The following is a 113,687-nucleotide window of genomic DNA, read 5'->3' on the forward strand; positions in this document are numbered from 1 at the left end:
TCAAAAGAATATCCTGCAACTTTAAAGCTTAATAAACTTCAAAAAAAAATTTTTATTAAAAGTAATAATAAAAAAATTGCTATTCAATCAATTATGGTTGAGCATGGTAAAGTAAAGTCAAATTGCTTTATTATTAATAAAAAATTAGCTTATATAAGTGATGTAAGTAAAATTTATAACAAAGATCATAAATACTTTAAAAATCTTCGATATTTAATTATTGATTGCTTATGGTACAATTATCATCCATCACATTTTAATTTAGAAACTTCACTTGCTGTAATTAAAAAATTTAAACCAAAAAAAGCTATTCTTACTAACTTATCACCAGTATTAGATTATAATGTGCTTAAAAAAATGATGCCTAAAAATGTTATTCCAGCACATGACGGATTGACAATAAACTTATAAGCTATTTTCTATGGCTTTAATTATTTTTTTTGAAGTTGGTTTTGTGAATGATGCAAATGTATCTTGAACTTTACCTTCTTTATTAATTAAAATTTTATGAAAATTCCACTTAGGTTCTGCCAACTTACCATGATTTTTTTTTGCCCATTTAAAAAGTTCATGAGCGTCTTTGCCTTTAACCTCAGTTAATGTCGTAAGAGGAAAGTTAATATTAAAATTTACTTCACAAAATTCTTTTATATCAGCGTTATTATTTTTTTCTTGATTAAATGAATTAGATGGAACACCAAGAACAATTAAACCTTTTTCTTTATATAAATCCCACAATTCTTGTAATTCATCATATTGTTTTGTAAATCCACAGTAACTTGCTGTATTTACAATTAAAATAACTTTATTTTTGTAATCTTTAAAATTAATTGTCTCGCCAGTTATACTCTCAATACTAAAATCATAAATTTTTTTTTCGTAGTTAGCAGTTGCTGGAGTTTTAAAAAAAAACATAATTATAGAAAATATAAATATTACTTTTTTCATTTATTAGGTTTATTTGGTGTAAGTAATATTAAAAAATAACCAAATAAAGTTGACAACAACGAACCAGTCAATACGCCAATTTTTACACCATCCATATATTGCATGTTTTCTACAAAAGCTAAATTTCCAACAAATAAACTCATTGTAAAACCAATGCCAGTAAGAACTCCTACGCCATAAAAATTATACCAACTTGTATCATTTGGCATTTGAGCTACTTTTAATTTAATTGACACATATGAGAAAACAAAAACACCTAGTTGTTTACCAAGGAATAGTCCTAATACAATTCCAAGGGGAACTTTATCAAGTAATGAAGCGAACGATAAACCTTCAAGAGATACTCCAGCATTTGCAAATGCAAATAAAGGCATTATTCCGAAAGCAACATATGGACTAATTGTGTGTTCAATTTTAATTAATAATGAAAAATCTTTTTCTTTTTTTCTATGAGGAATTGTCATAGCTAACAAGACACCAGCGATAGTAGCGTGTATTCCTGAGTTATGCGTAAAATCCCAGAGAAATAGTCCTACAACCAAATAAGGTAGAAACTTTTTAATGTTAAATTTGTTAATTAATAACAAAACAATAAAAGCTAATAACATTAAAGTTAAATACTTGATACTCAAATCTCCAGAATAGAATAGGGCGATGATTACTATTGCTCCTAAATCATCGATTATAGCTAATGCAGTTAAAAATACTTTTAATGACAAAGGAACTCTTTTACCTAACAAGGATAAAACTCCTAAAGAAAAAGCGATATCAGTTGCTGAGGGAATTGCCCATCCATTTAAAGTTTCACTATCACCTAAATTTATAAAAACATAAAATAGTGCAGGAACTAACATTCCTCCTACAGCAGCAATTATGGGCAATAAAGCTTGTTTAATATTAGAAAGTTCACCTTGTAAAAATTCTCTTTTAATTTCTAAAGTAACAAAGAAAAAGAAAATTGCCATCAAGGCATCATTGATCCAATGCAATACTGATAATTTTAATCCAAAATTATTAATACCTATAAATAAATACTTATTTAAAGTAGCAAAATATAAATCTGCTAGTCCAGAATTGCTTATAAATAATGCAATTATTGCAGCAAAGAACAATACAAGTCCACTTGCAGCCTCTAATTTAAAAAACCATCTAAAAGGTTTAGATATATAATTAATCATAAAAAAATTAAGTTAGGTCTATAATAAATAGTTTTATATCTTGCAATGTTTCATAAAGGTTAAAAAGTATAATTTCTAGTCCAGGGAACACATTGATTAGTGGATTTTTTAGAGTATCAAGCAAGATAATTAATGCCACAAAAGATATAATAAATACTACCAAATAAGAGAAGAATTTAGATCCTTTATTTGAAGACATTCTAACGGTCTCTGGAATTTCTTTTGATATTTCTTTTTTTATCTCAGGTTTAATTATATTTTCTTGCTGTAGCTTTTTACTAAATTTAAAATTTTTGTCTTTTGTCTCTATATCTTTGTCTACTTTATTTTCAGAAATATTTTGATTTAATGTTAATGGAGGCTCGCTTTTATCTTCTTTTTTATAAAACCAAACATGGTCGCAAGATCCACATTGTAAATCTCTACCATCATAAGGAATTAGAGAATTGTCAATTTTAAATTGCTTGTTACAATTTGGACAAGTAATTATCATGCTTCGTTATATACCAGATTTTCACCAAATTTCTTTTAATTTTGGCTTCTTTAAACATTGAAATTATCAATAACTGCTGTATTAGTACTCGGATCGGAGTGTAGCGCAGCCTGGTAGCGCATCTGGTTTGGGACCAGAGGGTCGCAGGTTCGAATCCTGCCACTCCGACCATCATTTATGAAAAAAGCTATTATTTACATTCCAAATAAAAATCCAATGCAATCAGGATTAGCTAAAAATGATAAATGGATTTTAGAATTTAAAACCAAAGATCCAACAAGAAACCCATTGATGGGTTGGGAAAGTTCATCTGATACCTATACAGAACTAAAATTAGAATTTTCATCTAAAGAATTAGCAATTAATTATGCAAAAAAGAAAAGAATTGATTTTGAATTAATTGAACCAAGAAAAAGAAAAACTGTAAAAAAGTCTTACGCAGATAATTTTCTGAAATAAAAATGTTTAGATTTTTCACTGAAAAACATTGGTTTATTTGGTCTTGGATAGGTTCTTTTATAATTCTTTCATCGCTTTGGGTTCAAGTTGAAATAGATGTAAAAATAAATGAGTGGTTTGGTGTTTTTTATGACATGATTCAGAAAGCACTTGCAGAACCAAATGCAGTATCAATTGATGAATATTTTGCAAGCTTGTTTTCATTTATTACATTGGCAGCAATGTATATTGCTGTTTATGTTGCTATTAGTTTCTTTACAGCACATTTTTTATTTAGATGGAGAACGTCGATGGTTGAATGGTATCACTCTGTCTATGATAGAGCGCGTAAAATTGAAGGTGCATCACAAAGGGTTCAAGAAGATACAATTAAATTTACAAGAATTATGGAAGGATTAGGCACAAGTTTAATAGAGTCAATTATGATTTTAATTCAATTTATTCCTATATTATTTGGTTTAAGTGTGGGTATACCCATTTTCTTTTTTGGTGAATGGGAATATGGACTTATAGTAGGTGCATTGATTTGGACTATTGGGGGAACTGTTTTTTTAATAGTGCTTGGTTTAATATTAAGATTGGTTGGTGTTGAATACGATTTACAAAAGCAAGAAGCCGCATATAGGAAAATTTTAGTTATTGCAGAAGATGACGGCAGCGTAAGACCAAAAAAAATAGATGAGTTGTTTGATGATGTGCGTAAAATTCATTTTTTAAGTTATTTAAGATACTTATATTTTAATATTGGTCGAATAGCGTATTTACAGGCAAATGTATTATCGGCTTATGTTTTTTTAGCTCCAGCAATTGTAGCAGGTGTAGTTACATTAGGAGTTATGCAGCAAATTATAAGAGCCTTTGGAAGAGTTGAAGGATCCATGCAATATTTACTAAAAGCTTGGCCAACTATTATTGAACTTGCTAGTGTTTATAAGCGTTTAAGAGAATTTGAAACTAAAATCAAACAAGTAGATTTTGTAGATGAAAAAGTTTAATGTCAATAGATAAAAAATTTGTAGATCAATTAGCTATCGTAACATCAAAAGCAGCACTAGCATCATCATATCTTGTTGGCAAAAAAGATAAAATTGCAGCAGATAAAGCAGCTGTGGATTCAATGAGATCTGATCTAAATAATCTTGATATTCAGGGTCAAATAGTAATAGGTGAGGGAGAACTAGATGAAGCGCCAATGTTATATATTGGAGAAAAACTTGGTACAAATAATGGACCTGAATTTGATATTGCTGTAGATCCATTAGAAGGTACAAATTTTGCGGCAAACAATTTACCCGGGGCTTTATCTGTAATAGCTGTTGCTGAAAAAAATAGTTTATTTAATGCGCCAGAAACTTACATGGAAAAAATATCAACTAAAATAACTGAAAAATATGTTATTGATTTAGATTATACAGTTAAACAAAATATTTCCAACTTAAGTGATTATCTAAATAAAAATCCAGAAGAATTAACGGCATGTATTCTTGATAGACCAAGACATAATGAGATAATTCAAGAACTAAAAAAATTAAAGGTTAATTTGAAATTAATTAAAGATGGTGATGTATCTGGAGCTTTGTTAGTAACAGATGAAAAATATAATGTTGATATTTTTTTAGGAATTGGTGGTGGACCAGAAGGTGTCCTAGCAGCATCAGCTTTGGATGCATTTAATTGTAATTTTCAAGGTAGATTTTTGTTTAAAACAGAAGAGGATAAAGTAAGGGCAAAAAAAATGGGAATTAATGATTTAACAAAAAAATATGAATTAAATGAAATAGTTACAGGTGATTCCATTTTTTGTGCAACAGGGATTACTTCTGGTGACCTAGTTTCAGGCATAGAAATTCAAGGTAATGAATTTATTTCGGAGACTTTAGTGACACATAAATCATCTGGACTAAAAAAAGTAATAAAACTAAAACAAAATATATAATGATAAGCTTGATTAATTATTGATTTTACAATAAAAAGCAGCAATTCGGTCCCTTCGTCTATCGGTTAGGACACGTGGTTTTCATCCTCGAAAGAGGGGTTCGATTCCCCTAGGGACCGCCAAAAATGAAATATTGTGTTTATTTAATAGCTTCAAGAATAAAAAAGAGAACAATTTCTTATGTCGGATACACAAATAATATTGTTAATAGGTTAAAATTACACAATCAAGGAAAGGGAGCTAAATTTACAAGAGGGAAAAAATGGGAATTAATTTATAGTAGGAATCTTTCTTCAAAGAAATTAGCTATGATAGAAGAATATAAATTAAAAAAAAATTATAAACTTAGAAATGTTATTAAGAAAAAAAATGGATTTTAAAAAAATTAAAGGAAACTTAATTCATAAAACTGCAATAATAAATTGGAAATCTGTTTCAATAGGAAAAAATAATGTAATAGGTCCTTATGTTGTAATAGGCACTAATGCCCAACATGTTTCAGAAAAATCTTTTGGAAAGATTAAAATAGGTAATAATAATATTTTTAGAGAATTTACCACAGTACATCTTCCGACAAAATTAAAAAAAATAACTTATATTGCAAATAATTGCCATTTTATGACATTGAGTCATATAGCACATGATTGTTATATAGAGAGCAATGTAGTTTTCAGCAATAATGTAACTTTAGGTGGAAACACACATGTAATGAAAAGTTCTCAACTAGGATTTAATACCATAGTGCATCAAAACCAGGTTATTGGTTCTTATTCAATGATTGGCATGGGGACCATTGTTACCAAAAAATTTAAAGTTATACCTGGATTTACTTATGCTGGTAATCCTGTAAAAAGAATAAAAAAAAATCATGTTGGTTTAAAACGAAAAAAAATTACATCGAATAATTTAAAAAAAGAAACTATAAGATTTAATAAAATTATTAAAAAACATATTTTTTATGAATAAAGATATAGCAATTCTTTTACCATATAAGGAAATTTATTCTGAAAATCATGCGGGTGCTGCTTCTATTTGGACAAAAGATTATATAAAAAAAAGTGATCTATCTAATAAAACAATTATTTATGGTAACTTAGATAAGAAATTTAAGCCCCTTACTAAAAATTTTAAATCTTTAAATTTAGGCAAAATTTTTATGAGAAAAAATATTGTCTACACCTCTAAGTTATATGATGAATATTTAAAATATAAATTTAGGATAATCGAAATACATAACAGACCTGAGTCCTTAAATTATCTCATTAAAAAAAAAATTAACTCAAAAATAATATTTATTTTTCACAATAACCCATTGAATTTAAGAGGATCAGGCACTGTTAAAGAAAGAATGTTTATCGCAGAAAACACAGATCAAGTTTATTTTGTTAGTAATTGGGTAAAAAAAAAATTTTTTGAAAATTTACCTTATAAGTTTAGAAATAATTGTGATATTTTGTATCCTTCCATTAATCCACTAAAAAAATTTCCAAAAAAAAATAGAACGATTATTTTTAGTGGTAAACTTAACTCATCTAAGGGATACGATGTTTTTGGTAATTCAATAATTAAAATTTTAGATAAATACAAAAACTGGAATGCTATAGCAGTAGGAAATGAACCAAGGGAAAAATATAATTTTAATCATCCAAGATTAAATAAAATTGATTGGATCACACATCAGAAAATGTTAAATTATTATAAGAAAGCATCTATATCTGTTGTACCTTCAAAATGGCAAGAGCCTTTCGGCAGAACATCAATGGAGTCAGCAGCTTATGGTTGTGCCACAATAACTTCTAAAAATGGTGGTTTACCGGAAACATTTAAAGATCCAATTTTTTTAGATCAAGTAAACGAAAAAGAGCTTTTTAATAAAATAAAAAAACTAATTGATTTTCCAAAATTAACAAAAAAAATTCAATTAAAAAACTTTAATTCTGTAATTCATAAGCTTGATGATAAGGTTAAAAAAATAGATAATTGGAAAAAAAGCAATCTTTTAAAAGATATTAATATTATTAATAAACATAAACTAAAAATTTTACATATTTCAACATTTGATGAAAGAAATGATCATAGACTTTTCAATATTTCAATATCTAATAAATTATCAAAGGGCTTTATCAGAAATGATCATGATGTTATAAATTTTAGTTACAGAAGTTATCAAAATAAAAATTTAATTACAAAAAATAATAATTTTATTAATCAAAAAATAAGAACTATAAGTGATAATTATAGACCAGACTTGATTATTTGTGGTCATAATAATGTTTTAGAAAGAAAAACAATTTTAGATATTAAAAATAAATATAATTCTAAATTTATATTATGGTATGAAGATGCATTAGGTCATAGAGGAAATGGACCAAATTGGAAAGATAATCTAAATTTAATTGAAAAAAATCATGATTTAATCGATAATTATTTTTTAACAACTCATCCCAGTGAAATTTCATCTAATATTAAAAATAATAAGATGCATTTTTTACCAATACCAGTCGATGAAAATATAGAAAATCTTAAGATATATGAAAATCGATATAGATATAAAGATTTATTTTTTGCATTTAGTCACGGAGTTAATTTTGGAAAATTAAAAAAAGGAAAATCTGATGAAAGAGAATTTTTTATCGATTCATTAATAAACAAATATACAAATATAAACTATAATATTTTAGGTGTTTCAAATCATGAACCTAGGTGGAATTATGATTACTACAATGAATTATCTAAGTGCAAAATAGCTCTTAATTTGAGTAGAGGACAGCCATTGAAATATACATCTAGCAATAGAATAGCATCTTTAATCGGAAATGGTATTTATACTTTTATAGATAAAAAAACAAAATTTACAGATTATTTTGATGAAAGTGAAATGGGTTTTTACTCTGATTATAATGATTTAGGATATCAAGTTGAAAAACTAATTTCAAATCCTGATAAGATCAACAAATATAGTAAAAATGGAAAAAAAAGATATTTCGACTTATTTAATAGCAAAAAAGTTACTAAGGAAATCATTAAAAAAACTTTTTTTTAATTAATTTATTTTTTTAAGAATTTCTAAAATATTTTGAGCAAAATTTATTCCTGTAAATTTACTAATTTTTTTTTTTTTATTATTTAAGAAATTTTTTATTTCATCTAACAGAGGATCATTCTCTGTAATCTTGGGGGAATAATTTTTTCCTTCATATATTTTTGCTTGTTTAGAAAAAAAAATATTTTTAAGTTTTTCTATTTTAGGATAGACAGCATATTTATTATAAATTTTAATTTTTTCGTTAATATTCATTTCATCAAATAAAAGCATTTTTTTTGTTGTAATTATAATTATTCTTCTAATTTTGTCAGGATTAAGCCAGCTATTATTTATATCTACATAGAAATTATCTAATTTAAAACTAATATTTGAAATATCTGCTACAGTATTATTTAAAATTTTATAACTATTATGATTAATTAATTTTAATTTTTTTTTAAATAAATAATTTAAAATAGATAGGTCATGTGCTGAAAGATCAAATGAGACGTCTACATCATTTCTTATAGGTCCAAGGTTTTGCCTTTGAAATTTGATATATAACAATTTTCCGTTATTTTTATTTTTAATAAACTTTTTAATATAATGAATATGATTATTAAAAAGATATATATAACCAAAAGTTATATTTTTAACTTTATTAGGAAATATTTTTCTAATCTTTTTTATTTCATTTACATTTTTAAAACCTGGTTTTTCTATGAAAATTTTTTTATCATTTTTTAAAGCAGTTTTAATTAAATTAAAATTTTTTGATGGGGGAGTTGCAAATATAAAAAATAAGTTTTTTTTATCTTTAATTAAATCATCATAATTTTTTTCGATGATTATGTTTTCTGGAAACCTTTTTCTGATTATATTGGATTTTTTTATGTTATTATCGTAGACGATAAATTTTTTTTTTAATTTTACTAAATTTTTTGCAATATTAGTTCCCCAATAACCTGCTCCGATTAGAACTATATTGAAGTTATTATCCATTTTTAATATCTATACTTTATTATGATGTTGTAAATAAATAAAACCTATTGTAACTAATCATATCTTAAGCTTAATGTTTGTTAATAATGATTAAATTTTTAGATATATATAATCAAGATAAGAAATTGCACAGAACTATATTAACTAAAATAGACAAACTATTTAAAAAAGGAGACTTTATATTAGGAAATGAGGTCAATCTCTTTGAAAAAAATTTTAGTAAATTTTGTGGATCAAAATATGCAATTGGATGCGCAAATGGTACAGACGCATTAACTTTGGCACTATTATCTTTAAATCTTCCTAAAAACTCAGAAGTAATTATTCCAGCCATGACTTATTGTTCTACAGCTTTTTCTGTAATTAATGCAAATCTAAAGCCTGTATTAGTAGATACAGAATATTTAAAATCTACAATTTCAATTTCTGAACTAAAAAAAAAAATTACAAAAAAAACAAAGGTCATTTTGCCAGTTCACTTATATGGTTCAGTAGCAAACCTAAGTGAAATTAAGAGAATAATTAAAATGAAAAAAATTTATTTAATTGATGATTGTGCTCAAGCACATGGAGCTAAAGAGGAAATAAGTAAAAATAATATTAAAAGTGTGGGTTCAATTGCTGACATATCTTGCTTTAGCTTATATCCTGGTAAAAATTTGGGCGCATATGGTGACGCAGGCATTATAACCACCAACAATAAGTTTTTTTATAAAAGAATAAGAAAATTAAGAAATTTAGGATCTGAAAAAAAATTTATACATGAACTAGTTGGATTAAATAGTCGTTTAGATACTATTCAAGCTATTATTTTAAATTCAAAATTAAAAAATTTATCTAAATATAATTTACAAAGACAAAAAATTGCAAAATATTATAACCAAAATATAAACAACTATAAAATTAAAAAAATTAAATATTCTAAATACAGTGTATATCATCAATATATAATCTTAGTTAAAGATAGAAGTAAATTAATTAAACTTTTTAAAGAGAAGAAAATAACATTTGGTTTTCATTACCCATATGCAATAAATCAATTAAAGGTTTTTAAAAATGATTTTAAAAATAGAAAATATAAAAATGCTGAAATTTTAGCAAAAGAATCAATTAGTATACCTATAGATCCCAACCTTTCATTTAAACAGATTAAATTTATAACTAAAACTTTAAATGAATTTTAATAAATTATTTAATTTAATTGCATTTATAATAAATGTTGAAAAAATCTAGTATTATAATTCCTACAGTTAAAAACTGCGGTTATTTAAAAATTTGCATTAAATCAATACTCCAAAATTCCTTCTATGAGCACGAAATAATTGTGCATATAAATGGTGTAGATGTAGATACTGAAAATTATTTAATTGATAAAAAAATCATCTATACAAAATCAAACTCAAACATTGGTTTGTGTAGTGGTGTTAATTTAGCAGCTAAAGAATCAACAACTGATTATATAATATATTCTCATGATGATATGTATTATTTACCTGATTGGGATTATCATTTGTTTAATGAAGTAAACAAAACCCCTAATTCAAATTTTTATTTATCATGTACTAATATTAGTCACTATCCAAAAAACAAAGGTGTAATTAATCATATTCATTTCGATGCTGGTTCGAGATTAGAAGATTTTAACGAAGAACTTTTATTATCAAATTTTCATAAATTAGATTTTTATGACATGCAAGGTAGTCATTGGGCACCTCATTTAATTCATAAAAAAATGTGGGATAAAATCGGAGGTTTCAGTGAAGAATTTAATCCTGGTTTCGGTTCAGATCCAGATTTAAATATGAAATTATGGAGTCAAGGTGTAAGAATTTTTAAATCAGTAAATAAATCCAGAGTCTATCATTTTGGATCTTTAACAACTAGAAAAAATAAGAATATTAAACCAAATGATGGAAGAAAAACCTTTTTATTAAAATGGAAAATAACAATTGATTACTTTGTGAAATATTATTTGAAAAGAGGGGATAAATTTACTACTCCACTTAAAGATCACAAAATAGGTATAAAAAATATGTTACCTTTTCTTATTAGCAAATTAAAATATTATATAAAAAAATAAATGAAAAATCGTTTGATAGTAAGAATTGCTGAAGGTCTTGGTAATCAAATGTTTATGTATGCTAATGCTTTTAGTGTTGCTCAAAAAATTAACTATGAATTATACTTTGATGAAAAAAGTGCATATTTTAAGAAAAAAGATATACGAAACTTTGCACTCAACCATTTTAATATTTCTGCGAATACATTAGACGATAAATATAAATTTAATAATCAAATTAAAAATCTTAAAAGAAAATTTTTAATAAATTTTGATTTTTTCAAAAAGAAAAAAAAATTTATAATTGAAAATAAATTTGAAAATAAAAAAACAAAGTATGATACCATTGATACAAGAAATCTATCAAATTTAGTATATCTAGAAGGTCATTATGAGTCTGAGAAATATTTTATTTCTAATAGAGATTCTTTATTGAAAGAATTTGAAATTAAAAATAAAGATAAATTAATAAATAATAAATATTTTGATATAATTACTAAAAATAAAGATAGAATTATTTCTATATGTGTAAGAACCAATAGGTACTCTGAGAGAATTAATAATTCGAATGATTTAATATCTAAAAAAAAATCTGATGCTTTTACACGAGATAGTATTGAGTACATTTATAGAGCTATAAAACAATTTCCCATCAATATTGAAAAACCTTTGTATTTATTGTGGAGTAATGACTTTTCAAATCTTAATCAATATTTTCAAAAAGATAATTTTATTTTTGTTCAAAATAATCAGGATAAAATTATAAATGATTTTTTTTTATTAACACATTGCAAATATTTTATAGTAGGACCAACTTCTTTTCATTGGTGGGGCGCATGGTTGGCTCAAGATACCAATAAAATATGCATAAAACCAAAAAATATGAACCCTTCTAAAAATATTGATTTTTGGCCAAATAATTGGATTGCTTTATGATAAAATTCTCTAAAGTTTTCTAGGATTAGCTAAATATAAATTTATTTAATTTTTTTTAGTATCTTTTTAAGTGACGATAAATTCATTGTTTGATTAAGTGGAATTTTTTTTTTTTTTGTTGCTTTAACTTTTTTTACTTTAGAATTAAACTTTTTTGCAAAATCATATATAGATTGACTTTTTCCACCTATATTTAGTATTCCATTCTCATTTATAATATAAGGTAAAATTTTGACTAATTCTTCATGAAACATAAAGTTACTTTTTACATTAACATACGCTTTTTTATGGACAAACGGTTTCTCTGTCATAGTAATTCTTAATATTAATGATTTATTATACATCGATACAGAGCACTCACCTCCTAATTTCGATAATGCATAATTATTCATTGGTTTAACAGGGTCATCTTCTGAATAGTTTCCTTTTTTTCCTTCGTAAACATAACCTGTTGAAAAATAGATAATTTTAATATTAAATTTCTCACACATCTTAACAATATTGGCAGTTCCAATAATATTTAGATCAATACTTTTTTTAATATTGTTATAATGAGTTATCATTGGTCTAGATAAACCAGCTGTATGAAGCACTATTTTAGGCTTATATTTCAATAAATTTTTTTTAATAGATTTAATATCTAAAATATTTAATTCACGTCTGTTTAGGAATTTTAAATTTAATTTTGTATTTTTCTCTTTTAATATTTTTGCAAACCTACCATTGCCACCCGTTACGATAATTAAATCCCTCATAATGATTTTATAAAATTTATATAAGTGAGGTTTGACTTGTCTTTAATAGATACAATAGGCTTTTTTATGGGCCAATTAATATTAAGAGTTTTATCATTATAAATTATCCCTCTTTCACTAACCTTGTTTCTATAATTTGTACAGCTATAAACCACATAATTATGTTTTTCTAATGCACAAAAACCATGAGCAAATCCCGGTGGGACATAAATTGATTTAGAATTTTTTTCACTTAGAATTATTGTAAATTTTTTACCAAATGTTTTTGATTTTTTTCTAAGATCTATAACAACATCAAAAATTTTGCCTTTTACTACAGTAACAAACTTTCCTTGTGCCTTTTTTTTTTGCAAATGTAATCCTCTGATCACGTTTTTTTTTGAGTAAGACATAACTTTAAATGGAAATTTTTTTTTAATTAACTTTTCTTTTAGAATTTCTTTAAAATATCCTCTTTTATCTTTATAGGTTTTACTTTGTAATATAAAAAGATCTTTGATTTTAGTTTTATATTTTTTAATCATATAAAATTTTTTAAATAAGTAGAGTACTCACAGTTACCATAAAATTTTATTGATTCTTTAATATTTGTTTTTGAAATCCAATTGTAGTTAAAGGCAATTTCCTCCAAACATGCAATTTTAATTCCTTGTCTTTTTTCAATCGTAGAAACAAAAGATGATGTATTATAGAAATCTTCAATTGAACCAGCATCTAACCAGACTGCGCCTCGTCCTAATTCTTCATAATTTAATTTGTTATTCTTTTTATACGCTTTTAACAAGTCAGTAATCTCAAATTCGCCTCTATTAGATTTCTTTAATTTTTCAGAGTATTTGATTACTTTATTATCAAAAAAATATAATCCAGTAATAGCTTTGTCGCTTACAAATTTTTTAGGTTTTTCAATAATAGATTCAATTTTTTTATCTTTATGTAATTTTGCAATTCCGTAAAGATAAGGCCTGTTAACCTTATGCAGTATAACTTTAGCTCCTTTTTTTAATCTTGATGATCTTTCCAATAATGAAGTCAGGCTTTGACCGTAAAAAAAATTATCTCCTAATATTAATGCCACATTGTCTTTTTTAATAAATTTTTTACCTATTATAAATGCCTCAGGTAATCCATTTGGTTTTTCTTGTTCTTCATATGTAATATTTATACCCAGGTTTTTACCATCAGGTAAAATTTTTTTATATTGATTCAGTTCACCTTTATTCACAATAATCAGAATATTTTTAATTTTAGCTAACATTAATATTGATAGAGGGTAAAAAATAAGTGGTTTATCATGTATAGGTAAAAGTTGTTTGTTTACTGCTTTTGTTAAAGGACTCATTCTACTTCCTGTACCGCCAGCTAAAATTATACCTTTTTTAACCATTTTTTCCTAAACGTTGAGTTATATCTTTTTTTTTTAAATTTTTATAATAATCTAGATTGTTAATATACCATTTTATAGTTTTTTTTATTCCGCTACTAAAATTAGTTCTTTTATTCCATTTTATTTTTTTGTTAATTTTTTTGCTGTTTAGGGCATATCTTTTATCATGACCAGGACGATCAATTATAAATTTTATTTTTGATTTACTTTTTATTTTGAGTTTATTTTTTAAATCAAAAAGTTTCTTGCATACATTTAGATTATTTAAGTCTTCACCTGATCCGATATTATAAAATTCACCTAACTTACCATATTTTAATATTTTAATTAACGCATTACAGTGATCGTTTACAAATATCCATTCTCTTTTATTTTTACCATCACCATAAATAGGTAAATCTAAATTATTTAATATATTATAGATTAATTTAGGAATTAATTTTTCCGGATGTTGTTTAGGACCATAATTATTAGAGCAATTGGTTATAATTATTGGCAGTTTATATGTTCTAAAATAACTATAAACTAAATGATCTGAAGATGCTTTTGATGCAGCATAAGGTGATGATGGTTTATACGCATCATTCTCCTTAGACCTACCTTTGAGCACATCCCCATAAACTTCATCTGTAGATATATGTATGAGTTTAAATTTTTTATTTTTTTTTACATAATATTTAACAGCTTCAAGTAAATTAAAAACTCCTAATATATTACTTTTTATAAACGAGTAGGGCCCATCTATAGATCTATCAACATGAGTTTCTGCAGCTAAATTAAAAATTGCTGTTGGTTTTTCATTTTCTAAAATTTTAATTATTTTTTTTCTATTATTTATGTCTGTTTGATAAAATTTATAATATTTACTTTTTGAAAATTCTTTAACATTATAAAAATTAGAAGAATAAGATACTTTATCAATATTAATTACTTCAAATTTTTTTTTTATAAGTAAATCAATTAGATTGCTCCCAATAAAACCTAGTCCACCAGTAACAATAATTTTTTGTCTTTTCATATTAATGACTAATACTATTTTTTTATTTAAATCCTAGTATGTAACTTATATTTAAATTTTAATTTTATTTAGAGCATTATTTTTAAATAAATTTGCTTCTTTAATATATCTCCTAACCATTTGTGTTGATTTATGACCTGTCATTGCCATTATACTTCTTTCATCAGCTCCGTATTCAGCTGCAACAGTAGCAAAACCTGACCTTAAACTATGGCCGGCGAAATTTCTATTTTCAATACCTGCTAAATTCAAATATTCTTTCATTAATAAAACTACTGATTGGTCAGTTAATCTTTTATCTGTTAGTGACAAACCTTTCGAAAATCTTCTAAAAATAGGCCCAGTTTTAATTTTTGAAATTTCTAACCATTTTTGCAAGTTTTTAACAGGACAGTAAATTTCATTATTGAAGTAGGGTAGTCCTTTAATCATTCCTTCACCAAATTGATCAGTTTTTGATCTTTTAATAGTAATTTTAAGACCCTCAGGAACAAATTCTAAATCCTCATGATCGATTGAAATAAGTTCAGTTCTTCTAAAACCACCTCCAAAACCAATTAAAATTATTGATTTGTCTCTTAATTTCTTTATTTCTTCTATTTTTTGTTCATTTATTACATTAATTATTAATTTTAAATGATTGATTAAAATAGGTTTTTTACCTTTTTGCATACTGCCTTTGACTCTCCTTATGCCCATTAAATTTTCAACAATGATTGGATGTTTTGTATCTAAATAATAGCCTTTAAGCTTATGAACCATACTAATTGCTACCAATCTTCTTCTTAAAGTGCTTATTTTTGAATTTTTAGATAGATGAGTAATGTATAAAGAAACAATTTTTGGCTCAGACGGTAAAGATTTAAAACCGTGTTTAGCACAAAAAGCGCTAAAATCTTTAAAATCTGATTTATAAGCTCTCAATGTGTTATTTGCTTTTGAGCTCTTAAGGTTATTTAATGTCGCCTCATGCAGCGATTTTAGATCTGTAGTTAGTTCATTCATATAATTACTATTGATAACAATTAATTATCGTTAGTAATATATCAGGTATTTTATAATGTCAAATAAAATAATTTATTAATTTAAATGACAATTAATGACATTGTGAGAACAAGAAGTATGAAATATTATTTAAAGATGGGCATAGATGGAGTAATTGAACCGATATATTTCTTAATAACTTCTTTTGGTTTTGCAATATTAAGCTTTATTAACTATAGAAAATCTGGAAAAACACTTGAAACTATTTATCTTTCAATTTTAACTGTTTTCTTTATAGTCTGCTTCATTATTTTAAATTTTTATTGATGAAAGGTACTAAATTTCAATTAAAAGTCTGGAATTACCTTAAAACTATACCAAAAGGCACTGTTAAAACCTATAAACAGGTAGCAATAGCTATAAAAAGACCTAAATCTGCGCGTGCTGTAGCTAATGCATGTGGAAAAAACCCTTATGCTCCTAAAATACCATGTCATAGAGTAATTCGGTCCGATGGAGGCCTTGGTGGGTACTCAGGGAGAGGTGGAATTAAGACTAAACTGCGTTTATTGAGGTCTGAAAAAGTTGATATTTAGTGGCTTTTTTGGACTATTTTATGTTCAAAAACACAAGTAAAATCAATGTTTTTTCAATATTTAAGTGTATTTTAGCATGAATAGTGTTATGCACCCTTCAGTTGTACTATATATCGAGATATAACAAAATAAGACACCTCTATGGCCGTTTAATACACATATTCTATAACTGCATTGCTCTGCTTTTCAATGATAACATGGCTTATTTTAGCATCAAATTTTAAAGATTTTTTATGAATTTTTGTTCCCCTACCAACTTGCTTTAATAAGAATTTTGAATTTTTTACATAATTTGCTTAAAAATACATTGGTATTAAACACTTTTAAGCATAGTGCTTTATTTTCTCTTTCAAGCTTACCATTTTTGCCTTTATATTATTTAAAAGAGTATCTATTATTTCTAATTTTCTTTTATAAACACAATGATTTATTTTAATTTATATTTATTAGAATAATAATTTTGTATAATAATTACAATAGTTTAAATAAGTATATTAAAGTATTACTTTATATATTAGTAAATATTTATTTACTATTAGTTAGAACGAGTAAGCAAATACTCTCTTCTAGAAATATATAAACCACTGAGAACAATGATAAACAAACCTAAATAAGTCCAATTATCAGGTAACTCATGAAAGAAATAGTAACTAATCAGTATATTTGTAATTATCTCTGTATAGCCCAAAGGAGCTAATTTAGAGGCATCAGCGTATTTAAGTGATAATATGAGGAAAAGGTGCGCTACGGAGGCTATAAGGCCGATTAAAGCCATTAAAATCCACTGATTTGACGTAGGATTAACCCAAACTGAGGGCATAAATAGGCTAATTATTATGGTTCCTATTAATCCTGATAGTAATAAGGTTAAAAGAGGATTGTCAGAGGTACTGAGCTTCCTCGTAATAATAAGATAAAAACCATAGCAAATTCCATTACCTAAAGCAGCCATGGTAGCTAAATTAAGTTCTATAAAGCCAGGTCTGATGACAATTAAAGTTCCAATAAAACCTAATGATACAGCAGTCCATCTCTTCACCCCTACTTTCTCATTTAAAAAAAATGGAGATAAGGCTGTAACACAAATTGGAGCAACAAAAGCTAAGGTTAAGGCTTTAGGAAGTGAAATTTCCGATATTGCATAAAAGAACAAATAGGTAGAAAACACAAAAATTAATCCTCTAATTAATTGAAGGGCTGGTTTTTTCGTCCAAACTAATGAATGCCTATAAAAGATAATCATTAGTGATAATGTAAAGACTACAGTAAAAAAATATCTTGCCCATGTTATCTGTAAAACATCCATAGATGAGCTTAAATATTTGGCAAAAGCATCCATTACAGGAACAATCATCCAAGCAGATGCATTTAAAATTATAGCCTTCATAAAAGAAGGATATCTCTTAATAGAAGTATTTTAAAGCAAAGAATACAACAAGCGGGACTGTTATAAACGACATTAATGTAGAGACAACAATGGTGCTCGCGATGTTATCAACTATTTCCTTAGGTGAATACATTGAACCAATAAGATAATTTAATATTGCACTAGGCATTGATGATTGAATTAATATAACACCCGCACCAAACCCTGATAAATCAAAATATATTATTATGATAAAACCAATTATTGGACCAATTATTACTCTTCCAATTGAAGAAATTATTGAGTTAGTTAGAGAAAATACTTTTAACTTTGTTAATGCTATACCTAAAGACATAAGTATTAAAACAATAGCAGTATAAGTTAATAGCTCAGTAAGATTAATTATAGCCTTTGGCATTTCTAGATCAAAATACAAAAAACCAACAGAAAATATTATTGCATAAAAAGGTGGATTTTTAATCAAAATTTTAAAATCAAATTTTCTATCAGCAAGAAAAACACCAAGAGTAAAGTGTAGTAAAATGATTAATGAAGATATAGATGCAGCAATACCAAGACCTTGAGAACCATACGCAAAAAGACATATCGGTATGCCCATATTCCCATTATTTGGCAGGATAAAAACTGGTACCTCTCTTATAATGTCTTTAGTTTTTAATAAGTATAAAATTATTATTCCAGTTAAAGTAAAACCAATAATTGCTATTAAGTAATAAATAAAATAACTAGCATAAATATCAAAAGATATTCCTGTTGAGGTTATAGCGTAAATAACCATAGATGGTGTACCTACATTTGAAGCAAAACTGGTAATAAAAGAGTTATCAAAGTTTGGATTTTTTTTACCTAAGTAGTATCCAATACCAACTATAAAAAAAACTGGAAATAAAACTTCAAAAAGTTTTAAATAAATTTCCATTAACCAAGCAATCTAATTAATGTTGGTGTTTTTAATATATTTTTATTTTTCTTAAATATCGATAAGCAATTATGGCAATTAATTTCAGATGTTTTATGTGTAATTATAACAATTGTTGCTTTATTATTTTTCTTATCAGGTGTCTGAATCAATCTTTTTACAGATATTTTATATTTAGCTAGGCGATTAGTTATTTGAGATAATACACCAGGTTTATCTTTTACTTCAAACCTTAAATATAATGAATTAACGTAATTGTTTACATTGTATGGTTTTAAAGATTTAAGCTTTGAAACAGTAACACCAAAAGGTTTCTTTATGTTACCACGTAAAATAGATAACAAATCAGAAAGTAATGATGATGATGTTGGACCAGGTCCTGCTCCTTCACCTTGTAATACACTTTCACCAACAGGTTTACCTTGCAGGATAACTGCATTCATTACCCCATTTACATTACCTATATAGGATTTTATACTAACTAAGCATGGATGAACAGTCTCAAAAAGTTGATTATTCTTTAACTCAGAAATACCAAGAAGCTTTATTCTTAAATCTAATTGATTTGCAATTTTAATATCTTTCAATTCTATTTTTTCTATTCCTTCCATTAAGCATTTATGTTTTGAAATTTTACTATTAAAAGCTAAAGCAGATAAAATTCTTATTTTGGCAAATGCGTCAAATCCGTTTAAGTCTAATTTAGGATTACCAGGTTCGGCATAACCAAGCATCTGTGCTTTTTTTAAAACGTCACCAAAATTTTCATTTGAATTTTCCATTTCAGATAAAATATAATTTGAAGTGCCGTTAAGAATTCCATAAACCTTTGATATTTTATTTGTTGCTAATCCTTCTTTAATAGATCTTAATATCGGGATACCTCCAGCAACTGATGCTTCAAATTCCAAATTAACTTTATTTTTTTCTGCAAGTTTTGCTAACTCATTGCCGTGTTTTGATATTAAAGCTTTATTAGGTGTAATAACATGGATTTTACTTTTTAAAGCAGTTTCTACAACTTTTTTAGAAATTCCATCTGATAAACCTATAGCTTCAAACAATATATCAATGTTATTTTTTTTAAAAATTTCTAAAGGATTTTTGTAAAATATTTTTTTATTAACTTTAAATTTTCGTTTTTTATTAATACTTCTTGCAGATACTGCAACTACATTTATTTTCTTACCTGTTTTAAGCTCAATATCTTTCTTTTTTGTATTTAGTTCGTTTAGCAAATAATTGCCGACCTGGCCAAGTCCTACTACTGCAATATTAATTAATTTACTCATTTACTTATATCCGGATATTTACTTTTTTTTGTATAGTCATCTATATAAATCTCATATTCCTCTAAAGTCATTGACGTTATATCGTCTGCCTTTTTTAATATTTGATTTATTTTTTTTTGATTTTTTTTATTTTCAATAGAATTTTCTGTCCAATATTGAGAATCTTTGTTTAAAGAACAATTAGCTAATATTAATGAAAAAAAAATTATTATAAATTTTCTCATTTTAAACCAGTCTTTTCAGGAAAATTAAATTTATTATTTAAATTTTGCACAGCTTGACCTGCTCCACCCTTAATCAAATTATCGATAGCAGATAGAATGATAATTTTATTACTATATTTAGATTTGCACACAGAAATATAACAGTTATTAGTATTTATTACTTCATTGGTACTTAACAAAGAGTCAGGTTTTAATATTTTTACAAAACTCTCATTTTGATAAAAACTAGTTAATGTTTTTAATACTTTAGCTTGTGAAATATTGTTTTCTAAATCAACATATATAGTACTCAAAATACCTCTGAACATTGGTGATAAGTGGGGAGTAAAACTAAATTCAAATTTTTTCTTTGTAAATTTTCTTAACATTTGATCTATTTCAGAATTGTGACGATGATAACCAACTCCATATGCACTTAAAGATTCATATAAATTTTTATCTTTATACTTTTTGTGAACTCCTCTACCAGCGCCTGAATATCCAGATTTTGAATCAATTATTATATTATTTAATTTAATTAAATTTTTCTTAAATAAAGGAAATAGAGGAAGCAATATTGATGTTGGATAACATCCTGGACATGAAATAATATTATATTTTTTAACCTCTTTTCTATTAATTTCAGGAAGTAAATAAATACTTTTTTTTATTATATTAGTTGCTCGATGTTTTTGTTTATACCACTTTAAATAATCAGAAGCTTTTTCTAATCTAAAATCTGCAGCAAGATCTATTAAAGTATGATTATTGCTTAAATGTTTAGATATATCCTGCGCTTCCCCATTTGGAAGTGCTGTAAAAATAACATGAACGTCTTTTAATAATTTTTTATTAAATTTTAAAATTTTTGGTAATTTATATTTAGATAAAGATTTATCGTAAAATTTGACGTGTTTACCCACAGAAGAGTTTCCACAAAGGTATTTAATATTAATATATTTGTGTTTAACTAATAATTTAATTAATTGAACACCAATATATCCAGTTGATCCAGCAACTAATGCATTAAGCTTAGGCATTTTTTATTATAACAGTTAAAAATTAAAAAAAAATTATCTTTTAGAGAATTGGAAGCTTCTTCTAGCTTTTCTTCTACCAGGTTTTTTTCTTTCAACTGCTCTTGAGTCTCTGGTAGTAAGTTTCTCTGCTTTTAAGGTGGCTTTTAGATTTTCATCAAATAATACCAAAGCTTTTGATATGCCATGAACCATAGCCCCTGCTTGGCCTGTAGGTCCTCCTCCTTTTACACTACATCTTACATCATAATCTGTAGCCTGATTAATAATCTCAAATGGTCTTGTAATTTGCATTTTATGTGTTTCATCAGCAAAATAATCACTAAATAATTTACCATTAACATAAATTTTACCAGAACCTTTTTTTAACCAAACTTTAGCTATTGATGTTTTTCTTCTTCCTGTAGCATATTTGCTATCTTTAAAATCTAATTTTAATTTAGGAGATTTTGAAGCTGATTGAGTATTTTCCATGTTAGTTTCTAGCTATATTTTTACTATTTAATTTGTCTAACTCAATAACTGTAGGATTTTGTGCTGAATGAGGGTGTTCATTTCCTGCATAAATTTTTAATTTTGTTAATTGTTTTCTGCCCAATACTCCACCTGGTAACATTCTTTTAACTGCCATTTTTAAAGTTTCTCCAGGTTTTTTTTCATGAAGTTTTTCAGGTGTTGTAACCTTAATTCCACCTGGATGACCAGTGTGTCTGTAATATTTTTTATCTTGAAATTTTTTTCCAGTAAATTTTGCTTGTTCAATATTTTTAACAACCACAAAGTCACCATCATCCATATGAGGAGTGTATGTAGTTTTATTCTTACCTCTTATGATATTTGAAACTACAGTTGCTAATCTTCCAACTACTGCATTCTTTGCATCTATTTCATACCAAGATGAAGCTAATTGGTCTTTTTTAGTGAATTTTGTCATTGTGCGAGGATTAATACTATTAATAATTACAAAGTCAATTTTATATTTAGCTTGAATTATGTAGCTTATATGCTAAAAAGTACTTGCCGATTTGATCCTATTGCGGGCTTATAACTGCTAAAAAGGAATTTTTCACAACATTGCAAATTGGTAGGCATTTGAACTGTATTGTGCGCCTTATATAAAGTTAAAGCACTAAAAAAGGAGTAAAATGAGTACAAAAAGAAACAATCCAGAAACTATAGCCATACACGGTGGTGACTATAGAAGCGATCCAGCAACAAATTCTGTAGCTGTACCAATATATAGAACAACATCATATCAATTTAATAGTACAGAGCACGCAGCAAATCTCTTTGCACTAAAGGAGTTTGGGAATATTTACACACGAATCATGAATCCTACTAATGATGTTCTAGAAAAGAGATTGTCTGCTCTTGAAGGAGGTCTAGCAAGTCTAACGGTTTCTTCAGGTCAAACTGCATCTACTTTTGCAATCTTAAATGTTGCACAAGCTGGAGATAACATAGTTAGTTCAACAGATTTATATGGTGGAACTGTATCTTTGTTTACACATACTTTAAGTAAACTTGGAATTGAAGTTAGGTATGCTGACCCTTCAGATCCTAAAAACTTTGAGAAAGCTATTGATGACAAAACCAGAGCTTTTTATGGTGAAACATTACCAAATCCATATTTAAGGGTTTTTCCAATTAAGGAAGTTTCCGATATTGGAAGAAAACATAATATACCATTAATAATGGATAACACAGCTGCACCAGTTATTTGTAAACCAATTGAACATGGTGCTGCAGTAGTTGTTTATTCACTTACAAAGTACATAGCTGGACATGGAACAGTTGTTGGTGGTGCTCTGGTTGATGGTGGTAATTTTGACTGGACTGCAGATGCTAAAAGACAACCTTTATTTAACGAACCTGACGCTAGTTATGGTGGAGTTGTTTGGGGTAAAGCAGTGCCAGAATTAACAGGAGCAAATGTATCTTTTGCGGTTAGAGCAAGAGTTACATTGCTAAGAGATCTTGGTTCTGCCCTATCACCTGATAATGCATTTGGCGTCATTCAAGGTTTAGAGACTGTAGCTTTAAGAATGAAACAGCATTGTGAAAACGCGGCTAAAGTCGTTGATTACTTAAAAAAACACAAAGCCATTAATAGAGTAATTTACGCTACCGAACATGATAAAGAAATATCAAGTCGTGCAACAAAATATCTAAAAAATGGAAATGGTGCATTAGTTGGTATTGAATTAGCTGGAGGAATAGATGCTGGAAAAAAATTTATTGAATCTTTAAAAATGTTTTACCATGTTGCTAATATTGGTGATGCAAGAAGTCTAGCTATTCACCCTGCTACAACTACACACAGTCAGTTAACAGAAGATGAACTAACTGCAGCTGGAGTAACACCAGGCTATGTGAGACTTTGCATAGGTCTAGAACACATAGATGATATTATTGATGATTTAGATCAAGCTTTAGATAAATCCTCTAAAGGTAATTTAAAAGCTGTTAGTTAGTTTGTGGTTTATATGTCTACGAATAGAAACTAATAAGCATTGTCTTTATATTTTGTAATATAAAGAAAATACAAAGTTGAAAGTATTATTAAAACAGAATTTATCTGGTGTAGAGATGCATAGATCATTTTTACTCCAGATAAAATTGTAAGAACACCCAAAACAATTTGAATCAATAAAGAAATTCCAATAATGAAGATTGGAATTCTTAAATTTATATTTGCATTTTTTAAAACAAAATAAAGCATGTAAAAATATATTATGACAATTAAATAAGCTAAATTTCTATGAATAAATTGAACAAGTGATTGATCATCAAATACTGTGAGATCAAACAAATCATTTATTACACTGTCATCCGGGAAATATGATGTGCCCATTAAAGGCCAAGTATTATAAATTTTACCTGCATCCATCCCGGACACAAATGCTCCAATTATTAATTGTAAAAATAATAATAATAAAAAAAATTTAATTGAGTTTAATTGAATATTAATATGATTAATTTTTATATCAGTTAGATTTAAATATTTCCAAAAAACTATAGACAAAATGATAAAAGCTGTAACTAAGTGTAGTGATAATCTATAATGACTAACATCAATTCTATCAATTAATCCACTTGATACCATGTACCATCCAATAAATCCTTGAAAACACACTAAGAAAAAAATAATTGAATATTCTTTTAAAATCCAAAAACCATTTTTAATTGTAAAATAGATCATTGGAAAAAGAACAGTTAGACCAATTAATCTCCCCAATTGACGATGCGCCCATTCCCACCAAAAAATAATTTTAAATTCATTTAAAGTCATATTAAAATTTTGCTCTTTATATTCTGGAATTGCTTTATAAAGATCAAAGTATTCTATCCATTTGTCATTTGTTAAAGGAGGAAATGTACCAACAAAAAGTTCCCAAGTAGTAATAGATAGGCCAGAGTCAGTTAATCTGGTTAGGCCACCCACTAAAATTATAAGCACGATCATCACTAATAAAGTGATCATCCATATTTTTAATTGAGAATTTAAAGAATAATTCTGACTGTACATGATTAGATAAATATAATAATTATTAATTAAACCAATAAATTAAATGTCGCCTAAAAACAAAAAAAAATTAGAAATAATAAGATCTAAATTAGATAAGTTAGATAATAAGTTGTTATCCTTGATTAAATACAGAACCAATCTTGTAAAAGAAGTTTTAAAACTTAAAGAATTTAAAAAAGAAATAGTAGATAAAAAGCGTATCAATTTTATACTTAAAAAAATTCACTCAAAATCTAAAAAACTAAAGATTGATCCTAAAATTACTAATCGAATATGGAAAAATATGATTTTGTCCTATATCGATTATGAAAAGAGAAACTTTAAGAAAAAATAATTACTTGCTATGTGGAGGAAGCTTTTTTTCCACGAACATTTCATGTTTTCTTGTGTCTGGGTTGTATTTTTTTGCTGAAAGTTTTACTTTAGCTTTTTCACCACCAGCAGGTTTTTTAACGTAGTAGAAATAAGGACTATCTGGTTTAGCCTCAGGAACCATTCTTACTTTAACGTGTGTTTTTTTTGCCATTTTTAAGTTCTTTTAATTTATTTGAAATTTTTATTAACTTATTTCTTAAATTTTCAGTTCTTATAGATTTATCTGCAATTTCGTCAAGCTTTAAAGAATCTTCATTATTTAATATTTTTTTCACACCATTTATTGTCATACCTTGATCTTTAAGTAAAAATTTAACTTTTTTTAGGAGATTTATTGTTTTCTCATCATAATATCTCCTATTTGAATTTAATATCTTTGGTTTAATTTGTTTAAATTGAGTTTCCCAAAATCTAATTACATGTGTAGGTAAAGCTCCTTTATCATTAGATTTTAGATTTAATATTTTAGCTACTTCACCAATAGTTTTGTAGGCGCTATCTGATTTATCCATCATCCTTTAAATTAACAAATTCTTTAAATTCTTTTGATGGTTTAAATAAAACAACATCTCTGCTTGAAATTACTTTTGTTTCTTTAGTTTTAGGGTTTCTCCCAATTCTAGATTTTTTTTGTCTGATAGAAAAAGTGCCAAATTTAGATAATTTTAATTTTTTTTTCTCTTTAATATTAGATACGATCGTTGATAAAAAATCTTCAATTAAATTTTCTGATATTTGTTTTGAAAATCCAAGCTGCATATAAACCAAATTAACTAAGTCTTTTTTAGTTAAATTAATTCTCATATTAAATATTTTGCTTAATCTTTTCTATCAAATTACCTTTAACAATTCTATGACAAACATCTAGAGAGTTTGAAAAGCCAATATAGTCAGTACCTCCATGACTTTTAACAACTGGAGAGTCTAAACCAATAAAAATTGCTCCGTTATATAATCTTGGATCTAGTCTTTTCTTAAATTTTGTTAAGTTTGATATATTCAGTAAAGATGAAATTTTACCTATTAATGTACCTGTCATAGCATTTTTTAATTCACTGGTTATAAAATTCGCAGTACCCTCTGCAGTTTTTAATGCAACATTTCCTGTAAAACCGTCTGAAACTATTACATTAACCTCTCCATCCATAAGATGATTTCCCTCAATATAACCAGCAAAGTTATAATTATCTGATTTTTTTTCATTTAATAATTGATAAGTTTCTTTGATAGTCTCATTGCCTTTTAATTCTTCTGAACCGATATTTAATAATGCTACGTTTGGTTTGTCATTCGGATATAGTGAGGTATATAACGAAGCTCCCATAATTGAAAAGTCTGATAAATTTTTAGAACTACATTCAATGTTGGCACCTAAATCCAATACAACGCTCATACCCTTTTTATTTGGCCACAAAGCAGACAGCGCAGGTTTATCGATATTTTCTATCATTTTTAAATTTAATTTTGATACAACTAGTAAAGCTCCAGTATTCCCAGCAGATATAACAATATCTGTTTCTTTATCTTTAACACTTTGAATAGCAAGCCACATACTTGTATCTTTACCTCTCTTTGCACCTTCTAGAGGACTATCTGTGCTTTCAATTTTTTTTTCTGTATGAATTATTTCAAAAAATTCTGTAGGTATTTTTCCTTTAATTAAGGGATTTATTATGTTCTTGTCACCAAAAATTTTAAAAAAATTATTTTTATTTGCAGAATGATTTAAAATAATACCATCTATTATTTTCTTTGGTGATCCATCACCACCCATTGCATCTACTGCAATTTTAATCAAATCTGACATTTTAATAGATTATAATATACTATTCTTTTGGGTCTAAAACTTGTCTTCCCTTATACATCCCAGTTTTAAGGTCTAAATGATGAGATAGCCTGTATTCACCTGATTTTTTATCTTCAACTATATTTTTAGTTGAAAATTTCATTGTTTGAGCTCTTCTCATTCCAGTTCTGGAAGGGGTTTGTTTTCGTTTTGGTACAGCCATAATTATGGGTTACTTACACTTTTTAAATAAGAATTCAAAGTTTTTTTTGATAAATTTCTATTAAAATGTTCAAAATATTCTAGTAATTCCTCATTATTATGAAAATCACTTAAAAAAGTGGAGATTTTTTTTAATTTTTCTGACCTTGATAAATCATCCCAGAAATGTATTTCAGAAACCATGGAATGAAACAAATTAATGTAATTTTTCATTTTTTTATTTATTGATTGATCTCCATATCCCACTTCTCTAATACTCAATTCAAGTTGCCTAAAATTATAGTCATAAATTTCCTGTAGAATTTTCTTATTTTCCTCATTTTTATAATTTTTCAAAAAAAAAGAAAAATGTAGTAAAAAAAGGGTCAATCGATCAGAAAAACTATCTTCTCTATTAAGATTTTTATATAAATCTTTATTTCTAGTGTAATTAATTAAATTATTATAAATATGAATATATTTTTCATTCATGAATAAAATATTATATATAATTTTAATATCTTTTATAGTTTCAAATTGCTCATTTAAACCTGTGGTAAAACATCATGGTGTACCTTTTTTAGAAAAAAAACAATTAGAACTTACAATAAATGAAAGTAATAAAAACGACATTAGAAAAATTTTAGGCAACCCTTCTACAACAAGTAAATTTGACAACGATGTATGGATTTATATTGAGCGGAAACAAACTCAATCTAAGTTAAAAAATTTAGGTAGAATGAAAATTTTCAAAAATGATGTGTTGGTATTAGAGATAGATAGTAATGGAATTTTAAAAAAAAAAGAATTTTATAATAAAGAAGATATGGAAAACATTAAAATTGTAGAAGCAACAACAGAAGCAGGTTTCAAACGAAACTCTTTTATTTATGACTTTATGTCAAGTATGAGACAAAAGATTAATGACCCTCTTGGACAGAGGGCCAAAAAACGTAAAGAAATTAGCCAGCGATAACAGCTAGAAGAAGTAAAGCTACTATGTTGGTAATTTTAATCATTGGGTTTACTGCTGGTCCAGCTGTATCTTTATAAGGATCGCCAACCGTATCACCAGTTACTGCAGCTTTGTGTGCTTCTGAACCTTTTCCACCATGATTTCCATCTTCAATATATTTTTTTGCATTATCCCATGCACCACCACCTGCAGTCATTGATACCGCAACAAATAAACCAGTTATAATAACACCAAGTAACATTGCACCAACCGAAGCTAGGGCAGCAACTTGTCCACCAATCGATAGAATTATAAAATATAGAACGACTGGAGATAAAACTGGTAATAATGATGGTATAATCATTTCCTTGATAGCAGCGACAGTAAGTAAATCTACTAATTTAGCGTAATCAGGTTTTTGTTTTCTTTTCATGATACCAGGGAATTTTTTAAATTGTCTTCTTACTTCGACTACAACTGCTCCACCTGCTCTTCCAACAGCTTGCATTCCCATTGAACCAAAAAGATAAGGTAACATTCCACCAATTAATAAACCAACCACTACATAAGGATTAGATAAATCAAAAGTTACTACAATACCCTCTAATGCAGATCCAGCTTCTTTCGAAAAATGTTTGATGTCTTCTGTGTAAGCAGCAAATAAAACTAAAGCACCCAAACCAGCAGAACCAATTGCATAACCTTTTGTAACAGCTTTAGTTGTGTTTCCTACTGCATCTAGAGCATCTGTTGTTTTTCTAACTTTCTTATCAAGGTTAGACATTTCAGCAATACCACCAGCATTGTCAGTAACTGGTCCGTACGCATCTAATGCAACAACCATTCCAGCTAATGCAAGCATAGTAGTTACTGCAATAGCAATGCCAAAAAGTCCAGCAATAGAATTTGTAATAAGAATTCCAGCAACAATAATTAATGCTGGTATTGCAGTTGCTTCCATAGAAACAGCTAGTCCTTGAATTACATTAGTACCATGACCAGTTGTTGATGATAAAGCAACAGATTTTACTGGTCTATAACTTGTTCCTGTATAGTATTCAGTAATCCAGATTAATAATCCAGTAATAACTAATCCTATCACACCACAATAATATAGATCCATTCCATTAAATGTCTTATCATTTATTGTGTACTCATTTGTAAAACCAATTACATGATCTGTAACAGGCCATAGTATTACTAAAGACGCTACTGCAGAGACAACAAATCCTTTATATAAGGCATTCATAACGTTATTACTTTTTCCAAGTTTAACAAAAAATGTTCCAACAATAGATGTTAACAAGCATGCAGCACCAATGGATAAAGGGTAAATCATCATATTAAGATCACCAACAAAGAAAATTGAAGATAAAACCATTGTCGCAACAATTGTAACAGCATATGTTTCAAATAAATCAGCAGCCATACCAGCACAATCTCCTACGTTGTCACCAACGTTATCTGCTATCACAGCAGGATTTCTAGGATCATCTTCTGGAATTCCAGCTTCAACTTTTCCAACTAAGTCAGCACCAACATCAGCACCTTTTGTAAAAATTCCACCACCTAATCTTGCGAAGATAGAAATTAGAGAAGCACCAAAACCTAATGCAACTAAAGCATTTACAATTTCTCTTTCCTCAACATTAGATTTCAATAATATATAATAATAAACTGCTATAGATAATAATGCTAAACCAGCAACCAACATTCCAGTTACAGCACCAGATTTAAAAGCAACTGAAAGACCTTGAGCTAAACCTTTTCTTGATGCTTCAGCTGTTCTAACGTTAGCTTCTACAGAAACTAACATTCCTACGTAACCAGCAATACCTGATAATGCAGCACCTATTAGATAACCAAGACCTACTAGTGGACTAAATGCAATACTTACAATTACTAAAACTACAGCACCAACAATAGCAATAGTTTTATATTGTCTTGCTAAATATGCCTTTGCACCAATTTGAATTGCAGATGCAATATCTTGCATTTTTGCATTTCCTGCACTTGAATTAAGAATGTTTTTACCAGTTAAAAATCCATAAACGATAGATAATAAACCAGCTCCAATTGTGTATAATAGTATTGTTTCGACTGTTCCGCTCATAATAACCTTAAGTTGTTGGTTGTTAAATTTTTAAGCCCGCACAATACAAAAAAAGATAGAAAAGACAACGATTAACTTCTAAAACTGATGAATATAACCTTTGGTTTTAGCTCGTATTTGCTTGCCTTTTTCATCGAATATCAAAGATCTATGTTTACCAGATACAATTTTACCAATTTTAGTTATTTTAATTCCAGTTGTTTTAGAAGCTTTTTGAATGATTCTAGCTTTATTAATATTTGCAGTAAATAACACCTGATAATCATCTCCATTAGAAATTAGATTAATTTTATTCAATCTTTGTTTTTTAATTAAATTACTCAATTTATTGGAAACAGGTATTTTATTTTCAAACAAGTGAAATGATAAACTTTGTCTATTAATCATTTTTGCCAAATCATCAATTAATCCATCTGAAACATCGATAGAGCTGTTTGCAAATTTTAATAAATATTTTGTTAAATTTAAAGGTAACTCTGGTTTGTAATATTTATCTAAAAAAAATAATTTGTCTTTATTTTTAAATCTAGCTTTATTACTTAATACTTTAAGACCTATATAACTATCTCCCAAATTTCCTGTAACATAAATGTCATCATTTAATTTAGCTTTATTACGATAAATTATTTTATTCGCATATCCTAATGAAGTGATTGTGAAACTTAGTTTATTTGAAAAAGTTGTGTCACCACCACATAAGTCAATATTAAATTTATTTTGTTCTGATTTAAGTGATTTTGAGATTTTATATAAATTGTTTTTTGTAAATGTTTTTTTATTACCAGAACCAGAAATAAAATAAAACTTTGGTTTTACACCTTTACAAATTAAATCAGAAACTGATGATCTTAATATTTTTTTAATTACTAAATCTGGGGATTTAAAATCATAAAAATGCGTACCAATATTGTATGTATCAACAGATATAACAACACCTCTTTTTTTATCAAAAAAAACATCATCATTTAGGTTAAGAGCAGATTTATTTTTTTTAGCTATTTTAAAAAAATAATTATTTATTAGATCAAATTCATGCATTGTTAGATCTTAATTTTTTTCCAACGTTATCTAATAAAGCATTAAGATACTTTGTTTGTGAATCTTCAAGAAAAAAATTAGATGAATTTAAATATTCTTTAATAATTATATTTATAGATAAATTTGGCTTATACATAAATTCATAAGTTGCTGCTTTTAAAATTGTTTGAAAAACTTTATCTAATTTTTCAAATACGAATTCATCTCCTAATTTATTATTTAATTCATCTAAAATAAGATCGTTTCTTTCTATCGTGCCTAAAACAATATCTTTAATAAATTTTTTAAATCTGTGTTTTGGAAAATCTAAAGCATCATCTTCATTATAAAATTTACCATATAATTTCTGAATAATTATAACTCTAGGGTTATTTTTTGGATTAAAATGAGTTCTCATTTTTGAGACAAAACTGAAATCACAGCTTCTGCAGCTTCAGCACCTTTTTTTCTTCTTGCTCTTGCTTGAGCCATATTAAGACAGGTAATTATTCCATTTCCAATTGGTTTTTTACTATCTATAGATAATTTCATTATAGCATCTGTTGAAGCTTGAGAAATAAAATCAAAGTGCGGAGTTTGACCTTTAATTACACATCCTAAAGCTAAAAAACCATCATATTTATTTAAATTTTTAGAGATTGTAACTGGAATTTCAAAAGCACCAGGTACTTTAATAATTTTTATTATATTTTTTTTTGGAATTATTTTTAGAGCACTGCTTATTAAACCATCAGCAATATCTTTATAATAATCTGCTACAACAATTAAATATTTTTTTTTCATCAAATTAATTCCTGTTTTGTAATTTTTATACCATAACCATCAAGACCAATAACTTTTTTTGGTGATTTGGTGATTAATATCATGTTTTTAATTTTTAAGTCTTTAATAATTTGAGCTCCTATACCATAATTTCTTATTAACTTATCATTTCCTTTTTTATAAAAGTCTTTGTTTTTATAATCTTTTAAAGTCTGAGTTACTGATTTTAAATTTGAATCTTTGATAAAAACTAAAACGCAATTTTGATATTTTTTAAAATAATTTAAAGTCTTGTTAAATGAATTTGGTAGTGATTGATTTATTAGATAATTTTGTACAACATTAGAAGAAATTACTCTTACTCGTGGAGTAATACCTTTTTTTATTTTACCTTTTATTAATGCGAAGTGCTCTGAACCATCTAAAAGATTCTCATAAATTCTAATATTGTATTTTTGATTTTTTACATCAATCTTGCTTTGCTTTTTAAGTTTAATAAGTTTTTCTTTTTTTAGCCTATATGCGATCAGATCTTCTATTTTTCCAATTTTTAATTTATGTTTTTTTGCAAAATTGAATAAATGCTGACCTTTCGCCATTGTACCGTCTTCATTCATGATTTCACAAATTACAGCTGAGTTATTTTTTTTTGCTAATTTAGATATATCAACTGAAGCTTCAGTGTGTCCTGCTCGAACAAGAACACCACCATCTTTAGCAATAATTGGAAACACGTGACCAGGTGAAACAATTTCACTTTTATTTACATTTTTTTTTGAAGCAATTTTGATTGTTTTCGCTCTATCTTTAGCAGATATACCTGTTGTTATTCCTTTTTTTGCTTCAATAGAAATTGTAAATGCTGTCTTGTTTCTTGATTGATTTACTGGAGACATTAAAGATAAATTTAATCTTTTTGCTTGAAGTGAATCAAGTGCTAAACAAATCAAGCCTCGCCCGTATTTTGCCATGAAGTTAATGTTCTTTGCATTTGTGTCCGAGGTTGAAATAACTAAATCTCCTTCATTTTCTCTTTTTTCATCATCTACTAAAATAAACATACCACCTTTTTTAGCCACACTAATAATTGACTCTATTGACGCAAAATTATTTTTTTCCATTAAAATAATTCCTAACGTATTTAGACAAGATATCTATCTCTATGTTAACTAAACTAGATTTTTTTAAAGTTGATAAATTCGTTTCTTTGTAGGTGTGAGGGATAATCCAAATTTGGAAACCTTTTTTAGTCACTTTTGAAATTGTAAGAGAAATACCATTCACACAGATTGATGCTTTTTCTATTAAATGTTTTCTTTCCTTTTTAGGTAAATCAAAGTCAAAAAGAAATGATTTATCTATTTTTTTAATACTTAATACTTTACCAACAGTATCAACATGTCCTTGACAAATATGTCCTGAAATTTTTGTACCGTATTTTAAAGGTAATTCTAAGTTTATTTTATCTTTTATTTTTAAAAATTTGAATTTTGATCGAATTATTGTTTCTTTCGAAAGATAAAATTCCATAATTTTGGATTTATATGAAATTAAAGTTAGACAAACACCATCACAAGCAACTGACAAGCCCATGTCTTTATTGGATACTTTAACATTACTTTTAACAAAAATATTAAGACCTTTAGGTCTTTTAATAATTTTAGTAATTGTACCTTGGTTATAAATTATTCCGTTAAACATTTTTTTCTAACTATATAGTGTTATTATGTCTTTTCGTAAATTGAGATTTAGATTAATTTTTGTTTTATATTTTTGATTTAATATATTTTGACTACTAAATTTCAAATATTCGAAGTTTTTAGAGAGGTTTTTTGGACTTTTATATAAATAAAATTTATTAAATATTTTATCCTTAATCAGTGAATTTGTTAATTTATCTCCCCCTTCGATTAGTAAATTTCTGCACCCATAATTATATAATTTTTTCAAAATTAATTTAATGTCAAATCTGTTATTTCTATCAACTCGAGATTTAATTAGATGTATTCCTTTTCTTTTAAATTTTGAAATTTTTGATTTGTCAGCTTTATTATAAAATATTAAAGTATTTTTATTATTAGAGGATTTAATTATATAACTATTTATTTTAGAATTTAACTTGTTGTCTAAAATAATTCTTTTTGGAGAAAATTTTTCAAAACCTTTCAAACGGCAATTTAGTTTTGGATTATCTTTATTTAGTGTTTTGTGAGTAATCATCAAACTATCATTTTGATATCTCAACATGTGTGTAAACTTATCTGAGTAAGAATTTGTAATTTTTTTTTGATTCTTGCTGTAAATAATATTATTTTTTGAAATAGCTATTTTGCCAGTAACAAAAGGTAATTTTTTCTTTCTATTAAAAAAATAAGGTAAATAAAAACTTTCAATTTTGCTTTTTAATAAACCTTTTTTTACAATTATTTTTTTTGACTTTAAAATTTTAAAACTTTTATTTCTTACTCTTTTATCTATGTCGGTAACAGAATATATAACCTCAGAAATTTTTGATTTTATTATCGCATCAGTGCATGGTGGTGTTAATCCATGATGACAACATGGCTCTAAAGTAACATACATTTTTGAGCCTTCTAATTCATCAAAACTATTTTTAATCGCATTAAATTCAGCGTGTGGTCTTCCATTAAATGAGGTTTGTCCTATGGAAATAATTTTATCATTTTTGACAATAAGACAGCCTACAGAAGGATTTGATCCTGTCTGTCCATGACGAGATTTAGCCAAGTCCAAGGCTAATTCCATGTAAAATTTATCTTTTGATGAAAATTTATCTTTTTTTGTAGACATCAAGCTTGTCCACGAATTGTACGAAATCTTTTTCTTCTCTAAAGTTTCTATATACAGATGCAAATCTTACATATCCAACTGGGTCTAAATCTTTTAATCCATCCATAACCATTGTCCCAATTGTATTTGTTGATATCTCTCCTTGTCCTAGTTCTTCAAGAGATCTTGAAATGTTACTGATGAATTTTTCTATTGTAGCCGTATCTATTGGTCTTTTTTTTAGAGCTATGTAGATTGATTTAGATAATTTATCACGGTCAAATGATGATTTTCTTCCATTTTTTTTTACAACCATCAATTCTCTAAATTGAATTCTCTCAAATGTAGTAAATCTTTCACCGCATATGCATAATCTTCTTCTTCTTATTGCGGTACCATCTTCAGTTGGACGTGAGTCTACAACAGATGTATCACCTTTTTTTTCGCACGGACAAATCATTTACTAAAGGTTCTTATATATCGGAAATGAAGAAGTTAAAGAAATAACTTCATTTTTTACTTCGTTTTCTATTTTGCTATTATCTGTTGGATTTTCAGATAAACCTTTTAAAGTTTTTGTTATTAATTCACCTACTGTTTTAAACTCATTTAAACCAAATCCACGAGTTGTAGCCGCTTGAGTTCCTAATCTTATTCCAGATGTAATCATGGGTTTTTCTGTATCAAATGGAATACCATTTTTATTACATGTAATATTTGCTCTAGATAAACTCTCTGCAGCAAGATTTCCTTTTACATTGTAGGGTCTTAAATCAACCAACATCAAATGTGTATCTGTCCCATCTGAGTAAATTTTAAATCCATTATTTTTTAAAGTTTCTGCTAACATTTTAGCGTTTGCTAATACAGATTTAATGTAATCTTGAAATTCTGGTTGTAGCGCTTCAAGAAAGCCAGCTGCTTTTGCAGCAATAATATGCATTAAAGGACCTCCTTGGTAACCAGGGAAAACAGCTGTATTAAATTTTTTAGCAAGTTCTTCGTGATTAGTTAAAATTATTCCTCCTCTTGCACTTCTAAAAACCTTATGAGTTGTAGAAGTAACCACATGAGCATAATCACAGGGATTAGGGTATCCTTTACCAGCAACTAAACCTGAGAAATGAGCCATATCAACCATCAAGTATGCTCCAACTTTATCTGCAATCTCTCTAAATCTTTTAAAGTCAATTACTCTAGAATAAGCACTCCCACCCGCAATTATTAATTTTGGTTTATGTTCTAATGCAAGTTTTTCAACATTATCATAATCTATCAACTCAGATTCTTTATCTACATCATAGCCTACAGCATTAAACCATTTACCAGACATTGAAATTTTTAATCCATGAGTAATGTGGCCACCTGAATTTAAACTCATACCCATAAATGTATCACCTGGGCTTAATAAGGCTAAAAACACTGCTCCATTAGCTTGCGCACCTGAGTGTGGTTGAGCATTTGCAAATTTGCAATTAAATAATTTTTTTAATCTTTCAATGGCAAGGTTTTCTGCTACATCAACATGCTCGCAACCATTATAATATCTTTTGCCAGGATAACCTTCGGCATATTTGTTAGTTAAAACTGATCCTTGTGCTTCTAATACTGCTTGAGATACTATATTTTCAGACGCAATTAGCTCAATATGTTGCTGTTGTCTTATTAATTCATCTTTAATAGCTTTATAAAGTTCAGGATCTTTTACAGATAAACTATCCTCAAAAAAACTTTTATAACTATCGTTTAAATAACTTTTTTCGCTCGACATAATTATATTTTCTTAACTCTTCTCAAGTGTCTACCACCATCAAATTTAGTATTTAAAAAAACACTTACAAATTTCAAAGCATTTTTTTTGGTTATCAACCGTGACCCTAATGTAATGATGTTTGCATCGTTATGCAATCTGGATAATTTCGTTGATTTTAGATTAAAACATTGTGCAGCGCGAATATTTTTATGCTTATTTGCCGCAATATTCATTCCAGTCCCAGATCCACACACTAAAATACCAACATTACTCTTTCTTGATTTGACTTTTCTAGCAACTTTGTGAGCATAGTCAGGATAATCAACACTGCTATCATCTTTGGGACCAAGATCCTCAAATTTTACTTTGTTATTCCTTAAATAATCTTTGATTGTTTCTTTTAATTTAAATCCAGCGTGATCTGATGAAATAAATATTTTTCTCAAATTAATTAAATTTGTAATCTAAAACACAAGCAACTAAATGTATTCTATTCTCTTCTCCACCATTAAATGCGTTGTGATACTTAGTATTGTTTGTAACCCAAACTGAACCATCAGCAGGCATATGTTTAGCAACATTATCAATTACCATTAAACAACCAGGGTTTGTTATAATAGGTATATGTAATCTTGGTTCAGGATCTCTGTGCCAACTTAAAGTTGATCTAGGCTCTTTTAAAAGAATCCTAACTCTTCCAAGTTTATATTTTTTTGAAAGGACATCATAAACCTCTTTAAAATATGTGTTATCATAGTCTTTAATAAATTCTGAGTAAGATGATTCATCAATCATTTCATCTCTAGAAACTTCTTTTCCTGATTTGTCAGGTTTAGTCCAGTATACTCCACGAGCTTTATTACCTTTTATTGAATCTGGATCACCAGGTATTTGAGTTAGAGATATAGCACCAAAGTGAGTAACACCTGCATCTTCAAATTTTTTAATCTTAACTATCTGGTGATATGCTTCTTGTAATTTCTCTATATCAAACTTAATTTCTTGTTTCTGGAAATCACTAAAGTCCAAAATCCTATCTTCTTTTTTGATGTTTAAGTCTACAACTTTTGAGTTTTCTGTCGCCATCGTGATTGCTTTCTACTCTTTTTTTTGTATATGTGTATATTACATTTGTCGCAATTTAAAAGTAAATTAAAACATGATTATTGGTAAATATCCTAGTCTTAGACTCAGAAGAAGCAGAAAAGATCCTTGGTCAAGAAGATTGATTCAAGAAAATACCTTAAGTCCAAATGATTTTATACTCCCTATTTTTTTAATTGAAGGGTCAAATAAACGACAAGAGATTTCATCAATGCCTGGCGTTTACAGGTATACAATTAATCGATTGAGCCAAATTGTGGATAAAGCAATAAAATTAGGAATACCAATGATAGCTCTTTTCCCAAAGACACAAAACTCAAAAAAAGATGAATTGGGAACAGAATCACTAAATGAAAATAATTTAGTTTGTAAAGCGATACAAGAAGTCAAAAAAAGATACAAAAACCAAATCGGTATAATGTGCGATGTTGCTTTAGATCCTTACACATCACATGGTCATGATGGTTTGATCAAGTCTAACATTATATTAAATGACGAAACAATTGAGGTTTTGATCAATCAATCATTACTACAAGCTGAGATGGGTTGTGATGTACTGGCACCTTCAGACATGATGGATGGCAGAATAGGAAAAATAAGAAAAGCTTTAGATAAAAACAAATTCCAAAATGTTCAAATATTATCGTACGCTGCAAAATATGCCTCAAGCTTTTATGGACCTTTTAGAGATGCTGTCGGATCTAAAGGTTCTTTAAAAGGAAATAAAAAAACTTATCAGATGGATTATAGAAATTCTGATGAAGCTTTAAGAGAAGTTGCATTAGATATTAAAGAAGGTGCTGATATGGTAATGGTTAAACCAGGTATGCCCTACTTAGACATAATAAAATCAATTAAAGAAAAATTTAAATTACCTGTATTTGCCTATCAAGTATCAGGAGAATACAGCTTAATTGAAACAGCTATAACAAAAAAATTGATTAATAAAGATGCTATATATGAAAGCTTAGTTGCTTTTAAGAGAGCTGGTGCCAATGCTATAGTAAGCTATTACGCTGATAGAATTGATAAAATAATAAAATAATTATTTTAACGTATTTAAGAATAACAACCTGCTATTTGGATAATTTAAATTATTTGGTCTTAATATAGTTTTATCCAAATAATCGCCTACCAATTTCAAACCGTTCAATAAAGTACCAAGATCATTAACTTCTATATCTTTTTCAATCAAAAAATTAGGTACATATTTTTTTTCATTTAAAGAACTTGCATAATATACAGTTTTGTTACCTTCTAAATCTTTTTCAACTAAATTTTCAAGGGCTAAGTCGTATCCTAATATTTTAAGTAATTCTAATTCCCAAAATATATATTTTTTTATCCAATCTTTTTCTTTTAAAATTAAAAATAAATTTTGAATTATAAAATAAACTTTATCGTTAGATTGAGACTCTGCTGTTAATATTTTGATCAAATTCATAGCAGATGTGATACAGGATAACTTTTGCTTATGATCAAAATATAATGGAGTATAAGCATTTAAAATTTCAATTTTAAAATAACCTATTCTGTTTTCATTTTTAGAATTGTAATTAACATGGAGTTTATTACCAAGCTGAAGATAATTTTTAATTTTTTTTGAAGTACCGCCAAATATAATTCCGGATATCTTTCCTTTATGTTTTGTATATAATTCAGCAATTAATGAATTTTCATTATATCTATTTTTACTTATTAAAAATCCTTCGTCTGACCAATTCATTTTTTATTTGTATTTTTTAAACATTCTATAGCGGCATTTTGCTCAGCTTCTTTCTTTGATTTTCCAGTCGCTATAAAATATTTTGTATTAGGCAATTTTACTCCAACTTTAAATATGGGTTTGTGTCTTGGACCTGTATTTGAAATTAATTTATAAGTAGGTAATTTTTTAAAGTTTTTTAAAGTTAATTCCTGTAACTTTGTTTTTGCATCTATTTCTGTAACTACACTTTTTTCAATATGATCTTGCCACAAGTTTAAAATTGTTTTTTCAACTATTGTAAAACCTTTATCAAGATAAATAGCACCAATTAATGCTTCACAGCTATCAGATATTATTTTGTCCTCAATTTTTATTTTTCTATTGTTGGAGTTAAATGTTTTAACATAGCTAGCTAAATTGATTTTTTTTGCTATATCCAGACAAGTTTTTTTATTAACTAGCGATGCAAATTTTTTATCAAGAATACCCTCTTTTTCTCCTGGATAAATTTCTAAAAGTTTTTTTGCTATGACTAAACCAAGAACTCTATCGCCTAGAAACTCTATCTTTTCATTATTTTCATTTGGATTAAAGCTTTTATGCGTGAGGGCTTGAATAAGTAGATCTTTATTTTTAAATTTTAAATCAATTTTTTTTTCTAAACTTTGATAATTAATTTTCATTAATTAATTTTATTAAAGGTTCTATTAAATCTTATTGACTTATGCCATTTCCAAAATTCAACAAAACTTCCTATTCTTTTATCTGAAGAGAAAAATATAAATTGAGCTTTTCCTACTAAATTATCTTTATGCACATATCCAACACTTGTTAAGTACCTGCTATCTTTAGAACAGTCTCTGTTATCCCCTAAAAAGAAATAATGATCTTTTGGTACAGTAAACACATCAGAATTTTGATAGGTATAATCTTTTAAATAAACAGTATGAAATTTTTTACCATTTGAAAGTTTTTCTTCAAATCTATAAACATCAATACTTTTGTCACCACAGAAAATTGTAGTTTTGTTATTAATTTTAGATTTAAGAATTTCAGAATTATTTAAATATAAATTAGAGTCTATAAATTGAATTTTATCACCAGGTAAACCAATTAATCTTTTAATGTAATCTGTACGATTATCTGCTGGTGTTTTAAATACAATTACATCACCTCTTTCAGGACTACTAAACATAATTCTTTTGTTTAATATTGGAGGACTAAAAGGAAATGAGTGTTTGCTATATCCATAGGTATATTTTGTTACAAACAACCTATCACCTACTAATAAAGTAGGTTCCATGGATGATGATGGAATATAAAATGGTTGTACTAAAAGTGATCTAATTATAACTGCAATTATTAATGCATAAATTAAAGTTTTTATATTTTCTGAAAAAAAATTTTTATCTAATTTCATGATGTTTGAATAATAGTAAATGCTGTTGAATAATTTTTTTCATCCGAAATTGATAGAAAACATTTAAAATTTTTGATTTTAAAGTTTTTTTGAATGATTTTTGTAATTTTTTTATTTTTAACATAATAAGGCTTTCCCATTTTGTTATTAGCAACTTCTATATCTTTAAAATTTAAATTCATACGAAAACCTGTGCCAAGAGCTTTAGAAAATGCTTCTTTTGCAGCAAATCTCTTTGAAAAATAAGCTACTTTATTGCTTGAAGCATTAGATTGTTTCAATTCTTTAGATGAGTAAATTCTTTTTTTAAATAAAGGATTTTTAATCGATTTTTGAATTCTTTTATTTTCAACAATATCAACACCAATACCAAGAATTTTCATTTATTTTTTTATAATTTTTTTAAAGTTTTTAATTACTTTTGAAAATCCATCAAATATTGACTCTCCAATTATAAAATGTCCAATATTATACTCCTCAATTTCTATTATTTTTGTTAACATTTTCGTGGTTTTATAATCTAAACCATGACCAGCATGAACTTCTATATTTAAACTTGATGCTAATTTTGTACTTTTTTTAATTCTGTTTAATTCATTAGAATAATTTTTTTTTGATTTAACTAGGTTTGCTAGTTTTCCAGTATGTATTTCAATACAATCAGCATTTAATTTTTTAGCAAGTCTAATGTCATTTGAGGAAGGATTAATGAATAAACTTGTTCTTATCTTTGCTTTTTTAAATTTTTTAATAATTTTATCTAATTTATTAAGATTTTTTTTTATATTTAAGCCTCCTTCGGTAGTAATTTCTTTTCTATTTTCTGGAACTAAACAGATAAAATTTGGTTTTATCTTAAGTACTTTATTAACAATTTCTTTGTTCATAGAAATTTCAAGGTTTACAGGTACATTTCTTAAACCACAGATTTTTTTTGCATCAATATCATTTATATGCCTTCTATCTTCTCTTAAATGTATTGTTACGGAATCGGCTCCATAACTAATAACTTTTTTGGCTGCGTATAGTGGATCTGGATGTTTCTCTCCACGAGCGTTTCGTAGAGTTGCAATATGATCTATATTTACACCTAACCTTTTCACTTAATAAATCTGCTTCCTGGAGTTGTTATTGGTATAGATTTAAGTTCTTGTGGTAATTTATTTGCTTTATAAGTTGGAACATCAATTTTTAAATGAGATGTTATTCCAGTTTTTATTTTTAAAGATTGTTTGGTTGATCGATCAATAATGGATGCAAATCCAATTAATTTTGCTTTTGATTTTTTAATCAATTTAACACACTCCAAACTTGATTTTCCCGTAGTGATTACATCTTCTATAATTAATACTCTTGTACCTTTTTTAATATTAAAACCTCTTCTGAGAGTAAATTTACCATTTACTCTTTCGCAAAAAATTGTTTCTTTTTTAAGCAATTTTCCTATTTCATATCCAATAATTACCCCCCCCATTGCAGGAGCTAATATTAAATCAATTTTTTTAAATTTTTTTTTAATTTTTTTTGCTAAGGATTTGCAAATTTTATCAGCTAAATTAGGGTAACTTAAAAGTTTTGCACATTGAATATATTTTGAAGAATGTAGACCTGAGGATAAAACAAAGTGACCTTCTAATAATGCATTAGTTTTTTTTAAAATACTTAAGGATTTTTTGAGTGAAAGCATTTCTTTTTTCTTCGTGTCTAATTATCTTAAATTTTATACTCTTTTGTTTTAGCTCTGCAATAAAATTAGTAAAGTTCTTAAGGTTTCTAATAATTAATTTGAATTTAAAATTAATATAATTGGGATTTTTACCAACCATTTCTAAGCTCGATATATTTAATTTATGACTTCCAATTAGTGAGCTTATATCTCCTAATTGACCTGGTTTATCAGGTAATGACATCCATAGAGTGGTATTGTATTTTTTTGTTTTTTCCTCTTTTTGCTCTCCTTTATCATGCCAATATCTTCTTATTGCTGCTCTAGCTTTACCTGTTTTAGTTGTTGGTATCCAGTGAAGTGACGGTGAATTATTTTTAGATGTTATAATATTTACTCGATCACCATTTCTTAAAATAGTTTGTAATTCGCTTTTGTTTCCATTAATTTCACAACTAACTGCTGAATTACCAATTTTAGTATGAACAGCATATGCAAAATCTATGGCTGTTGCGTCTTTAGGTAATTTAATTACTGAACCTTTTGGTGTGAAACAAAATACGTTTTCTTGAAACATTTGTAGTTTTGTATACTCATATGAGTCTTCAGGGTTTTCATTTTTTTCTATAATCTCAACAAGATCTTTTAACCAATCATACTCCTTCCAGCTTAAAGAGTTAAATTTTTCAGAAGATTTATACTGCCAATGAGATGCAACACCTCTCTCTGCAAATTCGTGCATTTCATGTGTTCTAATTTGAATTTCTATTGGTTTTTTATTTGAACCAATTACAGAAGTATGAATAGATTTATAACCATTTATTTTTGGAGATGAAATATAATCTTTAAATTTTCCCGGTATACAATTCCATTTTTTATGAAAAATCCCGAGAGTTTTGTAACAATCGTCTACGTTTTTTAAAATTATCCTAAATCCAATAATGTCTGTTATTTGTTCAAGGGAAACTCTTTTTTTTTGGACTTTTCTCCAAATTGAAAAAGGTGTTTTTTCTCTACCATGAATCTCTGCATTAATCTCATTATCATTCAATATTTCACTTAACTCAAAAGATTGTTCTTCAAATAAATCTTTTCTATCCAATTTTATTTCATCAAGTCTTTTTTTTATTAATTTTCTTGCATCATTATTTAAAATTTCAAAAGATAAATCCTCAAGTTCGTCTCTTATTCTATGCATTCCCATTCTATCAGCTAATGGGGCATAAATTTCCATAGTTTCTTGAGCTATCCTTTTTCTTTTATCTTCTTTTGTAATTGCTTTAATGGTCCTCATATTATGCAGTCGATCGGCAATTTTCACTAACAGAACTCTGATATCTTTTGATGTTGCTAAAATTAATTTTCTGAAATTCTCAACTTTAGAATTAGCTCCAGCTGAATTTTCAAATGCAGAAATTTTAGTTACACCGTCGACTAAATCAGCAACCTCATCACCAAATTCTTGTTTGATAGTTTCATAAGTTGCAAAAGTATCTTCTATAGTATCGTGCAACAGACCCGTTGTAATTGTAGCGCTATCTAATTTTAATTCAGTTAAAATATTTGCAACCTCAATTGGGTGAACAGAATAAGGATCACCCGAAGCTCTTTTTTGACTCTTATGTGCTTTAACAGCAAAATTATATGCTTTATCCAATTTTTCAGGATTAAGAAATTTATTGTAATCCTTAACTTTATTTATAAGTTCGTTTGAATTAAGCATAATTAATATTATACCATTAAATCAAATTTGTTTAATAGATCTAATGTCTCTATCAGGAAGCTGAGAAATCAAGGTTTTAACATCAATTTGTTTATAAGGATGGATCCAATTCTTTTGAATCTCAAATAATGGAAATAATACAAAGTTTCTTTTGTGCATCATTTTATGAGGTAAATTAATCTTAGAGTTTTTTTTTGATACCAAATTATTAAAATCGATTATATCTAAATCACATGTACGAGGAGCATTTTTTTCCGCTTTTTTTCTACCTAATTGATTTTCTATAGATTTACATATTTTTAATAGTTCTTGAGGACTGTAATAACATTTTAATTTTAAAATTATGTTTAGGAACTTAGGTTTTCGTGGGTCAGGCCAGGAAGGGGTTTCATAATAACTGGATACCGCGAGAACATCTAAGCTATGTTCTGCTAATAAAAATTTTGCTTTTTCTATATTTCTTTTCCTTATACCTAAATTTGAACCTATTCCTAAAAAAACAATTTTAGCTTGATTTTCTAATATATCTTGCCTTTTCACGGTTCCAATCTCTACTTTTTTTTGTTGCTCTTTTATCATATTGCTTTTTCCCTTTTGCAACAGCTAGTTCTATTTTAGCTTTTCCTTTTTTAAAATACATTTTTGTTGGAACTAATGTGAAACCATCTCTTTGCATTTTACCGATCAATTTATTTATTTCTTTTTTATTAAGAAGCAATTTTCTATCATCTATTGGGTTGTGATTAGAGTAACTGGCTTGCTTGTATGGAGATATATGTGAATTAATTAAAACAATTTCACCTCCCTTTTCAACAGCATAAGACTCAGCGATATTGACCTTGCCCTCTCTTACTGATTTAATCTCTGATCCCTTTAAAACAATTCCAGCTTCAAAAAGATCTTCAAAAAAATAATTAAAACTAGCTTTTCTATTTAAACAAATGATTTTCAAACCAGGATTGGTTTTTTTGTTCATTAAATTAACTTAGCAGACTGAAGAGTTTTTTTTACAATTTCTTTTGTTGTGTCTGTTACTTTTACAAGTGGTAGTCTCACATTGTCATCACAAAGTCCTAAAAGTTTTGCAGCATATTTTACAGGACTAGGATTGCTCTCAACAAACATTGAGTGATGAACTGGTTGTAATATTTTATCTAATCTTTCTGCTTCTTTCATTTCGTTATCTGTGTCTGATTTAGAGAATTTTTGAAAATCTGAGCAAAGTTTAGGTGCAATATTAGCTGTTACACTGATAGTACCTACTCCCCCACGTTTATTAAATTCAAAAGCATTATCATCATTTCCTGTTAATTGAATAAAATCTTTACCCATTTTTGCAAGTGTCTGATTAACTCTATCTAAATCACCTGTTGCATCTTTAACTCCAACTATATTTTTTAATTCATACAGTCTGGCCATTGTATCCACTGACATATCAATCACAGATCTACCAGGAATATTATAAATTATAATTGGAATGCCACACTTGTCATTAATTGCTTTATAATGTTGATACAAGCCTTCTTGGGTTGGTTTGTTGTAATAAGGTGTAACTATCAAAGCACCGTTAGCTCCTGCTTTTTCTGCATGTGTGGTTAAAGAAATAGCCTCCTCTGTTGAGTTGGAACCTGTACCAGCAATAACTGGAATTTTTCCATTACTTTCTTTTATGCATAAATCTATTACTCTTTGATGCTCATCATGACTTAACGTAGGAGATTCACCTGTTGTACCAGCTGGAACAAGACCATTGGTGCCATTATCAATGTGGAAATGGATTAATTTTATATATGCTTCCTCATCTAGACCATTATTTTTAAATGGTGTAATTAAAGCAACATTTGATCCTTTAAACATAAATACTTATAACATAGTTTAAAGATTCATATACTAAAAGATTATGCTCAAAAAAATATTATTTTTAGGTTTCACTGCAGCAATATTAATGTTTTCAAATAATCTCTTTGCCGAAATCAATTCACTTGTACCCTTAAAGAAACCTGTTTTGAGTAAAGAAGAAATTCAAAAAAAAATATCTATAAATATTCTTAAACCCTTAAAGAAACCCTCAAAAACCAAAGAAATTGAAATCGAAGAAGTGATTGTTAAAAAAGAGTTGGTTTTAAAAGAAAAAAAATTAAGTTTTAAAATACCAAAAAAAAAACCAACTATAGCTGGTACTAGCACAGCTAAGAATATTAAGATTTCAAGATATTATAGTAAAAAAGACTTCGGGTTAGCTAAAAAATCTATTTCAGAAATGCAGAAGAGTAAATGGTCTTCTGCACTTAAAATAGCAAAAAAAGCAAAAGACAAATCTATTTATAATTTTATACAATGGAGACATCTTTTAACGTCTGGTAACCAGGCGTCATTTTACGATTATCAAGTGTTTTTAAATAAAAATTCTGATTATCCTAGAATAGACAGAATTAGATATCTAGCTGAACATAAATTGTCTACAGAAAGTGTTTCACCAAAAAAAATAATAAATTGGTTTGGAGAAAAAAGTCCATTAAGCGGCTATGGAAAAATGATACTTGGAGAAAGTCATGTTTTAATTGGTGACAAAAATAAGGGTATAAAACTAATTAAAGAAGGTTGGATAAAAGCGGATTTATCCAAAAATGAATTAAAATATTTTAGAAAAAAATATAAAAAATATTTAAATGCAGATGACTATATCAAACGAGCTGATTATTTAGCTTGGAACGGAGATCGTTGGGATTTACAAAGGTTAATAAGATATCTGCCAAAAGATTACGAACTTTTATATAATGCAAGACATCTTTTAATGAGTAAAGGCTATGGGGTTGATCAAGCCATAGCAAATGTTCCTCAAAAATTTAAGAATGATGCTGGATTAAACTATGATCGATTGAAATGGAGAAGAAAAAAAGGACGTGTAGATTCATCAGCTGAAATATTACTGAAAATAAGAAATGATAAAGAATATTTAGTTAGACCTGATAAATGGTGGAAAGAAAGAGAAATTATCTCAAGAGCATTGCTTTATAAAAAGAAATATGAAGCTTCATATAAAATTTCAAGCAATCATGGAATGACTGAAGGATCTGAATTTGCGGCTGCTGAATGGATGAGTGGATGGATAGCATTAAGTTTTTTAAACGATCCTTTGACTGCTAAAAATCATTTTAAAAATTTTTATGAAAATGTTAGTTATCCAATAAGTTTATCTAGGGGTGCGTATTGGCTTGGAAGAGCTTATGAAAAAATAGGCGAAAGAGAGCAATCAAATAATTGGTACAGAGAAGCTACAAAATATCTTACTACTTACTATGGTCAGCTAGCTTTTTTAAAATTAAATCCAAATGGAAAATTTGAGTTAGATAAAGACATGGAAATTGATCCAAAATATAGAATTCAATTTTTTAATAAAGAGCTTGTAAAAATTTCTTATCTTCTAGATGAATTAAAGAAAGATAAATACACAAAACATATTTTAAGACATTTAGCTAACGACAATATAGCTAAAGGTAGTGAAGTTTTGGCTGCAGAATTAGCTACAAGTATAAACAGATATGATTTTGCTATTCAGGTTTCAAAAATTGCATCTTATCAAAAAAGATTTCATAATAAATACAACTACCCAATAATTAGCACTCCTAAATATATTAATAAAAGAAAAATTCCAGAAAGTGCTTTGATCTTATCTATAATTAGACAAGAAAGTGAATTTGATTTAGAGGCTAATAGTCATGCAGGCGCAAAAGGATTAATGCAATTGATGCCTTACACCGCAAAATTAGTTTCGAAACAAGCTAAACTTCCTTATTCAAAATCAAGATTAACCACTGATCCAGAATATAATATTAATTTAGGTTCACATTATATTGCAGGTTTAATTCTACAATATGATGGTGCCTACCCTTTTGCCGTCGCTGCATATAATGCTGGACCTAATAGAGTTAAATATTGGAAAAAAATAAATAAAGATCCACAAAAGAAACAAGTTGATTATGTTGATTGGGTTGAATTAATAAAATTTAGAGAAACAAGAAATTACGTACAGCGTGTAATGGAAAATTATAATGTCTATAGATATATTTTGGAACAACGACCTGTGACCATGAAAAACTTTTTTAAAGATCAGCCTCTATTTTAGTGGCGGAAGAGGAGGGATTCGAACCCTCGGTACAAGTTTCCTCGCACGGTCATTTAGCAAACGACTGGTTTCAGCCTCTCACCCACTCTTCCGTATGACATTGTGTATTAAGCGATTGTATTGAAAATTCAATATATATAAAGTAATTATTCAATTATTATGAGAAATAAGTACTCAGTATTTTCGTTAATCAAAAATGCTCTTTCATATCATGAAAATTGGCAAAGAGCTTGGAAAGATCCTGCTCCTAAAAAAGAGTACGATGCAGTTATTGTTGGTGGTGGTGGCCATGGATTAGCAACAGCCTACTATTTGGCAAAAAAACACAATATGAATAATATTGCTGTAGTTGAGAAAGGTTGGATTGGTGGTGGAAATACTGGACGTAATACAACAATTATTAGATCAAATTATTTATGGGACGCAAGTGCAGGATTATATGATCATGCATTAAAAATTTGGGAAGGTTTATCTCAAGAACTAAACTACAATGTAATGTTTAGTCAAAGAGGTGTAATGAACCTAGCGCATAATTTACAAGATGTTAGAGATTTAAAAAGACGAACACATGCAAATAGACTAAATGGAATTGATGCAGTCTACTTAAGCACTGAAGAAGTTAAAAAATTTTGTCCAATTATAAACACATCACCAGATATTAGATACCCTGTTTTAGGAGGAACTTTACAACGAAGAGCTGGTACAGCAAGACATGATGCTGTTGCTTGGGGATATGCAAGAGGAGCTGATGAAATGGGTGTTGATATTATTCAAAATTGTGAAGTTAAAGGAATAAAAAGAAATGGAGATAGTGTTGAAGGAATAGAAACAACTAAAGGATTTATTAAAACTAAAAAAGTAGGTGTCGTTGCAGCTGGTCATTCTAGTGTAATAGCTAATATGGCTGGTCTAAGACTCCCACTTGAAAGTAAACCTTTACAGGCTTTAGTTTCTGAACCAGTAAAACCAATTATTGATACAGTTGTAATGTCTAACGCAGTGCATGCTTATGTTAGTCAATCTGACAAAGGAGAATTAGTCATTGGTGCTGGAACGGATGATTATGTTTCTTATACTCAAAAAGGTAGTCATCAAATAGTTGAAGGTACATTAAATGCTATTTTAGAATTATATCCAATTTTCAGTAGAATGAGAATGTTAAGACAATGGGGAGGAATAGTAGATATTTGTCCTGACGCTAGTCCAATTTTAAGTAAAACTTCAATTAAAGGATTATACTTTAATTGTGGTTGGGGTACTGGAGGATTTAAAGCAACCCCTGGATCTGGAGATTTGTTTGCACATACTATTGCAAATGATGAGCCACACAAACTTAATGCTGCATTTAATTTAAATAGATTTGTAAGCGGAGACCTTGTTGATGAACATGGCGCTGCAGCGGTTGCTCATTAATGTTTTTAATAAACTGTCCATACTGTGGAGAACGAGATCAGCAAGAATTTAAAGCTGGTGGTGAAGCTCATATTGAAAGACCTAAGCAACCGACAGAATTAAGTGATGATGAGTGGGCAGAATATTTATTTATGAGAAAAAATATTAAAGGTGTTCAATTTGAAAGATGGAACCATGCACACGGTTGTCGTAAATGGTTTAATATGGTTAGAGATACTTCTAACGACGAAATAAAAGCAATTTATAAAATGGGTGAAAAACCACCCGCTCAATAAAATGACTAAAAACTTAAGAGTAAAATCCAGTGAGTACATTGATGAAACTAATAGAATTTCCTTTAAATTTAATGGCAAAACTTACCATGGGTTTAAAGGTGATACGTTAGCCTCAGCGTTACTTGCAAACAATGTTCATTTAGTTGGAAGAAGTTTTAAATATCATAGACCAAGAGGAATTATGACTTCTGGTTCTGAAGAACCAAATGCCATAGTTCAAGTAAATCCTGGTACCAACAGAACAGAACCTAATGTTAGAGCAACAGAAGTCGAGATTTACGAAGGTTTAGAGGCATCCAGTCAAAATTGTTGGCCAAGTGTAGAATTTGATATTGGTGGAATAAACAATTTTCTCTCCCCTTTTTTTCCAGCAGGTTTTTATTACAAAACATTTATGTGGCCTGCTAGTTTCTGGGAGAAATATGAATTTTTTATACGACACTCAGCTGGTTTGGGGAAATCACCAACATCAAGTGACCCTGACATTTATGACCACCGAAATATTCACTGTGATGTATTGGTAGTAGGCGCAGGTATATCAGGAATATTAGCAGCAAAAAATGCAGCTAAAAATAATTTTAAAACGATGTTAGTTGATGAAAAAAATGAACTTGGTGGCTCAACTATTTATGAAAACAATGAATTTAACAAAATTAATAATAAAACTCCTTCTGAATGGTTAAAAAAAGAAATAGAGGAACTTAAAAATATCAAAAATCTTGAGATAAAAACCAGAACAAGTGTAGCTGCTTATCATCAATATAATTATCTTTTGGCTAGAGAAAATCTAACTGATCATTTAGAGGCAAAAGATAAAACAAATAAAATCAGACAAAGACTTCTTAAAATTAGAGCTAAGAAAGTTATTTTAGCTACAGGTGCATTAGAAAGACCTTTGATATTTAATAATAACGATAGACCAGGAATAATGCTTTCATCTGCTGTTAAAAAATACAGTGAATTTTATGGAGTTGCTTGTGGTAGTAAAAATGTATTTTTTACAAATAATGATAGTGCTTACGAAAGTGCTTTGTCACTATATAACAAAGGTATAAATGTTGAGGCAATTATTGATATAAGAGAACAATCTGAAAGTAAAATTGTAAAAAAAGTAAAAGAAGCAGGTATTAAAGTTTACTGGTCGCATTCGATTGTTGATACAGCTGGTTATAAAAGATTAAATAGTATTTCAATCATGAAACTATCTAATGATGGTACTTCAGTGACTGGAAGTAAAATTTCTATTTCATGTGATTGCTTGGGAGTTGCTGGTGGTTGGACACCTGCTGTACATTTATATACACAATCAGGTAGTAAACTTAAGTTTAATGAGGAAAAACAAATTTTCTTACCAAATCAGAATACATCCGATCAAATAAGTGTAGGATCTTGTGGTGGAGATTTTAAAATTGATGAAATCATTAATAATTTAAATCAAAAGCTTAAAGATAATCTAAATATTAAAGAAACAGATTTAGATTATATTAGAGTTGAGATCGATCAGGAAAATTCAAAAAGAAATATTTGGTTACTTCCTTCTGATAAACCTATAGGCAAAACTAAACCATTTGTAGATTATCAAAACGATGCAACAGCTAAAGATATCAAATTAGCATTAAGAGAAGGTTTTAGATCTATTGAGCACGTTAAAAGATACACGACTACTGGTATGGGAACTGATCAAGGTAAACTAGGAAATATGCATGCATTAGGAATAATTGCAGATACTGCCGGCGTTAAAATGGGAGAATTAGGAACTACTACATTTAGACCTCCTTATACACCATTAACATTTGGAACTATTGTAGGTCGAAATGTAGGAAAGTTTTTTGATATTTTTAGAAGAACGCCAATGAATGATTGGCATGTTGAAAATAAAGCTGAATTTGAAAATGTAGGTCAATGGAAGAGAGCATGGTACTACCCTATTAACGGAGAAACTATGCATCAAGCAGTGCAAAGAGAAAGTAAAGCTGCTAGAGAAAGTGCCGGTATATTAGATGCCTCTACTCTTGGTAAAATTGATATTCAAGGAAGTGATGCTTCTGAATTTTTAAATAGAGTTTATACAAATGCTTGGTCAAAATTAGCTATAGGAAAATGTAGATATGGGCTAATGCTAAACGAGGATGGTATGGTTTATGATGATGGAGTTACAACAAGATTAGGTGAAAATCATTATATCATGACCACAACAACTGGTGGTGCTGCGAATGTTTTAGGAAAACTTGAAGATTATCTTCAAACAGAATGGCCTGAACTTGATGTTTACTTAACCTCTGTAACAGATCATTACGCTACAGCGAGTTTATGTGGACCTAATAGTAAAAAAATTCTTAAAAAAATAATTCCTGATTTAGATTTATCAGATGAAAACTTTCCTCATATGTCATTCAAAGAGGCTCATATAGGTAATATCCAATGCAGAATAATGAGAATTAGTTTTACTGGAGAACATAGCTACGAAATAAATGTTCAAGCAAGTTATGGAAAAGATTTATGGGAAAAGTGTATGGAAGCAGGTCAAGAATTTAACATTACGCCTTATGGAACTGAAACAATGCACTTATTAAGGGCAGAAAAAGGTTTCATTATTGTAGGTCAAGATACTGACGGAACAATGACCCCTATCGATCTTCAAATGGATTGGATAGTAAGCAAGAAGAAATACGATTTCATAGGTAAAAGATCTCTTTATAGATCAGATACAATGAGAGAAGATAGAAAGCAATTAGTAGGTTTATTAACAGAGGATCCAAATGAAGTTTTAGAAGAAGGAGCCCAAATAGTTTCTGAGTTAAATCAAAGTCCGGTTGAAATGCTAGGACATGTAACATCAAGTTATTTCAGTCCAAACCTAAAGAAATCAATAGCACTTGCAGTAGTTAGAGGTGGAAAAGATATGATGGGAAAAAAACTTTTTGTGCCCATGGAAAATAAAAATATTAATGTCACTGTTGCAAATCCAGTATTTTATGATGAAAAAAATGAGAGGTTAAATGCTTAATTACAATTCAGTTATTAAAAATGAAATTAATCAAGAAATTATTTCAGTAAAAGAAATATCACCAGTAATGAAAATTAATTTAAGAGGTAAAAAAAGAGAATTTTTAACAAATATTGGTAAAAATCTTAATATGATCTTACCTACAGAGGCAAACACTTCAACAACGAGTGATAAATTAACAGCAATATGGCTTAGCCCAGATGAATGGATGATAGTTTCAAATGAACTTGTAAACAAAGATAACAATAAATACGAACTATATGAAATGTTATTTAATAGCATTTCAAAAACGAATTTAGGTGCTGTTGTTGATGTAACTGATCAATTTGTTCAATTGGAACTTAAAGGAAAAAATATTTATGAAATCTTTTCAGCAGGATCTCCCTTTAATTTTAATGAATTTAAAGAAAAAAAAGGATCAACAACTCAAACAGTTTTAAATCATATAGATGTAATTCTACACCATAAAGAAGAAAATGTAGTTAACCTATTTGTCAGACGATCATTTGCACAACATTTATGGGATTGGATTGAAGATAGCGGCTTGAGATTATAAAAGGTTAAGAAATTAATACAAAATTAACTATCTAATTTATTTATTTCTTTACATTGTTTATGAGCTTCTAAAACAGAAGGAACAAGCTTATCTAAATTCCATCTATTTATTGATATAGCAAAATATTTACTAGCTTTAAAATCTATGCCGTCAATGATTTCAATCTCAAATCTTTGTTCCTCAATATAAAAATTATTTAATTTATAAATATATTCTTTAATTGGAAACGATCCTAAGGATAATAATACTCTATAACCCATTAAAAATGGCTGTATATGATCCACATAAGCAGTAACTTCTTCTTCATTAATTTTTATTGGTATATTTTTGTTTAATAGTTGTTTTATATCCCCAGGCTGTTCATATGTGTAAAAAGTGAAATTATGCCAAACTTTTTCACAGTTATCTTTGGATTGAATAAAAAAATTTAAACTGTCTCCGTGAATTACTTCTCCATATACTCGTGCAAATGTTAAACTTTCGTATTTATCAATTGTCCACATATCATCTTCTTCAGCTTGAGCATGGTAGGCAAAAACAATAAAAAATAGCGATAAGTGTAGTAAAACAATAAGCAAAACTCTTTTCATGATTTAAGCTCCACTTTGTATCCATTTTTCTTAAATATTTTTATGATCTTGTCCCAAACTAGACTGTTGTGTTCACCTGGTCTTATTTCGAATTTAAATGATTGTTTGTAAACGGGGTTGCAGTTATCGTATGCGATATATGTACTGACATGACAGTACTTATAGACACGGCCTATTTCCATATATTAGAACTCCTTAGGTTAGTTGATTTTTTAAAGGTAAGTAATTTGTAATTAGTTATGGTCTCAATCCTTTTCTGCTTACTTGAATTACGCAACAAGGGAGATAATAAAAAAAGCGGAATTCTAAAGAAAAGGATTGAAATCCAATGCATATTGAAAGAAAACAAACTTTATTGTTTAGTTTGAGGTTGAAATTTGTTTAAAAAAAGTTTTTTAATTAAAATTATTTTCTGAATGTTTTTTTGTTGAAAACAACAAACCTACTAAAAAACCTATAAAACACCAAATGGGTCCTGATATTTCTAAATCGGTTATTCTTACAAAGTAATTTGTATAGTTAGTCCAAAATAAACTAATTGCCAAAAAAATAACACCAGCAATAAAGCCAGTAATTTTTTGTTTTTTATCTCCAACATTAAAAGATCCTCTAAGTCCAGAACCACCAAACCAGGCTATAATTGGAGCTAGGATACCTGAAATAGAAGCAGAAACAGATATATTTCCAAATGAAGTAATAGCTAAAATTATGGCAATTACGACATAAGCCATATGTAAAGTTGCAAAAATTTTATTCATAAATTATCTAGCTTTTTTCTTTTTCTTTATAACTTTCTTTTTAATTATTTTTTTAACTTTCTTTTTTGTAATAGTTTTTTGTTTTGGTGTAACGTTTATGGGGTCACTATCAGAGTAATTATTATTATTAAAACTATAATTACTTTCAGCTTTTTTCTCAAAAAGTGTGCTAATTGCACCAGTTACTAAAGCAGGCACAATAAATAATAAGCCTGGAGCGGCAAAGGCTAATGCTCCATACCAAGGCCATCCAAAAACATCCATTGCTCCAAAGAAAGTCCCGATAGTTAACGGGAACATTATTCTGAAAACAAAACCTAATACTAATGCACCAATAGCAAAACCTGCCCCTAAATGGTATTCAATACCTATATAACCAACGTATATTTGAACTATTCCGACAAGGAGAAAAATTATTCCACTAAAAGCTCCAAGAAATGGCATAAAAGACAGTAGATATAAAATTAATCTAAATCAATAAAATTCTAAATGTTTTTGTTCTTATAAAATACAAAAATAGTAATAATATTAACTATAATCCATATAAATTTTTCATATAAATATACTGGAATAATCGGATTATACAAAATAGCTATAAAACCAAAAATCCAAATGTTTTTATTATCATTTTTTTTATAAAAATTATAAGCAAAGTATAAAGCAGAAACACTGACTACTAGTCTTGATAATGTATAATATCCAATTGGAAGTGGTAAAATTCCAATAACCAAAACAACAATAGGTGCTAACCAAAATATTTTATTGTTTTGATTTGAGATATTATTCACTTAATTTATTTTTTTAATGGATTTTTTCCAAATCTATTTTCTTTATTATCTCCTGCAGTGCAAACTAAAATAAGAAGATAAACATAACAAAGTAATCCTATAATTAAAAAAATTATTTCTAAAGATTCTTGTCGACTTTGTGCAAATACAGTTTCTAATATACCCGCAGGTATAGGTATAGCCTGAAACCATCCACTTTTATTAATATCATGTAACCTTCTAGCAGTAACTGATATCCATGGTATCATTACAATTAAAAGGAAAATCATTAATAACCAAAACAATTGAGCATTAACAAATATTAGTCCAAAACCTATTGCATAACCTAAAACAATAAAAAGAGTAAAATACCAGTATTCAGATCGACTTGCTCTACCTTTAAAGTCAAAGTATTTTTTAAAACATTTTTTTACAGCATCTGGAAAATTTAAGACCATAACATCCTCATCATCCTCATTATTTTGATTAAATTTTTCTGTATAATAATCAGATGTATCTTGATTTTCATTTTCGTTATCAAAATTATTTTCTTCTTCTTCTTGTTGATCTGTTTTCTCAGTTGTATCATCATCAACCTCTACTTCCTCTTCGACTATTTCCTCTACATACTCATATTCATCTTCTTCAGGTTTTGGTTCTTTTTTTTCTTCTCCGGTAATAAATGATTTTATATCTCCTTTTGGTACTTCAGTTTCTTGAGTATCTTTATTTGAATCTTCTGCAGAAAAAACTAAACCTTCTATTGATGAAGCAGTTGTCCATTTACCTCTTAGACCTGCTTTTACTTTAGTTTCTTCATTTATAGTGTCACTATCTACTAAAGCTTGTAAACTTGATAAAGAATTTACTGTAATTTCTGAACCGTTATTATCTATGAATTTATAAATCATATTAATTTGGGAAAATTATTTTTCCAACTCTTTCAACAACAAAACCAGCTCCTCCTCTTCTCAATACACAAGGTTCTGTCGTATAACTTGAACCTGTTGAAACAGCAAAAACACCTTTAAAGTCTCTGCTAGCTTTTTCAAAATCGAGATTCATATAAGTAGCCATATTTGACTTAACTGTTGAACCTGGAAAAGCAAAATACTTCTCACTAAATGTTACACACCATATTTCTGCTTTCTCAAATGCTCTAGATGAATTAACAAGAATTGTTTTTGTTCCCTCTTGCCTTTCTTTTCTGCTTAAAGCTAAACCATGCCATTTTTGTTTAAAACCAGCAACTTTTGTGAAATCATCTAATGCTTCTTTATAATCTGATAGTAATTCATCATATTTTTCAGCAATTATCTCTTCTGGTGTTTTTGGTTTTTCTTCAACAATCTCCTCAGTTTTTAAAGGATTTTGTTGAGATCTTTGAGTGTTTCTGCTGACTGACTTGATTTGTTCTGATGTGCTTTTTAATTTACCTTCTAAATCACTCTTTAAAGACTCAATTTTGCTCTCAGCATCTTGTTTTTCTTTTTTTCTTTTTTGACTAGAGTCATAAACAAAATATCCTACACCACAAATAATTAAAAATATAATTATACCTATAACAATTTCCATAATTGGAAATTGATTTTCTAATTCTTCCTCTAAGGTCTGAATCTCAGATTTTAATACATCGATATTATTTATAATATTTGTTTCTGCACTTTTCATATCAGAATTAAGTTCATCAATTTTTTTGAAAAACTTATCAATATCAAGTTCTCTGTCAGACAATCTATCCCATTGAGTAAAATAACCTGGTTTCTTTTTTTTCCAAAATTTAGACCTGTGTTCTTTTTCAAAATGTTTACGTTTTTTTGAATCTTGAACCTCTTCATATAGAGCTTTTAATTCTCTATATGTTTTAAAATCCTTACCTTTTTTATTACTTATTTCTTTAAATTTTTGATCTATATCTTTTATTATATTATTATTTAGATATTCTCTTTTTGCTTTTTTAAGCAGAGCTGCTTTATCTTTGATTTGTTTCTCACCAACGTCAACAAAATCTAAAAAATCTTCAATCTCATTAAACTTTTCTTCAAAGTACTTGGTGAATCCATCATGTGATATTGTTAAAGCATTGACACTATTGTTGTATTTAGTAATTTTATCATCAAAGTTTTGTATTTTCTCTTTAATTTTTTTAATTAAAGGTGGTTTATTTTCTGCTATCCAATCTCTCTCCTCTTTAGCTTCTCTCTCTCTTTTCTCTTTTGCTTTTCTTTCTTTTTCTTCTTTAGCTTTTCTTTGCTTCTCTTCTTTAGCTTTTTTATTTTTAAGTCTCTTTTCTTCATCAATTATAAATTGTGCTTTTGCATAAATTAGAATTTTACCCTCTATTGATAAATTGATTTTACCAGTATCATAAATTTGACCTTCTATTTGAGCATCTTTGCCAGAATATCCATTAATTTGAGCTATCTCATCAAATAATGCTGGATTACCTTTTTTATAAATATAGCTTTTTTCCCCTTCAGGAATTTCTTGAACACAATAGTAATTTAAAAGATCCTCAATAGTACTAACAGGTCCAATATAGGTGTTTTTATTTATTTTATTTTTTAATATGGAAAAATCTAATTCTTTTGGAGCTTCTTCAGCGTTACCATGATAAGAAATAACTTTGTAAATAAATTCTTTTTTTTTCTCTTCGGTGCTTTGATCCTCTGTTTCTTTTTTCTCTTTTTCTTGATCATTTATTTTTGGTATTTTTTCAACTTGAATAGTGCAATATTGAGATTGAATTTCTTTTTTCTTAATACCCTCTACATGATCAACGTCTATTTCTGAATTTCCTTGTTTATGAAATGCTATAGTATTTGAAGTAATTATTAAAAATGAGATTATTAAAGAAATAAAATATTTTACAAATATTTGAATCATCTTACTTTAACTTAAGTTTTCCGCTTGTAATCTCATTAATTACTTGCTTCAATCCTTGGATAAAAACTGGCTCAATAATTGAGGACGTTTTTTGAATTTCAGCTAAACTATCATCACCCTCAACAGATTGCATATTTTTTCTTAAATCTTGGGCTCTTGACTGACCATTTTTTAACTCAGCATTAATTTTACCTTCAAGGTCTCCCTCAAATTTCTTAGTTAGTTTTACTGGTATTTTTGAATATGCCTGTAAATATTTTAAAAAAGTTTTAAGTTGAGAAATATCTTTTACACGCCATTGTTTATCAGCATCAAGACCTGAAACAATTCCAATTTTATTTTTACCAACTATAACGTCTTCGCCCAATACTGTTTCGTGAGATCTATCAGTTAAATCTAAATCTGTTGCACCTTGTTTGTCTACCAGTAATCCATAAGAAACTTCGTGTTTTGGTGTATCAGTGAAAACAATTCCAATTGATGTAAATATTCCACCAGTAACTTTTTCTATCATTTTTGATAAACCTGCTTGATCATCAGCATCTTCAAATACAATTTTGTATAAAGTACTTGCTTTTCCACCCAAACATATTCTTAAAGATTTAGATTTATCTTTACCTGTTTGAAATTCTCCATTTTCTATCAAATGGTTTAATACTTGTGATACATAATAAAGTATTCCTGATAAAGCCAACTCTGTTAAATCCTTAAGTTCTTTACCCTTCTCTTTTCCACTAATAATATCAAAACGATTTTTAAATGCCTCTCCAAATTGTGGACTGTTTACTAATAACTCTATACCGTTGGCTAGTTTCGTTTTGTTTGTTCGTATGCTTTGTAATGTTTGATAACTTTCAAGAAGCAAGTCATCATTACCACTGATTTCTTTTATTAGAGTTAAATTATTAGACAAGTGATTTATTAAAACATCTTTACCTGCAAGCCTAAATGAGTTTCTCCAAAGTAATTTAGTATCCTGCCATATAGAAAGATCTGAAGTTCCACCACCAATATCAATGGTAACTACATTCTCTGTAAATGGAATTTCTTGACCTTTGGCAAAATATAGAGCACTTGAAATACTCTCTGTTTCAAATCCTGTTTTCTCTTGGGTTTTATATTTCTCGTCTGCAAGACCTACATTAACTGCTCTTCGGGTGATTCTTTTAAATGATCTTAAATGATCAGCATTGTAAGCTTCAGGATAAGAAAAATTAAAAGTTAAGTTTTCTCTTTTTACTCCATTTGCAGCTGCTTCTACTGCTGCTTGTAGAACTGCTTGAGAAACAAAATATTGAACCTTAGTTCTACTTTGTTCTGCCTCATCCCATTTTAAGTTAAATTTTAAAGGTCTTTTATCATCAGGTAGATCTTGAATAGCGTACAAAACTTGATCAACGTAATAAATAAAATTACTTCTAAATGGTAAATTTTCAACAGTCGTCTCCTTAAAGTTTCTCTCCCTTAGAATGGTCATAAATGGCACTGTAACTTCTCTACTAGGTACAAATTCTTTGTGTGCCTGCATTACTTCTTCTATTTCTTCTTCATCTGTACCAGGATCATAAGGAGTATTTATCCTGTTTTTAAAGATTAGTTCTTTTGGGTTTTCTTTATTTTCTTTAAAATAAACGCAAGAGTTAGTTGTTCCAAAATCTATTCCAACAGACCATTGATTACTTGTTTCAGCAACAATTTGAGGATCAGGGAATAATATCAAACCTACATCAACTCTTTTACTGTGCTCAGTGTAAGATTTTCCTCCAGATTGGGTTGCAACATTACACAAAACAGCCTCTGGAGATGATTTTAGTGAACGCAATTCAGTTACAGCAGTTGTTTGTTGAATTGGTATTTCTTCACCAACAACTTGGTGTGAGTGAATCATATTATCAATAAATTTAATTTTATCAGTACCAGTTAAACTTTCTAATTTATTTCTAATATCTTTAACTGCAAAAACATTTTTAGGTAAAATATTTACTTGGGCATTACCATCATAAAATAAGTAATATTGATCCCAATTTTCAATTTTAATATCTGGCCATATACTAAAACCAAGAGGCACACCTCTATTTTTAACAACATCTTTAGCTTTATAGATTTTCTCTAAAGTATAACTCATTGTATTTCCGGTTTCGCTAACAAGTTCTAGATAAATTACAGCTTTATAATTATCTCCATCAGGAGAAACTATGCAATTTGTAGACAGCGCTTTTGGATCCATAAACATTAAAAGCGCACTGTTTACTGGATATGCAAACTGGTTTCCATCACTTGAATGTTCTTTTAATTTTCTATTGTCTCCAGCAAATACAACTAATTTTTCTGTAAAGATTGTTTCAGGCGTTAAATACAAATAGCCTTCATTTTCGCATTCTTTTTTTAATGTTTTTTCAAGGTTTTCATCTTGTCTAAGTGAATTTAAAGAATAATTATTCCATACCCTTATATCGGATAATGTTTTTCCTGTTGATTGTGCAACTCTAAAGTCAGCAAATATACCACCGTTAATTTGACCTTCAAACTCAGGTCTAACTGCTAGACCACAATCAAATTTAGCATTTTGATCTGTTGCACCAATAAATATTTGCGCTAGTTTGTCATAAACTGGTTGCGCAGGTAAATTTAGATTCACTTTTGTTGGCGTCCAGCTAGAAAATTCTACATTTCCAACTTTTGCATCGCAAGAATTTTTAAAGTCCTGAAGTCTTCCAATTACAGCATTGAACACCTCCATATTTGATGGACTTAGATTTTGTATTCCATTAATTAAATTATCTAAATAATGAGAAAGTACAGCATACTGCTCATTTCTCATATCTCTTGCGTTACAAGGATCTCTTAAAAAACCATCTTCGTACCATGGCAGTTTTCTAATGCCCTCTATCTCAGTATAATTTCTTGCTGCTGCAACAATTGTATATGGATTAATAACTGCTACCGCTCCTTTATTAAAATTTAATACTCCAATCGCATTCCAATCTTGACCTTGTGCCATAGTATCAACTGGTATTACATCAAATAGAATTTTACCTATATGAGAATAATTAGAGCCTGATGGAACACCACCTGTGAAAGGATTATTTTTAATATCTTGAATATTAACAATATTTGAATTCAATTCGTATATATGCTTGTAATAAGGAGCTAAAGCTAAAAGAGCCAATGTTCCTCTCCACTCATCCACAATTGATGCTGTATTGTCCACTAAACCATTTCTAACAATTAAAACTCTAGCCCAAACATCTGGAACAGAGTTTATATCTGAAGCTAAAACAACCTCTTCACCACCCATTTTTAAGCCTTTCGCTAATTTACTTAAAAATGTTGCATCCTCTGCTTTCCACTCACCAGATCCAGCTATATTTGGAACTTGGTTTTGATCGTTCAATGGTGGTAGTACTTTTTTAACCATAATTATTGCTCACACGATCTAAAGAGAATATCCATAAAAACACCCAAACCCTTTTGATCTCTATAAATTTTTTTGTAACTAATATTGCTCATAATATTAAGTAGTTTTAAATTTTTACTGTCATTGATTAACGTATTAAATTGATTTTTTTCAGATGCATTTAATTTTTCTTTAATATTTACTCTCTTTGAAACATTTTTTGCTTTAAATTCTGAAAAGAAATCAGAAACAATTAAATCCATCTTTTGATCTGTATTAGCTACAGTAGAGTATTGCATATCTGTTATCCAAGTTAATACATCTTGGCAGTACTCTTGCATTAAAAGAATTATTTCTTGATTGTGCTCATGTCCAACTTCACAAGTTTTTGTATCGTTATTATATGTATTTTTAAATATTAATCTCTTAAACCAATTTTCATTTTGATATTTTTTAATTCTACTCCAACTACCAGTGAGTGCTGGCCCATACATCCAATTATAAGAGAAAGCAAATCTGATTAATTTAGATATGCTTTCTTTAGAATTTAAACTGTTTGATACGTTTGGAATATCACTCCATAAAATGTCACTTCCATCATTTTTTCCAATATGAAATATTTCTTGATTTTCGCTAATTGTATTTTCTGAGCTAAAAAATCTCAATGCACCTAATGCTGCATAAAGCTCTGGAAATAAGGGTGGATTATTTTGTAAGTTTCCACCCATTTTAAAATTAGGTAATTTTGAAAGTGGATCCCAACCTGTTACATATACTTGATCAAATATTTTATTATATTCAAATAATTTTGAATAATACTCCAAAGCACCCTTAGTTTGATCCAAAAATTCTTCTGGTTTAGCAAATAATTCACCATCCATATTTTCTTCTGGTACCTCATAGTTGAAGTACGGCAACATTAATGCTCCTCCTAAATGAAAATTAGATGTAACATTTTTTTCCAATTGAATTTGTTTTATTCTTCTTGCTATATTTGGAAATCCTGAAGCACCTGTTCCACCAAAAATAGAGCTAATAATAAAAACTCTTACCTGTTCACCACCTCTTGCTGCATCAATAGCTTTATAAATTTGTGACCAAAATGGATCATCCTCATTTGATGTAGTAGCTAACATCGCTGCTGCACCTATATTGGGTCTTGCTCTAAAACCTTCTGACAAATTCTGCATTTTCTCTTCAGGATCATACAAACAGTCAATTAAATCTTTAACCTCAGGCTTAAGTACATTGTAATTGATAACCTGTTCTAGAGTTGGATCAGCTCCTTTTAATGGAAGCCAAACAGAATCATTATTTGCAGAAATATTTGTTTTAAATAAATTACTTTCTTTAGATAAATCATGCTTAGATTCATCTCTTAGATTATTTCTAAGATTCATATACTTACTTAAAAGAATTTTAGTTCGACTGACATTTCCATTAGCTTCATCTTGGTCAACCATTCCAGCCCATAGATTATCTGGACCTAAACCTGCTGAACAGCAATGCAGTAAATGCTCTAAGCATTTTGCTCCTGTACCACCAATACCAATTATAAAATTTTTCAAAAGCCCCCCGGAAGTTTATTTGCTAATAAAACTGATGACCTAGCGAATCTAGCCGTGCCCACTAAAACACCCAAATAATATGCTAAAAAATAAAATATAAGAGAAGTGGCAGTTAAAAAAGTTACTCCAAATCCACTAATAAACGCATTATCAAAACTGGTATTTGTAAGAAAGAATATAGATATAGACAATATAATCCCTAGAAATACTAGTGTAGAAACTAACCAATGAATGAAATAAATTTTGGCTTTGCCTGGTGCATCAATATTTAGATAATGTGACACAATAGACCAACCAACACAAAATAAAGTTGTTGTAGATAGAAGCACTACATTCATAGTTGCAATTAGATTAAATATACCATCTGACACATCTGAAAAACTTCTATTAAAACTTTCTAACTGCTCACTCATTATCAATGTATCTGCAACAAAATTGGTTAATAGACCATCACCTGGTTTTGCGAACATTGTTATTGTAAGAACTACACTTATCCATCCAATTGAAAAAAGGCCTACCAAAGAATATATTGCTGATCTTAATATATTTATCATAATATCATTTTGTTAAATCAAAATCCAAAGCAAGACTAGCAATTAATGTTGGCTTAAACTCATCATTTGCTACAGAATTTAAGATTTTAATTATTTTAGTTAGATTAAGTGTTTTAAATTCAACAGGATTACCATCTTTAAAAGCTTCTGCTTCAGAATCTCTAACTGACCATTCCTCGAAAATGTCTTCTGATGCTGATCCTGGTTTATTTGCATAAATTTCTAATAAATAAAAATAACGCCATCCTCTAAATAAATTCTTTAGTGAACCTTTTTTATTAAACATTTTAATATGTAATTCTTCATTACTTGGGGAAATTGTGCTAATATTTTCCAGTCTAGCTTCTTCCCAATTAATTTTTTTGCATTTAGAATTAGTACTTGTCCAAAGTTTATCTTTTATTAAGAATTCCCCTATTCCATTTGAGCCTTTTACTTCTAGTTGTGATTTATTTACTTTAAAATTAATTTTTCTTTTATTATTTGTGTCAAAACTAAAAATTGGCAAATTATCATCGTTGTATAAAAAATTAAAATTTGCTGCCTTATGAATATTTTTAATATTTTTATCAGTAATTAGTTTTTTATTATTTAAATTTTGCAAAATAGGTGTACTTGTAATTAAAGAAAATTTATATTTATCTTCTGGATCATTAAAATGTTGCTCCTCGAGATTTTTTTTAATTTTATTGATATCTTTTTGATCACCAATCACAATTATATAGAATGGTCTTTTTTGTGCCTCTGTATAAGAAACAGTTCCTCCATCTCGAGTGGGTATGTCGTAAATTGTTCCATTATAAGAACTCATTACACCTAAAATACCAACAGATTTACCTTTTTTTAAAATTGATTTTAATGGTTTCGTTAGTTGATTTAATGTTCCACCAATTAATTGTTTACTAGATAAAAATAAGTCTGTTACAATGATGTATGTACCTTCAGAATTAGATTTTGCTATCTTAAAAGGTAAATGTATTTTTGACTCTTGATTATTACACTCTGATGCAGCATCTGTACAATCGTAGAATATAGGCTTTATAACTTGTGAAATTTTATTTTCTTTAATTGGTTTAATGGACTTGCCAAAACTATGATAATAGGTTTTATTTCCAACGTTTTCAGCAATTTGTTGAAGATCATCAATAACATTTACATAAAGATTATTTATGCCCGGTTGATCTTTTGTATAACCTTGCATGCTTAAGCTTTGATCAAAATAAATAAAAACTGGTTTATCACTACTTTGATTGTCATCTATCTTTGAAATTGCAGGAAATTCAGTTAGTTCAAATGAAGGCAAACAATCATCATCAGCATGTAAGGTGGTAAAAATAATAAAAAAAAAGCAGAATATATTTAAAAAATTTCTTCTCATACAATTAATAGTTTAATTAATCAAAATTAAGTTGTCCCTTGATTTACAAGTCAGCACAACCAGACTTGGTGAATATTTAAAATGTTATTTTAAATTTAATTACTTTAAAGAATCAAGAATAAAAGTTATCTTTGAATATAAAAATTTGAATGAAAAATATCGTTTTATACTCTGCTAAAAGCTTATTTTTCTTGATTGCTTTACTTTTTTTGCAATCTTGTGGAGATAGTGGTGGACAAATATCGAAGGGTCACCGTGATGCAATTAAAAAACAGTGTGAAAATTCATCTGATCCAAAAGGATGTGCTTTAGAGTTAAGAAAAAGATTTTTAAATGATGGTAATGAATTTGTAATTCTTGATGATGGAGAATTAAACAAAGAGCAAATTAGAAAAATAAAAATGGATTGCATTACGTCAAAAGAATTTGGCTTAGAAACCTATAATAACTGTTTAAATAAATTAAAATCACGTGCATTAAATGATGAATTATTTAATAATAATGATGATTTTGCTGAGAGACCTAAAAGTAATATTGAAAATTTAGAAAAACACACTGTACGTTTAAGTGTAGTTGAAGTGATTTCTGAGGATGAATTTAAAGGTTTAGGTGAAGGTTCTGGTGTAATTATAAGCAACAATTTGATTGCAACAAACTGTCATGTAACATCAGTATCAAAAAAAAATGATAAGACAGTAATTTTTATTAAAAATATAAATCAGGAAAATTATGACTTAGCAAAAATATACAGAGAAGCTCCAGAACATGATATTTGTATTGTTAAAAAAGAAAATATGTCAGAGTTTGCTTTAAAAATGAAAGCGGTTAAAAAGTTTGTAAAGTTTGATGATTTAAGAAGAGGTGATTTCGTAAGATCTCTAGGAACACCAGAAGGTATGGAAGGTCATTCAGCAAAAGGAGAAATTCAATACTTGGGTACTGCTGCAGAGACTGCTCATGGATTAGATTATTCAAAAGATACAAAAATTATTAATCATAGTGCTGATATAGCACCTGGTAGCTCTGGAGGACCTTTGTTTGACAAAGATGGAAATTTAATTGGTCTTAATACATTTGGAAATGACAAATTTAATTTTGCTGTTTCTGCTGATCACATAAATGAATTAATAAAAAAATGATTATGATAAAAAAATTAAAAATTATATTTAGTTCTTTATTTGTTGTATCTATTGTTTATTTCACATTCGTATTTAGTTCTAATGAAGCATTCGCACATCCATCTAAAAAGCACAAACCTATGGTTTGTATTCTCGAAGAAGATAGAACCCAAGGACAAAAACAAACTTGTAAGACAGCTTTATTTTTTCATCGGCTTTGTAAACTAGATCAAGATTGTGCAATTCTCGAACTTGAAAAAAGAAAACAAGAGTTAGAGGATAAAGAAAAAGAAATTCAAGCAAAAGAGGATGAAATTAAAGAACTAGAAGATGAGATTGGTGGTTTAGCTGATTGTGGGGATATTCCATTTAATCACAAAGCATCTTCAAGTGCTAAAATTTATCAAAAACCTTCAAGTAATTCAAAAGTAGTTGCAGAAGTTAAAAAGGGTCAAGAATTATTATTTTTTGCACCTGCTCAAAAAGATCCCAAATGGAGTTACGTTAAAGTTAAAAACGATAATAGTTGTGCAGATGGCTATATAAAACAGAAATTTGTAATCAAAAAAGAAAGTGAAGATAAGGTAGTCAAGGTGGGTCCAAAACTAATTAAAATTACCGACCCAGTATTAAGTGACGATGAGAAATTAATGATAATTGATGCAGAGGGTACTATTTCTGTATCAGGCGCAATTCAAGAAGGTAAAATTGATAAAATTATGATTAATGACGAAGAAGAAATTATAAATAGTGATAATAGTTTTTCATTTGTTATTTTTGTTCCAAAAAGTGGTGCAGAAGTAAGGATAATTGGCTCAAAAAACGATAAAAAAATTAAAGAATTAATCTTTAAAATTAAAGTTGGTAAGTAAAAATAATTAATTCTAATTAATTAATTTTTTTTTGATCTCCTATAATCCCATGGCATATCAAACTTTCCTTGCCATATTCCCCTCTTTTCTTGTTTGGCAAGTATTTCTTCAGGGATATATTTTTTTGAATATTTTCTAAAAGCAACTGCATGGCCATTGGAAACTAACCATGCATTTAAATTAATTTTTCTTTTATAGCATTCACCTATAAATCTTTTGAAGTAGTCGATATCAGAAATTTTACACGTAATTTTTTGGTTATTAATTTTCTTAATTAATGCTTCTGTCGACTTTTGACCGCAAGAATAATCTTCAAAAAATGTAAACGTAAAAATTGTAAAATAAGGTCTTTTACATTTTTGTTTTTTTTCAGGTGCGTCTATTCCATCAAGCCTTATTTTAAATGTATCTATTTTTATAGTATCTCCATCTGTAACTTTAGCATAACCTGTAACAGAAGTAATTTCTGATGATTTTACATCTTGGTAAGTTAGAAAGAAAAATATTAAACAGATTATAAATAATAATATTGCTTTTCTTTTTGTAAAAAACATTTTTAAATAATTTTAAATACTAGCTAATTTATGTTTAATATAATATTTAACATAAATTAGTAGTATCAATGATATCAACCATTGAAAGATAGCCCAAATGTAAAAAAAAGTTTTAAAATCTGCATTTAAATACTTTGCAATGTAAAAGGATAAAACTGGTACTATAACGTTTCTGGCAATATTATTAACCATGGCTTTTTCAGATTTTTTTAATGCCATAAAAAATCCATTTGATAAGAAAAATATTGGATAAGCAGGTAAAATAAATGCAGAAATCTTAAGGTACATCGAGCCATGCATAATTACATCTGGGTTTGAAGAAAAGAATTTAGGAACAATGTCAGCACTTATAAAAATAACTACACCAGCGATTAACATTATAAATAGACCATATTTTATTGATGTAAAATATGATTGCTCTACTCTATCGTAATATTTTGCTCCAATATTTTGGGCTATTATAGAAATTATTGCTGTATTAATTCCTAATATTGGTAACAAAACTACCTGCTCAATTCTTGTAGCAGATCCATACCCTGCTACAGCATATTCACCAAATAACCCAACATATGTAAAAACAATTGTTGCAGCAATAGAATACCCTAATATTGCAATTGTAATTGGCATTGATTGAAAAAAAATATTTTTTAAGAAAAAAAATTTAGCTTTGAAATGATCTAAAGTTATTTGGTTAATTCTTTGATTATTTAATATTTTTATCAGAACAATCAACAAAGATACAAATTGTGCAATTAAAGTTGCAATCCCAATACCAGTTATTCCTAATGGTGGTATAAATAAAAAACCAAAAATAAAAATTGGATTTAAAATAATATTTAAGAAAAAAGAAAATATAAGTACATTTCTGTAAGTTTTAGTATCTCCTTCTGCATGTAAGAATGAATTTAATGCTACTACTAAAATAAATAATATCGTACCTAAAAAAATTACATTTATATATTCGAGTCCAAGAATTGTTACTTCTTGAGAGGAATTCATTAATAAAAATATCTTTTCACCAAAAGTAAATCCTAAAATAGATACAACTATCGAAATTATAATCGAATAAATGATTACATTTCCAAAATAACTTAAAACATTTTTTTCGTTTTTTTCTCCGATACTACTGCCAATCAATGATGTTCCTGCTACGGTGACTCCAATGGATGTCGCAATAATCAAAAAATATATCGGAAAAGACTTGCTCAAAGCAGATAAGGCTTCTGGCGATATTTTTCCTGCATAAAAAGTATCTACGATTGTATAAAGTGTTTGGAATAAGGTTCCTACACTTGCTGGTACAGCAAGTTTTCTTACTAACAACGAAACTTCATCTTTTAATAAATTCATTAATTTAAGATTTGTTAATACTCTTTTTGGAAGATATGTCTTTTTCCTGCTTCTTTAGCAAGATTAATTTGTTTTTGTCTCATCCTAAATCTTGATTTTTGATGATCTGTTAGATTGTCGTGACAATTTGGACATGAAACACCCTCTTCATATTTTTTTGATTTTTTATCCTTACGAGATACAGGCTTCCTACAACCGCTACACATTGAATAAGAACCAACTTTAAGACCGTGTTTTAAACTAATCCTGTTATCAAAAACAAAGCATTCACCTTTCCATAAACTTTTTTTCTTATTTGTTTTTTTAAGATAATTTAAAATTCCACCATTTAACTGATAAATGTTATTAAACCCTTTATTCTCCAAATATACAGATGCCTTTTCACAACGAATTCCACCAGTACAAAACATAGCTATAGGTTGATTTTTTTTTAATTTTTTTAGATATTTTGGAAAATCTCTAAAGTTATCAACATCAGGATTGATTGCTCCCTTAAATGTTCCAACATCGTACTCGAAAGGTTTTCTTGCATCTATAAGAATAGTATCCTTTTCTTTAATCAGCTTATTCCATTTGATTGGATCTACATGGCTATCTTTTTTCTTTATTCTTTTATTTAAAATTAAATTCATAGGAACAACCTCGTTTTTGATTTTCACTTTAGGTTTATGAAATGGTTGGAATAAGCTTTTAGACTTATTGCTGCTGTTAAATTCTTTAAATTTAAAAACTCTTTTTAAATTGTTAACTGTGAATTTAATGTCTGCAGCTTTACCAGAGATAGTTCCATTTACCCCTTCTTTAGAGATAATTATCGTACCTCTAATGTTTTTCTTTTTTAAAGTTTCTAATAAAACTTTTTGATTTTTCTTTAGATAAGAAATTTTGACAAATTTATAAAAACCAACTACTTCAAACATTATAATTTTCTACAAACAGTCATACCATCACCAAGAGGAATTAATAACTTTTCAACCCTTGTATCCTTTGAGATATGACTATTAAACTCTTTAATATTTTTAGTAAATTTATCATTATTGTTTTCATTCACAACTTCTCCATACCATAAAACATTATCAATGATTATTAGACCATTTTTGTTCAATAATTGTAAAGAACGTTCATAGTATTCAATATAATTCATTTTATCAGCATCAATAAAAACTAAATCAAACTTTTCATTTTTAATTTCATCTAAACTTTCTAAAGCAGGTTTAATTAATGTTTTTATTTTATGATCTTGATTAGCTTTTTTAAAAAAATCTATTGCAACTTTATTAGTTTCTTCATTTTTATCTAAAGCAATTATTTTGCCATCATCTGATAGTGCCAAAGCCATAGATAACGTACTTAATCCTGTAAATGTACCTATCTCTAAAACCTTTTTGATATTTGAAATTTTTATAATTAAATGCAGAAATTGACTTTGTGAAATTGATATTTGCATTCTTTTGATATCGCCAAGAGAAGTGTTGTAATCAATTATTTCTTTTTGGACTGGATGTAAATTATATCCATGACTTAAAATATACTCTTGGAGTTCTTTAGTTATATTTAGGTCTGAACCCATAAATTCTAAAGTTTTTTCTTTAAAATCTCATTAACTAATTGAGGATTTGCTTTTCCACCAGAAACTTTCATAACTTGACCCACAAAGAAACCAAATAATTTAACTTTACCTGATTTATATTCAGTAGCTTTATCCCTGTTATCATCAATAACCTTGTCTATCAGCGCCTCGAGTGCTTTTGGATCGCTTTCTTGTTTTAAACCTTTTTCTTCAACAATTTTTTTAGGATCTTTGTCACCTTCCATCATTTGTTCGAAAACTGTTTTTGCAATTTTTCCAGAAATTGTTCCATCTTTAATTAAATTAATTAATTTTGACAAGTTACCGGCGCTTATAGGGCTTTCAGTTATTTCTAAATTTTTTTCATTTAAGGCTGCAAATAATTCTCCAATTATCCAATTTGTTGCAAGTTTTACATCCGATTTCTTAATTACATTTTCAAAGTAATTTGATGTTTCAATATCAGATACTAAAATGTTTGCTTCGTAAGGTGATAGTTTAAATTTTTCTATAAACCTTTTTTTCTTTTCATCTGGTAGCTCTGGAATTTCTGATTTTAAGTTTTCAATAAAATCATCTGAAACTTCTAATGGCAATAAGTCTGGATCTGGAAAATATCTATAATCATGAGCATCCTCTTTTGATCTCATTGATCTAGTTTCATTCTTTTTAGTATCAAAAAGTCTTGTTTCTTGATCAATCGTTTGACCATCCTCGATTAAATCAACTTGCCTGTTAGCCTCGTATTCAATTGCCATTTGCATGAACTTTATTGAATTAACATTTTTAATCTCACATCTAGTTCCAAACTCTTTTGAACCTTTTTTTCTAACAGATACATTTACATCGGCTCTCAAAGATCCTTCCTGCATGTTTCCATCACAAGTTCCTAAATATCTCATTATAGATCTTAATTTTTTAATATATGCATTTACTTCATCTGGGGATCTTAGGTCGGGTTTACTTACAATTTCCATTAAAGCCACACCTGATCTATTTAAATCTACAAAAGTATTTTTCGGATCTAGATCATGAATGCTTTTGCCCGCATCTTGCTCCAAGTGTAATCTTTCTATACCTACTTCTTTTTGACCATCTGGCATATCAAGAATTACTTTACCTTCACCTACAATTGGATCTTTGAATTGTGAGATTTGATACCCCTGAGGTAAGTCAGCATAAAAATAATTTTTTCTATCAAAGACAGATCTCTTGTTGATTTTAGCTTTTAAACCAATCCCTGTTTTAATAGCTTGTTTTACGCAATACTCGTTTATTACTGGCAACATTCCTGGAAATGCTGCATCAACTAAACTTACTTGAGTATTTGGCTCAGCTCCAAATTTAGTCGCTGATGTTGAGAATAATTTTGACTCCGATGTGACTTGTGCATGAACTTCTAAACCAATGACAACTTCATATTGATTATCATGTCTATTAATTAGATATTCAGATTTGTTTTTACTCACTTAATCCACCAATCAGTAATATTGTTTTTAAAATTAATTTTTTCTTCCATAGCATATGCAATGTTTAAAATATTTTGTTCATCAAAAGCTTTACCAATTATTTGTAATCCTAATGGATATCCTTTAGCATCATGGCCTGCTGGTATAGAAATTCCAGGTAAACCTGCTAAATTTACAGGAACAGTAAAAATATCATTTAAATACATTGAAACCGGATCATTTGTTTTTTCACCAATTTTAAACGCAGAACTTGGAGTGGATGGGGTTAGAATTGCATCAACTTTTTTATAAGCATCATCAAAATCATTTTTAATAAGTTTTCTTACCTTTTGTGCTTTAAGATAATAAGCATCATAATATCCTGAAGATAAAACATAAGTTCCAATCATTATTCTTCTTTGAACCTCAGCACCAAATCCTTCAGATCTAGTTTTTTCATACATATCAATAAGATTTTCTCCTTCAGCTCTAAAACCATATTTAACACCGTCGTATCTAGCCAAATTAGATGAGGCCTCTGCTGGTGCTACTATGTAATAAGTTGGTAGTGCATAATTAGTATGAGGTAAAGATATATCGATAATCTCAGCACCACAATCTTTTGCGTATTCAATACCTTTTTTCCATAGGTCTTCTATTTCTTTAGGCATACCATCTACTCTATATTCTTTGGGTATTCCTATTTTTTTACCTTTAATATCTTTTGTTAATTCTTTGCTGTACTCGTTTCTTTTAAAATCTATTGAAGTAGAATCTTTTTCATCATAAGTGCTAATTACTTCCTGTAACAATGCACAATCTTTAACATTTTGTGCCATTGGACCAGCTTGATCGAGGGATGATGCAAATGCTACAATTCCGTATCTAGAGCAACTACCATAAGTAGGTTTTAGTCCGACAGTTCCAGTAAATGAAGCGGGCTGTCTTATAGATCCACCTGTATCTGTTCCAATAGTTATTGGTGTTAATTGAGCTGCTACAGCAGAAGACGATCCACCAGAAGATCCTCCTGGAACTAAATTTTTATCAATTGGGTTTTGTACATTACCAAAAAAACTAGTTTCATTAGATGAACCCATTGCAAATTCATCACAATTTAATTTACCCATTAGGATAGCTCCTTCATTCCAAATGTTTTGTGTGACTGTTGACTCATATGTTGGAACAAAGTTATTTAAAATCTTACTTCCTGCGGTAGTTCTTAAATCTCTTGTACAAAATAAATCTTTTACAGCCATTGGAATGCCAGGCAATTTCAGATCGAGATTAGGTTTTTCATCAAACTTTTTTGCTTTATTTAAAGCATTTGCATAATCTTCGGTTATATATGCATTTAATTCTTTTGATTTTTCTGATCTTTCAACAAATGCTTTAGTAACTTCACTTGAGGAAAGTTTTTTACTTTTTATATTTTCTACTAACTCAGATAATGATTGTTTAATTACATCTGACATTATTCAATTACCTTTGGTACTACAAAATAATCTTCATTTTCCTTCGGAGAATTTTTTATTACTTGATCTCTTAAGTTTTTACTTTTTACTTCATCTGATCTTAGTTTTAGAGTTGTTTCAGCAACAGAAGTTAATGGTTCAACATTGTCAGTTTTTAATTCGTTAAGTTTTTCAATAAAATCAAAAATTGAATTTAAATCTCCTGCAAGTTTCTCTGCTTTTTTCTCATCTACAGAAATTCTTGATAGTTTAGATATGTGCTTTATTGTTTTAAGATCGATGCTCATATGGTATTTAAATATGTCGCAAACTATCACTTAAGTTTAAAATATACAATATGATCACTATTGAAGAATTCAAAAAAAAACAGTCTGAAACCTCTAGATTGATTGGTTTAGATCTTGGTTCAAAAAGAATCGGTGTATCAATTTGCGATGAAAAACAGTCAATAGCCACACCTTTTAAAACGATCAATAAAACCAATAATGATGATCTAATAAACGAATTAAAAAAAATAATAGAGGAAAACAATATTAAAGGAATTATCATTGGATATCCAATTAACATGGATGGTTCATTAGGTCCTTCTGCTCAATCAGTAAGTGATGTATCTAAAAATATAGAAAAAAATGTTGATGTAGATGTTTGCTTATGGGATGAAAGACTTTCAACTGTTGGGGCATTTAATCTATCCAGTCAGCTTGATGTTAATGTTTCTAAGCGTGAAAAAAACATAGATCAAAATGCAGCTGCATTTATTCTTCAAGGAGCTATAGATTATTTAAACAATTAATCCTTGCCATTTAGGGGCTTTATAGCTATAGAGTTAATTTTAATGGCAATTAAAACCAATAAAGCTATTAAAATTTCACAAAAACATCTGTTAGGTATCCAAGATTTATCAGTTAATGATATTAATTATATCCTGGATGAGTCAGAAGCTTTCATCAAATTAAACCAGAGTAAAAATAAAAAAATTGATGTGTTAAGAGGCAAAACTCAAATAAACTTATTCTTTGAGCCATCAACTAGAACACAAAGCTCATTTGAACTTGCTGGAAAAAGACTTGGTGCAGACGTCATGTCAATGAATATGGGTAACTCAGCCATTAAAAAAGGTGAAACTTTAATTGATACGGCCATGACCTTAAATGCAATGCATCCTGATATAATTGTGATCAGACATCAAGACTCAGGTGCTTGTAATCTGTTATCTCAAAAAGTTAATTGTGTCGTTCTAAACGCTGGTGATGGTAGACGTGAGCATCCTACTCAAGCGTTATTAGATGCATTAACAATTAGAAATCGAAAAAAAAAAATTCAGGGATTAAAAATAGCTATATGTGGAGACATACTTCATTCAAGAGTAGCTAGATCAAATATTTATCTTCTTACAATGTTGGGAGCAGAAGTTAATATAGTTGCACCATCCAATCTTATGCCAAAAGAAATTGAAAAGTTTGGTGTTAACACTTTTACTGATATGAAAAAGGGACTCAAAGATTGTGATATTGTAATGATGCTTCGATTACAAAATGAAAGGATGACCAGTTCATATCTTTCATCGAATAGAGAATACTATGAATATTATGGATTAACACCAGATAAACTTGATCATGCAAAGTCAGATGCTTTAATTATGCATCCTGGTCCAATGAATAGAGGAATTGAAATTGATACAAGATTAGCTGATGACATAAACAAGAGTGTAATTAAAGAACAAGTTGAATTAGGTGTTGCTGTAAGAATGGCATGTTTAAAAATATTTTGTGAATAAATGAAAAAACAATACTTTATAAATGCAAACATAATTGATCCTCATAATTCCATAAACGAAAATGGTGGATTAATAATTGGAGAAGACGGAAAGATAGAAGCAATAGGAAAAAAGGTAAATACAAACAATTTACCAACTAGAGAAAAACCTACTGACTTAAAAGGTAAATATATATTTCCTGGTATAGTGGATATGAGAGTTTTTGTAGGCGAGCCAGGATATGAATATAAAGAAAATTTTAGGACTTTAAGTAATGCAGCATTATCTGGAGGAGTAACTTCCGTCGTAACCATGCCTAATACAGATCCAATTATAGATAATGTATCTATTGTAGATTTTTTAAAAAGAAGAGGACGTGATAAGTCTAAAATAAATATCTTTCCTTGCGCTTCATTAACTCAAAACACTGATGGTACTAATATGACTGAATTTGGGTTACTAGCTAAAAAAGGAATTGTTGCTTTTACTGACGGAGTAAAAACAATTCAAAATACTAGACTTATGTCTAGAATTATGAATTCAGCTAAAGATTTGGAATGTCTAATAATGCAACATGCTGAAGATTACGATTTAGCTAAAAATGGAATGATTAATTCTGGTATTATTGCAACAAAACTAGGCTTATCAAGCATACCAGATATTGCTGAAAGAATTATAATTGAAAGAGATCTTACTCTCCTAGAAAAAACTAAATGTCGATATCATATATCTCAACTATCAGCAGGAAAATCTGTAGATATAATTAAGGAACGTAAACAAAATGTTAAATTTACTTGCGGTGTATCAATAAATAATCTTTCATTAAATGAAAATGATATTGGAGATTTTAGAACATTTTTAAAATTATCACCTCCACTGAGAAGAGAAGAAGATCGAGAAGCTTTAGTTCAAGGATTAAAAGATAAAACTATTGATGTAATTGTTTCTGACCATAAACCTGAAGATGAAGAATCTAAAAGATTAACTTTTGCACAAGCTGCAACTGGTGCATCTGGTATTGAAACATTGTTATCCTTAAGTTTAGAATTATTTCACAATGGATCTGTAAAACTTGAAACTATAATTCAAGCTTTAACCTCTAACCCAGCAAAAATATTAAATATAAATAAAGGAAACCTGTCTATTGGTAATGATGCGGATTTTTGTATAGTAGATATCAATAAACCATGGATTGTAAAAAAAGAAAATTTAATCTCTAAATCTAAAAATACTTCAATTGAAGATAAAAAACTTCAAGGAAAAGTAACCAATACATTTGTAAAAGGTATAGAATTATTTAAAATATAAAAATGGAACTTTTTATAATAGGTATAATCTCATACCTAATGGGATCAATTCCTTTTGGATTAATTTTAACTAAAATATTTTTAAAAAAAGATATTAGAGAAATTGGTTCTGGTAATATTGGCGCAACAAATGCTTTAAGAACTGGCAATAAATTAATTGGTTATTCAACACTAATACTTGATGTGTTAAAAGCAGTAATACCTGTTTTATACACAAAAATTAATTTCCCTGATGCAGTATATATATCAGCTTTATGTGCTTTTATAGGTCATGTTTTTCCAGTATGGTTAAAATTTAAAGGTGGCAAAGGTGTAGCCACATATGTTGGGATACTTTTTTCTTTAAATATTATTTTTGGTTTAGTATTTGGTATTTGTTGGTTAATAATTTTTTTTATTTCTAAATATTCATCTTTAGCTTCCTTGATAGGATCACTTTCTATACCTGCTTATATTTTAATTTTTGAAGGTTCTGAAAATGTACTTTTTTACGTAATAATGTTTATTTTAATATTTTTTACCCACAGAGAAAATATTAAACGCCTGAAAAATAAAGAAGAAACTAAGACAAAAATTTATTAATTTGACTATCAAACTCTTTTGAGTAGTTTGTTATTTTATGAATCTAGTCATAGTTGAAAGCCCTGCTAAAGCGAAAACAATTAATAAATATTTAGGTGATAACTATACCGTTTTAGCAAGCTATGGTCATATTAGAGATCTTCCTTCAAAAAATGGGTCAGTTGATCCTGATCAAAATTTTAAAATGGAATGGGAGGTTGATAGCTTTTCAAAAAAATATTTAAAAGAAATTACTGATGCAGCGAAAGAATCTTCAAAAATAATTCTTGCTACTGACCCAGATCGTGAGGGTGAAGCTATAGCTTGGCATGTAAAAGAATATTTAGATGAAAAAAAACTTTTAAAAGACAAAGAAATTGAACGTGTGGTATTTAATGAAATAACGAAAAAGGCAGTTACACATGGCATTGAAAATCCAAGACAGATAGAGCCCTTACTAGTCGATGCATACATGGCTAGAAGAGCATTAGATTATTTGGTGGGATTTAATATATCACCAATACTTTGGACTAAACTACCTGGTTCAAAATCTGCCGGTAGAGTTCAATCCGTAGCGCTGAAATTGATCACTGAAAGAGAGCATGAAATTGAATTATTCAAGCCAGAAGAATTTTGGACTTTAAGTATTAATTTTCAGGATAAAAACAAAAGCAATATTACAGCAAGTATTTCTCAACTTGATGGAGAAAAAATTGAAAAATTTTCATTTAAAAAAAAAGAAGAAATTGAAAAGGCAATTGATAATATTAAGAACAAAAAATTTAACATAACTGATATTTCCTCAAAAGTTGTTAGCAGAAATCCATCGGGACCATTTACTACTTCAACACTTCAGCAAGTTGCTTCTAGTAGATTGGGTTTTGGTGCATCAAGAACAATGCAAATAGCACAAAAACTTTATCAAGGAATAGAAATTGAGGGAGATACAGTTGGGTTAATTACTTATATGAGAACAGATGGAACTAATTTATCAGCTGATGCTGTTTCTGATTTTAGAAATTTTATTAAAAATGAATATGGAAATGAATACTTGCCAGATAATCCAAATAATTACTCTGGAAAAAAAGCAAAAAATGCTCAAGAAGCCCATGAAGCAATAAGACCGACAGATATTAATAGAAATCCAGATTCTGTTAAAAAGTATTTAAGTTCTGACCAGCAAAAATTATATTCTTTAATTTGGTCTAAAGCTCTATCGTCTCAAATGGAGACAGCAAAATTTGATAGAAATACAATAACAATTGAGTCTGAAGATGGTAAAACGATATGTAAATCAAGCGGATCGGTTTTGAAATTTGATGGATTTTTAAAAGTTTATTCAAATCAAAGCAAAGATGATGATGAGCAAATTTTGCCAGAGATGTCAAAAGGACCAATTAATATAGAAGCCCTTATTGATGAACAGCATTTCACACAACCTCCTCCACGTTACTCAGAGGCGAGCTTGGTTAAAAAATTGGAAGAGCTAGGCATTGGAAGACCTTCAACTTACGCAAGTATAATTTCAACAATCGCAAATAGAGGTTATGCAGAAATAGTTAATAAAAGATTTTTCCCAACTGACAGAGGTAAATTAATTTCTGCATTTTTGGAAAAACTTTTTTCAAAATACGTTGATTATAACTTTACAGCTGGATTAGAGGATCAACTAGATGAAATAACTTCTGGAAAAGAAAGTTGGTTAAAAGTTCTAGAAATGTTTTGGAAAGATTTTAATAGTAATGTTTCAGAGGTAAAAGAAAAAAGAACTAGAGAGGTTTTAGATCTCTTAAATGAAAGTTTGGGAGCATTGATATTTGACACTGATAAAGAAGGAAAGATAGTTAGAAAATGTCAGTTATGTGACACAGGTTCCCTTAGTTTAAAAAACAGTTTTAGAGGAGGTGCGTTTATTGGATGTTCAAACTATCCAGAATGTAAATTTACAAGACCACTATCAAAAACTAAAGCGGCTGCTCAATCACAACTTGCTGAACCAAAATTTCTTGGAAAACATGAAAATGGAAATGATATTTTTTTAAAAAATGGAAGATTTGGTCCGTACCTTCAGTATGAGAAAGTTTTTGAAGAGAATATTGAAGAAGAAAAACCAAAAAAAAGAAAAAAAACTAAGAAAAAGAAACCTGAGGTAAACGAACTATTAAAAAATGTGTCAATTCCAAAAGGAATTGAATTAGAAAGTATAGATTTAGAAAAAGCTAAATTTTTATGCTCACTTCCTAAATCACTGGGTGTTAATCCAGAGAATCAAAAAGAAATCACCTTAAATACAGGGAGATTTGGTCCTTATTTGAAATGCGAGAATAAATCGGCAAGAATAGAAAATGTCGATGAAATTTTTTCTATAGGATTAAACAGAGCTATTACACTTATAGCTGAAGCAAAACCAGGAAGAATGTCATCATCAATTATTAAAGACTTGGGTGAACACCCTGAAGATAAGAAGCCCGTGAGAATAATGAAAGGACAATACGGACCTTATATAAAATACAAATCTTTAAATGCAACAATACCTGAGGAAAAAGACCCAACTGAAATCACAATGGAAGAGGCTCTAATTCTTATTGAGAAAAGAAGAGAATACGATAAGAATAAGAAGCAAAAAAAAAGAAAAGCTAAATGAAAAAAATATTCTTCCTAATAATCCTATCTTTTTTTATAAATAATTATTCTCTAGCAAATGAAAATTGTTCTTCATATAAAAAATTATCTAAAGAGTATTTAAAATGCTTAGGTGGAAAAGTTAAAAAGAAAACATCAGGTTTAGGTCTTGATACTAATAATATTAAAGAAAAATGAATTTTGAAGAGAGTCTAATTAAAAATAATATAAAACTTCCAGAGCCAAAAGCTCCAGTTGGTTCATACGTAGCAACGAAAATAACAGGGAAACTCTTATACATTTCTGGTCAAATTTCAATTTCAGAAAATGGAGAATTAATTAAAGGTAAGTTAGGCAAAGAATTATCTACCGAGGATGGGTATAAGGCTGCTGAAAGATGTGCTTTAAGTATAGTATCACAAGCTAAAAGTGCATGTGATGGAGATTTAAATAAAATAAAATCATGTATTAAATTAACTGGATTTGTTAATTCTACTGACGAGTTTACTGATCAGCCAAAAGTTATAAATGGAGCATCTGATCTAATTGCTTTAATCTTTGGTGAAGCTGGTATGCATACAAGGGCTGCTGTAAGCACTAATAGTTTGCCCTTAGGTGTATCAGTTGAGGTTGATGCAATTTTTGAATTAAATTAATATTATCTTCCAATTCCAAAATATTTAAAACCCATTTTCTTAATCTTATCAGGAGAAAAAATATTTCTCATATCGTAAATAATCAGATTTTTATTTTTAGAAAATTTTTTAAAATTTATTGATTTAAAATCATTCCATTCTGTATGAATTATAATTAAATCTGACCCTTTAACAGAATCTTGTATAGATTTTGAGAATTTAACATTTTTTAACTTACTAAATTCTTTTTTAAAGCCAGTTGGATCATAGTATTTAATTTGAGCACCTTTTCTTGATAAATAAGGAATTAATTTTAAGCTTGAAGAATCTCTCATATCATCTGTGTTAGCTTTAAATGTTACTCCCAAAAAAGATATTTTTTTATTTTTAACTTTATTTTTTAATATTGAATTAACTCTTTTTTGCAATATATCTGACCTAATTTCATTGGATTTAATTACACTTTTTATTACTGATAAATTAGTTTTAAATTTATCTGCCGTAGAAACAATTGCTTTAGTATCTTTTGGAAAACATGATCCACCATAAGCTGGTCCTGCTCTTAAAAATCTACTTCCAATTCTTTTATCAAGACCTATACCTATGGAAATATCCTCAACATCAATCCCGGTTTTTTCACATAAATTTGCTATTTCATTAATAAATGTAATTTTAGTTGCTAGAAAAGCATTCGATGCATATTTAATTAATTCTGCAGCACGTCTATTGGTAGATACAAACTTCGCACCTTTGGATATTAAAGGTGAATATAGGTTTTTTAATATTTTTTTAGATTTTTCATCATTAGAACCAATAACAACTCTATCAGGATAAATAAAATCACGTATTGCCTCTCCTTCTCTTAAAAATTCAGGATTTGAAACAACAGAGAAATACTTTCTACTTACCTTTTTGGCAATAATCTTCTCTACTTCATCTCCTGTTGTTACAGGAACTGTAGATTTATTGATTATAATTTTGAATTTATTTATAGATTTAGAAATTTCTTTTGCTACAGAATAAACCTGGCTAAGATCTGCACTATTACTATTTCTTCTAGTAGGAGTTCCCACACATACAAAAACAATATCGGATTTCTTTATAGATTCTTTCAAGTTTGTTGAAAAATTTAGTCTTTTATTTTTATAATTTTTTAAAACTAATTCTTCTAAACCAGGCTCATAAATAGGTAGAATGCCTTTTTTTAAATTATTAATTTTGTTATTATCTTTATCTACACATATAACATCATTACCTAGGTCAGCAAAACAAACACCGCTTACTAAACCAACATAGCCAGTACCAATCATGCATAATTTCATAATTTACCTATTATTTTTGAAGAGTTGATGTAACCTTTCATTGTTCCACAATCAAGATATTTACCTTCAAAATTATGTGCTACAAATTTCTCTTTGTCATTTATTAACTCTTGAATTGCATCGGTTATATGGATTTCATTTCCTTTACTTGGTTTTAATGATTTAAGTTTCTTAAAAATTTTACGTGGAAGTATATATCTACCTATAACAGCATTATTTGACGGTGCATTTTTAACAGATGGTTTTTCTACAACACCATCAATCAAATAATCTGTTTTATTTAATTTTTTATTTAATTTATATATGCCCCATCTAGAGACGGTTTTTTTATTTACTTTCATAGAAGCCATAACAGAGGCTTTATATTTCTTATGAGCTCTAATCATGGCTTTTGAGCAATTTTTTTTAATTATTAGGTCATCAGGTAATAGCATCAAAAAATATTTATTTTTAATAAATTTTTGTGTTTTAAGGACGGCATCACCAGTGCCTTTAGGAATATTTTGATATACAAATTTTATTTTTTTTTTATATTTTAGTATTTTTTTATACTCATCAATTATTCTTTTATCTTTCTTTTTTTCAATAATATTTTGATAAAATTTATCACTGTAAAAGTATTTTTTAATCATTTGTTTCTTGGTAGATATTATAAAAACTATTTCTTTAATTCCGGCATCAATACATTCATCAAGAATATACTCAATTCCAGGCTTACCGTTTATAGGTAGAAGCTCTTTAGCAAATACACTAGTTAAAGGCAGTAGCCTAGTGCCTAAACCAGCCAAAGGAATAATTGCTTGTTTAATCATTTAAATGTTTTACTTATTAAATATTTTAATACAAATGAAAATTTTATTAAACAATACGTCATTATTTGAATCATTAAGGCCATTTAATGACCTTGGCTTTGTTCCTACTATGGGTGGAATACACAAAGGTCATTTGTCACTAATAGATAAATCAAATAAACTTTGTAAAAAAACAATTGTAAGTATTTTTGTTAATCCAAAGCAGTTTAATAACAAAAAAGATTTAAGATCCTATCCAAGAAATATCAAGAAGGATTTAAAAATTCTTAAAAAAAGCAAAAAGGTTGATTTTGTTTATGTTCCTAAATTTAAAGACATATACGATGATAAAAAAAAATCACAAATTACATTACTTAAAAAAGACGAAATTTTGTGTGCAAAGTTTAGAAAAGGTCATTTTGAAGGTGTTTTAGATGTAATGAATAGACTAACTAAAATTATAAAACCCAAGAAAATATTTATGGGAGAAAAAGATTTTCAACAATTATTTTTGGTAAAAAAACATTTAGAAAAATTATATAAAACCAAGGTCATTCCTTGCAAAACAATTCGCGATAAAAATAATGTAGCACTTTCATCAAGAAACTTTCTTTTAAATAAGTCTAGTTTAGTCATTGCTGCAAAAATTTATAAAAAATTAGTAAGTATTAAAAAAAATATTAAAAAAAAGAAAAAAATTTGGAGCTTTTTAAATCTTCAAAAAAAAGAATTAAAAAATAATTATAAAATAAAAATTGATTATTTAGAGTTGAGGAAAATAAATAATTTAAAAATTTCAAGTACAAAAAAAAATTCAAGATTATTTATTGCTTATTATTTAAACAATGTAAGATTAATTGATAACCTGTAATTTTATAAAAAGTAAGCTCCAACTCCCAAGAAAGAAACAAAACCAATTACATCTGTAATTGTTGTCACAAAAACACTTGAAGCAATCGCTGGATCTATATTCATTTTTTTTAGGGTAAAAGGAACTAGTATGCCAAATAATCCAGCTATGATCATTGTTAGTACCATTGATATTGCTATAATCAGTGAAAGGATGCTGTCTTGAAACCATATCTGAACAATTAAAGCGCTTATTACTGCAAATATAATTCCATTTAAAATACCAATAGAAAATTCTTTAAATACATTAGATGAGAAATTATTTTGAGTTAAATCATTTGTGGCTATAGTTCTTACTGTAACTGCGAGTGTTTGCATTCCAGCATTTCCTCCCATTGAAGCTACAATAGGCATCAAGAAAGCTAATACTACCATTTGTTCGATTGTTGCTCCAAACAAACTAATGCACCATGTGGCTAGAAAGGCAGTAAATAAATTAAGCAAAAGCCAATTGAATCTTCTTTTTGTCTTTTTTACAACTCCATCAGTAATTTCTTCATCACCTACCCCTGCTAATCTTAAAGCATCTTCCTCTGCTTCTTCTTTCAAGACTGTTAAAACGTCATCGTTCATAATCATACCAACTAATTTATTATTTTTGTCTACAACGGCAGCTGAATTTAAATTGTAATTTTCAAATAAGTTAGCAACTTCCTCTTTATCCATTTCAACAGGAATTAATAATTGAGATTCTGACATAATTGTTGCCATTTTAGTATCTCGAGGTGTTGTTAAAACTCTAGATGAAGGAACAGTACCTATTGGTTTAAAATCCTCATTAACAATAAAAATTTCTAAAAACTCCTCAGGTAAATCTTTGTTTTCTCTTAAATAGTCAATTGTTTGACCTACAGACCAATTACTTGGTATAGCTGTAAATTCACGCTGCATAAGTCTAGCAGCAGTGTCTTCTGGATAGCTCAAGCTTTCTAATAGTGCAAATCTATCTTTAGGGGGTAAAGAGCTAAGGATTGCATTTTTATCCTCTTCAGGAACATTTTCTAATATAGATATAGCATCATCTGACTCTAAACCTTTTAGAATACTCACTATAGACTCTGAAGATAAATACGTAATAATTTCCGACTGAATAGATTCATTTAATTCAACAAAAACTTCTGGATCAATATTGAAATTATTTAATTTAATTAAACTTTCTCTATCCCCTTCACTAAGGTGCTCAATAATATCCGCAGCGTCAGCAGGGTGCATATCGTTAAATGAATTGGTAATAAATTGAGCGTCGTTGTTAGCTATTTTACTAGTAACAACTCTTATATATTCTTTATTAAATTCAAAATTTACTTTTTTATCTTTAGTTTTTTTTGTTAAAGACATAAATCTACCTATAATTTAGATTTGCACTATTAATACATAATAAAGATAATACAAATTATAAATGAATATAGAGATCAAAAAGTCAATAAAACCAGTAAATTATTTTGATGCTATTAATATATTAGAGTCGAGATTAAAGGATTTATATGAAAATAATGAGAAAGAATTAATTTGGATTTTGGAGCATAATGAAGTTTTTACTGCAGGGACTTCCTATAAAGAGAATGAGATTATTGATAAATCCATTAAAATACTAGAAACAAATAGAGGTGGTAAAATTACTTACCATGGACCTGGTCAATTAATTTGTTATTTTGTTTTAGATTTAAGAAAAAAAAAGGATATAAGAAAATTTATAACAATTATCGAAAAAACAATAATTCAAACTTTAAAATTTTATAAAATAGAAACGTTTCCAGATAAAGATAATATCGGTATATGGTATAAATATAATAATGAAGTAAAAAAAATTGCTGCAATAGGTATCAGGGTTAGTAAATGGATTGCCTATCATGGTTTTGCAATAAATATAAGTAATGATCTAGACAATTATAAAAAAATTATACCATGTGGAATTTCAGACAAAGGAGTAACTAATTTAAAAAATATTTTAGATCAGGATTACTCAGATCTAAGTGATATATTAATTAAAAATTTTATTTCAAATTTGAAAATCTAAGTCTTTTAGATTTTAAAAGTTTTCTAAAATAATCAGGTAACAATGCTGAATAAGTATGTTTTATGTCATTAATTTTAAATTTAATTTGAAATGAATGAAGCATTAAATTTTTATTAATTCCTTTATTAGAATTTGATAATTTATATTTTGTATCACCAAATATAGGATTTCCTATTGCATATAATTGTTTTCTTAACTGATGTTTTCTGCCAGTAATAGGTTTTAACTCTAATAAACTTGCTTCAGAATTTTTATCAATAACTTTAAAAATTGTTTTTGCTTTTTCTATTATTTTTTTATCACCATCGTATCTAATTAGATCATCATCCCAAACACCAGACTTTTTATTAATTTCCCCTTGGCATATAGCTAAATAAGTTTTGTGTACTTTTCTCAGTCTAAATAAAGAAGTAAGCAATTGAGCGCTCTCTCTACTTTTGGCCATAATAAAAACACCAGAGGTATCTTTATCCAATCTATGAACAGAATATGGTTTTGTTCCCTCAAAAATTTCACTTTTAGAAAAAATATCAACCAGATTTTTTTTTGATTTAGTTCCACCTTGTACAGATATGCCTGATGCTTTATTTAAAACAACAAAATTGTCATTGTTATCAATAATTTGATCTTCATTTGATTTTATAATTTCTTTTGATGGTAAAAACTTAATTTTTTTTTGGTGAATTATTTCTTTAAATTCAATGTTAAATATATTTATTTCATCTCTTGTTTTTACTTTAAAAGAGCTTTTAACCTTCTTTCTATTTAGTTTTATTTTTCCTGTTCTTAAATATTTTTCAACAAGTCCTTGTGGAATTTTTCCAATTTTTAATCTTAACCATCTGTCCAAACGCATATCATTACACGTCGAATCAACGATGTAAGATTTTTTCATGATTTAAGATTTAAGCTGAAGCTTGTTTTTTCTCTTCCGTTTTAGGAGATTCTTTAGTTGTATCTTTTTTTGGTTTATCAACTCTTTTGGCTTCAACGTCTCTGTCAACAAATTCAATTATTGCCATTGGAGCATTGTCTCCATATCTAAATCCAGCTTTGATTATTCTTGTGTAACCACCTTTTCTATTCTGATATCTTTTAGAAAGTGTTTTTTTAACTTTATTAGCTGATTTAATATCTTGTAGTTTAGAAACCAACATTTTGGTTGTCTGTAAAGTTTCTTTTTTTCCTAATGTTATTATTTTATCCGCTTGAGGTTTTAAAAATTTAGCTTTTGGCAAAGTGGTTTTAATCTGCTCATATTTAATCAAAGAATTCAGCATATTCTTAAGTAAAGCTTTTCTGTGTTCTGATGTTCTATTTAATTTCTTATTTGCCAAACCATGTCTCATTAAATTGCTTCCTCCAATTTCTTAGACATTTCTGCAATATTGTCTGGTGGCCAGTTAGGAATTTCCATTCCTAAATATAGAGACATACCTGTTAAAACTTCTTTGATTTCATTTAATGATTTTCTTCCAAAATTAGGTGTTCTCAACATTTCACCTTCAGATTTTTGAACTAGATCACCGATATAAATTATATTATCATTTTTTAGACAGTTCATTGATCTAACTGATAACTCTAACTCATCTACTTTTCTTAGTAAGTTTTTATTAAATTCAGGTTCAGTAGAAACTTCTTTTACAGGAGCTTCAACCGGCTCATCAAAATTAATAAACATTTTAAGTTGATCTTGGAAAATTCTAGCTGAATAAGCTACAGCATCTTCAGCAGAAATTGATCCATTAGTTTCAACTTCCATTATTAATTTATCATAATCTAGTGCTTTACCTTCTCTAGCAGTACTTACTGAATATGAAACTTTTTTCACTGGACTATAAAGTGAGTCAATAGCAATAAGGCCTAATGGTGGCTCTTCAGGTTTATTTAGCTCTGCAGGAACATATCCTTTACCTGTATTTACATTCATCTCCATATGAAAAGTAGTATTTTCATCTAGATTGCAAATAACTAAATCAGGATTTAAAATTTCAACATCTGCAACTGGAGCTATATCTGAAGCTTTAATTTCTCCAGGTCCTTTTGCGTCTAAAATTAATTTTTTTGTACCTTCATAATTACTTTTCAACGCTAAAGATTTTACGTTTAAAACTATATCAGTCACATCTTCTCTAACACCTTTTATTGAAGTGAATTCATGTAAAACTCCGTCAATTTGAATTGATGTAACAGCAGCTCCTCTTATTGATGATAATAAAATTCTTCTTAGAGAATTTCCTAAAGTTAATCCATAACCTTTTTCTAAAGGCTCAGCTACAATTTTTGCATGAGTTAAGTCATCACTTATTTGAACATCTAATTTAGATGGCTTAATTAATGACTTCCAATTTTTTACATTAACATTTTCGACTTCCATTAAACTCTCCTTTTCTTTGGTGGTCTAGTTCCATTATGAGGCATAGGCGTAGTGTCTTTGATTGACAAAATCTTAAATCCTCTAGCTTGCAATGCTCTTAAAGCTGTTTCCCTTCCTGATCCAGGTCCTTTGACTTCAACAGACAAAGTTTTCATTCCATGCTCAAGAGCTTTCGAAGCAGCAGAGTCAGCTGCTATCTGTGCAGCATACGGAGTGGACTTTCTTGATCCTTTAAACCCTTTTTGTCCAGCAGATGCCCATGAAATTACATTTCCATTTGTATCAGCAATAGAGATAATAGTATTATTAAATGTTGATTGCACATAAGCAATTCCGTTTAAAATATTTTTCTTAATTCTCTTTTTTTTTGAATAAGAACTTTTTACACTTTTCTTAGTAGACTTTTCTACTTTTTGATCTTTATTCTCAACCTTATCAGTTTTAGCCATAACTATTTTTTAGTTGGTGTTAATTTTTTTCCAGCAATAGCGATTGCTTTTCCTTTTCTTGTCCTTGCATTACATCTAGTTCTTTGTCCTCTAACAGGTAATTTTTTTCTATGTCTTGTTCCTCTATAACAAGCTAGATCAATTAATCTTTTTATACTTAATGAATAATCTCTCCTTAAATCACCTTCTACTTTGAAGTTTTGATCGATGTACTCTCTAATTTTTAAAATCTCTTCATCTGTTAATTCATTTACTCTTTTAGCTCTTGGAATTTCTAAAGATGAACAAATCTGCTGAGAGAATTTATCACCAATTCCATAAATATAAGTTAAACCTATATGAACAAGCTTATTCTGTGGAATGTTTATACCTGCGATACGAGCCATAATTTTGTGATAAATTGTGCCTTTTATATAAGAAGATTAATCAAAGTCAACGTCTTATACATTGATAAAAGTGTCTATTTTCCTTGTTATTTCTTCAATTTCTAAGCTTCCATCAATCTCTTTAAAATTTGGATTCTCAGAATAGAAATTTAGAACTGGTTGGGTAGTTTCCATGTATTTCTCATATCTTTTAACTATAGTATGACTATCATCATCAGACCTATTTTCTATAATTTTTCTCTTCTCAAGCCTTTTGAGAATTATTTCTTTATCTACGTTTAGAAATAAAATTAAATCTATGCTTTGATTTGAATTTTTTAATAACACTTCTAAATTTTTTGCCTGACTTAATGATCGAGGATATCCATCAAAGATTAATTTGTTTTTTTTTTGAGGATCAGATATTAAATTTTCTATTAGTTTATTAACAATATTATCACTTATAAATTTTCCATTCTTCATATCATTAGTTATAGCTTTACCAATGTCTGAATTTTTTTTGATTTCTTCTCTTAAAAGATCACCAGTTGAAATTTGAAAAGCATTTAATTTGTTTACAAGATATTTAGACTGAGTACCTTTTCCAGCACCAGGGGGTCCAAATAAAATTATATTCACTTACTTACCAAATTTTGTTTTTTTAATCAGTTGTTCGTATTGTGAACTCATTAATCTTGTTTGTATTTGTGTTACAGTATCGATAGCTACAACAACAACAATTAATATAGATGCACCACCTAAATAAAAAGGTATTGGATAGTTTGCAATTAAAAATTCCGGCATCAAACAAACTAGAGTTAAATATAGAGCACCAATCGTAGTTAATTTTGTTGAAATATTTTCAATATACAACGCTGTACTTTCGCCTGGTCTAATTCCTGGTACAAAACCTCCATACTTCCTAAGATTCTCAGCAGTTTCGGTTGGATTGAATGTTATAGACGTATAAAAAAAAGTAAAAAATATTATTCCTGATGCATACAGCAACATATAAAGAGGTTGACCTTGCGTAAAATAAGAGCTCAAGTTTAAAAATGTTTCATTGTTAGAAAATGAAAAATTTGAGAATGTTACCGGTAGTAATAGAAGTGCAGAAGCAAAAATTGCAGGAATTACTCCAGCCTGATTTATTTTTAAAGGTAAATGTGATGACTCTCCTCCATACATTTTGTTTCCCATTTGTCTTTTTGGATAATTAATAAGAATTTTTCTTAATGCTCTTTCCATAAAAACTACAAAAAGAATTGTAACAATTAATAGAACAAATATAGCTAGGATCATAAATGTTGAAACAGCACCCGTTCTACCTAATTCAAAAGTTGTAACTAAAGCTCTTGGAATTTCTGCTACAATACCAGCAAAAATTATTAACGATATACCGTTACCTATACCTCTTTGAGTAATTTGTTCTCCCAGCCACATTAAAAATATTGTTCCTGCAACTATTGTTGTAACAGTAGTTATTTTAAAAAAAGGTCCTGGGTTAATTACTAAGTCAGCCGATGACTCTAGACCAACAGATAAACCATATCCTTGAACTGTTGCAAGTAATACTGTTCCATATCTAGTGATTTGTGTAATTTTAGCTCTGCCTGTCTCACCTTGAGCTTTTAGATTTTTAAAATAGTCAGAAACCCCAGTCAAAAGTTGAACTATAATTGCTGAAGAAATGTAAGGCATAATACCTAATGCAAATATTGCCATTCTGCTAACTGCACCACCTGCAAAAACATTAAACATGCCAAGCAATCCTTTTTGATTACCTTCCATCATGATTTTCAGTTGTTCAGGATCTATACCAGGTAAAGGTACAAATGTTCCAAATCTATAAACGGCTAATATTAAAATAGTAAATATAATTCTATTTCTTAAATCATTTGTTGATGATGATGCACTCATATAAACAAACTATTTTTTTAATTGAATAGATCCACCAATTTTTTCTAGTTTTTCTATTGCTGATTTAGAGGCCAGATCAGCTTCAATATTAATTTTATCTTTTACTTCCCCAGATCCTAAAATTTTTAATTTTTTTGAGTTTTTATTTATTAGTTTAAGTTTTTTTAATAATTCAGAGTTTAATACTTCATTTGGATTGATATTTTTCTTGTCTATATAAGATTGAATTTTATCTAGATTTAAAATTGCAACATTCTCTTTTGATATTGGATTAAAACCTCTTTTTGGAAGTCTTCTGTATAATGGCATTTGGCCACCTTCAAAACTTTTTATAGCTACACCAGATCTTGATTTTTGACCTTTTACACCTCTACCCGATGTCTTTCCTTTACCCGAGCCAATTCCTCTTCCAACTCTTATTTTAGATTTATTGATTTTTTCTCTATTATTTAAAGTAATCATTATCCTCTTTTTTCAATTATTTCAGAAATTTTTTTATTTCTAATTGCTGATATTTGTTTTGGTGAACTTTGTTTCATTAATGCTTTCATTGTAGCTCTAATAACATTGTGTGCGTTAGAAGTTCCCATAGATTTTGCAACAATATCTTTTACTCCTAAAACTTCACACACTGCCCTAACAGGACCACCCGCAATAATACCTGTTCCTTTTGAAGCAGCTCTTAGAACTATTCTACCCGAGCCATCTTTTGCCTTAACATCATGATGTATCGTTCTGCCTTCTCTTAATGGTATATGAGTAAGCTTTCTTCTTGCCATCTCATTTGCTTTTTTTATAGCATCAGGAACTTGTTTAGCTTTTGCGTGAGCTATACCAATTTTACCTGCTTGATTTCCAACAACTACAAGCGCTGAAAATCCAAATCTTCTTCCACCTTTGACAACTTTAGTAATTCGATTTATGTGAACTAATTTTTCTAATATATCGTCTGTTTTTTTATCTTTAAAATTTTCCATAATTAAAATTCCATTCCGTTTTCTCTTAAAGTTTCTGCAAAAACTTTAATTCTACCGTGATATTTGTAAGAACCTCTATCAAAGTAAATTTTAGTAATATTTTTCTCTTGAGCTTTTTTAGCTAATTTTTGAGCAACCAATTTAGATAGCTCAGTTTTATTAACTTTGTCTGCTGATCTAAGGCCTTTTTCTATAGATGAAGCTGATAACAAGGTTACTTTTTTTGTATCATCAATTATTTGAGCTGAAATATTTTTTGATGATCTAGAGATACTTAATCTAAATCTATCTTTTGGAGCTACTTTTTTAACTTTATTGCTAACTCTAAATCTTTTTCTTATGCTAGTGTTTAATTTCATTACTTTTTCTTACCCTCTTTTTTAAGAACATACTGTCCTTTTTCTCGAACACCTTTTCCTTTATATGGCTCGATTTTTCTTAATGTTTTGATTTTAGAAGCAACTTCACCAACTAGCTGCTTGTCAGAGCCTGTAATTTTTAATGTTGTTTGTTTTTCTACGGCAATTTTAATGCCCTCTGGTATGTCAAAATTGATATCATGACTATAACCCAATTGTAAGTTTAACTGATTTCCTTTTAACGCTGCTCTATAACCAACACCAACTAATTCTAAGGTTTTTTCATAACCTGTGCTTGATCCAATAACAGCATTATTGATTAAACTTCTATTCATTCCCCAAAGTCTTTTTGAGTTTTGATCTACTTTTTTTGGTTTAATAGAAATTTCTTTACCCTCAATTATGTCTAAATTAAACATATCTAGATCAACATTGATTGATTTTTTCCCTAGAGGTCCTTCTATATTTATAATATTACCAGCTAAAGCAACTTTTACTTTTTCAGGGATTGATATGTTAATTTTTCCTATTTTAGACATTAAAATACCTTACAAATTATTTCGCCACCAACTTTTTGTTTTCTTGCATCTATGTCTGTCATTACTCCTTTTGGAGTTGAAACAATAGCAATTCCTAGACCATTATTTATTTTAGGCAAGCTATCAGCAGATGAAAAAATTCTTCTTCCAGGTTTTGACACTCTTTCAAAAGCACTTATTACTGGATTACCTGAATGGTACTTAAGTTCTAATGATAGCATTGGTTTCTTTTCTTCAGAACTTACTTTAAAATCTTTAATAAAACCTTCGTTTTTAAGTATATCTGCAATTTTTGTTTTAAAATTAGAAGAAGGTAATTCTACTTTTTTATGATTTCTAGCTTGAGCGTTCTTCACTCTTGCAATCATATCTCCTATTGGGTCACTTAAACTCATAATTTTCCTTTCTACCAGCTAGATTTAACTAAGCCAGGTATCTTTCCTTGTAATCCTAATTGTCTTAATGCAATTCTTGAAATCTTTAATTTTCTGTAAACACCATGAGGTCTTCCAGTAATCTCACATCTATTCATAACTCTTATTTTTGCAGAGTTTCTTGGCAATTTAGATAATTTTTGCTGCGCTTTAAATCTTTCTTCTAATGGAATCTTTTTATCCATTACAATCTTCTTTAATGCTTGTCTTTTTTTATAAAGCCTATCTGAAAGCTTAATTCTTTTTTTATTCTTATTAACAGCGCTTAACTTTGCCATATTTAATTATCTCCTTTTTTAATAAATGGAAAATTCATTTTTTCTAGTAACGCAAAACTATGCTCTTTATTTATTGCTTTAATAACTATTACTATATCTAAACCTCTAACTTTGTCTGCTCTATCAAAGCTTACTTCTGGGAAAATTATATGTTCTTTAATTCCAAATGTATAATTACCAAATTTGTCAAAGCCTTTTGATGACAAACCTCTAAAATCTTTGATTCTTGGTAATGCAATATTCACTAATCTGTCTAAGAATTCATACATTCTATTTTTTCTTAAAGTTACTTTTAAACCAGCGTTTGATCCTTTTCTTGTTTTAAAGTTCGCAACTGATTTTTTAAATTTTGTTGTTACTGGTTTTTGACCAGTAATTTTAGCCATATCTTCTTCACATGATTTTAAAATCTTAGAGTCTGAAGCATCTAAACCAAGACCCATATTTAATATAACTTTCTCAATTCTTGGAGCCATATAAATATTCTTAAAACCAAACTGATCTTTTAATGCGGGCTGAATTTCTTTATTGAATATTTCTTTTAATCTTGGTGTCATTATTTTTTAGCCTCTTTTTTCTTTGCTGCTTTTTCATCAATTAGTTTTAAGTTAGAAATATGAATAAAGCTCTCCTTTGGAAAAATACCACCTTTTTTCTCTTTTGTTGTTTTTACGTGTTTTTTAACCATGTTAATTTCTTTAACTTTAGCTCTGTTATTGGCTCTATCTATTTCAATAACTTCACCTTCTTTTTTTTTATCTTTTCCAGTTAAAATTCTTACTTTCAAACCTTTTTTAATCATTATAAAACCTCCGGTGCCAATGAAATAATTTTCATTTGACCTCTACTTCTTAATTCTCTTGTAACTGGACCAAAAATCCTTGTTCCAACTGGTTCTCCTTTGTCATCAACTAACACAGCAGCATTATTATCAAATCTTACTTTAGAACCGTCATTTCTATGAATTCCCTTTTTAACCCTTACAACTACAGCCTTATGTACAGATCCTTTTTTAACTTTTCCTTTAGGCATCGCTTCTTTAACTGCAATTACAATTGTATCACCAATACTAGCGTATCTTCTTTTTGATCCACCTAGAACTTTAATGCACTCAATTCTTTTTGCACCAGTATTATCAGCTACTTGTAATTCTGTTTGAACACCAATCATTACTTTGTACTCTCCATAACTTGAAATTTTTTATTTTTTGAAAAAGGTTTGCTCTCAATAATTGAAACTTTGTCACCAGTTTTGAACTTATTATTTTCATCGTGAGCATTATAATTTTTTCTAACTCTGATTACTTTTTTAAGAACTGGGTGAGAATATTTACGTTCTACCATAACAGTAACTGTTTTATTTGGTTTATCGCTTATGACTACTCCTGTAAGTATTTTTTTAGGCATTTGCTTTTCCTTTTAAAATTGTTTTTAATCTTGCTATTGTTTTTCTAGTCTCCCCAATTTTAGCTGGGTTTGTTACTTGTGAATTCATTTTTTGAAATCTGAAATTAAAAAGATCTTTTTTAAGTTTATCAATATTCTTCACAATTTCGTCCTTTGATAATTTTTTAATTTCTTGTTTTTTCATTATGCAAATCTCTTAATAGTTTTGGTCTTAATTGGTAATTTAGCTGATGCTTTATATAAAGCTTCTTTAGCAATTTGTTCAGAAACACCATCAACTTCAAACAATATTCTTCCTGGTTTTACTCTGCATGCAAAATATTCTGGTGATCCTTTACCTTTACCCATTCTGACCTCAATCGGTTTTTTAGAAACTGGTATATTTGGAAATATTCTTGTCCAAACTCTTCCTTGTCTTTTCATGTGTCTTGTTAATGCAACCCTTGCAGCCTCTATTTGTTTTCCAGTAACTCTTTCAGGTTGCAAAGCCTTTAATGCGTAAGCACCATAATTAATAGTACTTGCTCTAGTAGCAGTACCGTGAATTCTGCCTTTATGCGCTTTTCTCCACTTTGTTCTTACTGGTTGAAGCATTATTATTTACCTTCCTTTGGCGTTACCTTGTTAGTCTCTTGGCTAAATTCTCTTGCAAAAACTTCACCTTTATAAATCCAAACTTTAATACCAATAATTCCATAAGTTGTAAGAGCCTCTGCCTCTGCATAATCTATATCAGCTCTTAAAGTATGTGATGGAATGCTACCATCTCTTAACCACTCAGTTCTAGCTATTTCATTTCCGCCAAGTCTTCCACTCACAGAAACTTTAATTCCTTTTGCTCCAAGTCTAATACATGATTGCATTGCTCTTTTCATAGCTCTTCTATAAGAAATTCTTTTAACAAGCTGCTGAGCTATGTTTTCAGCTACTAAATAAGCATTAGTTTCAGGTTTTTTAACTTCTTTAATATTTAAATTAACTTCATTTGTAGTGAATTTTGAAAGATTATTTTTAATTTTGTCTATATCACTTCCTTTTTTCCCAATAACAAATCCAGGTCTAGAAGTATATATTGTAACATAGCATTTATTAGATGTTCTTTCGATCATTACCTTGGATACACCAGAGTTGATTACATTTTTCTTGATGTATTCCCTAATTTTAAAATCTTCGATTAGGTAATTTCCAAAATCTTTTTTCTTAGCATACCATACAGAATCCCATCCTCTGTTGACACCTAATCTAAAACCTACAGGATTAACTTTTTGCCCCATGCTTCTCCATTTGTTTTGCTTCTGATAAAATTATTGTAACAGTTGACCAAGGTTTTAATATTGGTGCCGCTCTTCCTTTAGCTCTAGGTCTAAATCTTTTCATAACTATTTTTTTTCCACAATATGCCTCTTTAACTATTAATTTATCAATATCGTATTGAAAATTATTTTCAGCATTGGCTACTGCTGAACTGATAGTTTTTCTAACATCTCTAGTAACTCTTTTTTCTGAAAACTGTAAATCTCTAATTGCAACATCAACTTTTTTACCAACAATGCTTTTTAGTATTGGATTTAACTTTCTAACACTTGATCTAATACCGTTATTGACAGACTTCACTGTTTTTTGGCTCGATTTATCAATTTTCTTTTTCTTACCCATAATTATTTCTTCTCTGCTGTTGCTGGTTTAGCTTTTTTATCAGCTGGTGTATGACCAAAGAACGTTCTTGTTGGTGCAAACTCACCTAATTTATGTCCAACCATATCTTCTGAAACAGTTATTGGTATAAATTTTTTTCCATTATAAATTTGGAAACTTACCCCTACAAAATCAGGTAAAATTGTAGATTTTCTTGACCAAGTTTTAATAGGAATTTTCTTTGGATCGTCTTTATATTTGTCAACCTTCTTCATCAAACTTTCTTCTACAAACGGACCTTTCCAAACTGCTCTAGCCATTACTTAGTATCCTTCCTCTTATTTCTTCTCTTGACTATAAATTTATCTGTTCTCTTGTTATCTCGAGTTTTTAAACCTTTAGCAGATTGTCCTGTAGGTGAAACTGGATGTCTTCCTCCAGCAGATTTTCCTTCACCACCTCCATGTGGGTGATCAACTGGGTTTTTAACAACACCTCTAGTATGAGGTCTTCTACCCAACCATCTTGATCTACCTGCTTTTCCAATTTTAATATTTTTTTGATCTGGATTACTTAAAATTCCAATTGTGGCTAAAGCTCTTGAATCTATTTTTCTCACTTCACCTGATGCTAATTTTATTAAACTATAGTTTCCATCTAGACCACTAATAGTAACTGATGAACCAGCTGCTCGAGCGATTTTTCCACCACCACCTGGTTGTATTTCAACATTATGTATATTGATACCTACTGGTATATCTTGTAATGGCATGCAATTACCTACTTTAATTTCTTTTTTAGAACCGCTTTCAACTTTGTCTCCAACTTTAATTTTTTGTGGTGCTAAGAAATATGAGTGAGTACCATCCTCAAATTTTACTAGCATAATGTAACATGATCTATTTGGATCGTACTCTATTCTTTCAACTGTGGCTTCCATGTCGAATTTTTTTCGATAAAAGTCCACATGTCTGTACATTTTTTTATGTCCACCAGCTCTATTAATAGAGGTAATATGACCATTATTATTTCTACCTTTCATTGCATTTTTAGGTGAAACTAAGGCCTTGAATGGTTTACCTTTCCACAAACCAGTTCTATCAACTAAAATGGTGCCTCTTGTAGATTTTGTATATGGTTTAAAAGTTTTTAATGCCATTTATTAAATTCCTGTTGTTAGATCAATACTCTGACCTTTTTTTAAAGTAATTATTGCTTTTTTATATCCAGATACTTTTACTTTTTTGCCTCTGGTAACTTTTGTTCTGTTTTGTTTATTTATAATATTTATTTTAGTCACATTAACTTTGAATATTTTTTCAATATTCTTTTTTAAATTTTTCTTATTTGCACCATCTGGAACTTTAAATACAATTTTATTCAGTTCAGACAAGTTAGTTGATTTCTCCGTAACCACAGGTGATAGAATTTTGTCGTATAAATGTATTTTTTCCATTTTATGAATATCTCTTTTCTAATTCTTTCACTGAACTTTCTGTGAAAACAACTTTTTTAAATTTAATAATATCGTAAGCACTAAAATGATTTACATCAGTAACTTTAACATTTGGAATATTTCTCAGTGATTTTTCAATTTTTTCTTTAGAATTTTTATCCAAAATTATTAGTGAATTTGTAATTTCAAGTTTATTAATAATTGAGTTCATTTCTTTTGTTTTTTTAATTTCAGAACTAAAATCATTTAAGATTAATAAATTTTTATTATTATTTTTTTCAGTAATTAATGAAGCTACGCTTTGTTTTTTCTCAGTTTTGTTTAGTTTTCTTTTTTTATACGCCAATTCACCTTTTGGTCCATGAGCGATACCACCACCAACAAATATAGGAGCTTTTCTACTAGCATGTCTTGCACCACCAGTTCCTTTTTGAGCATATATTTTTGATGTTGGTCCTTTTACTTCGTTTTGTTGTTTGGTTTTAGCATGTCTTCCTTTGTAATTAGCATTAGTTTTGTAAAGAACTGCACTTACTAACTTATGGTTAATTTTTGCAGAAAAAATATTATCCAAAACTTCAATGCTATCTTTTTTTCCGTCTATGCTAATTTTATCTAATTTCATTATTTTTTCTTCTTATCCGGTGTTTTTTTAGCCTCTTCAGCAGCTGCTTGTTTTTCACTAATTGTCATTTTATTTATATTTTTTACAGATTTTCTGACCATTACCTCTGAATTTTTTGAACCTGGAATAGATCCTTTTAAATAAAGCAGTTCATTTTCCAAATCAGCTTTTATAATTTCTATGTTTTGCATTGTTCTTAACTTATCACCCATGTGACCTGCCATTTTTTTTCCTTTAAAAACTTTTCCTGGATCTTGACTGTGTCCTGTTGATCCGTGTGCTCTATGAGATATTGAAACACCATGACTGGCTCTCAAACCACCAAAATTATGTCTTTTCATAGCTCCGGCAAAACCTTTACCAATTGTTTTTGATCTTGTGTCTACAAATTTAATATCTTTAAATATTTCCAAACCAAACTCGTTTCCCTCTTTATAGGCAGATGTATCCTGCACTCTAAACTCTTTTAATTTTTTCTTAGCCTCAGTATTTTTTTTAGCAAAAACACCTTTCATAGCTTTTGTTAATTTTGAATTTTTAACTTTTCCATATCCAAGCTGAACTGCTTTGTATCCTCTTTTTTCTTCCTCTATTACCTGAATTACTCTAGCTTTTTCGACCTTAAGTACAGTTACAGGAACTAATTGACCGGTTCTATAGAACTCTCTAGTCATACCAATTTTCTTTCCTAATAAAGCTATTTCACTCATAATTAAATTTTTATCTCCACATCAACACCTGATGCTAAATCAAGTTTCATTAACGCTTCAACAGTTTGTGGTGTTGGTTCAATAATATCAATTAATCTTTTATGTGTTCTTGACTCAAATTGTTCTCTACTTTTCTTGTCAATGTGAGGTGATCTTAAAACTGTATATCTTTCAATTCTTGTAGGTAGTGGAATTGGTCCCTTAATTGTTGCTCCAGTTCTTTTTACTGTATTCACAATTTCTTCAGTCGAAGCATCTAAAACTTTGTTGTCGTATGCTCTTAATTTAATTCTAATATTCTGTTTTTCCATGATTAACCTGCGATCTTCTTAGTTACTTCGTCTTGGACATTTTGTGGGACTTTTGAATAATGATCAAAAAACATTGAATATTGTGCTCTACCTTGAGACATTGATCTTAAATTATTTATATAACCAAACATGTTAGCTAAAGGTACCATTGCTGTAATTACAGTTGCATTTCCTCTTTGCTCTTGAGTACTGATTTGACCTCGTCTACTGTTTAAATCACCTATAACATCGCCCATGTAATCTTCAGGTGTTACTACTTCAACTCTCATTACAGGTTCTAATAGTTTTAAACCACCTTTTGTACAAGCCTCTTTAAAGCAAGCTCTACTTGCTAATTCAAACGCTAAAACACTTGAGTCAACATCGTGATGTAAACCATCTAATATCGTTACTTTATAATCAATCATTGGAAAACCGGCTAAAATTCCAGTATCTGAAACTGTTTCTATGCCTTTTTCAACACCAGGAATAAATTCTTTTGGAATTGCACCACCTTTAATTTTACTCTCAACATTTCGACCTTTGCCTGGTTCTTGAGGCTCTACTAAAAGTTTAACTTTTGCAAATTGACCAGCACCACCACTTTGTTTTTTGTGGGTGTACTCAACCTCTGAAGCAGCTTCTATGGTTTCTCTATAAGCAACTTGTGGAGCTCCAACATTTGCCTCTACTTTAAATTCTCTTTTCATTCTATCAACAATAATATCCAAGTGTAATTCACCCATACCTTTAATAATTGTCTGTCCCGACTCTTCGTCTGATGTTACTCTAAAAGAAGGATCTTCCTTGGCTAACCTACCTAATGCTTCACCCATTTTTTCTTGGTCTGCTTTAGTTTTTGGTTCTACTGCAATTTCAATTACCGGATCAGGGAATTCCATTGGTTCAAGTAGAACTGAATTTTCTTTGTCACATAGAGTGTGTCCTGTAATAGTATTTTTTAATCCTGCTAAAGCTACTATGTCGCCTGCATTAGCTTCTTTAATATCTTCACGAGAATTTGCATGCATCAAAAGCATTCTTCCAACTCTTTCTTCTTTCTCTTTAGAAGAATTGAAGACCGCAGTACCAGTTTTGATTGTACCTGAATAAATTCTAATAAAAGTTAATGAGCCAACAAATGGGTCATTAGCTACTTTAAAAGCTAAAGCAGAAAATGGAACACTGTCTTCAAATTTCATTTCCATTTCATCCTCACTACCTAATTTAGTTCCTTTAATAGAACCAATATCTACTGGACTTGGTAAATAATTTACAACAGCATCAAGTAAAGGCTGAACACCTTTGTTTTTGAATGCTGAACCAGTTAAAACTGGAACAAAACTAAAATTAAGCGTTCCTTTTCTAATACATTTAGCTAAATCTTCTTCTTTAATTTCATCACCATTTAGATAAGCCTCCATTAACTTTTCATCTTGTTCAACGGCTGTTTCTACCAATTCTGTTCTATATTTTTCTGAGATTTCTTTTAAATCTTCTGGAATTTCTTTGTATTCCCATTCAGCTCCTAGTGCTTCATTTTTCCAGACCTGAGCTTTCATTTTAACAAGATCAACTACTCCAGATAGAGAAGCTTCAACACCTATAGGAACTTGAACAACTAAAGGTTTGGCACCTAATCTATCTCTAATCATATCTACACATCTAAAAAAATCAGCACCTGTTCTATCTAATTTATTAACAAAACAAATTCTTGGCACTTTATACTTATCGGCTTGCCTCCATACAGTTTCAGATTGAGGCTCTACACCTGCAACACCATCAAAAACAGCAACAGCACCGTCTAAAACTTTTAAAGATCTTTCTACTTCAATAGTAAAATCAACGTGACCAGGAGTGTCTATAATATTAATCCTATGATCATTCCAAAAACAAGTGGTAGCAGCAGATGTAATTGTAATACCTCTTTCTTGTTCTTGCTCCATCCAATCCATTGTTGCGGCACCATCATGTACCTCACCAATTTTGTGGCTCTTACCTGTATAGTAAAGAACTCTTTCGGTAGTAGTTGTTTTACCAGCATCTATATGGGCCATGATCCCAATGTTTCTATATTTATCTAATGAATGAGTTCTAGCCATATCTTATTACCACCTAAAATGAGCAAATGCCTTATTAGACTCTGCCATTTTATGTACATCCTCTCTTTTTTTAACAGCAGCACCCTTTTTTTCATAAGCATCGTAAAGCTCATTAAAAATTTTATCTGCCATGTGTTTATCTTTTCTTTTTCTTGCTGACTCAACTAACCATCTAATAGCTAAAGCTTGTGCTCTTTTACTTTTTACCTCAACAGGAACTTGATAAGTTGCACCACCAACTCTTCTAGATCTAACTTCTACAGTTGGTTTGATATTGTTAATTGCTTCATTGAAAATGTTAATCGGTTCATCTTTAGTTTTTGTTTTAATTTTATCGATAGCGTCATAAACTATTTTAGCAGCAATACCTCTTTTGCCGTCATACATAATATTGTTGATTAATTTAGGAATAATAGTTGACTTGAATTTTGGATCTGGAACTATATTTTTTTTTGGTTGAGTTTTTTTTCTAGACATTATTTACCTTTTTTTGTTCCGTATAAAGATCTTCTTTTTTTTCTGTTTGCAACACCCTGGGTATCTAGATTACCTCTTAGAATATGATAACGAACGCCTGGCAAATCTTTTACCCTTCCACCTCTAATCAGCACTACCGAGTGTTCTTGAAGATTGTGACCCTCACCAGGAATGTAAGCTGTAACTTCAAATCCATTTGATAATCTCACTCTAGCAACTTTTCTCAATGCGGAGTTTGGTTTCTTAGGAGTTGTTGTATAAACTTTAACACAAACACCTCTCTTTAAAGGTTGTTTTTGTAGAGCAGGAACTTTGTTCCTTACTGCTGGTTTAACCCTTTTTTTTCTTAACAACTGATTAATAGTTGGCATAAATTTTTTTAAAATTAATTAATTTATTTTTAGATGAAAATAACTGACAGGTTATTTTGTGGCAGCGTTTAGTACTGTTAGAAGCACTACATTCCAACCAAAAACATCGCCAAATTACTTATTAATAGCCCTTTGTCAAACTAAAACTGCAATTTTTAGGTGATTTTTTTACTGATTTGCCTGTGTTTCTTCAGGTTCTAGATCTTCTATTTTATCCTGCTCTGCTAAGAAATTATTATCGTCCTCTAGAGCTTTTTTGTTCCATCTATTTTTTATATTACCAGTACCTGCAGGAACTAATCTTCCAACAATTACGTTCTCTTTTAGGCCATTTAATGGATCAACTTTTCCTTTAATTGCAGCGTCTGTTAATACTCTAGTTGTTTCTTGGAAAGAAGCAGCTGAAATAAATGATTCTGTTTGAAGTGAAGCCTTAGTAATACCCATTAGAACTCTTTCACCAACGGCTGGTGTTTTTCCATCAGCAACCAATTTTTCATTAGTATTATCAAACTTAATTCTATCAACCACTTCACCAGGTAAATAACTTGAGTCACCTGATACTTTAACTTCAACTTTTTTAAGCATTTGCCTTAAAATAGTTTCAATATGCTTATCGTTTATTATTACACCTTGTAATCTATAAACTTCTTGAACTTGATTAACAAAATATTCTGTTAATTCTTTGATTCCTAAAATTCTCAAAATATCATGTGGTAGTGGTTGACCATCTAAAAGATACTCTCCTTTTTGAATTTTTTCACCTGGATTAAAATTGATATGTTTACCTTTTGGAATTAAATAATTTGAAGGTTCTGATCCATCTTCAGGAACAATAGATACTCTTTGTTTGCCTCTTACCTCTTTACCAAAAACAACACTACCGTCATTTTCTGCAATGATCGCACTATCCTTAGCTTTTCTAGCTTCAAATAACTCAGCAACTCTTGGAAGACCTCCGGTAATATCTTTTGTTTTTGTAGTTTCCTTAGGTAATCTTGCTATTACGTCACCTGCATAAACTTTTTGACCATCTTTAATTGATAAAATAGAATCTGGTACTAAATAATATCTAGCTTCATTATCATCAGCTTTTTTAATCACATTTCCTTTTTCATCTCTTAAAGTAATTCTAGGTTTTAGATCAGTACTTTTTGATTGACCTCTCCAATCAATTACTGATTTAGAAGAAATTCCTGTTGCATCGTCAGTAGTCTCTTGAATTGACACACCATCAATTAAATCTACATAACTAGCTGTTCCACTTTTCTCTGCTATAACTGGTGTTGTGTAAGGATCCCATTCACATATTTTAGTATTTGCTTTAACTTTGTCACCGTTGTTGAAAAATAATCTTGAACCATAAGCAACTTTATAAACTGCTATCTGAACTCCTTTGTCATCCTCTATAGAAAGTTGAGTGTTTCTTCCCATAACAATTAAATTCTTTTTAGAGTCCTCTAAAATATTTGAGTTAATAATTTTTAAAGTTCCTTCACTTTTGGTAACTATTTGAGAATCTTGTTTAACTGAAGCTGTTCCTCCAACGTGGAACGTTCTCATTGTTAGCTGTGTTCCTGGTTCTCCAATTGATTGAGCAGATATCATTCCAATAGCTTCACCAACATGAACCATCTTACCTCTTGATAAATCTCGTCCATAGCAAGTAGCACAAACACCTTCTTTTGAACTACATGTCATTACAGAATAAACTTTAATTGATTTTACTCCTGCAGCATCAATTTTATCGCAGCCTGCCTCATCAATCATTTCAGATTTTTTAATAATTACTTCACCCGATAAAGGGTTCTTAACATCAGAAGCTGTTACTCTTCCTAATGCTCTTTCAGATAAACTAACAACTACATTACCACCCTCTAAAATTTCAGAGAGTTCAATAAATCCAGGATCATCGCAATTAACTTTAGTTATTGTTAAGTCTTGCGCAACATCACATAGTCTTCTTGTTAAATATCCAGAACTAGCTGTTTTAAGTGCTGTATCTGCTAATCCTTTTCTAGCTCCGTGAGTTGAATTAAAATACTCTAAAGCAGTTAATCCCTCTTTAAAGTTTGAAATAATTGGACTTTCTATAATTTCTCCTGACGGTTTAGCAATCAAACCCCTCATACCAGCTAATTGTTTCATTTGAGCAGCAGATCCTCTCGCTCCACTGTCTGCCATCATAAATACAGAATTTATTTTCAATCCTTCATCAGTTTTTTCTGTAGCTGAAATTCCTTTCATCATTTCTCCAGCAACTTTATCTGTACACTTAGACCAAGCATCGACAACTTTGTTGTATTTTTCACCTCTTGTAATTAAACCTTCAGCATATTGAGTTTCATAATCTGCAATTAATTTCTTAGTATCATCAATTAATTGAGTTTTATTTTCAGGGATTACAAGATCGTCTTTTCCAAACGAAATTCCTGCTTTAAATGCGTGTTTAAATCCTAAATCTTTAAGCTTGTCACAGAAAATTACAGTTGTCTTTTGACCACAAAATCTAAATACAACATCAATTATTTCTGAAACTACTTTTTTAGGCAATAATCTATCTACTAAAGAAAACTTAATGTTACTATTTTTAGGTAATAAATTTGCTAATAAAAATCTTCCAGCTGTAGAAGTGTATTTTTCTATTTTCTTATTCCCTTGATCATCAACAGTCTCATATCTTGAAATGATAGTACTATGTACATTTATTTGACCTAATGATAATGCAAATTCAATTTGATCTGAATTTGTAAAGTATCCAGCTGGTTTGTCAGATATAGGTTCTTGTGAAAGATAGTAAATTCCTAAAATCATATCCTGACTCGGAACAATAATTGGTTTACCGTTTGATGGAGAAAGAATATTATTTGTAGATAACATTAAAATTCTTGCTTCTAATTGTGCTTCTAAACTTAACGGCACGTGCACTGCCATTTGGTCACCATCGAAGTCAGCATTAAATGCAGCGCAAGTTAAAGGATGTAATTCAATTGCATCTCCTTCAATTAATTTTGGCTCAAACGCTTGAACTCCGAGCCTATGAAGTGTTGGTGCTCTATTTAAAAGTACCGGATGCTCTCTAACTATTAATTCTAAAGCGTCCCAAACTGCATTTGTTTCTTTTTCAACTAATTTTTTAGCTTGTTTAATTGTTGAAGCTAAGCCTAATTTATTTAATCTTGCATATAAAAATGGTTTAAATAACTCAAGAGCCATTTTTTTTGGTAAACCACACTCATGTAATTTTAGATCAGGACCGACAACGATTACTGATCTTCCAGAATAATCAACTCGTTTACCTAATAAATTTTGTCTAAACCTTCCTTGTTTACCTTTTAACATTTCAGCAAGAGATTTAAGTGGTCGCTTACCTGTTCCTGTTATTACCCTACCTCTTCTACCGTTATCAAATAGAGCATCTACAGACTCTTGAAGCATTCTTTTTTCATTTCTTACAATGATATCTGGAGCTTTAAGATCCATTAATCTTTTTAATCTATTATTTCTGTTAATTACTCTTCTGTATAAATCGTTAAGATCTGAAGTAGCAAATCTTCCACCATCAAGAGGAACTAATGGTCTTAATTCTGGTGGTATAACTGGTACAACAGTCATAATCATCCACTCAGGTTTTTGACCTGTTTCGATAAATGACTCTATTAATTTTAATCTTTTAATTGCTCTTTCTTCGTTAACTTTTGATTTGGTTTCTTTAATAAAGCTAACAAGATTTTTTCTTTCTAATTCTAAATCTAAATTTTTCAGCATCTCAAGAACAGCTTCTGCTCCTATTCCCGCTGTAAAACTTTCTTCACCAAACTCATCCTGGTATTTTGCTAATTCTTCCTCATTTAAGAGTTGATTTTTTTGTAAACCAGTTAAACCAGGTTCTATTACTATAAAGTTTTCAAAATAAAGAACTCTCTCTATTTCTTTTAATTTCATGTCTACTGCCAAAGCAATTCTGCTTGGAAGAGACTTTAAGAACCAAATATGTGCTACTGGTGTAGCAAGATTAATGTGGCCCATTCTTTCTCTTCTTACATTTGATTTTGTAACCTCAACACCACATTTCTCACAGATAATTCCTCTAAATTTCATTCGTTTATACTTACCGCATAAACACTCATAATCTTTTATAGGTCCAAAAATCCTTGCACAAAATAAACCATCTTTTTCAGGTCTAAACGTCCTATAATTAATTGTTTCAGGCTTTTTAATTTCACCAAATGTCCAAGATTTAATTTTCTCTGGGCTAGCAAGTGAAATTTTAATGCTATTAAAATTTTGAGCTTCTGAAATTTCACTGCCCTTAAATAGATCTGTTAATTCTTTTTTCATTAATTAAGCTCCACATTTAATGCTAATGATTTAATCTCTTTAACTAAAACGTTAAACGACTCTGGTATACCTGACTCAAAGTTTTCTTCACCTTTAACTATAGTCTCATAAACTTTAACTCTTCCTGCGACGTCATCGGATTTAACAGTTAAAATTTCCTGTAATGTATATGATGCACCATATGCTTCAAGAGCCCACACTTCCATTTCACCAAATCTTTGACCACCTAACTGTGCTTTACCACCAAGTGGTTGTTGTGTAACCAAACTGTAAGGTCCTGTAGATCTTGCATGAATTTTATCTTCAACTAAGTGATGAAGTTTTAGCATATAGATTATTCCAACAGTAACCGGTCTATCAAATTTCTCTCCTGTTCTTCCATCCCATAAATAAGTTTGTCCTGATCCTGGTAGATTTGCTAGTTCAAGCATCTCAGTAACATTTTTTTCTTTAGCACCATCAAAAACAGGTGTTGATATTGCGATACCATTTTGTAAATTTTCACAAAGATCTTTGAATTCACTCTTGCTTAATTTATCCACTTTTTCATTGAAAATTTCTTCTCCATAAACAGATTTTAAGAATTTTTCGATTTTTTCTGTTCTTTCAATTTTTTTGTTATTTTCGTTTACTAAATTTTTAACTTGTTCACCAAATTCTTTACATGCCCAACCTAAATGTGTCTCTAAAATTTGTCCAACGTTCATCCTGCTTGGAACACCCAGAGGATTTAATACAATGTCAACTGGTCTGCCGTCTTCTCTGTAAGGCATATCTTCAACAGGTACAATCTTACTTACGACTCCTTTGTTTCCATGTCTTCCAGACATTTTATCACCAGGTCTTAATCTTCTTTTGATAGCAACGAACACTTTTACCATTTTCATAACACTTGGTAATAAATCATCACCACTTCTAATTTTTAAAACTTTATCTTCAAATCTCTCGTTTATGTCTTGTTTCGCTTTATTATATTGATCTTTTAATTGAGCTAATGTTGCTTCGTCATTTACATTTCCTACTGTGATTTTGAAGACATCATTAATTGACAATGTATTAATTGTATCAAAATCTAACTTAGTTCCTTCTGGTAAATCTTTTACTTTTTTAGTTAAAGATGATCCTGACAAGAATTGTGAAGCTCTTTGTTTAATACTTCTTTCTAATATTTCTTCCTCAACAATTTTATCTTGTTGAACTTGCTCAATTTCAGCTCTTTCAATAGTTATTGATCTTTCGTCCTTCTCAATTCCATGTCTATTGAATACTCTTACATCAACTACCGTTCCACTTGATCCTCTAGACATTCTTAAAGATGTATCAGTTACATCAATAGCTTTTTCTCCAAAAATTGATCTTAATAATTTTTCTTCTGGACCAGATGCTGAGTCACCTTTTGGGGTAACTTTACCAACCAAAATATCACCTGCATTAACCTCTGCACCAATATAAACAATACCTGATTCATCAAGGTTTTTTAAAGCCTCTTCATTTACATTTGGTATATCTCTAGTTATTTCTTCTTCACCAAGCTTTGTATCTCTTGCCATTATTTCGTATTCAACAATGTGAACAGATGTAAATACGTCATCTGTAACACATCTTTCTGAAATTAAGATTGAGTCTTCAAAGTTGTAACCTTGCCACGGCATGAATGCTACAGTAACGTTCTTACCTAAAGCAAGTTCACCTAATTTTGTTGAAGGACCATCTGCAATAATATCTCCAGATTTAACTTTATCACCAACTCTAACTAGTGGTCTTTGATTTATACAAGTATTTTGGTTCGATCTTTTAAATTTTTGAAGATTATAGATATCTACACCAGACTTACTAAAGTCAGTTTCCTCAGTTACTTTTATAACAATTCTTTTACCATCTATTTTATCAACAACTCCATCACGCTTAGCAACAATAGTAACCCCAGAATCTAAAGCAACATCACTTTCAATTCCTGTACCAACAAGCGGAGACTCGGGTTTTAATAATGGAACTGCTTGTCTCATCATGTTTGATCCCATTAAAGCTCTGTTTGCATCATCATTTTCTAAGAATGGAATTAAAGATGCTGCAACTGAAACTAATTGTTTTGGTGATACGTCAATGTAATCAATAGAGTCAGGTTTTGCTAAAAGAAAGTTAAGGTTTTGTCTACATGAAACTAGTTCTTCAGTAATTTTTCCATTTTTATCAAGTTTTGTATTTGCTTGAGCAATAGTGAATTTTGTTTCTTCCATTGCTGACAAGTATTCGACTTTATCTTGAACAACACCATCTTTTACTTTTTTGTAAGGACTTTCAATAAAGCCATACTTATTAATTTTTGCATAAGTAGATAAACTATTAATCAAACCAATATTTGGACCCTCTGGTGTCTCAATTGGACAAATTCTTCCATAGTGAGTTGGATGGACGTCTCTGACTTCAAAACCTGCTCTTTCTCTTGTTAAACCTCCCGGACCTAACGCTGAAACTCTTCTTTTATGAGTAATTTCAGATAAAGGATTTGTTTGATCCATAAACTGAGATAGTTGTGAACTTGCAAAAAAATCTTTCAATGAAACTGTTAATGGTTTTGCATTAATTAGATCTTGTGGCATTGCTGACTCAACATCTAAAGTTGTCATTTTTTCTTTAATAGCTCTTTCCATTCTGTAAACACCAATTCTAGCTTGGTTCTCAACTAGCTCCCCAACAGAACGAACTCTTCTATTTCCTAGGTGATCAATGTCATCAACATCATCTTTACCATCACGTAAATCCAACATTTTATGAATAATTGCTATGATATCGTCATTTCTTAATATAGTAATTTTATCAGAACATTCTTGGTTTAATCTTGAGTTCATTTTAACTCTACCAACATCTGACAAATCGTATCTGTCTGAGCTAAAGAAAAGATTGTTAAATATTTGAGTTGCTATCTCTATAGTTGGTGGCTCACCAGGTCTTAACATTTTATAAATTTCCGTGATAGCTTCATCTTTAGTATTATTTTTATCAGCTAAAATAGTTGTAAGTAGATAAGGTCCTTTATTTATAGAGTTTGTAACAGAAATTTGAAGTGTATGTATATTTGCATCTAAAATTTGTTGAATTATTGTATCGTTTAATTCGGTCCCAATTTTAAATACACCATCTTCTTCTTCATTTACTTTTACATCTCTGTGTAAAAATTTACCAAATAAAGACTCTCTAGAGACTAGTATATCTTTCAAACCATCGTTAGCTAATTTTTTTGCACTTAAAAAATTAATCTTATCACCTAATTTAATTACTACTTCACCAGTCTTTGCATCAATTACTTCTTCTGAAAAATTTTTTGCCTTGTAGTTTTCTGGATTAAATTTAGTTTTCCATTTTTCTGTTTTTGGGTCGAAATTATATTGTTCGCTTTCATAGAACTCATCTATTATTTCTGATTTTGTATAACCTAAAGCCAATAATAAAGAAGATGAAAAAATTTTCTTTTTTCTGTCAATTTTAAAATATAGAAAATCTTTAACATCATATTCAAAATCTAACCAAGAGCCTCTATTAGGTATTACTCTACAATTAAATAAAAGTTTTCCACTTGCATGAGTTTTTCCTTTATCATGATCAAAAAATACACCTGGACTTCTGTGCATTTGGTTTACTACAACTCTTTGAACACCGTTAGTTATAAAAGTTCCACTATTAGTCATCATAGGAACTTCACCCATATATACTTCTTGCTCTTTAGCTGATAAAATATCTTTTGTATTATTTTCTTGATCTATTTCATAAACTACTAATCTTAAAGTACACTTAAGAGCTGATGAATATGTAAGACCTCTTGCTATACATTCTTCAACATCAAATTTTGGTTTCTCTAATCTATATGAAACATACTCTAAAGTTGCTTTATCATTTAAATCTTCAATAGGAAAAATACTTTTAAAAACTCTATCAAAGCCTTTAGTAAGTTCTGCTGCCTCAACATTAAATTCTGTTAATTCTTTATAAGAATTTTTTTGTACTTCAATTAAGTTAGGTATAGATAAACTTTCTTTTAGTTTACCAAAACTTTTTCTAATGTTTTTCTTTTCAGTAAAAGATAATTGCATCTATGTTTATAAATACTGATTAAAAATAATCAGTATTCGAATTCTTTCTATTTAATTTATTTAAGTTCTACTTTAGCGCCAGCAGCTTCTAACTTAGCTTTGATCTCTTCAGCATCTTTTTTGTTTACACCAGATTTAACTTCTTTTGGTGCTCCCTCTACAAGATCTTTAGCTTCTTTTAAACCTAATGAAGTAGCTGCTCTTACTTCTTTGATAACATTAATTTTTTTATCACCTGCAGAAACTAACATGATTGTAAAATCATCTTTATCTTCTGCTGGAGCTGCACCACCTGCTGCTGCTGGAGCTGCTGCTGCCATTGGAGTTACACCCCATTTTTCTTCTAATTGTTTTGAAAGTTCAGCTGCCTCTGCAACAGTCAAACTTGATAAGTCTTCAATAATTTTGTTTAGGTCAGGCATATGTATTACTCTTTGGGTTGTGTTTCAGAATTTTCTGCCGACAAACTACTCATTTTTTCTGAATGTGCAAGCAAAATACTGATTAATTTAGATGCAGAAGCGTTCAAAATACCCACAATATTGGCTCTTGCTTCATCTAATGTAGGTAAACTAGCTACATTTTGGACACCGGCCTGATCTAAGACCTCGTTATCCATAATTCCACCAATTAATTTTAGGTTTTCATTATCTTTTGCAAATTTTGACAGAATCCTTGCAGACATTATTGCATCCTCTCCAAATGCAACTGCTGTAGGACCAGTAAATAAATTGGATAAATCTTTACACTTTGTTTTTTCTAAAGCTAATTTTGTAATCCTGTTTTTTGTTATTTTGAAAATTATTCCATGCTCTCTCATTTTAGCTCTCAATTCATCTAACTGAGTCATTGTTAAACCTTGATAATGAGTAACCATAACAGCTTTGCTGTTTTCAAACTTAGTAGTCATTTCTTCAATATAATTTTTCTTTTGTTCTTTGTTCATCATAACTATATCGATTTCCCTAATTTAACTTTGTATGAAACACCCATTGTTGATGTAGCAAATACACTTCTAATTAAATCACCTTTTAAAGTGTTATTTGATTTTTCTTTCTCTAAAGCATCTAAAATTGCATTATAGTTTTTAAGTAATTGATCATCACTAAAAGATTTTTTACCAATACTCACTCCAATATTTCCGTCTTTATCATTTCTAACTTCTACTTGACCTGATTTAGCATTAGTTACTGCTTCTTTAATATTTTCAGAAACTGAACCAAGTTTAGGGTTAGGCATTAAACCTTTTGGTCCTAAAACTTTTCCTAATTTAGAAAGTTTAATCATCATTCCTGGTGTACAAATTAATTTTTCAAAATTTAATTCTCCACTTTTAATTTTTTCAACAAATTCATCACCACCTACGATATCTGCACCTGCATCTTTGGCATCTTGCGCTTTATTATCTTCACAAACTACAGCAACTTTAACTTTCTTACCTGTGCCACCAGGTAAATTAACTACTGTTCTAATGTTAACTTCGCTTTTCTTTTGCTTGTGATTTATTTGAAAACTTAAATCTAATGACTCGTCAAATTTAGTAGTGCAATTTTTCTTAAGCTCAGGTAACAATTTTTCTATAGACTCCGCGTTCAAGTCTTTTGTCTTTTCAGGTAATTTTTTGTATCTTTTTGATGCCATTATTCTTTTACCTCAATACCCATTGATCTAGCTGATCCTGCAATAATTTTTATAGCTTCTTCAATATCATGTGCATTTAAGTCATTCATTTTTTCTTTTGCAATACTCTCTAATTGTTTTTTAGAAATTGAAGCAACAATATTTCGTCCTGGTTCTTTTGATCCACCTTTAAGCTTTACAGCTTCTTTAATATAAAAAGATGCTGGTGGTGACTTAATTTTAAAATCAAATTTTTTGTCTTTATAAACTGTAATTTCAACTGGCACAGGTTTACCTGCCATTGATTTTGTTTTGTCATTAAACGCTTTACAAAATTCCATTATATTCACACCACGTTGACCTAATGCAGGACCAACTGGTGGGGCTGGATTAGCTTGACCGCCTTTAATTTGTAATTTTATAAATCCACTAATTTCTTTTGCCATTAACTTACCTTCTCAACCTGATTATATTCTAAATCTACTGGTGTAGGACGACCAAATATAGAAACTGACACCTTAAGTCTAGCTTTTTCTTCATCAATTTCTTCTATCATGCCTGTAAATGACGCAAATGGACCATCCACAACCTGAACTTTTTCACCTACACTGTAATCTACGCCAGATTTTGGCTGAGCAACTCCATCTTTGATCTGACCTAAAATCTTCTCTACCTCTTTATCTGAAACTGGAACAGGAATGCCTTTTGTTCCCAAGAAACCACTGACCCTCTTTATATTCTTAATCATG

133 protein-coding genes, 3 tRNA genes and 1 riboswitch (2 of these 137 only partly in view) are annotated in these 113,687 nt (G+C 28.9%); of the genes, 34 read left to right on the forward strand and 102 right to left on the reverse strand.

Annotation, left to right across the window (positions count from 1 at the left end; genetic code table 11):
• On the forward strand, nucleotides 1-411 hold the 3' portion of the coding sequence (locus DT059_RS06360; protein ID WP_145597709.1) for an MBL fold metallo-hydrolase. 360 nt of this gene lie to the left of the window's left edge; only the last 411 of its 771 coding nucleotides appear in the window; the start codon falls outside the window, past its left edge; the stop codon is at nucleotides 409-411.
• Here DT059_RS06360 and DT059_RS06365 read toward each other — a convergent pair.
• From DT059_RS06365 to DT059_RS06375, 3 genes are read right to left on the reverse strand one after another with little or no spacing between them, the layout of a single operon-like run.
• Complete coding sequence (locus DT059_RS06365; RefSeq protein ID WP_145597711.1) at nucleotides 406-948, reverse strand: glutathione peroxidase; 543 nt, start codon at nucleotides 946-948, stop codon at nucleotides 406-408. The genes DT059_RS06360 and DT059_RS06365 overlap by 6 nt on opposite strands.
• Nucleotides 945-2,126, reverse strand: coding sequence for a Na+/H+ antiporter NhaA (nhaA, locus tag DT059_RS06370; protein WP_145597713.1), 1,182 nt, complete (start codon nucleotides 2,124-2,126; stop codon nucleotides 945-947). The genes DT059_RS06365 and nhaA overlap by 4 nt, the downstream gene beginning before the upstream one ends.
• 7 nt (nucleotides 2,127-2,133) lie before the next feature.
• On the reverse strand, nucleotides 2,134-2,619 hold the full coding sequence (locus DT059_RS06375) for a zinc-ribbon domain-containing protein (protein WP_145597715.1): 486 nt from the start codon (nucleotides 2,617-2,619) through the stop codon (nucleotides 2,134-2,136).
• A gap of 94 nt (nucleotides 2,620-2,713) precedes the next feature.
• On the opposite strand from DT059_RS06375, the gene DT059_RS06380 reads away from it, so the two are divergent.
• The 8 genes from DT059_RS06380 to DT059_RS06415 all read left to right on the forward strand — a co-directional run bounded on the left by DT059_RS06380 (nucleotide 2,714) and on the right by DT059_RS06415 (nucleotide 8,057).
• Nucleotides 2,714-2,790: transfer RNA gene (locus tag DT059_RS06380), tRNA-Pro, on the forward strand.
• 6 nt (nucleotides 2,791-2,796) lie between these two features.
• The gene (locus DT059_RS06385) at nucleotides 2,797-3,078 is read left to right on the forward strand and encodes an ETC complex I subunit (protein WP_145597716.1); all 282 of its coding nucleotides are present in this window, start codon (nucleotides 2,797-2,799) and stop codon (nucleotides 3,076-3,078) included.
• A 2-nt stretch (nucleotides 3,079-3,080) separates the two neighbouring features.
• Nucleotides 3,081-4,073 carry a putative transporter gene (locus DT059_RS06390; protein ID WP_145597718.1) on the forward strand — a complete coding sequence of 331 codons (993 nt, stop codon included), beginning with the start codon at nucleotides 3,081-3,083 and terminating at the stop codon, nucleotides 4,071-4,073.
• Nucleotides 4,073-5,014: a class II fructose-bisphosphatase gene (gene glpX / locus DT059_RS06395; RefSeq protein ID WP_145597720.1), complete on the forward strand. Its 942-nt coding sequence runs from the start codon at nucleotides 4,073-4,075 to the stop codon at nucleotides 5,012-5,014. The genes DT059_RS06390 and glpX overlap by 1 nt, the downstream gene beginning before the upstream one ends.
• A gap of 47 nt (nucleotides 5,015-5,061) precedes the next feature.
• Nucleotides 5,062-5,136: transfer RNA gene (locus tag DT059_RS06400), tRNA-Glu, on the forward strand.
• Between the two features lie 3 nt (nucleotides 5,137-5,139).
• Nucleotides 5,140-5,394 carry a GIY-YIG nuclease family protein gene (locus DT059_RS06405; protein WP_145597722.1) on the forward strand — a complete coding sequence of 85 codons (255 nt, stop codon included), beginning with the start codon at nucleotides 5,140-5,142 and terminating at the stop codon, nucleotides 5,392-5,394.
• The gene (locus DT059_RS06410; protein ID WP_168189267.1) at nucleotides 5,384-5,980 is read left to right on the forward strand and encodes a hypothetical protein; all 597 of its coding nucleotides are present in this window, start codon (nucleotides 5,384-5,386) and stop codon (nucleotides 5,978-5,980) included. The genes DT059_RS06405 and DT059_RS06410 overlap by 11 nt, the downstream gene beginning before the upstream one ends.
• The gene (locus DT059_RS06415; RefSeq protein ID WP_145597725.1) at nucleotides 5,973-8,057 is read left to right on the forward strand and encodes a glycosyltransferase; all 2,085 of its coding nucleotides are present in this window, start codon (nucleotides 5,973-5,975) and stop codon (nucleotides 8,055-8,057) included. Before DT059_RS06410 ends, DT059_RS06415 begins: the two co-directional genes overlap by 8 nt.
• Here DT059_RS06415 and DT059_RS06420 read toward each other — a convergent pair whose 3' ends face one another.
• Nucleotides 8,058-9,041, reverse strand: a complete 984-nt coding sequence (locus DT059_RS06420; RefSeq protein ID WP_145597727.1) for a Gfo/Idh/MocA family protein — start codon at nucleotides 9,039-9,041, stop codon at nucleotides 8,058-8,060.
• A gap of 86 nt (nucleotides 9,042-9,127) precedes the next feature.
• Between DT059_RS06420 and DT059_RS06425 the strand changes: the two genes are divergently transcribed.
• From DT059_RS06425 to DT059_RS06435, 3 genes are read left to right on the forward strand one after another with little or no spacing between them, the layout of a single operon-like run.
• Entirely contained in the window at nucleotides 9,128-10,225 is a 1,098-nt protein-coding gene (locus tag DT059_RS06425) for a DegT/DnrJ/EryC1/StrS family aminotransferase (protein ID WP_145597729.1), read from the forward strand.
• Nucleotides 10,226-10,257: 32 nt separating this feature from the next.
• Complete coding sequence (locus DT059_RS06430; RefSeq protein ID WP_145597731.1) at nucleotides 10,258-11,121, forward strand: glycosyltransferase family 2 protein; 864 nt, start codon at nucleotides 10,258-10,260, stop codon at nucleotides 11,119-11,121.
• Nucleotides 11,122-12,036 carry an alpha-1,2-fucosyltransferase gene (locus tag DT059_RS06435; protein WP_145597733.1) on the forward strand — a complete coding sequence of 305 codons (915 nt, stop codon included), beginning with the start codon at nucleotides 11,122-11,124 and terminating at the stop codon, nucleotides 12,034-12,036. It abuts the gene before it with no gap.
• 41 nt (nucleotides 12,037-12,077) lie between these two features.
• On the opposite strand, the gene DT059_RS06440 is transcribed toward DT059_RS06435, so the two are convergent.
• From DT059_RS06440 to DT059_RS06460, 5 genes are read right to left on the reverse strand one after another with little or no spacing between them, the layout of a single operon-like run.
• A complete protein-coding gene (locus tag DT059_RS06440) occupies nucleotides 12,078-12,791 on the reverse strand; it encodes a sugar nucleotide-binding protein (RefSeq protein ID WP_145597735.1) in 714 nt (237 codons plus the stop codon).
• Nucleotides 12,788-13,315 (reverse strand): dTDP-4-dehydrorhamnose 3,5-epimerase, encoded by a 528-nt coding sequence (gene rfbC / locus DT059_RS06445; RefSeq protein WP_145597737.1) that lies wholly within the window; start codon nucleotides 13,313-13,315, stop codon nucleotides 12,788-12,790. Before rfbC ends, DT059_RS06440 begins: the two co-directional genes overlap by 4 nt.
• Nucleotides 13,312-14,178 (reverse strand): sugar nucleotidyltransferase, encoded by an 867-nt coding sequence (locus tag DT059_RS06450; RefSeq protein ID WP_145597739.1) that lies wholly within the window; start codon nucleotides 14,176-14,178, stop codon nucleotides 13,312-13,314. Before DT059_RS06450 ends, rfbC begins: the two co-directional genes overlap by 4 nt.
• On the reverse strand, nucleotides 14,171-15,196 hold the full coding sequence (gene rfbB / locus DT059_RS06455; RefSeq protein ID WP_145597741.1) for a dTDP-glucose 4,6-dehydratase: 1,026 nt from the start codon (nucleotides 15,194-15,196) through the stop codon (nucleotides 14,171-14,173). Before rfbB ends, DT059_RS06450 begins: the two co-directional genes overlap by 8 nt.
• A 51-nt stretch (nucleotides 15,197-15,247) precedes the next feature.
• On the reverse strand, nucleotides 15,248-16,201 hold the full coding sequence (locus DT059_RS06460) for a site-specific integrase (protein WP_145597743.1): 954 nt from the start codon (nucleotides 16,199-16,201) through the stop codon (nucleotides 15,248-15,250).
• A gap of 84 nt (nucleotides 16,202-16,285) precedes the next feature.
• On the opposite strand from DT059_RS06460, the gene DT059_RS06465 reads away from it, so the two are divergent.
• A complete protein-coding gene (locus DT059_RS06465) occupies nucleotides 16,286-16,507 on the forward strand; it encodes a hypothetical protein (protein ID WP_145597745.1) in 222 nt (73 codons plus the stop codon).
• Nucleotides 16,507-16,776: a methylated-DNA--[protein]-cysteine S-methyltransferase gene (locus DT059_RS06470; protein WP_075536314.1), complete on the forward strand. Its 270-nt coding sequence runs from the start codon at nucleotides 16,507-16,509 to the stop codon at nucleotides 16,774-16,776. Before DT059_RS06465 ends, DT059_RS06470 begins: the two co-directional genes overlap by 1 nt.
• A 535-nt stretch (nucleotides 16,777-17,311) precedes the next feature.
• Here the strand turns inward: DT059_RS06470 and DT059_RS06475 are convergent.
• The 7 genes from DT059_RS06475 to rplM are packed head-to-tail and all read right to left on the reverse strand — an operon-like array spanning nucleotide 17,312 to nucleotide 22,548.
• The gene (locus tag DT059_RS06475; RefSeq protein WP_145597746.1) at nucleotides 17,312-18,163 is read right to left on the reverse strand and encodes a DMT family transporter; all 852 of its coding nucleotides are present in this window, start codon (nucleotides 18,161-18,163) and stop codon (nucleotides 17,312-17,314) included.
• Between the two features lie 16 nt (nucleotides 18,164-18,179).
• Nucleotides 18,180-19,082: an AEC family transporter gene (locus DT059_RS06480; protein WP_145597748.1), complete on the reverse strand. Its 903-nt coding sequence runs from the start codon at nucleotides 19,080-19,082 to the stop codon at nucleotides 18,180-18,182.
• The gene (locus tag DT059_RS06485; protein WP_145597750.1) at nucleotides 19,082-20,374 is read right to left on the reverse strand and encodes a homoserine dehydrogenase; all 1,293 of its coding nucleotides are present in this window, start codon (nucleotides 20,372-20,374) and stop codon (nucleotides 19,082-19,084) included. Before DT059_RS06485 ends, DT059_RS06480 begins: the two co-directional genes overlap by 1 nt.
• Complete coding sequence (locus DT059_RS06490; RefSeq protein WP_145597753.1) at nucleotides 20,371-20,598, reverse strand: hypothetical protein; 228 nt, start codon at nucleotides 20,596-20,598, stop codon at nucleotides 20,371-20,373. The genes DT059_RS06485 and DT059_RS06490 overlap by 4 nt, the downstream gene beginning before the upstream one ends.
• Nucleotides 20,595-21,617, reverse strand: a complete 1,023-nt coding sequence (argC, locus tag DT059_RS06495) for an N-acetyl-gamma-glutamyl-phosphate reductase (RefSeq protein WP_145597755.1) — start codon at nucleotides 21,615-21,617, stop codon at nucleotides 20,595-20,597. The genes DT059_RS06490 and argC overlap by 4 nt, the downstream gene beginning before the upstream one ends.
• Before the next feature lie 33 nt (nucleotides 21,618-21,650).
• Nucleotides 21,651-22,088 (reverse strand): 30S ribosomal protein S9, encoded by a 438-nt coding sequence (gene rpsI, locus DT059_RS06500; protein WP_145597757.1) that lies wholly within the window; start codon nucleotides 22,086-22,088, stop codon nucleotides 21,651-21,653.
• 1 nt (nucleotide 22,089) lies between these two features.
• Nucleotides 22,090-22,548 carry a 50S ribosomal protein L13 gene (gene rplM, locus DT059_RS06505; protein WP_023853784.1) on the reverse strand — a complete coding sequence of 153 codons (459 nt, stop codon included), beginning with the start codon at nucleotides 22,546-22,548 and terminating at the stop codon, nucleotides 22,090-22,092.
• 143 nt (nucleotides 22,549-22,691) lie between these two features.
• A riboswitch (SAM riboswitch) is annotated at nucleotides 22,692-22,758 on the forward strand.
• Between the two features lies 1 nt (nucleotide 22,759).
• Between rplM and DT059_RS06510 the strand changes: the two genes are divergently transcribed.
• Nucleotides 22,760-24,088, forward strand: a complete 1,329-nt coding sequence (locus tag DT059_RS06510; protein WP_145597760.1) for an O-acetylhomoserine aminocarboxypropyltransferase/cysteine synthase family protein — start codon at nucleotides 22,760-22,762, stop codon at nucleotides 24,086-24,088.
• 29 nt (nucleotides 24,089-24,117) lie between these two features.
• On the opposite strand, the gene DT059_RS06515 is transcribed toward DT059_RS06510, so the two are convergent.
• Nucleotides 24,118-25,143 (reverse strand): COX15/CtaA family protein, encoded by a 1,026-nt coding sequence (locus DT059_RS06515; RefSeq protein WP_145597762.1) that lies wholly within the window; start codon nucleotides 25,141-25,143, stop codon nucleotides 24,118-24,120.
• Between the two features lie 43 nt (nucleotides 25,144-25,186).
• Between DT059_RS06515 and DT059_RS06520 the strand changes: the two genes are divergently transcribed.
• Nucleotides 25,187-25,477, forward strand: coding sequence for a chorismate mutase (locus tag DT059_RS06520; RefSeq protein ID WP_023853781.1), 291 nt, complete (start codon nucleotides 25,187-25,189; stop codon nucleotides 25,475-25,477).
• On the opposite strand, the gene DT059_RS06525 is transcribed toward DT059_RS06520, so the two are convergent.
• From DT059_RS06525 to DT059_RS06550, 6 genes are read right to left on the reverse strand one after another with little or no spacing between them, the layout of a single operon-like run.
• On the reverse strand, nucleotides 25,478-25,669 hold the full coding sequence (locus DT059_RS06525) for a 50S ribosomal protein L33 (protein WP_023853780.1): 192 nt from the start codon (nucleotides 25,667-25,669) through the stop codon (nucleotides 25,478-25,480).
• Nucleotides 25,647-26,033, reverse strand: a complete 387-nt coding sequence (locus tag DT059_RS06530; RefSeq protein WP_145597764.1) for a MerR family transcriptional regulator — start codon at nucleotides 26,031-26,033, stop codon at nucleotides 25,647-25,649. The genes DT059_RS06525 and DT059_RS06530 overlap by 23 nt, the downstream gene beginning before the upstream one ends.
• Nucleotides 26,023-26,322 carry an HU family DNA-binding protein gene (locus DT059_RS06535; protein ID WP_145597766.1) on the reverse strand — a complete coding sequence of 100 codons (300 nt, stop codon included), beginning with the start codon at nucleotides 26,320-26,322 and terminating at the stop codon, nucleotides 26,023-26,025. The genes DT059_RS06530 and DT059_RS06535 overlap by 11 nt, the downstream gene beginning before the upstream one ends.
• Before the next feature lies 1 nt (nucleotide 26,323).
• Nucleotides 26,324-27,325 (reverse strand): phosphate acyltransferase PlsX, encoded by a 1,002-nt coding sequence (plsX, locus tag DT059_RS06540; protein WP_145597768.1) that lies wholly within the window; start codon nucleotides 27,323-27,325, stop codon nucleotides 26,324-26,326.
• 19 nt (nucleotides 27,326-27,344) lie between these two features.
• The gene (rpmF, locus tag DT059_RS06545) at nucleotides 27,345-27,527 is read right to left on the reverse strand and encodes a 50S ribosomal protein L32 (RefSeq protein ID WP_023853776.1); all 183 of its coding nucleotides are present in this window, start codon (nucleotides 27,525-27,527) and stop codon (nucleotides 27,345-27,347) included.
• Between the two features lie 2 nt (nucleotides 27,528-27,529).
• Nucleotides 27,530-27,997, reverse strand: coding sequence for a ubiquinol-cytochrome C chaperone family protein (locus tag DT059_RS06550; RefSeq protein WP_145597770.1), 468 nt, complete (start codon nucleotides 27,995-27,997; stop codon nucleotides 27,530-27,532).
• Between DT059_RS06550 and bamE the strand changes: the two genes are divergently transcribed.
• The gene (gene bamE, locus DT059_RS06555; RefSeq protein ID WP_145597771.1) at nucleotides 27,996-28,481 is read left to right on the forward strand and encodes an outer membrane protein assembly factor BamE domain-containing protein; all 486 of its coding nucleotides are present in this window, start codon (nucleotides 27,996-27,998) and stop codon (nucleotides 28,479-28,481) included. The genes DT059_RS06550 and bamE overlap by 2 nt on opposite strands.
• On the opposite strand, the gene DT059_RS06560 is transcribed toward bamE, so the two are convergent.
• The 11 genes from DT059_RS06560 to DT059_RS06610 all read right to left on the reverse strand — a co-directional run bounded on the left by DT059_RS06560 (nucleotide 28,468) and on the right by DT059_RS06610 (nucleotide 38,002).
• Nucleotides 28,468-30,573: a sodium-translocating pyrophosphatase gene (locus tag DT059_RS06560; RefSeq protein ID WP_145597773.1), complete on the reverse strand. Its 2,106-nt coding sequence runs from the start codon at nucleotides 30,571-30,573 to the stop codon at nucleotides 28,468-28,470. The two genes, bamE and DT059_RS06560, sit on opposite strands and share 14 nt — an antisense overlap.
• 78 nt (nucleotides 30,574-30,651) lie before the next feature.
• Nucleotides 30,652-31,611, reverse strand: a complete 960-nt coding sequence (thiL, locus tag DT059_RS06565; protein WP_145597775.1) for a thiamine-phosphate kinase — start codon at nucleotides 31,609-31,611, stop codon at nucleotides 30,652-30,654.
• Nucleotides 31,604-32,008 (reverse strand): transcription antitermination factor NusB, encoded by a 405-nt coding sequence (locus DT059_RS06570; RefSeq protein ID WP_145597777.1) that lies wholly within the window; start codon nucleotides 32,006-32,008, stop codon nucleotides 31,604-31,606. Before DT059_RS06570 ends, thiL begins: the two co-directional genes overlap by 8 nt.
• The gene (ribH, locus tag DT059_RS06575; protein ID WP_145597779.1) at nucleotides 32,005-32,394 is read right to left on the reverse strand and encodes a 6,7-dimethyl-8-ribityllumazine synthase; all 390 of its coding nucleotides are present in this window, start codon (nucleotides 32,392-32,394) and stop codon (nucleotides 32,005-32,007) included. The genes DT059_RS06570 and ribH overlap by 4 nt, the downstream gene beginning before the upstream one ends.
• Nucleotides 32,394-33,494 (reverse strand): 3,4-dihydroxy-2-butanone-4-phosphate synthase, encoded by a 1,101-nt coding sequence (gene ribB, locus DT059_RS06580; RefSeq protein WP_145597781.1) that lies wholly within the window; start codon nucleotides 33,492-33,494, stop codon nucleotides 32,394-32,396. Before ribB ends, ribH begins: the two co-directional genes overlap by 1 nt.
• Complete coding sequence (locus tag DT059_RS06585) at nucleotides 33,481-34,074, reverse strand: riboflavin synthase (RefSeq protein WP_075503529.1); 594 nt, start codon at nucleotides 34,072-34,074, stop codon at nucleotides 33,481-33,483. Before DT059_RS06585 ends, ribB begins: the two co-directional genes overlap by 14 nt.
• Nucleotides 34,075-34,080: 6 nt before the next feature.
• Nucleotides 34,081-35,184 carry a bifunctional diaminohydroxyphosphoribosylaminopyrimidine deaminase/5-amino-6-(5-phosphoribosylamino)uracil reductase RibD gene (gene ribD / locus DT059_RS06590; RefSeq protein ID WP_145597783.1) on the reverse strand — a complete coding sequence of 368 codons (1,104 nt, stop codon included), beginning with the start codon at nucleotides 35,182-35,184 and terminating at the stop codon, nucleotides 34,081-34,083.
• A complete protein-coding gene (nrdR, locus tag DT059_RS06595; protein WP_075536337.1) occupies nucleotides 35,165-35,623 on the reverse strand; it encodes a transcriptional regulator NrdR in 459 nt (152 codons plus the stop codon). Before nrdR ends, ribD begins: the two co-directional genes overlap by 20 nt.
• Nucleotides 35,624-35,626: 3 nt before the next feature.
• A complete protein-coding gene (glyA, locus tag DT059_RS06600; protein WP_145597785.1) occupies nucleotides 35,627-36,934 on the reverse strand; it encodes a serine hydroxymethyltransferase in 1,308 nt (435 codons plus the stop codon).
• 2 nt (nucleotides 36,935-36,936) lie between these two features.
• On the reverse strand, nucleotides 36,937-37,362 hold the full coding sequence (rpiB, locus tag DT059_RS06605) for a ribose 5-phosphate isomerase B (protein WP_145597786.1): 426 nt from the start codon (nucleotides 37,360-37,362) through the stop codon (nucleotides 36,937-36,939).
• A gap of 1 nt (nucleotide 37,363) precedes the next feature.
• Nucleotides 37,364-38,002 (reverse strand): aspartyl/asparaginyl beta-hydroxylase domain-containing protein, encoded by a 639-nt coding sequence (locus tag DT059_RS06610; protein ID WP_145597788.1) that lies wholly within the window; start codon nucleotides 38,000-38,002, stop codon nucleotides 37,364-37,366.
• Nucleotides 38,003-38,075: 73 nt separating this feature from the next.
• Here DT059_RS06610 and hemB point away from each other — a divergent pair, with 73 nt between their 5' ends.
• Nucleotides 38,076-39,065 (forward strand): porphobilinogen synthase, encoded by a 990-nt coding sequence (gene hemB, locus DT059_RS06615; RefSeq protein WP_145597790.1) that lies wholly within the window; start codon nucleotides 38,076-38,078, stop codon nucleotides 39,063-39,065.
• Here hemB and recO read toward each other — a convergent pair whose 3' ends face one another.
• Genes recO through dapA form a run of 10 tightly spaced genes read right to left on the reverse strand, consistent with a single transcriptional unit; the run spans nucleotide 39,066 to nucleotide 46,394 of the window.
• Nucleotides 39,066-39,746 (reverse strand): DNA repair protein RecO, encoded by a 681-nt coding sequence (gene recO, locus DT059_RS06620; RefSeq protein ID WP_145597792.1) that lies wholly within the window; start codon nucleotides 39,744-39,746, stop codon nucleotides 39,066-39,068.
• The gene (gene rnc, locus DT059_RS06625) at nucleotides 39,743-40,411 is read right to left on the reverse strand and encodes a ribonuclease III (RefSeq protein WP_145597794.1); all 669 of its coding nucleotides are present in this window, start codon (nucleotides 40,409-40,411) and stop codon (nucleotides 39,743-39,745) included. The genes recO and rnc overlap by 4 nt, the downstream gene beginning before the upstream one ends.
• Nucleotides 40,411-41,148: a signal peptidase I gene (lepB, locus tag DT059_RS06630; protein WP_145597796.1), complete on the reverse strand. Its 738-nt coding sequence runs from the start codon at nucleotides 41,146-41,148 to the stop codon at nucleotides 40,411-40,413. Before lepB ends, rnc begins: the two co-directional genes overlap by 1 nt.
• Nucleotides 41,145-41,531 carry a holo-ACP synthase gene (gene acpS, locus DT059_RS06635; protein WP_145597798.1) on the reverse strand — a complete coding sequence of 129 codons (387 nt, stop codon included), beginning with the start codon at nucleotides 41,529-41,531 and terminating at the stop codon, nucleotides 41,145-41,147. Before acpS ends, lepB begins: the two co-directional genes overlap by 4 nt.
• Nucleotides 41,532-42,251, reverse strand: a complete 720-nt coding sequence (locus tag DT059_RS06640; protein WP_145597800.1) for a pyridoxine 5'-phosphate synthase — start codon at nucleotides 42,249-42,251, stop codon at nucleotides 41,532-41,534.
• Entirely contained in the window at nucleotides 42,248-42,835 is a 588-nt protein-coding gene (pyrE, locus tag DT059_RS06645; RefSeq protein WP_145597802.1) for an orotate phosphoribosyltransferase, read from the reverse strand. Before pyrE ends, DT059_RS06640 begins: the two co-directional genes overlap by 4 nt.
• Entirely contained in the window at nucleotides 42,792-44,537 is a 1,746-nt protein-coding gene (locus tag DT059_RS06650; RefSeq protein ID WP_145597804.1) for a RelA/SpoT family protein, read from the reverse strand. Before DT059_RS06650 ends, pyrE begins: the two co-directional genes overlap by 44 nt.
• A gap of 21 nt (nucleotides 44,538-44,558) precedes the next feature.
• On the reverse strand, nucleotides 44,559-45,116 hold the full coding sequence (gene folK, locus DT059_RS06655) for a 2-amino-4-hydroxy-6-hydroxymethyldihydropteridine diphosphokinase (RefSeq protein ID WP_240704597.1): 558 nt from the start codon (nucleotides 45,114-45,116) through the stop codon (nucleotides 44,559-44,561).
• On the reverse strand, nucleotides 45,043-45,513 hold the full coding sequence (smpB, locus tag DT059_RS06660) for an SsrA-binding protein SmpB (RefSeq protein WP_145597806.1): 471 nt from the start codon (nucleotides 45,511-45,513) through the stop codon (nucleotides 45,043-45,045). The genes folK and smpB overlap by 74 nt, the downstream gene beginning before the upstream one ends.
• Nucleotides 45,513-46,394 carry a 4-hydroxy-tetrahydrodipicolinate synthase gene (gene dapA, locus DT059_RS06665; RefSeq protein WP_145597808.1) on the reverse strand — a complete coding sequence of 294 codons (882 nt, stop codon included), beginning with the start codon at nucleotides 46,392-46,394 and terminating at the stop codon, nucleotides 45,513-45,515. Before dapA ends, smpB begins: the two co-directional genes overlap by 1 nt.
• A gap of 43 nt (nucleotides 46,395-46,437) precedes the next feature.
• On the opposite strand from dapA, the gene DT059_RS06670 reads away from it, so the two are divergent.
• Nucleotides 46,438-48,663: a lytic transglycosylase domain-containing protein gene (locus DT059_RS06670; RefSeq protein WP_145597810.1), complete on the forward strand. Its 2,226-nt coding sequence runs from the start codon at nucleotides 46,438-46,440 to the stop codon at nucleotides 48,661-48,663.
• Here the strand turns inward: DT059_RS06670 and DT059_RS06675 are convergent.
• Nucleotides 48,664-48,755: transfer RNA gene (locus DT059_RS06675), tRNA-Ser, on the reverse strand.
• 67 nt (nucleotides 48,756-48,822) lie between these two features.
• On the opposite strand from DT059_RS06675, the gene DT059_RS06680 reads away from it, so the two are divergent.
• Genes DT059_RS06680 through DT059_RS06695 form a run of 4 tightly spaced genes read left to right on the forward strand, consistent with a single transcriptional unit; the run spans nucleotide 48,823 to nucleotide 53,914 of the window.
• Nucleotides 48,823-50,076 carry a sarcosine oxidase subunit beta family protein gene (locus tag DT059_RS06680; RefSeq protein WP_145597812.1) on the forward strand — a complete coding sequence of 418 codons (1,254 nt, stop codon included), beginning with the start codon at nucleotides 48,823-48,825 and terminating at the stop codon, nucleotides 50,074-50,076.
• The gene (locus DT059_RS06685) at nucleotides 50,076-50,351 is read left to right on the forward strand and encodes a sarcosine oxidase subunit delta (protein WP_145597818.1); all 276 of its coding nucleotides are present in this window, start codon (nucleotides 50,076-50,078) and stop codon (nucleotides 50,349-50,351) included. The genes DT059_RS06680 and DT059_RS06685 overlap by 1 nt, the downstream gene beginning before the upstream one ends.
• A gap of 1 nt (nucleotide 50,352) precedes the next feature.
• The gene (locus DT059_RS06690; protein WP_145597820.1) at nucleotides 50,353-53,358 is read left to right on the forward strand and encodes a sarcosine oxidase subunit alpha family protein; all 3,006 of its coding nucleotides are present in this window, start codon (nucleotides 50,353-50,355) and stop codon (nucleotides 53,356-53,358) included.
• Nucleotides 53,351-53,914, forward strand: a complete 564-nt coding sequence (locus DT059_RS06695) for a sarcosine oxidase subunit gamma (RefSeq protein ID WP_145597821.1) — start codon at nucleotides 53,351-53,353, stop codon at nucleotides 53,912-53,914. The genes DT059_RS06690 and DT059_RS06695 overlap by 8 nt, the downstream gene beginning before the upstream one ends.
• A gap of 23 nt (nucleotides 53,915-53,937) precedes the next feature.
• On the opposite strand, the gene DT059_RS06700 is transcribed toward DT059_RS06695, so the two are convergent.
• The 10 genes from DT059_RS06700 to DT059_RS06745 form a co-directional block, all read right to left on the reverse strand.
• The gene (locus tag DT059_RS06700; protein ID WP_145597823.1) at nucleotides 53,938-54,504 is read right to left on the reverse strand and encodes a hypothetical protein; all 567 of its coding nucleotides are present in this window, start codon (nucleotides 54,502-54,504) and stop codon (nucleotides 53,938-53,940) included.
• 395 nt (nucleotides 54,505-54,899) lie between these two features.
• Nucleotides 54,900-55,262, reverse strand: coding sequence for a hypothetical protein (locus DT059_RS06705; protein WP_145597825.1), 363 nt, complete (start codon nucleotides 55,260-55,262; stop codon nucleotides 54,900-54,902).
• A gap of 3 nt (nucleotides 55,263-55,265) precedes the next feature.
• Nucleotides 55,266-55,706: a hypothetical protein gene (locus DT059_RS06710; protein ID WP_145597826.1), complete on the reverse strand. Its 441-nt coding sequence runs from the start codon at nucleotides 55,704-55,706 to the stop codon at nucleotides 55,266-55,268.
• Nucleotides 55,707-55,747: 41 nt separating this feature from the next.
• Entirely contained in the window at nucleotides 55,748-56,050 is a 303-nt protein-coding gene (locus DT059_RS06715) for a DUF6804 family protein (protein ID WP_145597828.1), read from the reverse strand.
• A 5-nt stretch (nucleotides 56,051-56,055) separates the two neighbouring features.
• Entirely contained in the window at nucleotides 56,056-56,940 is an 885-nt protein-coding gene (locus tag DT059_RS07345; RefSeq protein ID WP_205713269.1) for a DUF805 domain-containing protein, read from the reverse strand.
• 1 nt (nucleotide 56,941) lies between these two features.
• Nucleotides 56,942-58,915, reverse strand: a complete 1,974-nt coding sequence (locus tag DT059_RS06725) for a hypothetical protein (RefSeq protein ID WP_145597829.1) — start codon at nucleotides 58,913-58,915, stop codon at nucleotides 56,942-56,944.
• A 1-nt stretch (nucleotide 58,916) separates the two neighbouring features.
• Nucleotides 58,917-62,333, reverse strand: a complete 3,417-nt coding sequence (locus tag DT059_RS06730) for a hypothetical protein (protein ID WP_145597831.1) — start codon at nucleotides 62,331-62,333, stop codon at nucleotides 58,917-58,919.
• A 2-nt stretch (nucleotides 62,334-62,335) separates the two neighbouring features.
• Nucleotides 62,336-63,880, reverse strand: coding sequence for a tubulin-like doman-containing protein (locus DT059_RS06735; protein WP_145597832.1), 1,545 nt, complete (start codon nucleotides 63,878-63,880; stop codon nucleotides 62,336-62,338).
• Nucleotides 63,877-64,434 (reverse strand): hypothetical protein, encoded by a 558-nt coding sequence (locus DT059_RS06740; RefSeq protein WP_145597834.1) that lies wholly within the window; start codon nucleotides 64,432-64,434, stop codon nucleotides 63,877-63,879. Before DT059_RS06740 ends, DT059_RS06735 begins: the two co-directional genes overlap by 4 nt.
• Nucleotides 64,435-64,438: 4 nt before the next feature.
• Nucleotides 64,439-65,812, reverse strand: coding sequence for a hypothetical protein (locus DT059_RS06745; protein ID WP_145597835.1), 1,374 nt, complete (start codon nucleotides 65,810-65,812; stop codon nucleotides 64,439-64,441).
• Between the two features lie 149 nt (nucleotides 65,813-65,961).
• Between DT059_RS06745 and DT059_RS06750 the strand changes: the two genes are divergently transcribed.
• Nucleotides 65,962-66,951: a S1 family peptidase gene (locus tag DT059_RS06750; protein WP_145597837.1), complete on the forward strand. Its 990-nt coding sequence runs from the start codon at nucleotides 65,962-65,964 to the stop codon at nucleotides 66,949-66,951.
• Nucleotides 66,952-66,953: 2 nt separating this feature from the next.
• On the forward strand, nucleotides 66,954-67,802 hold the full coding sequence (locus DT059_RS06755; protein ID WP_145597838.1) for an SH3 domain-containing protein: 849 nt from the start codon (nucleotides 66,954-66,956) through the stop codon (nucleotides 67,800-67,802).
• 20 nt (nucleotides 67,803-67,822) lie between these two features.
• Here the strand turns inward: DT059_RS06755 and DT059_RS06760 are convergent, their stop codons facing one another.
• The 7 genes from DT059_RS06760 to gatC are packed head-to-tail and all read right to left on the reverse strand — an operon-like array spanning nucleotide 67,823 to nucleotide 74,486.
• Entirely contained in the window at nucleotides 67,823-68,356 is a 534-nt protein-coding gene (locus tag DT059_RS06760) for a thermonuclease family protein (RefSeq protein ID WP_145597840.1), read from the reverse strand.
• Between the two features lie 12 nt (nucleotides 68,357-68,368).
• Complete coding sequence (locus tag DT059_RS06765) at nucleotides 68,369-69,706, reverse strand: MATE family efflux transporter (protein ID WP_145597841.1); 1,338 nt, start codon at nucleotides 69,704-69,706, stop codon at nucleotides 68,369-68,371.
• Nucleotides 69,707-69,720: 14 nt separating this feature from the next.
• A complete protein-coding gene (trhO, locus tag DT059_RS06770) occupies nucleotides 69,721-70,626 on the reverse strand; it encodes an oxygen-dependent tRNA uridine(34) hydroxylase TrhO (RefSeq protein WP_145597843.1) in 906 nt (301 codons plus the stop codon).
• Nucleotides 70,626-71,276, reverse strand: a complete 651-nt coding sequence (locus DT059_RS06775; protein ID WP_145597844.1) for an O-methyltransferase — start codon at nucleotides 71,274-71,276, stop codon at nucleotides 70,626-70,628. Before DT059_RS06775 ends, trhO begins: the two co-directional genes overlap by 1 nt.
• A 5-nt stretch (nucleotides 71,277-71,281) precedes the next feature.
• A complete protein-coding gene (gatB, locus tag DT059_RS06780; RefSeq protein ID WP_145597846.1) occupies nucleotides 71,282-72,745 on the reverse strand; it encodes an Asp-tRNA(Asn)/Glu-tRNA(Gln) amidotransferase subunit GatB in 1,464 nt (487 codons plus the stop codon).
• Nucleotides 72,742-74,199 carry an Asp-tRNA(Asn)/Glu-tRNA(Gln) amidotransferase subunit GatA gene (gene gatA, locus DT059_RS06785; protein WP_145597849.1) on the reverse strand — a complete coding sequence of 486 codons (1,458 nt, stop codon included), beginning with the start codon at nucleotides 74,197-74,199 and terminating at the stop codon, nucleotides 72,742-72,744. Before gatA ends, gatB begins: the two co-directional genes overlap by 4 nt.
• Entirely contained in the window at nucleotides 74,199-74,486 is a 288-nt protein-coding gene (gatC, locus tag DT059_RS06790) for an Asp-tRNA(Asn)/Glu-tRNA(Gln) amidotransferase subunit GatC (RefSeq protein WP_075485199.1), read from the reverse strand. Before gatC ends, gatA begins: the two co-directional genes overlap by 1 nt.
• A gap of 50 nt (nucleotides 74,487-74,536) precedes the next feature.
• On the opposite strand from gatC, the gene ruvX reads away from it, so the two are divergent.
• From ruvX to DT059_RS06825, 7 genes are read left to right on the forward strand one after another with little or no spacing between them, the layout of a single operon-like run.
• The gene (gene ruvX, locus DT059_RS06795; protein ID WP_145597851.1) at nucleotides 74,537-74,992 is read left to right on the forward strand and encodes a Holliday junction resolvase RuvX; all 456 of its coding nucleotides are present in this window, start codon (nucleotides 74,537-74,539) and stop codon (nucleotides 74,990-74,992) included.
• A gap of 42 nt (nucleotides 74,993-75,034) precedes the next feature.
• Nucleotides 75,035-75,976, forward strand: coding sequence for an aspartate carbamoyltransferase catalytic subunit (locus tag DT059_RS06800; RefSeq protein ID WP_145597853.1), 942 nt, complete (start codon nucleotides 75,035-75,037; stop codon nucleotides 75,974-75,976).
• Nucleotides 75,977-77,263 (forward strand): dihydroorotase, encoded by a 1,287-nt coding sequence (gene pyrC / locus DT059_RS06805; protein ID WP_145597854.1) that lies wholly within the window; start codon nucleotides 75,977-75,979, stop codon nucleotides 77,261-77,263.
• Nucleotides 77,264-77,265: 2 nt separating this feature from the next.
• The gene (gene plsY / locus DT059_RS06810; RefSeq protein WP_145597856.1) at nucleotides 77,266-77,844 is read left to right on the forward strand and encodes a glycerol-3-phosphate 1-O-acyltransferase PlsY; all 579 of its coding nucleotides are present in this window, start codon (nucleotides 77,266-77,268) and stop codon (nucleotides 77,842-77,844) included.
• Nucleotides 77,845-77,881: 37 nt separating this feature from the next.
• Nucleotides 77,882-80,467 (forward strand): type I DNA topoisomerase, encoded by a 2,586-nt coding sequence (gene topA, locus DT059_RS06815; protein WP_145597858.1) that lies wholly within the window; start codon nucleotides 77,882-77,884, stop codon nucleotides 80,465-80,467.
• The gene (locus DT059_RS06820; protein ID WP_145597860.1) at nucleotides 80,464-80,643 is read left to right on the forward strand and encodes a hypothetical protein; all 180 of its coding nucleotides are present in this window, start codon (nucleotides 80,464-80,466) and stop codon (nucleotides 80,641-80,643) included. The genes topA and DT059_RS06820 overlap by 4 nt, the downstream gene beginning before the upstream one ends.
• A complete protein-coding gene (locus DT059_RS06825; protein WP_145597862.1) occupies nucleotides 80,640-81,101 on the forward strand; it encodes a RidA family protein in 462 nt (153 codons plus the stop codon). Before DT059_RS06820 ends, DT059_RS06825 begins: the two co-directional genes overlap by 4 nt.
• 2 nt (nucleotides 81,102-81,103) lie before the next feature.
• Here the strand turns inward: DT059_RS06825 and DT059_RS06830 are convergent, their stop codons facing one another.
• Both DT059_RS06830 and DT059_RS06835 read right to left on the reverse strand, forming a co-directional pair.
• A complete protein-coding gene (locus DT059_RS06830; protein WP_145597872.1) occupies nucleotides 81,104-82,402 on the reverse strand; it encodes a UDP-glucose dehydrogenase family protein in 1,299 nt (432 codons plus the stop codon).
• Nucleotides 82,399-83,214: a sugar phosphate nucleotidyltransferase gene (locus tag DT059_RS06835; RefSeq protein ID WP_145597874.1), complete on the reverse strand. Its 816-nt coding sequence runs from the start codon at nucleotides 83,212-83,214 to the stop codon at nucleotides 82,399-82,401. The genes DT059_RS06830 and DT059_RS06835 overlap by 4 nt, the downstream gene beginning before the upstream one ends.
• Before the next feature lie 4 nt (nucleotides 83,215-83,218).
• On the opposite strand from DT059_RS06835, the gene panC reads away from it, so the two are divergent.
• Nucleotides 83,219-84,064, forward strand: coding sequence for a pantoate--beta-alanine ligase (panC, locus tag DT059_RS06840; RefSeq protein ID WP_145597876.1), 846 nt, complete (start codon nucleotides 83,219-83,221; stop codon nucleotides 84,062-84,064).
• A gap of 2 nt (nucleotides 84,065-84,066) precedes the next feature.
• On the opposite strand, the gene mgtE is transcribed toward panC, so the two are convergent.
• Nucleotides 84,067-85,440 carry a magnesium transporter gene (gene mgtE / locus DT059_RS06845; RefSeq protein WP_145597878.1) on the reverse strand — a complete coding sequence of 458 codons (1,374 nt, stop codon included), beginning with the start codon at nucleotides 85,438-85,440 and terminating at the stop codon, nucleotides 84,067-84,069.
• A 61-nt stretch (nucleotides 85,441-85,501) separates the two neighbouring features.
• On the opposite strand from mgtE, the gene lipB reads away from it, so the two are divergent.
• A complete protein-coding gene (lipB, locus tag DT059_RS06850; protein ID WP_145597880.1) occupies nucleotides 85,502-86,119 on the forward strand; it encodes a lipoyl(octanoyl) transferase LipB in 618 nt (205 codons plus the stop codon).
• On the opposite strand, the gene DT059_RS06855 is transcribed toward lipB, so the two are convergent.
• The 37 genes from DT059_RS06855 to nusG form a co-directional block, all read right to left on the reverse strand.
• Nucleotides 86,097-87,014, reverse strand: coding sequence for an RluA family pseudouridine synthase (locus DT059_RS06855; RefSeq protein WP_145597881.1), 918 nt, complete (start codon nucleotides 87,012-87,014; stop codon nucleotides 86,097-86,099). The genes lipB and DT059_RS06855 overlap by 23 nt on opposite strands.
• A gap of 10 nt (nucleotides 87,015-87,024) precedes the next feature.
• Nucleotides 87,025-87,468, reverse strand: coding sequence for a 50S ribosomal protein L17 (gene rplQ, locus DT059_RS06860; RefSeq protein WP_145597883.1), 444 nt, complete (start codon nucleotides 87,466-87,468; stop codon nucleotides 87,025-87,027).
• A complete protein-coding gene (locus tag DT059_RS06865; RefSeq protein WP_145597885.1) occupies nucleotides 87,468-88,496 on the reverse strand; it encodes a DNA-directed RNA polymerase subunit alpha in 1,029 nt (342 codons plus the stop codon). Before DT059_RS06865 ends, rplQ begins: the two co-directional genes overlap by 1 nt.
• The gene (gene rpsK / locus DT059_RS06870) at nucleotides 88,496-88,945 is read right to left on the reverse strand and encodes a 30S ribosomal protein S11 (protein ID WP_145597887.1); all 450 of its coding nucleotides are present in this window, start codon (nucleotides 88,943-88,945) and stop codon (nucleotides 88,496-88,498) included. The genes DT059_RS06865 and rpsK overlap by 1 nt, the downstream gene beginning before the upstream one ends.
• Before the next feature lie 2 nt (nucleotides 88,946-88,947).
• Entirely contained in the window at nucleotides 88,948-89,331 is a 384-nt protein-coding gene (gene rpsM, locus DT059_RS06875) for a 30S ribosomal protein S13 (protein ID WP_023853721.1), read from the reverse strand.
• 54 nt (nucleotides 89,332-89,385) lie between these two features.
• The gene (locus DT059_RS06880; protein ID WP_145597889.1) at nucleotides 89,386-89,949 is read right to left on the reverse strand and encodes an adenylate kinase; all 564 of its coding nucleotides are present in this window, start codon (nucleotides 89,947-89,949) and stop codon (nucleotides 89,386-89,388) included.
• Complete coding sequence (gene secY / locus DT059_RS06885; RefSeq protein WP_145597891.1) at nucleotides 89,950-91,230, reverse strand: preprotein translocase subunit SecY; 1,281 nt, start codon at nucleotides 91,228-91,230, stop codon at nucleotides 89,950-89,952.
• A gap of 9 nt (nucleotides 91,231-91,239) precedes the next feature.
• Nucleotides 91,240-91,692, reverse strand: a complete 453-nt coding sequence (rplO, locus tag DT059_RS06890) for a 50S ribosomal protein L15 (protein WP_145597894.1) — start codon at nucleotides 91,690-91,692, stop codon at nucleotides 91,240-91,242.
• On the reverse strand, nucleotides 91,692-92,207 hold the full coding sequence (gene rpsE / locus DT059_RS06895) for a 30S ribosomal protein S5 (protein ID WP_145597896.1): 516 nt from the start codon (nucleotides 92,205-92,207) through the stop codon (nucleotides 91,692-91,694). Before rpsE ends, rplO begins: the two co-directional genes overlap by 1 nt.
• A 2-nt stretch (nucleotides 92,208-92,209) precedes the next feature.
• On the reverse strand, nucleotides 92,210-92,566 hold the full coding sequence (gene rplR, locus DT059_RS06900; RefSeq protein ID WP_145597898.1) for a 50S ribosomal protein L18: 357 nt from the start codon (nucleotides 92,564-92,566) through the stop codon (nucleotides 92,210-92,212).
• Entirely contained in the window at nucleotides 92,566-93,105 is a 540-nt protein-coding gene (gene rplF / locus DT059_RS06905; RefSeq protein ID WP_075503619.1) for a 50S ribosomal protein L6, read from the reverse strand. The genes rplR and rplF overlap by 1 nt, the downstream gene beginning before the upstream one ends.
• A complete protein-coding gene (gene rpsH / locus DT059_RS06910; protein WP_145597901.1) occupies nucleotides 93,105-93,500 on the reverse strand; it encodes a 30S ribosomal protein S8 in 396 nt (131 codons plus the stop codon). Before rpsH ends, rplF begins: the two co-directional genes overlap by 1 nt.
• Nucleotides 93,501-93,511: 11 nt before the next feature.
• Nucleotides 93,512-93,817, reverse strand: coding sequence for a 30S ribosomal protein S14 (gene rpsN, locus DT059_RS06915; RefSeq protein WP_145597906.1), 306 nt, complete (start codon nucleotides 93,815-93,817; stop codon nucleotides 93,512-93,514).
• 2 nt (nucleotides 93,818-93,819) lie between these two features.
• Nucleotides 93,820-94,374: a 50S ribosomal protein L5 gene (gene rplE, locus DT059_RS06920; protein WP_145597908.1), complete on the reverse strand. Its 555-nt coding sequence runs from the start codon at nucleotides 94,372-94,374 to the stop codon at nucleotides 93,820-93,822.
• Nucleotides 94,374-94,619 (reverse strand): 50S ribosomal protein L24, encoded by a 246-nt coding sequence (rplX, locus tag DT059_RS06925; protein WP_145597910.1) that lies wholly within the window; start codon nucleotides 94,617-94,619, stop codon nucleotides 94,374-94,376. Before rplX ends, rplE begins: the two co-directional genes overlap by 1 nt.
• On the reverse strand, nucleotides 94,619-94,987 hold the full coding sequence (gene rplN, locus DT059_RS06930) for a 50S ribosomal protein L14 (protein ID WP_145597918.1): 369 nt from the start codon (nucleotides 94,985-94,987) through the stop codon (nucleotides 94,619-94,621). Before rplN ends, rplX begins: the two co-directional genes overlap by 1 nt.
• Nucleotides 94,987-95,223 carry a 30S ribosomal protein S17 gene (rpsQ, locus tag DT059_RS06935; RefSeq protein ID WP_023853709.1) on the reverse strand — a complete coding sequence of 79 codons (237 nt, stop codon included), beginning with the start codon at nucleotides 95,221-95,223 and terminating at the stop codon, nucleotides 94,987-94,989. The genes rplN and rpsQ overlap by 1 nt, the downstream gene beginning before the upstream one ends.
• Nucleotides 95,216-95,407: a 50S ribosomal protein L29 gene (gene rpmC / locus DT059_RS06940; RefSeq protein ID WP_023853708.1), complete on the reverse strand. Its 192-nt coding sequence runs from the start codon at nucleotides 95,405-95,407 to the stop codon at nucleotides 95,216-95,218. Before rpmC ends, rpsQ begins: the two co-directional genes overlap by 8 nt.
• On the reverse strand, nucleotides 95,407-95,817 hold the full coding sequence (rplP, locus tag DT059_RS06945; protein ID WP_075503628.1) for a 50S ribosomal protein L16: 411 nt from the start codon (nucleotides 95,815-95,817) through the stop codon (nucleotides 95,407-95,409). Before rplP ends, rpmC begins: the two co-directional genes overlap by 1 nt.
• Nucleotides 95,818-95,819: 2 nt before the next feature.
• Complete coding sequence (gene rpsC, locus DT059_RS06950) at nucleotides 95,820-96,497, reverse strand: 30S ribosomal protein S3 (RefSeq protein WP_075503634.1); 678 nt, start codon at nucleotides 96,495-96,497, stop codon at nucleotides 95,820-95,822.
• Nucleotides 96,481-96,879, reverse strand: coding sequence for a 50S ribosomal protein L22 (rplV, locus tag DT059_RS06955; RefSeq protein ID WP_145597920.1), 399 nt, complete (start codon nucleotides 96,877-96,879; stop codon nucleotides 96,481-96,483). Before rplV ends, rpsC begins: the two co-directional genes overlap by 17 nt.
• A gap of 2 nt (nucleotides 96,880-96,881) precedes the next feature.
• Entirely contained in the window at nucleotides 96,882-97,178 is a 297-nt protein-coding gene (gene rpsS / locus DT059_RS06960; protein WP_023853704.1) for a 30S ribosomal protein S19, read from the reverse strand.
• Nucleotides 97,178-98,017: a 50S ribosomal protein L2 gene (gene rplB / locus DT059_RS06965; RefSeq protein WP_145597922.1), complete on the reverse strand. Its 840-nt coding sequence runs from the start codon at nucleotides 98,015-98,017 to the stop codon at nucleotides 97,178-97,180. Before rplB ends, rpsS begins: the two co-directional genes overlap by 1 nt.
• Before the next feature lie 3 nt (nucleotides 98,018-98,020).
• On the reverse strand, nucleotides 98,021-98,314 hold the full coding sequence (gene rplW / locus DT059_RS06970; RefSeq protein ID WP_023853702.1) for a 50S ribosomal protein L23: 294 nt from the start codon (nucleotides 98,312-98,314) through the stop codon (nucleotides 98,021-98,023).
• Between the two features lies 1 nt (nucleotide 98,315).
• The gene (gene rplD / locus DT059_RS06975) at nucleotides 98,316-98,939 is read right to left on the reverse strand and encodes a 50S ribosomal protein L4 (RefSeq protein WP_145597924.1); all 624 of its coding nucleotides are present in this window, start codon (nucleotides 98,937-98,939) and stop codon (nucleotides 98,316-98,318) included.
• Nucleotides 98,939-99,649: a 50S ribosomal protein L3 gene (gene rplC, locus DT059_RS06980; RefSeq protein ID WP_145597926.1), complete on the reverse strand. Its 711-nt coding sequence runs from the start codon at nucleotides 99,647-99,649 to the stop codon at nucleotides 98,939-98,941. Before rplC ends, rplD begins: the two co-directional genes overlap by 1 nt.
• 2 nt (nucleotides 99,650-99,651) lie before the next feature.
• Entirely contained in the window at nucleotides 99,652-99,960 is a 309-nt protein-coding gene (rpsJ, locus tag DT059_RS06985; protein WP_023853699.1) for a 30S ribosomal protein S10, read from the reverse strand.
• Nucleotides 99,961-99,962: 2 nt separating this feature from the next.
• Nucleotides 99,963-102,041 (reverse strand): elongation factor G, encoded by a 2,079-nt coding sequence (gene fusA / locus DT059_RS06990; protein WP_145597928.1) that lies wholly within the window; start codon nucleotides 102,039-102,041, stop codon nucleotides 99,963-99,965.
• Between the two features lie 6 nt (nucleotides 102,042-102,047).
• Nucleotides 102,048-102,518, reverse strand: coding sequence for a 30S ribosomal protein S7 (gene rpsG / locus DT059_RS06995; protein WP_145597930.1), 471 nt, complete (start codon nucleotides 102,516-102,518; stop codon nucleotides 102,048-102,050).
• Nucleotides 102,518-102,889, reverse strand: a complete 372-nt coding sequence (gene rpsL / locus DT059_RS07000; RefSeq protein ID WP_145597932.1) for a 30S ribosomal protein S12 — start codon at nucleotides 102,887-102,889, stop codon at nucleotides 102,518-102,520. Before rpsL ends, rpsG begins: the two co-directional genes overlap by 1 nt.
• Before the next feature lie 168 nt (nucleotides 102,890-103,057).
• Nucleotides 103,058-107,230: a DNA-directed RNA polymerase subunit beta' gene (rpoC, locus tag DT059_RS07005; protein ID WP_145597934.1), complete on the reverse strand. Its 4,173-nt coding sequence runs from the start codon at nucleotides 107,228-107,230 to the stop codon at nucleotides 103,058-103,060.
• Nucleotides 107,230-111,318, reverse strand: a complete 4,089-nt coding sequence (rpoB, locus tag DT059_RS07010; protein WP_145597936.1) for a DNA-directed RNA polymerase subunit beta — start codon at nucleotides 111,316-111,318, stop codon at nucleotides 107,230-107,232. Before rpoB ends, rpoC begins: the two co-directional genes overlap by 1 nt.
• Before the next feature lie 56 nt (nucleotides 111,319-111,374).
• On the reverse strand, nucleotides 111,375-111,740 hold the full coding sequence (gene rplL / locus DT059_RS07015) for a 50S ribosomal protein L7/L12 (protein ID WP_145597943.1): 366 nt from the start codon (nucleotides 111,738-111,740) through the stop codon (nucleotides 111,375-111,377).
• A 5-nt stretch (nucleotides 111,741-111,745) separates the two neighbouring features.
• Complete coding sequence (rplJ, locus tag DT059_RS07020; protein WP_145598066.1) at nucleotides 111,746-112,264, reverse strand: 50S ribosomal protein L10; 519 nt, start codon at nucleotides 112,262-112,264, stop codon at nucleotides 111,746-111,748.
• A 5-nt stretch (nucleotides 112,265-112,269) separates the two neighbouring features.
• Complete coding sequence (rplA, locus tag DT059_RS07025; RefSeq protein WP_145597945.1) at nucleotides 112,270-112,959, reverse strand: 50S ribosomal protein L1; 690 nt, start codon at nucleotides 112,957-112,959, stop codon at nucleotides 112,270-112,272.
• Complete coding sequence (rplK, locus tag DT059_RS07030) at nucleotides 112,959-113,384, reverse strand: 50S ribosomal protein L11 (RefSeq protein ID WP_023853690.1); 426 nt, start codon at nucleotides 113,382-113,384, stop codon at nucleotides 112,959-112,961. The genes rplA and rplK overlap by 1 nt, the downstream gene beginning before the upstream one ends.
• On the reverse strand, nucleotides 113,384-113,687 hold the 3' portion of the coding sequence (nusG, locus tag DT059_RS07035; RefSeq protein ID WP_145597949.1) for a transcription termination/antitermination protein NusG. It continues 227 nt past the right edge of the window; only the last 304 of its 531 coding nucleotides appear in the window; its start codon lies off the right edge, out of view; it ends in the stop codon at nucleotides 113,384-113,386. Before nusG ends, rplK begins: the two co-directional genes overlap by 1 nt.

It is taken from the genome of Candidatus Pelagibacter sp. FZCC0015 (genome assembly GCF_007833635.1).
Lineage (GTDB): Bacteria > Pseudomonadota > Alphaproteobacteria > Pelagibacterales > Pelagibacteraceae > Pelagibacter.

Bases quoted from the DNA above. Each gene is read 5' to 3' on its own strand.
- DT059_RS06365 (WP_145597711.1), bottom strand. From the start codon at position 948: ATGAAAAAAGTAATATTTATATTTTCTATAATTATGTTTTTTTTTAAA.
- nhaA (WP_145597713.1), bottom strand. From the start codon at position 2,126: ATGATTAATTATATATCTAAACCTTTTAGATGGTTTTTTAAATTAGAG.
- DT059_RS06375 (WP_145597715.1), bottom strand. From the start codon at position 2,619: ATGATAATTACTTGTCCAAATTGTAACAAGCAATTTAAAATTGACAAT.
- DT059_RS06385 (WP_145597716.1), top strand. From the start codon at position 2,797: ATGAAAAAAGCTATTATTTACATTCCAAATAAAAATCCAATGCAATCA.
- DT059_RS06390 (WP_145597718.1), top strand. From the start codon at position 3,081: ATGTTTAGATTTTTCACTGAAAAACATTGGTTTATTTGGTCTTGGATA.
- glpX (WP_145597720.1), top strand. From the start codon at position 4,073: ATGTCAATAGATAAAAAATTTGTAGATCAATTAGCTATCGTAACATCA.
- DT059_RS06405 (WP_145597722.1), top strand. From the start codon at position 5,140: ATGAAATATTGTGTTTATTTAATAGCTTCAAGAATAAAAAAGAGAACA.
- DT059_RS06410 (WP_168189267.1), top strand. From the start codon at position 5,384: ATGGATTTTAAAAAAATTAAAGGAAACTTAATTCATAAAACTGCAATA.
- DT059_RS06415 (WP_145597725.1), top strand. From the start codon at position 5,973: ATGAATAAAGATATAGCAATTCTTTTACCATATAAGGAAATTTATTCT.
- DT059_RS06420 (WP_145597727.1), bottom strand. From the start codon at position 9,041: ATGGATAATAACTTCAATATAGTTCTAATCGGAGCAGGTTATTGGGGA.
- DT059_RS06425 (WP_145597729.1), top strand. From the start codon at position 9,128: ATGATTAAATTTTTAGATATATATAATCAAGATAAGAAATTGCACAGA.
- DT059_RS06430 (WP_145597731.1), top strand. From the start codon at position 10,258: ATGTTGAAAAAATCTAGTATTATAATTCCTACAGTTAAAAACTGCGGT.
- DT059_RS06435 (WP_145597733.1), top strand. From the start codon at position 11,122: ATGAAAAATCGTTTGATAGTAAGAATTGCTGAAGGTCTTGGTAATCAA.
- DT059_RS06440 (WP_145597735.1), bottom strand. From the start codon at position 12,791: ATGAGGGATTTAATTATCGTAACGGGTGGCAATGGTAGGTTTGCAAAA.
- rfbC (WP_145597737.1), bottom strand. From the start codon at position 13,315: ATGATTAAAAAATATAAAACTAAAATCAAAGATCTTTTTATATTACAA.
- DT059_RS06450 (WP_145597739.1), bottom strand. From the start codon at position 14,178: ATGGTTAAAAAAGGTATAATTTTAGCTGGCGGTACAGGAAGTAGAATG.
- rfbB (WP_145597741.1), bottom strand. From the start codon at position 15,196: ATGAAAAGACAAAAAATTATTGTTACTGGTGGACTAGGTTTTATTGGG.
- DT059_RS06460 (WP_145597743.1), bottom strand. From the start codon at position 16,201: ATGAATGAACTAACTACAGATCTAAAATCGCTGCATGAGGCGACATTA.
- DT059_RS06465 (WP_145597745.1), top strand. From the start codon at position 16,286: ATGACAATTAATGACATTGTGAGAACAAGAAGTATGAAATATTATTTA.
- DT059_RS06470 (WP_075536314.1), top strand. From the start codon at position 16,507: ATGAAAGGTACTAAATTTCAATTAAAAGTCTGGAATTACCTTAAAACT.
- DT059_RS06475 (WP_145597746.1), bottom strand. From the start codon at position 18,163: ATGAAGGCTATAATTTTAAATGCATCTGCTTGGATGATTGTTCCTGTA.
- DT059_RS06480 (WP_145597748.1), bottom strand. From the start codon at position 19,082: ATGGAAATTTATTTAAAACTTTTTGAAGTTTTATTTCCAGTTTTTTTT.
- DT059_RS06485 (WP_145597750.1), bottom strand. From the start codon at position 20,374: ATGAGTAAATTAATTAATATTGCAGTAGTAGGACTTGGCCAGGTCGGC.
- DT059_RS06490 (WP_145597753.1), bottom strand. From the start codon at position 20,598: ATGAGAAAATTTATAATAATTTTTTTTTCATTAATATTAGCTAATTGT.
- argC (WP_145597755.1), bottom strand. From the start codon at position 21,617: ATGCCTAAGCTTAATGCATTAGTTGCTGGATCAACTGGATATATTGGT.
- rpsI (WP_145597757.1), bottom strand. From the start codon at position 22,088: ATGGAAAATACTCAATCAGCTTCAAAATCTCCTAAATTAAAATTAGAT.
- rplM (WP_023853784.1), bottom strand. From the start codon at position 22,548: ATGACAAAATTCACTAAAAAAGACCAATTAGCTTCATCTTGGTATGAA.
- DT059_RS06510 (WP_145597760.1), top strand. From the start codon at position 22,760: ATGAGTACAAAAAGAAACAATCCAGAAACTATAGCCATACACGGTGGT.
- DT059_RS06515 (WP_145597762.1), bottom strand. From the start codon at position 25,143: ATGTACAGTCAGAATTATTCTTTAAATTCTCAATTAAAAATATGGATG.
- DT059_RS06520 (WP_023853781.1), top strand. From the start codon at position 25,187: ATGTCGCCTAAAAACAAAAAAAAATTAGAAATAATAAGATCTAAATTA.
- DT059_RS06525 (WP_023853780.1), bottom strand. From the start codon at position 25,669: ATGGCAAAAAAAACACACGTTAAAGTAAGAATGGTTCCTGAGGCTAAA.
- DT059_RS06530 (WP_145597764.1), bottom strand. From the start codon at position 26,033: ATGATGGATAAATCAGATAGCGCCTACAAAACTATTGGTGAAGTAGCT.
- DT059_RS06535 (WP_145597766.1), bottom strand. From the start codon at position 26,322: ATGAGAATTAATTTAACTAAAAAAGACTTAGTTAATTTGGTTTATATG.
- plsX (WP_145597768.1), bottom strand. From the start codon at position 27,325: ATGTCAGATTTGATTAAAATTGCAGTAGATGCAATGGGTGGTGATGGA.
- rpmF (WP_023853776.1), bottom strand. From the start codon at position 27,527: ATGGCTGTACCAAAACGAAAACAAACCCCTTCCAGAACTGGAATGAGA.
- bamE (WP_145597771.1), top strand. From the start codon at position 27,996: ATGAATAAAATATTATATATAATTTTAATATCTTTTATAGTTTCAAAT.
- DT059_RS06550 (WP_145597770.1), bottom strand. From the start codon at position 27,997: ATGAATGAAAAATATATTCATATTTATAATAATTTAATTAATTACACT.
- DT059_RS06560 (WP_145597773.1), bottom strand. From the start codon at position 30,573: ATGAGCGGAACAGTCGAAACAATACTATTATACACAATTGGAGCTGGT.
- thiL (WP_145597775.1), bottom strand. From the start codon at position 31,611: ATGCATGAATTTGATCTAATAAATAATTATTTTTTTAAAATAGCTAAA.
- DT059_RS06570 (WP_145597777.1), bottom strand. From the start codon at position 32,008: ATGAGAACTCATTTTAATCCAAAAAATAACCCTAGAGTTATAATTATT.
- ribH (WP_145597779.1), bottom strand. From the start codon at position 32,394: ATGAAAAAAAAATATTTAATTGTTGTAGCAGATTATTATAAAGATATT.
- ribB (WP_145597781.1), bottom strand. From the start codon at position 33,494: ATGGAAAAAAATAATTTTGCGTCAATAGAGTCAATTATTAGTGTGGCT.
- DT059_RS06585 (WP_075503529.1), bottom strand. From the start codon at position 34,074: ATGTTTAACGGAATAATTTATAACCAAGGTACAATTACTAAAATTATT.
- ribD (WP_145597783.1), bottom strand. From the start codon at position 35,184: ATGTCTACAAAAAAAGATAAATTTTCATCAAAAGATAAATTTTACATG.
- nrdR (WP_075536337.1), bottom strand. From the start codon at position 35,623: ATGATTTGTCCGTGCGAAAAAAAAGGTGATACATCTGTTGTAGACTCA.
- glyA (WP_145597785.1), bottom strand. From the start codon at position 36,934: ATGTCGAGCGAAAAAAGTTATTTAAACGATAGTTATAAAAGTTTTTTT.
- DT059_RS06610 (WP_145597788.1), bottom strand. From the start codon at position 38,002: ATGGCGACAGAAAACTCAAAAGTTGTAGACTTAAACATCAAAAAAGAA.
- hemB (WP_145597790.1), top strand. From the start codon at position 38,076: ATGATTATTGGTAAATATCCTAGTCTTAGACTCAGAAGAAGCAGAAAA.
- recO (WP_145597792.1), bottom strand. From the start codon at position 39,746: ATGAATTGGTCAGACGAAGGATTTTTAATAAGTAAAAATAGATATAAT.
- rnc (WP_145597794.1), bottom strand. From the start codon at position 40,411: ATGAAAATTAATTATCAAAGTTTAGAAAAAAAAATTGATTTAAAATTT.
- lepB (WP_145597796.1), bottom strand. From the start codon at position 41,148: ATGAAATTAGATAAAAATTTTTTTTCAGAAAATATAAAAACTTTAATT.
- acpS (WP_145597798.1), bottom strand. From the start codon at position 41,531: ATGAAAATTCTTGGTATTGGTGTTGATATTGTTGAAAATAAAAGAATT.
- pyrE (WP_145597802.1), bottom strand. From the start codon at position 42,835: ATGCTTTCACTCAAAAAATCCTTAAGTATTTTAAAAAAAACTAATGCA.
- DT059_RS06650 (WP_145597804.1), bottom strand. From the start codon at position 44,537: ATGCTTAATTCAAACGAACTTATAAATAAAGTTAAGGATTACAATAAA.
- folK (WP_240704597.1), bottom strand. From the start codon at position 45,116: ATGATAAAAGAGCAACAAAAAAAAGTAGAGATTGGAACCGTGAAAAGG.
- smpB (WP_145597806.1), bottom strand. From the start codon at position 45,513: ATGAACAAAAAAACCAATCCTGGTTTGAAAATCATTTGTTTAAATAGA.
- dapA (WP_145597808.1), bottom strand. From the start codon at position 46,394: ATGTTTAAAGGATCAAATGTTGCTTTAATTACACCATTTAAAAATAAT.
- DT059_RS06670 (WP_145597810.1), top strand. From the start codon at position 46,438: ATGCTCAAAAAAATATTATTTTTAGGTTTCACTGCAGCAATATTAATG.
- DT059_RS06680 (WP_145597812.1), top strand. From the start codon at position 48,823: ATGAGAAATAAGTACTCAGTATTTTCGTTAATCAAAAATGCTCTTTCA.
- DT059_RS06685 (WP_145597818.1), top strand. From the start codon at position 50,076: ATGTTTTTAATAAACTGTCCATACTGTGGAGAACGAGATCAGCAAGAA.
- DT059_RS06690 (WP_145597820.1), top strand. From the start codon at position 50,353: ATGACTAAAAACTTAAGAGTAAAATCCAGTGAGTACATTGATGAAACT.
- DT059_RS06695 (WP_145597821.1), top strand. From the start codon at position 53,351: ATGCTTAATTACAATTCAGTTATTAAAAATGAAATTAATCAAGAAATT.
- DT059_RS06700 (WP_145597823.1), bottom strand. From the start codon at position 54,504: ATGAAAAGAGTTTTGCTTATTGTTTTACTACACTTATCGCTATTTTTT.
- DT059_RS06705 (WP_145597825.1), bottom strand. From the start codon at position 55,262: ATGAATAAAATTTTTGCAACTTTACATATGGCTTATGTCGTAATTGCC.
- DT059_RS06710 (WP_145597826.1), bottom strand. From the start codon at position 55,706: ATGCCATTTCTTGGAGCTTTTAGTGGAATAATTTTTCTCCTTGTCGGA.
- DT059_RS07345 (WP_205713269.1), bottom strand. From the start codon at position 56,940: ATGATTTATAAATTCATAGATAATAACGGTTCAGAAATTACAGTAAAT.
- DT059_RS06725 (WP_145597829.1), bottom strand. From the start codon at position 58,915: ATGATTCAAATATTTGTAAAATATTTTATTTCTTTAATAATCTCATTT.
- DT059_RS06730 (WP_145597831.1), bottom strand. From the start codon at position 62,333: ATGGTTAAAAAAGTACTACCACCATTGAACGATCAAAACCAAGTTCCA.
- DT059_RS06740 (WP_145597834.1), bottom strand. From the start codon at position 64,434: ATGATAAATATATTAAGATCAGCAATATATTCTTTGGTAGGCCTTTTT.
- DT059_RS06745 (WP_145597835.1), bottom strand. From the start codon at position 65,812: ATGAGAAGAAATTTTTTAAATATATTCTGCTTTTTTTTTATTATTTTT.
- DT059_RS06750 (WP_145597837.1), top strand. From the start codon at position 65,962: ATGAAAAATATCGTTTTATACTCTGCTAAAAGCTTATTTTTCTTGATT.
- DT059_RS06755 (WP_145597838.1), top strand. From the start codon at position 66,954: ATGATAAAAAAATTAAAAATTATATTTAGTTCTTTATTTGTTGTATCT.
- DT059_RS06760 (WP_145597840.1), bottom strand. From the start codon at position 68,356: ATGTTTTTTACAAAAAGAAAAGCAATATTATTATTTATAATCTGTTTA.
- DT059_RS06765 (WP_145597841.1), bottom strand. From the start codon at position 69,706: ATGAATTTATTAAAAGATGAAGTTTCGTTGTTAGTAAGAAAACTTGCT.
- trhO (WP_145597843.1), bottom strand. From the start codon at position 70,626: ATGTTTGAAGTAGTTGGTTTTTATAAATTTGTCAAAATTTCTTATCTA.
- DT059_RS06775 (WP_145597844.1), bottom strand. From the start codon at position 71,276: ATGGGTTCAGACCTAAATATAACTAAAGAACTCCAAGAGTATATTTTA.
- gatA (WP_145597849.1), bottom strand. From the start codon at position 74,199: ATGTCAGATGTAATTAAACAATCATTATCTGAGTTAGTAGAAAATATA.
- gatC (WP_075485199.1), bottom strand. From the start codon at position 74,486: ATGAGCATCGATCTTAAAACAATAAAGCACATATCTAAACTATCAAGA.
- ruvX (WP_145597851.1), top strand. From the start codon at position 74,537: ATGATCACTATTGAAGAATTCAAAAAAAAACAGTCTGAAACCTCTAGA.
- DT059_RS06800 (WP_145597853.1), top strand. From the start codon at position 75,035: ATGGCAATTAAAACCAATAAAGCTATTAAAATTTCACAAAAACATCTG.
- pyrC (WP_145597854.1), top strand. From the start codon at position 75,977: ATGAAAAAACAATACTTTATAAATGCAAACATAATTGATCCTCATAAT.
- plsY (WP_145597856.1), top strand. From the start codon at position 77,266: ATGGAACTTTTTATAATAGGTATAATCTCATACCTAATGGGATCAATT.
- topA (WP_145597858.1), top strand. From the start codon at position 77,882: ATGAATCTAGTCATAGTTGAAAGCCCTGCTAAAGCGAAAACAATTAAT.
- DT059_RS06820 (WP_145597860.1), top strand. From the start codon at position 80,464: ATGAAAAAAATATTCTTCCTAATAATCCTATCTTTTTTTATAAATAAT.
- DT059_RS06825 (WP_145597862.1), top strand. From the start codon at position 80,640: ATGAATTTTGAAGAGAGTCTAATTAAAAATAATATAAAACTTCCAGAG.
- DT059_RS06830 (WP_145597872.1), bottom strand. From the start codon at position 82,402: ATGAAATTATGCATGATTGGTACTGGCTATGTTGGTTTAGTAAGCGGT.
- DT059_RS06835 (WP_145597874.1), bottom strand. From the start codon at position 83,214: ATGATTAAACAAGCAATTATTCCTTTGGCTGGTTTAGGCACTAGGCTA.
- panC (WP_145597876.1), top strand. From the start codon at position 83,219: ATGTTTTACTTATTAAATATTTTAATACAAATGAAAATTTTATTAAAC.
- mgtE (WP_145597878.1), bottom strand. From the start codon at position 85,440: ATGTCTTTAACAAAAAAAACTAAAGATAAAAAAGTAAATTTTGAATTT.
- lipB (WP_145597880.1), top strand. From the start codon at position 85,502: ATGAATATAGAGATCAAAAAGTCAATAAAACCAGTAAATTATTTTGAT.
- DT059_RS06855 (WP_145597881.1), bottom strand. From the start codon at position 87,014: ATGAAAAAATCTTACATCGTTGATTCGACGTGTAATGATATGCGTTTG.
- rplQ (WP_145597883.1), bottom strand. From the start codon at position 87,468: ATGAGACATGGTTTGGCAAATAAGAAATTAAATAGAACATCAGAACAC.
- DT059_RS06865 (WP_145597885.1), bottom strand. From the start codon at position 88,496: ATGGAAGTCGAAAATGTTAATGTAAAAAATTGGAAGTCATTAATTAAG.
- rpsK (WP_145597887.1), bottom strand. From the start codon at position 88,945: ATGGCTAAAACTGATAAGGTTGAGAATAAAGATCAAAAAGTAGAAAAG.
- rpsM (WP_023853721.1), bottom strand. From the start codon at position 89,331: ATGGCTCGTATCGCAGGTATAAACATTCCACAGAATAAGCTTGTTCAT.
- secY (WP_145597891.1), bottom strand. From the start codon at position 91,230: ATGAGTGCATCATCATCAACAAATGATTTAAGAAATAGAATTATATTT.
- rplO (WP_145597894.1), bottom strand. From the start codon at position 91,692: ATGATTACTTTAAATAATAGAGAAAAAATCAATAAATCTAAAATAAGA.
- rpsE (WP_145597896.1), bottom strand. From the start codon at position 92,207: ATGGAAAATTTTAAAGATAAAAAAACAGACGATATATTAGAAAAATTA.
- rplR (WP_145597898.1), bottom strand. From the start codon at position 92,566: ATGAAATTAAACACTAGCATAAGAAAAAGATTTAGAGTTAGCAATAAA.
- rplF (WP_075503619.1), bottom strand. From the start codon at position 93,105: ATGTCTAAAATAGGAAAAATTAACATATCAATCCCTGAAAAAGTAAAA.
- rpsH (WP_145597901.1), bottom strand. From the start codon at position 93,500: ATGAGTTTAAGTGACCCAATAGGAGATATGATTGCAAGAGTGAAGAAC.
- rpsN (WP_145597906.1), bottom strand. From the start codon at position 93,817: ATGGCAAAGTTAAGCGCTGTTAATAAGAATAAAAAAAGAATTAAGCTT.
- rplE (WP_145597908.1), bottom strand. From the start codon at position 94,374: ATGACACCAAGATTAAAAGAAATATTCAATAAAGAAATTCAGCCCGCA.
- rplX (WP_145597910.1), bottom strand. From the start codon at position 94,619: ATGATTAAAAAAGGTTTGAAAGTAAGAATTTTAACTGGAAAAGATAAA.
- rplN (WP_145597918.1), bottom strand. From the start codon at position 94,987: ATGATTGGTGTTCAAACAGAATTACAAGTAGCTGATAATACTGGTGCA.
- rpsQ (WP_023853709.1), bottom strand. From the start codon at position 95,223: ATGCCTAAAAAAATACTTACAGGAGTAGTCATAAGCGATAAACCAAAT.
- rpmC (WP_023853708.1), bottom strand. From the start codon at position 95,407: ATGAAAAAACAAGAAATTAAAAAATTATCAAAGGACGAAATTGTGAAG.
- rplP (WP_075503628.1), bottom strand. From the start codon at position 95,817: ATGCTTCAACCAGTAAGAACAAAGTGGAGAAAAGCGCATAAAGGCAGA.
- rpsC (WP_075503634.1), bottom strand. From the start codon at position 96,497: ATGGGGCAAAAAGTTAATCCTGTAGGTTTTAGATTAGGTGTCAACAGA.
- rplV (WP_145597920.1), bottom strand. From the start codon at position 96,879: ATGGGTAAGAAAAAGAAAATTGATAAATCGAGCCAAAAAACAGTGAAG.
- rpsS (WP_023853704.1), bottom strand. From the start codon at position 97,178: ATGGCTAGAGCAGTTTGGAAAGGTCCGTTTGTAGAAGAAAGTTTGATG.
- rplB (WP_145597922.1), bottom strand. From the start codon at position 98,017: ATGGCATTAAAAACTTTTAAACCATATACAAAATCTACAAGAGGCACC.
- rplW (WP_023853702.1), bottom strand. From the start codon at position 98,314: ATGGAAAAAATACATTTATACGACAAAATTCTATCACCTGTGGTTACG.
- rplD (WP_145597924.1), bottom strand. From the start codon at position 98,939: ATGAAATTAGATAAAATTAGCATAGACGGAAAAAAAGATAGCATTGAA.
- rplC (WP_145597926.1), bottom strand. From the start codon at position 99,649: ATGAGTGAAATAGCTTTATTAGGAAAGAAAATTGGTATGACTAGAGAG.
- rpsJ (WP_023853699.1), bottom strand. From the start codon at position 99,960: ATGGAAAAACAGAATATTAGAATTAAATTAAGAGCATACGACAACAAA.
- fusA (WP_145597928.1), bottom strand. From the start codon at position 102,041: ATGGCTAGAACTCATTCATTAGATAAATATAGAAACATTGGGATCATG.
- rpsG (WP_145597930.1), bottom strand. From the start codon at position 102,518: ATGTCTAGAAAAAAAACTCAACCAAAAAAAAATATAGTTCCAGATCCA.
- rpsL (WP_145597932.1), bottom strand. From the start codon at position 102,889: ATGCCAACTATTAATCAGTTGTTAAGAAAAAAAAGGGTTAAACCAGCA.
- rpoC (WP_145597934.1), bottom strand. From the start codon at position 107,230: ATGAAAAAAGAATTAACAGATCTATTTAAGGGCAGTGAAATTTCAGAA.
- rpoB (WP_145597936.1), bottom strand. From the start codon at position 111,318: ATGCAATTATCTTTTACTGAAAAGAAAAACATTAGAAAAAGTTTTGGT.
- rplL (WP_145597943.1), bottom strand. From the start codon at position 111,740: ATGCCTGACCTAAACAAAATTATTGAAGACTTATCAAGTTTGACTGTT.
- rplJ (WP_145598066.1), bottom strand. From the start codon at position 112,264: ATGAACAAAGAACAAAAGAAAAATTATATTGAAGAAATGACTACTAAG.
- rplA (WP_145597945.1), bottom strand. From the start codon at position 112,959: ATGGCATCAAAAAGATACAAAAAATTACCTGAAAAGACAAAAGACTTG.
- rplK (WP_023853690.1), bottom strand. From the start codon at position 113,384: ATGGCAAAAGAAATTAGTGGATTTATAAAATTACAAATTAAAGGCGGT.